The organism is Demequina salsinemoris, from assembly GCF_000974805.1.
In the GTDB taxonomy this organism is placed as follows: Bacteria; Actinomycetota; Actinomycetes; order Actinomycetales; family Demequinaceae; genus Demequina; species Demequina salsinemoris.
Map to the genome: position 1 here is coordinate 1 of NZ_BBQZ01000004.1, position 111,691 is coordinate 111,691.

General features: G+C 70.4%; 112 protein-coding genes and 1 pseudogene (1 of these 113 cut by a window edge). 48 read left to right on the forward strand and 65 right to left on the reverse strand.

What is annotated here, in order from left to right:
- Positions 1-426: 426 nt before the first annotated feature.
- Positions 427-873, reverse strand: coding sequence for a hypothetical protein (locus AOP78_RS08675; protein WP_152659476.1), 447 nt, complete (start codon positions 871-873; stop codon positions 427-429).
- Between the two features lie 334 nt (positions 874-1,207).
- On the opposite strand from AOP78_RS08675, the gene AOP78_RS08680 reads away from it, so the two are divergent.
- The 5 genes from AOP78_RS08680 to AOP78_RS08700 all read left to right on the forward strand — a co-directional run bounded on the left by AOP78_RS08680 (position 1,208) and on the right by AOP78_RS08700 (position 5,918).
- Positions 1,208-2,539: an MFS transporter gene (locus tag AOP78_RS08680; protein ID WP_062203301.1), complete on the forward strand. Its 1,332-nt coding sequence runs from the start codon at positions 1,208-1,210 to the stop codon at positions 2,537-2,539.
- Between the two features lie 274 nt (positions 2,540-2,813).
- Entirely contained in the window at positions 2,814-3,113 is a 300-nt protein-coding gene (locus AOP78_RS08685) for a hypothetical protein (RefSeq protein ID WP_062203303.1), read from the forward strand.
- Between the two features lie 108 nt (positions 3,114-3,221).
- Complete coding sequence (locus tag AOP78_RS15035; protein ID WP_062203305.1) at positions 3,222-4,622, forward strand: hypothetical protein; 1,401 nt, start codon at positions 3,222-3,224, stop codon at positions 4,620-4,622.
- Positions 4,623-4,686: 64 nt separating this feature from the next.
- Positions 4,687-5,175 carry an aminoacyl-tRNA deacylase gene (locus AOP78_RS08695; RefSeq protein WP_062203306.1) on the forward strand — a complete coding sequence of 163 codons (489 nt, stop codon included), beginning with the start codon at positions 4,687-4,689 and terminating at the stop codon, positions 5,173-5,175.
- 41 nt (positions 5,176-5,216) lie between these two features.
- Positions 5,217-5,918 (forward strand): SOS response-associated peptidase, encoded by a 702-nt coding sequence (locus AOP78_RS08700; RefSeq protein ID WP_062203308.1) that lies wholly within the window; start codon positions 5,217-5,219, stop codon positions 5,916-5,918.
- Positions 5,919-5,925: 7 nt separating this feature from the next.
- Here the strand turns inward: AOP78_RS08700 and AOP78_RS08705 are convergent, their stop codons facing one another.
- The 5 genes from AOP78_RS08705 to AOP78_RS08725 all read right to left on the reverse strand — a co-directional run bounded on the left by AOP78_RS08705 (position 5,926) and on the right by AOP78_RS08725 (position 8,820).
- Positions 5,926-6,741, reverse strand: a complete 816-nt coding sequence (locus AOP78_RS08705; protein ID WP_062203310.1) for a biotin--[acetyl-CoA-carboxylase] ligase — start codon at positions 6,739-6,741, stop codon at positions 5,926-5,928.
- Positions 6,738-7,004: an HPr family phosphocarrier protein gene (locus AOP78_RS08710; RefSeq protein WP_062203312.1), complete on the reverse strand. Its 267-nt coding sequence runs from the start codon at positions 7,002-7,004 to the stop codon at positions 6,738-6,740. Before AOP78_RS08710 ends, AOP78_RS08705 begins: the two co-directional genes overlap by 4 nt.
- 130 nt (positions 7,005-7,134) lie before the next feature.
- On the reverse strand, positions 7,135-7,896 hold the full coding sequence (locus AOP78_RS08715) for a DeoR/GlpR family DNA-binding transcription regulator (protein ID WP_062203315.1): 762 nt from the start codon (positions 7,894-7,896) through the stop codon (positions 7,135-7,137).
- A 187-nt stretch (positions 7,897-8,083) separates the two neighbouring features.
- Positions 8,084-8,506, reverse strand: a complete 423-nt coding sequence (locus tag AOP78_RS08720; RefSeq protein ID WP_152659477.1) for a PTS mannitol transporter subunit IIA — start codon at positions 8,504-8,506, stop codon at positions 8,084-8,086.
- A 2-nt stretch (positions 8,507-8,508) separates the two neighbouring features.
- Positions 8,509-8,820 carry a PTS lactose transporter subunit IIB gene (locus tag AOP78_RS08725; protein ID WP_062203884.1) on the reverse strand — a complete coding sequence of 104 codons (312 nt, stop codon included), beginning with the start codon at positions 8,818-8,820 and terminating at the stop codon, positions 8,509-8,511.
- Between the two features lie 195 nt (positions 8,821-9,015).
- On the opposite strand from AOP78_RS08725, the gene AOP78_RS08730 reads away from it, so the two are divergent.
- From AOP78_RS08730 to AOP78_RS08740, 3 genes are read left to right on the forward strand one after another with little or no spacing between them, the layout of a single operon-like run.
- On the forward strand, positions 9,016-10,605 hold the full coding sequence (locus AOP78_RS08730; protein WP_062203317.1) for an acyl-CoA carboxylase subunit beta: 1,590 nt from the start codon (positions 9,016-9,018) through the stop codon (positions 10,603-10,605).
- Positions 10,602-10,844: an acyl-CoA carboxylase subunit epsilon gene (locus tag AOP78_RS08735; RefSeq protein ID WP_152659478.1), complete on the forward strand. Its 243-nt coding sequence runs from the start codon at positions 10,602-10,604 to the stop codon at positions 10,842-10,844. The genes AOP78_RS08730 and AOP78_RS08735 overlap by 4 nt, the downstream gene beginning before the upstream one ends.
- Positions 10,841-11,464, forward strand: coding sequence for a SanA/YdcF family protein (locus tag AOP78_RS08740; RefSeq protein ID WP_062203318.1), 624 nt, complete (start codon positions 10,841-10,843; stop codon positions 11,462-11,464). The genes AOP78_RS08735 and AOP78_RS08740 overlap by 4 nt, the downstream gene beginning before the upstream one ends.
- Before the next feature lie 23 nt (positions 11,465-11,487).
- Here the strand turns inward: AOP78_RS08740 and AOP78_RS08745 are convergent, their stop codons facing one another.
- Positions 11,488-11,946, reverse strand: coding sequence for a MarR family winged helix-turn-helix transcriptional regulator (locus tag AOP78_RS08745; RefSeq protein ID WP_083979976.1), 459 nt, complete (start codon positions 11,944-11,946; stop codon positions 11,488-11,490).
- Positions 11,947-12,133: 187 nt separating this feature from the next.
- Here AOP78_RS08745 and AOP78_RS08750 point away from each other — a divergent pair, with 187 nt between their 5' ends.
- The 7 genes from AOP78_RS08750 (at position 12,134) to efeB (ending at position 22,394) form a co-directional block, all read left to right on the forward strand.
- The gene (locus AOP78_RS08750; protein ID WP_062203323.1) at positions 12,134-12,790 is read left to right on the forward strand and encodes a Maf family protein; all 657 of its coding nucleotides are present in this window, start codon (positions 12,134-12,136) and stop codon (positions 12,788-12,790) included.
- Between the two features lie 106 nt (positions 12,791-12,896).
- On the forward strand, positions 12,897-14,834 hold the full coding sequence (locus AOP78_RS08755) for an ABC transporter ATP-binding protein (RefSeq protein WP_062203325.1): 1,938 nt from the start codon (positions 12,897-12,899) through the stop codon (positions 14,832-14,834).
- Complete coding sequence (locus AOP78_RS08760) at positions 14,831-16,618, forward strand: ABC transporter ATP-binding protein (protein ID WP_062203327.1); 1,788 nt, start codon at positions 14,831-14,833, stop codon at positions 16,616-16,618. Before AOP78_RS08755 ends, AOP78_RS08760 begins: the two co-directional genes overlap by 4 nt.
- A 184-nt stretch (positions 16,619-16,802) precedes the next feature.
- Entirely contained in the window at positions 16,803-18,587 is a 1,785-nt protein-coding gene (locus tag AOP78_RS08765) for an acetyl/propionyl/methylcrotonyl-CoA carboxylase subunit alpha (RefSeq protein WP_062203330.1), read from the forward strand.
- A gap of 340 nt (positions 18,588-18,927) precedes the next feature.
- Positions 18,928-19,800: an iron uptake transporter permease EfeU gene (gene efeU / locus AOP78_RS08770; RefSeq protein WP_062203332.1), complete on the forward strand. Its 873-nt coding sequence runs from the start codon at positions 18,928-18,930 to the stop codon at positions 19,798-19,800.
- 19 nt (positions 19,801-19,819) lie between these two features.
- Positions 19,820-20,986, forward strand: a complete 1,167-nt coding sequence (gene efeO / locus AOP78_RS08775) for an iron uptake system protein EfeO (RefSeq protein WP_062203334.1) — start codon at positions 19,820-19,822, stop codon at positions 20,984-20,986.
- Between the two features lie 25 nt (positions 20,987-21,011).
- Positions 21,012-22,394: an iron uptake transporter deferrochelatase/peroxidase subunit gene (gene efeB, locus AOP78_RS08780; protein ID WP_083980013.1), complete on the forward strand. Its 1,383-nt coding sequence runs from the start codon at positions 21,012-21,014 to the stop codon at positions 22,392-22,394.
- A gap of 25 nt (positions 22,395-22,419) precedes the next feature.
- Here efeB and AOP78_RS08785 read toward each other — a convergent pair whose 3' ends face one another.
- On the reverse strand, positions 22,420-23,814 hold the full coding sequence (locus AOP78_RS08785) for an NAD(P)H-quinone dehydrogenase (protein ID WP_062203336.1): 1,395 nt from the start codon (positions 23,812-23,814) through the stop codon (positions 22,420-22,422).
- Positions 23,815-23,937: 123 nt separating this feature from the next.
- On the opposite strand from AOP78_RS08785, the gene AOP78_RS08790 reads away from it, so the two are divergent.
- From AOP78_RS08790 to AOP78_RS08800, 3 genes are all read left to right on the forward strand, one after another.
- On the forward strand, positions 23,938-24,735 hold the full coding sequence (locus tag AOP78_RS08790; RefSeq protein WP_236685344.1) for a purine-nucleoside phosphorylase: 798 nt from the start codon (positions 23,938-23,940) through the stop codon (positions 24,733-24,735).
- The gene (locus AOP78_RS08795; RefSeq protein WP_062203338.1) at positions 24,736-26,433 is read left to right on the forward strand and encodes a phospho-sugar mutase; all 1,698 of its coding nucleotides are present in this window, start codon (positions 24,736-24,738) and stop codon (positions 26,431-26,433) included.
- 123 nt (positions 26,434-26,556) lie between these two features.
- The gene (locus AOP78_RS08800) at positions 26,557-27,210 is read left to right on the forward strand and encodes a SanA/YdcF family protein (protein ID WP_083979977.1); all 654 of its coding nucleotides are present in this window, start codon (positions 26,557-26,559) and stop codon (positions 27,208-27,210) included.
- Here AOP78_RS08800 and AOP78_RS08805 read toward each other — a convergent pair.
- The 11 genes from AOP78_RS08805 to AOP78_RS08855 form a co-directional block, all read right to left on the reverse strand.
- Positions 27,207-29,567, reverse strand: a complete 2,361-nt coding sequence (locus tag AOP78_RS08805; protein WP_062203342.1) for an ATP-binding cassette domain-containing protein — start codon at positions 29,565-29,567, stop codon at positions 27,207-27,209. The two genes, AOP78_RS08800 and AOP78_RS08805, sit on opposite strands and share 4 nt — an antisense overlap.
- 155 nt (positions 29,568-29,722) lie before the next feature.
- Positions 29,723-30,415: a deoxyribose-phosphate aldolase gene (gene deoC / locus AOP78_RS08810; protein ID WP_062203345.1), complete on the reverse strand. Its 693-nt coding sequence runs from the start codon at positions 30,413-30,415 to the stop codon at positions 29,723-29,725.
- 92 nt (positions 30,416-30,507) lie between these two features.
- Positions 30,508-31,578 carry an adenosine deaminase gene (locus tag AOP78_RS08815; RefSeq protein ID WP_062203347.1) on the reverse strand — a complete coding sequence of 357 codons (1,071 nt, stop codon included), beginning with the start codon at positions 31,576-31,578 and terminating at the stop codon, positions 30,508-30,510.
- A 9-nt stretch (positions 31,579-31,587) separates the two neighbouring features.
- Positions 31,588-32,619 carry a hypothetical protein gene (locus AOP78_RS08820; RefSeq protein WP_062203349.1) on the reverse strand — a complete coding sequence of 344 codons (1,032 nt, stop codon included), beginning with the start codon at positions 32,617-32,619 and terminating at the stop codon, positions 31,588-31,590.
- Positions 32,619-33,929: a thymidine phosphorylase gene (locus AOP78_RS08825; protein WP_062203351.1), complete on the reverse strand. Its 1,311-nt coding sequence runs from the start codon at positions 33,927-33,929 to the stop codon at positions 32,619-32,621. The genes AOP78_RS08820 and AOP78_RS08825 overlap by 1 nt, the downstream gene beginning before the upstream one ends.
- A gap of 5 nt (positions 33,930-33,934) precedes the next feature.
- Positions 33,935-34,333: a cytidine deaminase gene (locus AOP78_RS08830; RefSeq protein WP_062203353.1), complete on the reverse strand. Its 399-nt coding sequence runs from the start codon at positions 34,331-34,333 to the stop codon at positions 33,935-33,937.
- 5 nt (positions 34,334-34,338) lie between these two features.
- A complete protein-coding gene (locus AOP78_RS08835; RefSeq protein WP_062203355.1) occupies positions 34,339-35,652 on the reverse strand; it encodes an ABC transporter permease in 1,314 nt (437 codons plus the stop codon).
- Positions 35,649-36,866, reverse strand: coding sequence for an ABC transporter permease (locus AOP78_RS08840; RefSeq protein WP_062203357.1), 1,218 nt, complete (start codon positions 36,864-36,866; stop codon positions 35,649-35,651). The genes AOP78_RS08835 and AOP78_RS08840 overlap by 4 nt, the downstream gene beginning before the upstream one ends.
- Positions 36,863-38,377 carry an ABC transporter ATP-binding protein gene (locus tag AOP78_RS08845; RefSeq protein WP_062203359.1) on the reverse strand — a complete coding sequence of 505 codons (1,515 nt, stop codon included), beginning with the start codon at positions 38,375-38,377 and terminating at the stop codon, positions 36,863-36,865. The genes AOP78_RS08840 and AOP78_RS08845 overlap by 4 nt, the downstream gene beginning before the upstream one ends.
- A gap of 132 nt (positions 38,378-38,509) precedes the next feature.
- The gene (locus tag AOP78_RS08850) at positions 38,510-39,571 is read right to left on the reverse strand and encodes a BMP family lipoprotein (RefSeq protein ID WP_062203361.1); all 1,062 of its coding nucleotides are present in this window, start codon (positions 39,569-39,571) and stop codon (positions 38,510-38,512) included.
- Between the two features lie 142 nt (positions 39,572-39,713).
- Complete coding sequence (locus AOP78_RS08855) at positions 39,714-40,811, reverse strand: mannose-1-phosphate guanylyltransferase (RefSeq protein WP_062203363.1); 1,098 nt, start codon at positions 40,809-40,811, stop codon at positions 39,714-39,716.
- Between the two features lie 48 nt (positions 40,812-40,859).
- Between AOP78_RS08855 and sdhC the strand changes: the two genes are divergently transcribed.
- From sdhC to AOP78_RS08875, 4 genes are read left to right on the forward strand one after another with little or no spacing between them, the layout of a single operon-like run.
- Positions 40,860-41,240 (forward strand): succinate dehydrogenase, cytochrome b556 subunit, encoded by a 381-nt coding sequence (gene sdhC, locus AOP78_RS08860; RefSeq protein WP_083979978.1) that lies wholly within the window; start codon positions 40,860-40,862, stop codon positions 41,238-41,240.
- Positions 41,240-41,695 carry a succinate dehydrogenase hydrophobic membrane anchor subunit gene (locus AOP78_RS08865; RefSeq protein ID WP_062203367.1) on the forward strand — a complete coding sequence of 152 codons (456 nt, stop codon included), beginning with the start codon at positions 41,240-41,242 and terminating at the stop codon, positions 41,693-41,695. The genes sdhC and AOP78_RS08865 overlap by 1 nt, the downstream gene beginning before the upstream one ends.
- Complete coding sequence (sdhA, locus tag AOP78_RS08870) at positions 41,692-43,461, forward strand: succinate dehydrogenase flavoprotein subunit (protein ID WP_062203369.1); 1,770 nt, start codon at positions 41,692-41,694, stop codon at positions 43,459-43,461. Before AOP78_RS08865 ends, sdhA begins: the two co-directional genes overlap by 4 nt.
- 13 nt (positions 43,462-43,474) lie before the next feature.
- On the forward strand, positions 43,475-44,242 hold the full coding sequence (locus AOP78_RS08875) for a succinate dehydrogenase iron-sulfur subunit (RefSeq protein WP_062203371.1): 768 nt from the start codon (positions 43,475-43,477) through the stop codon (positions 44,240-44,242).
- 63 nt (positions 44,243-44,305) lie between these two features.
- Here AOP78_RS08875 and AOP78_RS08880 read toward each other — a convergent pair whose 3' ends face one another.
- The 7 genes from AOP78_RS08880 to sigE form a co-directional block, all read right to left on the reverse strand.
- A complete protein-coding gene (locus AOP78_RS08880; RefSeq protein ID WP_152659479.1) occupies positions 44,306-44,791 on the reverse strand; it encodes a hypothetical protein in 486 nt (161 codons plus the stop codon).
- Between the two features lie 480 nt (positions 44,792-45,271).
- Positions 45,272-46,345, reverse strand: coding sequence for a YihY/virulence factor BrkB family protein (locus AOP78_RS08885; RefSeq protein ID WP_062203375.1), 1,074 nt, complete (start codon positions 46,343-46,345; stop codon positions 45,272-45,274).
- Between the two features lie 31 nt (positions 46,346-46,376).
- Entirely contained in the window at positions 46,377-47,387 is a 1,011-nt protein-coding gene (gene trpS, locus AOP78_RS08890; protein WP_062203377.1) for a tryptophan--tRNA ligase, read from the reverse strand.
- 76 nt (positions 47,388-47,463) lie between these two features.
- Positions 47,464-47,808, reverse strand: a complete 345-nt coding sequence (locus tag AOP78_RS08895; RefSeq protein WP_062203379.1) for a Sec-independent protein translocase subunit TatA/TatB — start codon at positions 47,806-47,808, stop codon at positions 47,464-47,466.
- A gap of 69 nt (positions 47,809-47,877) precedes the next feature.
- A complete protein-coding gene (locus tag AOP78_RS08900) occupies positions 47,878-49,581 on the reverse strand; it encodes a S1C family serine protease (protein WP_062203382.1) in 1,704 nt (567 codons plus the stop codon).
- 17 nt (positions 49,582-49,598) lie between these two features.
- Complete coding sequence (locus tag AOP78_RS08905; RefSeq protein WP_062203384.1) at positions 49,599-50,450, reverse strand: hypothetical protein; 852 nt, start codon at positions 50,448-50,450, stop codon at positions 49,599-49,601.
- Complete coding sequence (gene sigE, locus AOP78_RS08910) at positions 50,447-51,055, reverse strand: RNA polymerase sigma factor SigE (RefSeq protein WP_062203389.1); 609 nt, start codon at positions 51,053-51,055, stop codon at positions 50,447-50,449. The genes AOP78_RS08905 and sigE overlap by 4 nt, the downstream gene beginning before the upstream one ends.
- A 146-nt stretch (positions 51,056-51,201) precedes the next feature.
- On the opposite strand from sigE, the gene AOP78_RS08915 reads away from it, so the two are divergent.
- Positions 51,202-51,843, forward strand: coding sequence for an O-methyltransferase (locus tag AOP78_RS08915; protein ID WP_062203394.1), 642 nt, complete (start codon positions 51,202-51,204; stop codon positions 51,841-51,843).
- A gap of 40 nt (positions 51,844-51,883) precedes the next feature.
- On the opposite strand, the gene AOP78_RS14750 is transcribed toward AOP78_RS08915, so the two are convergent.
- The 4 genes from AOP78_RS14750 to dapE form a co-directional block, all read right to left on the reverse strand.
- Complete coding sequence (locus AOP78_RS14750) at positions 51,884-52,051, reverse strand: DUF3117 domain-containing protein (RefSeq protein WP_083979979.1); 168 nt, start codon at positions 52,049-52,051, stop codon at positions 51,884-51,886.
- A gap of 114 nt (positions 52,052-52,165) precedes the next feature.
- A complete protein-coding gene (locus AOP78_RS08920) occupies positions 52,166-52,558 on the reverse strand; it encodes a hypothetical protein (RefSeq protein WP_152659480.1) in 393 nt (130 codons plus the stop codon).
- A gap of 75 nt (positions 52,559-52,633) precedes the next feature.
- Positions 52,634-53,365 carry an LOG family protein gene (locus AOP78_RS08925; RefSeq protein WP_236685345.1) on the reverse strand — a complete coding sequence of 244 codons (732 nt, stop codon included), beginning with the start codon at positions 53,363-53,365 and terminating at the stop codon, positions 52,634-52,636.
- Between the two features lie 82 nt (positions 53,366-53,447).
- Positions 53,448-54,539, reverse strand: a complete 1,092-nt coding sequence (gene dapE / locus AOP78_RS08930) for a succinyl-diaminopimelate desuccinylase (protein ID WP_062203405.1) — start codon at positions 54,537-54,539, stop codon at positions 53,448-53,450.
- A gap of 67 nt (positions 54,540-54,606) precedes the next feature.
- Here dapE and dapD point away from each other — a divergent pair, with 67 nt between their 5' ends.
- Complete coding sequence (gene dapD / locus AOP78_RS08935; protein ID WP_062203409.1) at positions 54,607-55,554, forward strand: 2,3,4,5-tetrahydropyridine-2,6-dicarboxylate N-succinyltransferase; 948 nt, start codon at positions 54,607-54,609, stop codon at positions 55,552-55,554.
- Complete coding sequence (locus AOP78_RS08940) at positions 55,554-56,444, forward strand: hypothetical protein (RefSeq protein ID WP_062203410.1); 891 nt, start codon at positions 55,554-55,556, stop codon at positions 56,442-56,444. Before dapD ends, AOP78_RS08940 begins: the two co-directional genes overlap by 1 nt.
- A 3-nt stretch (positions 56,445-56,447) precedes the next feature.
- Here AOP78_RS08940 and AOP78_RS08945 read toward each other — a convergent pair whose 3' ends face one another.
- The 7 genes from AOP78_RS08945 to typA form a co-directional block, all read right to left on the reverse strand.
- Positions 56,448-56,729: a 2TM domain-containing protein gene (locus AOP78_RS08945; RefSeq protein WP_062203412.1), complete on the reverse strand. Its 282-nt coding sequence runs from the start codon at positions 56,727-56,729 to the stop codon at positions 56,448-56,450.
- A gap of 72 nt (positions 56,730-56,801) precedes the next feature.
- Positions 56,802-58,097, reverse strand: a complete 1,296-nt coding sequence (locus AOP78_RS08950; RefSeq protein ID WP_062203414.1) for a citrate synthase — start codon at positions 58,095-58,097, stop codon at positions 56,802-56,804.
- Between the two features lie 78 nt (positions 58,098-58,175).
- Positions 58,176-59,297, reverse strand: a complete 1,122-nt coding sequence (gene dapC, locus AOP78_RS08955; RefSeq protein WP_062203416.1) for a succinyldiaminopimelate transaminase — start codon at positions 59,295-59,297, stop codon at positions 58,176-58,178.
- Positions 59,298-59,304: 7 nt separating this feature from the next.
- Positions 59,305-59,622 carry a ferredoxin gene (gene fdxA, locus AOP78_RS08960; protein ID WP_062203417.1) on the reverse strand — a complete coding sequence of 106 codons (318 nt, stop codon included), beginning with the start codon at positions 59,620-59,622 and terminating at the stop codon, positions 59,305-59,307.
- A 90-nt stretch (positions 59,623-59,712) separates the two neighbouring features.
- Positions 59,713-62,499 (reverse strand): VanW family protein, encoded by a 2,787-nt coding sequence (locus AOP78_RS08965; RefSeq protein ID WP_062203419.1) that lies wholly within the window; start codon positions 62,497-62,499, stop codon positions 59,713-59,715.
- Complete coding sequence (locus AOP78_RS08970; protein WP_152659481.1) at positions 62,489-62,842, reverse strand: hypothetical protein; 354 nt, start codon at positions 62,840-62,842, stop codon at positions 62,489-62,491. Before AOP78_RS08970 ends, AOP78_RS08965 begins: the two co-directional genes overlap by 11 nt.
- A gap of 159 nt (positions 62,843-63,001) precedes the next feature.
- Positions 63,002-64,903: a translational GTPase TypA gene (gene typA, locus AOP78_RS08975; RefSeq protein WP_062203423.1), complete on the reverse strand. Its 1,902-nt coding sequence runs from the start codon at positions 64,901-64,903 to the stop codon at positions 63,002-63,004.
- 187 nt (positions 64,904-65,090) lie between these two features.
- Between typA and AOP78_RS08980 the strand changes: the two genes are divergently transcribed.
- Entirely contained in the window at positions 65,091-66,185 is a 1,095-nt protein-coding gene (locus AOP78_RS08980; RefSeq protein ID WP_062203433.1) for a methyl-accepting chemotaxis protein, read from the forward strand.
- A 105-nt stretch (positions 66,186-66,290) separates the two neighbouring features.
- Entirely contained in the window at positions 66,291-66,689 is a 399-nt protein-coding gene (locus AOP78_RS15610) for a DUF952 domain-containing protein (RefSeq protein WP_369401088.1), read from the forward strand.
- Here the strand turns inward: AOP78_RS15610 and AOP78_RS08990 are convergent.
- Entirely contained in the window at positions 66,625-67,608 is a 984-nt protein-coding gene (locus tag AOP78_RS08990; RefSeq protein WP_236685346.1) for an EamA family transporter, read from the reverse strand. The two genes, AOP78_RS15610 and AOP78_RS08990, sit on opposite strands and share 65 nt — an antisense overlap.
- Before the next feature lie 65 nt (positions 67,609-67,673).
- On the opposite strand from AOP78_RS08990, the gene AOP78_RS08995 reads away from it, so the two are divergent.
- Complete coding sequence (locus AOP78_RS08995) at positions 67,674-68,210, forward strand: CGNR zinc finger domain-containing protein (protein ID WP_062203445.1); 537 nt, start codon at positions 67,674-67,676, stop codon at positions 68,208-68,210.
- 82 nt (positions 68,211-68,292) lie between these two features.
- Complete coding sequence (locus AOP78_RS15580) at positions 68,293-69,423, forward strand: methyl-accepting chemotaxis protein (protein ID WP_062203447.1); 1,131 nt, start codon at positions 68,293-68,295, stop codon at positions 69,421-69,423.
- Here the strand turns inward: AOP78_RS15580 and AOP78_RS09005 are convergent.
- Entirely contained in the window at positions 69,399-69,905 is a 507-nt protein-coding gene (locus AOP78_RS09005) for an HXXEE domain-containing protein (RefSeq protein ID WP_062203449.1), read from the reverse strand. The two genes, AOP78_RS15580 and AOP78_RS09005, sit on opposite strands and share 25 nt — an antisense overlap.
- A 67-nt stretch (positions 69,906-69,972) precedes the next feature.
- Here AOP78_RS09005 and AOP78_RS09010 point away from each other — a divergent pair, with 67 nt between their 5' ends.
- Positions 69,973-70,644 (forward strand): DNA alkylation repair protein, encoded by a 672-nt coding sequence (locus AOP78_RS09010; RefSeq protein WP_062203450.1) that lies wholly within the window; start codon positions 69,973-69,975, stop codon positions 70,642-70,644.
- Here AOP78_RS09010 and AOP78_RS09015 read toward each other — a convergent pair.
- The 4 genes from AOP78_RS09015 to AOP78_RS09030 all read right to left on the reverse strand — a co-directional run bounded on the left by AOP78_RS09015 (position 70,641) and on the right by AOP78_RS09030 (position 72,912).
- Positions 70,641-71,063: a VOC family protein gene (locus AOP78_RS09015; protein ID WP_062203452.1), complete on the reverse strand. Its 423-nt coding sequence runs from the start codon at positions 71,061-71,063 to the stop codon at positions 70,641-70,643. The genes AOP78_RS09010 and AOP78_RS09015 overlap by 4 nt on opposite strands.
- Positions 71,064-71,073: 10 nt before the next feature.
- The gene (locus AOP78_RS09020; protein WP_062203454.1) at positions 71,074-72,216 is read right to left on the reverse strand and encodes a VanZ family protein; all 1,143 of its coding nucleotides are present in this window, start codon (positions 72,214-72,216) and stop codon (positions 71,074-71,076) included.
- A gap of 70 nt (positions 72,217-72,286) precedes the next feature.
- Complete coding sequence (locus tag AOP78_RS09025; protein ID WP_062203456.1) at positions 72,287-72,511, reverse strand: hypothetical protein; 225 nt, start codon at positions 72,509-72,511, stop codon at positions 72,287-72,289.
- A gap of 95 nt (positions 72,512-72,606) precedes the next feature.
- The gene (locus tag AOP78_RS09030; protein WP_062203457.1) at positions 72,607-72,912 is read right to left on the reverse strand and encodes a TfoX/Sxy family protein; all 306 of its coding nucleotides are present in this window, start codon (positions 72,910-72,912) and stop codon (positions 72,607-72,609) included.
- A 128-nt stretch (positions 72,913-73,040) separates the two neighbouring features.
- Here AOP78_RS09030 and AOP78_RS09035 point away from each other — a divergent pair, with 128 nt between their 5' ends.
- Positions 73,041-73,958 (forward strand): pseudouridine synthase, encoded by a 918-nt coding sequence (locus AOP78_RS09035; RefSeq protein ID WP_062203459.1) that lies wholly within the window; start codon positions 73,041-73,043, stop codon positions 73,956-73,958.
- A gap of 24 nt (positions 73,959-73,982) precedes the next feature.
- Here the strand turns inward: AOP78_RS09035 and AOP78_RS09040 are convergent, their stop codons facing one another.
- The 7 genes from AOP78_RS09040 to AOP78_RS09070 all read right to left on the reverse strand — a co-directional run bounded on the left by AOP78_RS09040 (position 73,983) and on the right by AOP78_RS09070 (position 79,141).
- Positions 73,983-74,336: a zinc ribbon domain-containing protein YjdM gene (locus tag AOP78_RS09040; RefSeq protein WP_062203461.1), complete on the reverse strand. Its 354-nt coding sequence runs from the start codon at positions 74,334-74,336 to the stop codon at positions 73,983-73,985.
- Positions 74,337-74,385: 49 nt separating this feature from the next.
- On the reverse strand, positions 74,386-74,781 hold the full coding sequence (locus AOP78_RS09045) for a VOC family protein (protein WP_062203463.1): 396 nt from the start codon (positions 74,779-74,781) through the stop codon (positions 74,386-74,388).
- Positions 74,782-74,790: 9 nt separating this feature from the next.
- On the reverse strand, positions 74,791-75,597 hold the full coding sequence (locus tag AOP78_RS09050) for a class I SAM-dependent methyltransferase (RefSeq protein WP_369401084.1): 807 nt from the start codon (positions 75,595-75,597) through the stop codon (positions 74,791-74,793).
- Positions 75,569-76,654: a hypothetical protein gene (locus tag AOP78_RS09055; protein ID WP_062203464.1), complete on the reverse strand. Its 1,086-nt coding sequence runs from the start codon at positions 76,652-76,654 to the stop codon at positions 75,569-75,571. Before AOP78_RS09055 ends, AOP78_RS09050 begins: the two co-directional genes overlap by 29 nt.
- Complete coding sequence (locus AOP78_RS09060) at positions 76,651-77,184, reverse strand: RNA polymerase sigma factor (RefSeq protein WP_062203465.1); 534 nt, start codon at positions 77,182-77,184, stop codon at positions 76,651-76,653. Before AOP78_RS09060 ends, AOP78_RS09055 begins: the two co-directional genes overlap by 4 nt.
- 101 nt (positions 77,185-77,285) lie before the next feature.
- Positions 77,286-77,885: a PH domain-containing protein gene (locus tag AOP78_RS09065; RefSeq protein WP_062203467.1), complete on the reverse strand. Its 600-nt coding sequence runs from the start codon at positions 77,883-77,885 to the stop codon at positions 77,286-77,288.
- Positions 77,886-78,151: 266 nt separating this feature from the next.
- Positions 78,152-79,141, reverse strand: coding sequence for a helix-turn-helix transcriptional regulator (locus AOP78_RS09070; RefSeq protein ID WP_201774770.1), 990 nt, complete (start codon positions 79,139-79,141; stop codon positions 78,152-78,154).
- 109 nt (positions 79,142-79,250) lie between these two features.
- Here AOP78_RS09070 and AOP78_RS09075 point away from each other — a divergent pair, with 109 nt between their 5' ends.
- Positions 79,251-79,655 (forward strand): VOC family protein, encoded by a 405-nt coding sequence (locus tag AOP78_RS09075; RefSeq protein WP_062203471.1) that lies wholly within the window; start codon positions 79,251-79,253, stop codon positions 79,653-79,655.
- A gap of 234 nt (positions 79,656-79,889) precedes the next feature.
- On the forward strand, positions 79,890-80,180 hold the full coding sequence (locus tag AOP78_RS09080; RefSeq protein ID WP_062203473.1) for a hypothetical protein: 291 nt from the start codon (positions 79,890-79,892) through the stop codon (positions 80,178-80,180).
- A 28-nt stretch (positions 80,181-80,208) separates the two neighbouring features.
- Here the strand turns inward: AOP78_RS09080 and AOP78_RS09085 are convergent, their stop codons facing one another.
- The 3 genes from AOP78_RS09085 to AOP78_RS09095 form a co-directional block, all read right to left on the reverse strand.
- Positions 80,209-80,559 carry a HepT-like ribonuclease domain-containing protein gene (locus tag AOP78_RS09085; protein ID WP_062203474.1) on the reverse strand — a complete coding sequence of 117 codons (351 nt, stop codon included), beginning with the start codon at positions 80,557-80,559 and terminating at the stop codon, positions 80,209-80,211.
- Positions 80,556-80,885 (reverse strand): nucleotidyltransferase family protein, encoded by a 330-nt coding sequence (locus AOP78_RS09090; protein WP_062203476.1) that lies wholly within the window; start codon positions 80,883-80,885, stop codon positions 80,556-80,558. The genes AOP78_RS09085 and AOP78_RS09090 overlap by 4 nt, the downstream gene beginning before the upstream one ends.
- A 269-nt stretch (positions 80,886-81,154) precedes the next feature.
- Positions 81,155-82,090 (reverse strand): aldo/keto reductase, encoded by a 936-nt coding sequence (locus tag AOP78_RS09095; protein ID WP_062203478.1) that lies wholly within the window; start codon positions 82,088-82,090, stop codon positions 81,155-81,157.
- 84 nt (positions 82,091-82,174) lie between these two features.
- On the opposite strand from AOP78_RS09095, the gene AOP78_RS09100 reads away from it, so the two are divergent.
- Positions 82,175-82,771, forward strand: a complete 597-nt coding sequence (locus AOP78_RS09100; protein WP_062203480.1) for a TetR family transcriptional regulator — start codon at positions 82,175-82,177, stop codon at positions 82,769-82,771.
- Positions 82,772-82,892: 121 nt separating this feature from the next.
- Here the strand turns inward: AOP78_RS09100 and ychF are convergent, their stop codons facing one another.
- Positions 82,893-83,978 (reverse strand): redox-regulated ATPase YchF, encoded by a 1,086-nt coding sequence (gene ychF / locus AOP78_RS09105; RefSeq protein WP_062203482.1) that lies wholly within the window; start codon positions 83,976-83,978, stop codon positions 82,893-82,895.
- A gap of 95 nt (positions 83,979-84,073) precedes the next feature.
- Here ychF and AOP78_RS15235 point away from each other — a divergent pair, with 95 nt between their 5' ends.
- Positions 84,074-84,244 carry a hypothetical protein gene (locus AOP78_RS15235; RefSeq protein WP_160297615.1) on the forward strand — a complete coding sequence of 57 codons (171 nt, stop codon included), beginning with the start codon at positions 84,074-84,076 and terminating at the stop codon, positions 84,242-84,244.
- A 73-nt stretch (positions 84,245-84,317) separates the two neighbouring features.
- On the opposite strand, the pseudogene AOP78_RS09110 reads toward AOP78_RS15235, so the two are convergent.
- From AOP78_RS09110 to AOP78_RS09125, 4 genes and pseudogenes are all read right to left on the reverse strand, one after another.
- A pseudogene (locus tag AOP78_RS09110) lies at positions 84,318-86,067 on the reverse strand (ABC transporter ATP-binding protein).
- Positions 86,064-86,999: an ABC transporter permease gene (locus tag AOP78_RS09115; protein WP_062203484.1), complete on the reverse strand. Its 936-nt coding sequence runs from the start codon at positions 86,997-86,999 to the stop codon at positions 86,064-86,066. Before AOP78_RS09115 ends, AOP78_RS09110 begins: the two are co-directional and overlap by 4 nt.
- Positions 86,992-87,918: an ABC transporter permease gene (locus AOP78_RS09120; protein ID WP_062203486.1), complete on the reverse strand. Its 927-nt coding sequence runs from the start codon at positions 87,916-87,918 to the stop codon at positions 86,992-86,994. The genes AOP78_RS09115 and AOP78_RS09120 overlap by 8 nt, the downstream gene beginning before the upstream one ends.
- A gap of 310 nt (positions 87,919-88,228) precedes the next feature.
- Entirely contained in the window at positions 88,229-89,887 is a 1,659-nt protein-coding gene (locus AOP78_RS09125) for a peptide ABC transporter substrate-binding protein (protein ID WP_369401085.1), read from the reverse strand.
- A gap of 281 nt (positions 89,888-90,168) precedes the next feature.
- Between AOP78_RS09125 and AOP78_RS09130 the strand changes: the two genes are divergently transcribed.
- Positions 90,169-91,452, forward strand: a complete 1,284-nt coding sequence (locus tag AOP78_RS09130) for a DNA recombination protein RmuC (protein ID WP_062203488.1) — start codon at positions 90,169-90,171, stop codon at positions 91,450-91,452.
- A 21-nt stretch (positions 91,453-91,473) separates the two neighbouring features.
- Here AOP78_RS09130 and AOP78_RS09135 read toward each other — a convergent pair whose 3' ends face one another.
- Entirely contained in the window at positions 91,474-92,460 is a 987-nt protein-coding gene (locus AOP78_RS09135; RefSeq protein WP_062203490.1) for a 4-hydroxy-3-methylbut-2-enyl diphosphate reductase, read from the reverse strand.
- A 22-nt stretch (positions 92,461-92,482) separates the two neighbouring features.
- Here AOP78_RS09135 and xseA point away from each other — a divergent pair, with 22 nt between their 5' ends.
- The 6 genes from xseA (at position 92,483) to AOP78_RS09165 (ending at position 99,082) form a co-directional block, all read left to right on the forward strand.
- A complete protein-coding gene (gene xseA, locus AOP78_RS09140) occupies positions 92,483-93,772 on the forward strand; it encodes an exodeoxyribonuclease VII large subunit (protein ID WP_236685348.1) in 1,290 nt (429 codons plus the stop codon).
- Between the two features lie 91 nt (positions 93,773-93,863).
- Entirely contained in the window at positions 93,864-94,121 is a 258-nt protein-coding gene (locus tag AOP78_RS09145; protein ID WP_062203492.1) for an exodeoxyribonuclease VII small subunit, read from the forward strand.
- Positions 94,118-95,035 (forward strand): carbohydrate kinase family protein, encoded by a 918-nt coding sequence (locus AOP78_RS09150; protein WP_062203494.1) that lies wholly within the window; start codon positions 94,118-94,120, stop codon positions 95,033-95,035. The genes AOP78_RS09145 and AOP78_RS09150 overlap by 4 nt, the downstream gene beginning before the upstream one ends.
- 127 nt (positions 95,036-95,162) lie before the next feature.
- Positions 95,163-96,554, forward strand: coding sequence for a class II fumarate hydratase (locus AOP78_RS09155; RefSeq protein ID WP_236685349.1), 1,392 nt, complete (start codon positions 95,163-95,165; stop codon positions 96,552-96,554).
- A gap of 162 nt (positions 96,555-96,716) precedes the next feature.
- The gene (locus tag AOP78_RS09160) at positions 96,717-98,030 is read left to right on the forward strand and encodes an NAD(P)/FAD-dependent oxidoreductase (protein ID WP_062203498.1); all 1,314 of its coding nucleotides are present in this window, start codon (positions 96,717-96,719) and stop codon (positions 98,028-98,030) included.
- Positions 98,031-98,428: 398 nt separating this feature from the next.
- Entirely contained in the window at positions 98,429-99,082 is a 654-nt protein-coding gene (locus AOP78_RS09165) for an NAD(P)-dependent oxidoreductase (protein ID WP_062203500.1), read from the forward strand.
- Between the two features lie 71 nt (positions 99,083-99,153).
- On the opposite strand, the gene AOP78_RS09170 is transcribed toward AOP78_RS09165, so the two are convergent.
- The 5 genes from AOP78_RS09170 to hemE all read right to left on the reverse strand — a co-directional run bounded on the left by AOP78_RS09170 (position 99,154) and on the right by hemE (position 104,299).
- On the reverse strand, positions 99,154-99,837 hold the full coding sequence (locus AOP78_RS09170) for a metal-dependent transcriptional regulator (protein ID WP_062203502.1): 684 nt from the start codon (positions 99,835-99,837) through the stop codon (positions 99,154-99,156).
- A 69-nt stretch (positions 99,838-99,906) separates the two neighbouring features.
- Positions 99,907-101,103 (reverse strand): ferrochelatase, encoded by a 1,197-nt coding sequence (locus AOP78_RS09175; protein ID WP_062203504.1) that lies wholly within the window; start codon positions 101,101-101,103, stop codon positions 99,907-99,909.
- Positions 101,100-101,774, reverse strand: a complete 675-nt coding sequence (gene hemQ / locus AOP78_RS09180) for a hydrogen peroxide-dependent heme synthase (protein ID WP_062203506.1) — start codon at positions 101,772-101,774, stop codon at positions 101,100-101,102. Before hemQ ends, AOP78_RS09175 begins: the two co-directional genes overlap by 4 nt.
- Before the next feature lie 14 nt (positions 101,775-101,788).
- On the reverse strand, positions 101,789-103,198 hold the full coding sequence (locus AOP78_RS09185; RefSeq protein WP_062203508.1) for a protoporphyrinogen/coproporphyrinogen oxidase: 1,410 nt from the start codon (positions 103,196-103,198) through the stop codon (positions 101,789-101,791).
- Between the two features lie 12 nt (positions 103,199-103,210).
- Entirely contained in the window at positions 103,211-104,299 is a 1,089-nt protein-coding gene (hemE, locus tag AOP78_RS09190) for a uroporphyrinogen decarboxylase (RefSeq protein WP_062203510.1), read from the reverse strand.
- 132 nt (positions 104,300-104,431) lie between these two features.
- Between hemE and AOP78_RS09195 the strand changes: the two genes are divergently transcribed.
- The 6 genes from AOP78_RS09195 (at position 104,432) to AOP78_RS09220 (ending at position 110,601) form a co-directional block, all read left to right on the forward strand.
- A complete protein-coding gene (locus AOP78_RS09195) occupies positions 104,432-105,739 on the forward strand; it encodes a glutamyl-tRNA reductase (protein WP_062203512.1) in 1,308 nt (435 codons plus the stop codon).
- A 176-nt stretch (positions 105,740-105,915) separates the two neighbouring features.
- Positions 105,916-106,911 carry a FecCD family ABC transporter permease gene (locus AOP78_RS09200; RefSeq protein WP_062203514.1) on the forward strand — a complete coding sequence of 332 codons (996 nt, stop codon included), beginning with the start codon at positions 105,916-105,918 and terminating at the stop codon, positions 106,909-106,911.
- Positions 106,908-107,939 carry a FecCD family ABC transporter permease gene (locus tag AOP78_RS09205; RefSeq protein WP_062203516.1) on the forward strand — a complete coding sequence of 344 codons (1,032 nt, stop codon included), beginning with the start codon at positions 106,908-106,910 and terminating at the stop codon, positions 107,937-107,939. Before AOP78_RS09200 ends, AOP78_RS09205 begins: the two co-directional genes overlap by 4 nt.
- Complete coding sequence (locus AOP78_RS09210) at positions 107,936-108,736, forward strand: ABC transporter ATP-binding protein (protein WP_062203518.1); 801 nt, start codon at positions 107,936-107,938, stop codon at positions 108,734-108,736. Before AOP78_RS09205 ends, AOP78_RS09210 begins: the two co-directional genes overlap by 4 nt.
- Positions 108,737-108,774: 38 nt before the next feature.
- Positions 108,775-109,878, forward strand: coding sequence for an ABC transporter substrate-binding protein (locus AOP78_RS09215; protein ID WP_062203520.1), 1,104 nt, complete (start codon positions 108,775-108,777; stop codon positions 109,876-109,878).
- 204 nt (positions 109,879-110,082) lie between these two features.
- On the forward strand, positions 110,083-110,601 hold the full coding sequence (locus AOP78_RS09220; protein ID WP_062203521.1) for a GNAT family N-acetyltransferase: 519 nt from the start codon (positions 110,083-110,085) through the stop codon (positions 110,599-110,601).
- Between the two features lie 176 nt (positions 110,602-110,777).
- Here AOP78_RS09220 and phoH2 read toward each other — a convergent pair whose 3' ends face one another.
- Positions 110,778-111,691 carry the 3' portion of an RNA 5'-3' helicase PhoH2 gene (phoH2, locus tag AOP78_RS09225; protein ID WP_439645037.1) on the reverse strand. Its footprint extends 343 nt past the window's final position, so the window shows 914 of its 1,257 coding nt (coding positions 344-1,257); its start codon lies beyond the right edge, outside the window; it ends in the stop codon at positions 110,778-110,780.

Genomic DNA, 111,691 nt, shown 5'->3' on the forward strand with positions numbered 1-111,691 from the left:
GACCCGGGCGTGGTCGAATGCCACGCCATCGCTCGGCGCGAAGAGTCACCCCGCATCTATCCCGCACATTCAGATGCAACCATCGACAAGCCCTGACAGCCGATTCGCAGGTCTACCTGGCACTTCCGAAGACCATGCAACCCCGCGAAAACCCCTGGCAGAGGCCCACTCCAATTCGAAAGGTCACCGGATCGACGCCGGTCGGAGCCACGAAACCCCTGCTACAGCGGGGGTTTTTCGTTTTTCCGGCTTGACTGTTTGACTCTCGACTGAAAATTCGTGCGGCCCGAACGGCGCCGCGGACGGTCGCGCGGCCGCCCTCAGAGGCACCCCGCCACGGGTCTGTCGATCTTTCTGTGTAAGTGGTCATCGACATCGTTGATGTTCGACCAGCCACGGCCAGCCGCCGATCCCGCCGCCGCACGCTCACCCAAGGATCGCTTCCGCGTTCGCGAGCAGGTAGCACGGGTCCGACGACACTCCCTCGATGCCTTCGGGATGGAACGTGAGCGTGAAGGCCTGGACCCCCACGGTCAGAGTGGCGACGTCACCGTCGCGCGTCGCCTCGGGATACGCGTCGAGGAAGGCTTCGAACACCGCATCCTCGGACGCGCTCGAGGTGAAGAAGAACGTGTCCCCAGTGGCATGGCCGCTCGCCTGCGGAGCCGAGAAGGAGACCTTGCCGTCAAGCGCTCCGAGCGAGTCGACCCACACCCCCTCCGTGTGCGGACCGAGCAAGATCCATCCGCCGGCGGCGAGGACGGCAGCCCCGCCGAGCACTGGGACCACACGCCAACGACCCTCGGTCCGCGACAACGCCCAGACAATCGCTCCCACCAGCAGCGCACACGCCGCTGATACGAGAGCGGTCATCACGGTCATGTTGCCGAACCCCAACGGAACAGGGCGCCAGCGGCGCCGACCCCCTACGGAACTGGCACCCCGCCAACCGCCGCCCCGTAGCGACCGCATCACGCGACGCACTCGTGGAGTGCCCCCTTTGTAGCACTCGGTGTCACCGAGTGCAACGAGCGGGCAGGGCGGCGGATCGAGCAAGGAAGTCGGGAGATATCCGGACAGACCCGGCATCGACTTATGCGTAAATGCGCGTACCTCATCCACGGTGCGCTGTGACACGCTCCCCTCCAGGGCGTGCCGCGAGACACGCAGGTCGCGCCCGCTTCACTCAAAGGCGAGAGAGGTCAACATGAGCGCAGAACCCAAGACCGTACCCACCGCACTGGAGTCTCCTCCGGTCGACAACCGTTCGAACTTCGGCGCACGAGGCTGGTCCATCGTCGGCGTCCAGGGAGTGCTGATCTGGCTCGCCGCAGGCATCCAGGTCCACGGCCTCAACATCATCGTGCCGACGCTTGCGGAGTACTACGGCCTGGACTCGACCACGCTGCTGTACTGGGCGACGCCCGCGTCGCTCGGCGGCGTGATCGCCGGATGGGCCGTCGCGAAGACCTGCGAGCTGTGGGGCGCGAAGATCAACATCATCGTCTGCCTGGCCGCGTCGGCGATCGCCTTCGGACTGCTCGGCACGTGGGGCACCATCCCCGCGTTCGTCGGGCTGTTCTTCATGGTCAACTTCTTCGGCAGCGGCTTCGGCTACGTCGGAGGGATCAACCTCATCGCCAACTGGTTCCCCCGCAAGAAGAACCTGGCGCTCGGCTGGATGACGATGGGCCAGACGATGTCCACCGCGCTGTTCGTCCCGATGCTCGCGGCGTTCTTCGCGATCTTCGGCGTCCAGAACGGCTTCTGGGCCGTCTCGGCAATCCTCGGCGCCCTCGTGATCGTCGTCGCCCTGTTCGTGAAGAACCTGCCGGAGGAGGCGGGCGCGACACCGGACAACATCCCGATGACTGCGGAGCAGATCAAGGCGAGCCGCGAGGCCGCCGAGACGTACAAGTCCCCGTTCTCGACCCTCCAGCTGCTCAAGATGAAGGACGTGTGGCTGATCGGGCTCGGCTCCGGAGGCATCTTCATCGTGCTCGTCGCGGTCCTCAGCCAGCTGGTCCCGCGCATGATGGCCCTCGGCTACTCCCAGGACCAGGCCATCACCAACATGGCGATCGCCGCCTTCATCGGCGTTCCCGGCGCCTACGCGTGGGGGTGGCTGGGCCAGCGCATGTCCAGCCGCATGGGCCTGATGCTGTACTCCGCCTGGTGGCTCGTCGCTGTGGTGGCCAACCTCTACGCGACGAACACGTTCATGCTCTGGTTCTCGCTCGTGATGATCGGACTGAGCTTCGGTGGCGCGACCAACCTGACGACCGCGATCGTGGCGGACAAGTTCCCCCGCGGCACCTTCGTCAAGGCCTTCGGCATCATCCAGCCGATGCAGGGCCTGGTGCGCATCACGTCCTACGCGATCCTCGCGTGGGGCCTGACCCACCTGGGCGGATACACCGGCGCCTACACGATGCTCGCGGGCATCGCACTGGTCAACGTCGTGCTGTTCTGGCTCGTCGACCCCAAGCCCGTCGAGGAGCCCGCAGGCTTCGCTGAGGCGGAGCTCGCCGCGCACTGATCTGCGGCTGACGCACAGGAGGGCCCGGTCAGGGGAACGCCCCCGGCCGGGCCCTTCCATGTCACCACTGCGCGACTTCGGCACTCGATGCCAAGAGTTTGCTCAGAGCTTTCGCAGAACGCTCGCCCTCGCGTCAAGCGGACCGATGCGCATCACGAGCAGCAATGCTCGACGGCACCGACGGTCGTTCCTCGCGTCAAGCCCCGGAGCGCACCGCCCCACCGTCCTGGCCCCATCACGCGCGCATCGGCGCGTCACAACGCAGGGAGTACCCATGTCGATCTCAGGCGTCTCAGGCGCGACCGTCTCCATCCGCGACTTCTCGGCCTCCGCGTCCGCCGCACAGTCGGTTTCCGACGAGAGCGCGGACACCACGTCGACCACCGTCTCATCTCGCCCCACCGGAGGCCCCCAGGGCGCGCCCCCTGCACCCCCGGCCACGTCCTCGGCCTCGGAGGAGGACGAGGACGAGAACAACAACGGCATCCCCGACGACCTGGAGATCGACACCGACACGGTCGGCACCGCGGATTCCACTCAGACCACGGGAACCGTCCTGGACGTCACCATCTGACAGCCGCGCGAACGCATTCGGACAGGAGGCTCCCCCGACCCGCTTCGCCTCGCTACGCTCGGTGACAGGGACGATGCTGGATCGGCCTGGCGACACACGGGGGCTTCCATGGCGGCGAGCAGGATGACGAAGGCGCAGATCGAGGAGCGCCTCGCGGAGCTCGAGGCGGAGAACGCCTCGCTCAGGGAGCAGCTCGACGCCCGGCCGGAACCGGCCCCCGCCCCGACGGACGAACCGACCCCCGCATCGTCCACATCGACGGACACGAAGCCGAGCCGCGGCCGCGCGTTCCTGGCGACCACCCTCATCGTCCTCGGCGCGATCCTCGCGCCGCTGGGCACCGTCGCCTCCTACGGCGCCAACGCGGTCAGCGACACCGACGCGTTCGTGAGCACGCTCGCACCCCTCGCCGAGGACCCCGCGATCCAGGCCCTCGTGGTCGACCAGGTCGCGACCGCGATCGACGACGCGCTCGACCCCGACGCGCTCGTCGCGGACCTGCTGGACAGCATCATCGACGAGGACTCCACGCCGCGCCTGGCCGAGGCCGGCGACGTCCTGGGCCCCCTCCTCGCCGACCAGACCCGCACCGCCATCCGCGCCGGCCTCACCAGCGTGGTCGAGTCCGACGCCTTCGCCGCCGTATGGGAGCAGACGCTCACCCTCACGCACGAGCAGGTGGTCGCGATCCTCGAGGGCGAGGGGGACGGCGCGGTCGCGATCGACACCAACGGCAACGTGGTCATCCAGATGCAGCCGATCATCGACGTGATCCGTCCCGCGCTCGTCGACCAGGGCTTCACGCTCGCGCAGTCCATCCCCGACTCCGACGCGACCGTCACCGTCACCCAGGTGCCCGAGGTCGCGACAGCGCGCCTCGCCTACGCGGTGCTCACGACGCTCGGCTCGGTTCTGCCGTGGCTCACGATCGCGCTGCTCGTGATCGGGATCGCGCTGCACCCGCGCCGCCCGCGCGCGCTCGTGATCGCGGGCACGCTCATGCTCGTGGTCGGCTCTCTGATCGCGGGCCTCCTCATGGTCGTCGGAGCGGTCGCGGCCGCCGCGCTCGCCTCGGACATCCCCGTCGACGCGACCATCGCGATCTACGACGGCCTGACCGCGTCGCTCACCGCCTCGAGCCTGGGCTTCGCGCTCGCGGGCCTCATCGCGCTGATCGGAGGAGTCCTCGCGGGCCGGTCGCGCGCCGCGGAAGCGGCCCGCGCCATGGGCGCCACGACACTCGGGCGAGGCGCGACCTCCCTCGAGGGACGCGGCTGGCGCTCCCCCGAGCTCGCGCGCCTGCTCGAGCGCCACGGCTGGCTGCAGTGGGTGGCGCTCGCGGTCGTCTTCGCGATGTGCTTCGCACTCCTGCGCCCGGTCTCGCCTGGTGATGTGCTGCTCACCGCGATCCTGCTCGCGCTGGTCGCGGTCGCCTTCGGGGTCCTCCGCGGCGACGCGCCCGCCACCGAGCCGGCCCAGGAGAGCAACCCGGCGATCGACCCGGTCTGAGGCGGACCGCGGCCCGCCGAGGCGCGCGCGGAAGCGATCCGACGCCGCCGCGGTTGAACACAGCGTGACCACCGAGACCCCCGCGACCCGCGCGCTCGCCACCTCCGGCATCCTCCACACCATCACCGAGCACGGCCCCGTACGCTCGCTCGAGGAGGCCGCCGCCGCGCGCGGCATCGAGCCGTCACAGCTGCTCAAGACGATGGTGGTGCGCCGCGGCGAGGGCGACTTCCTCCTGGTGCTCGTCCCCGGCGACCGGCAGATCAGCTGGCCCAAGCTGCGCGCACACCTGGGCGTGAGCCGCCTGTCGATGCCCGACAAGGACGTGGCTCTCGCCGTCACCGGCTACGAGCGCGGCACGATCACGCCCTTCGGGGCACACCCCGAACCCGGCGGCGCACCGCTTCCCGTGATCGCCGACGCGCTCATCACGTCGCGCCCCGGTCCGGTCAGCATCGGCGCGGGCGCGCACGGCCTCGGCGCGACGATGGATCCCGCGGACCTGGTCGCGACGCTCGCCGCCGAGGTCGTCGACGTCACCGAGCCCGCGTAGCCGCCGGCCCGCGCGCCGGCGAACCCGGGCACACTGGAACCATGTGCGGCCGCTACGCGAACTTCCTCACCGAACGGGACCTGATCGACGCGTTCGAGGTCGCGGTGGTCTCCGACGAGGCGCGCCTGCTGCCCCCGTCGTGGAACATCGCGCCGACGCAGAAGGTGCCGATCGTCGTCCCGTCGCGCGAGCCCGCCCCGGTGGGCGAGCGGCAGCTCGAGGTCGCTCGCTGGGGCCTCGTCCCGTCGTGGGCCAAGGACCCGGCGGTCGGCTCGCGCATGTTCAACGCGCGCTCGGAGACCATGGCGGAGAAGCCGTCATTCCGCGCGGCCTTCGCCAAGCGCCGCTGCATCGTCCCCGCATCGGGCTACTACGAGTGGCAGACCACCTCGGCTGGCAAGACCCCGTGCTTCATCCACACCAGGGACGATGCGCCCCTCGCCTTCGCGGGGCTGTACGAGTTCTGGAGGGACAAGGAGGCAGGGGACGATGCGCCCTGGATGGCCTCGTGCTCGATCGTCACCGTCGCGTCGCGCGACGAGATGCGCGACATCCACGACCGCCAGCCCGCGATGCTCGCCCCCGAGTCCGCGGCGACGTGGCTCGACCGCGACGCCCCCGCATCGTCCCTGCACGATGCGATCGCGGCCCCGGCGCCCGAGCTCGCGTGGCATGAGGTGGGCAGGGCCGTGGGCAACGTGCGCAACAACGACGCGACCCTGATCGACGCCGCCGGGGAGTAGCCGGGCGTCAGGCCCTGCGCACCCGCACGTCGCCCGCGAGCACCGCGGTCCGACGCCCAGAGGCCGACTCCACGAGAAGCGAGCCGTCCTCGCCGAGCCCGATCGCGCGCCCCGCGACGGGGGCGGCGGTGCCGACGTCGACCGCGACGTCCCAACCGATCGTCGCGCACACGGCCTCGGCCTCGTCGCGCATGCCCTCGGGGTCGACGTCCCAGCGCGCGGTGGTGTCGCGCAGCGCTGTTCCGAGCGCGCCGAGCACGTCGACCCGCGAGGCCGCGCATCCGAGAGACGCGAGCGAGGCGGCGTGCGGCACGGGCAGCTCGTCCGCGGCCTGAAGCACGTTCACGCCGGTCCCCGCGACCACCGCGTCACCGACGACCTCGCACAGGATTCCCGCGACCTTGCGCCACGGGCCCCAGCCGGGAACCTCGTCCTCATCGACGCGCACGACGATGTCGTTCGGCCACTTGACCCAGGCGTCGACCCCGAGCGAGCGCAGCGCGCGCACCGCGGCGAGGCCGACGACGAGCGGCGCCCACGCGAGGTCGGGACCGGTGGCGCGAGGTCGAAGCACCCAGCTCACCGTGAGGGACGTGCCCGCGGGCGTCTCCCACACACGACCGGCACGGCCGCGGCCCGCCGTCTGATGATCGGCGACGTACACCGCGAGGTGTGGCCACGCATCGGGGTCCTCGCGCAGCGCGGCCGCGAGCGCGGTGTTGGTCGACGGCTCGGCGTCGACGACGGCCGCGAGCGCGAGCGGGCCGCGCGGCGCGACGAGGGGCTCGACCGCGTCGGCGGTCAGCGGCGGACGGGCGGTCAGGCGTCCAGGTCCTTCTTGAGGAGCTCGACGAGGACGTCGAGCTTCTCGTCGGCGCCGTCGGCGTCGGAGGACAGCTCCACGGTCTCGCCGAACTTCGCGCCGAGCGCCATCACGCCCAGCATCGAGTTCGCGGGAGTCGGGGCGCCGCCGGGCTTGCAGATCGTCACCGGGATCCCTGCGTCGTTGACCGCCTGGACGAACAGCGCCGCGGGGCGGGCATGAAGGCCGACGGACGATCCGATCTCGACGGTGCGCGTGGTCATGTCAGGTCCCTCCAGGGGGTCATGGCCGGGCGACCCGGCTCCTCAGCGACGCGGCGGACGGCCGCGAGCCCACGGTACCCCTCGCCGTCGCGCGCAAGCGAGCCGGGCGCACGTCGCGTGCGGCCATGCCTCAGACTCGTGCAACCTCGACGCCCGCGTCGCCGATCGCCTGAGCCGTCTCGTCGTCGAGCGAGTCGTCGGTGATGAGCATCGCGATCTCGTCCAGGGCGGCGAAGCGGTGCAGGTGCACCGGCCCCACCTTGGTCGCGTCGGCCACGACGACGACGCGCCGGCCCGCGCGCACCATCGCGTGCTTCGCCGCGGCCTCGGTCTGGTCCGGGGTGGTGAGCCCCCTCTCGACGGTCAGCCCGTTGGTGCCGATGAAGGCCACGTCGACGCACAGCGGCGCGAGCTCCGCCTCGGTCCAGTCGCCCACGGCGGCGCCGGTGAGCTGGCGGACCCGACCGCCGAGCATGAGCAGCTCGAGGTGCGGCATGTCGGCCAGGCGCGACGCGACCGCGACCGAGTTCGTCACGACGGTCGCCTCGAGGTCGGCGGGGATCGCCTCGGCGATCGCGAGCATCGTCGTGCCCGCGTCGAGCAGGATCGTCCCGCCGGCGGGCAGCTCCTCGATCGCGCGCGCGGCGATGCGCCGCTTCTGCTCGGAGTTGCGGGTCTCGCGCGCGACGAGGCTGGGCTCGAGCACCAGGCGCTCGACGGGAAGCGCGCCTCCGTGCACGCGCCGGACCGCGCCCATGCGCTCGAGCGCCGTGAGGTCGCGACGCACGGTCTCGACGGTGACCCCCAGGCTGTCGGCCAGCGGACCGACCTCGACCCTGCCGTTGGCGCGCGCCCGCGCGAGGATCTCGTGCTGGCGTTCGGCCGCGTACATCGGCAATGCTCCTTCGCTGTCCCGAGATGTCCCTCCCGTGCGGATATTGTCCCGTTCATCCCCAGAATTGCGAGCAACCCGCGCTCCCCGCGCGTCGCGACCCTCCCCCTGTCCGCGAGAACGCGGGACGATGCCGGGGCACGCAACCGGCGCATCGTCCCCGGCGCATCGTCCCCGGCACTGGCGCCTACGGCGCGAGCAGCGCGAGCACCGTCTTGACGTCCCTCGCCTCGCGCAGCCGCGCGGCCGCCTCGGGATCCCCGAGCGTCCGCGCGAGCGCGCTCAGGATGTCGACGTGCTCGTCGGTGCGCGACGCGATCGGGATGCACACGCGCACGTCCTGGCCATCCCAGTCCACGCCGTCGGGGAACTGGAGGAAGGCGATGGCCGCCCGCCGGATGCCCGCGAGCGCCTCGTGGGTCCCGTGCGGGATCGCGACGCCCTCACCTATATACGTGCCGATCTCCGCCTCACGCGCACGCATCGCATCCAGGTAGTCGCCGCCGACGGCCCCGAGCGACGCGAGCGCTCCAGCGCACTGCACCAACGCATCGTCCCTGTCCACCGCGGTGCGAGCGAGCAGCACCCCCTCCGGGGACAGGACCGGCACGGTCAGGACTCCAGCGGCTCGCCGTCCGCGATCGCCTTCTCGAGCGCCGCGAACGCGGGATCGCCCATGAAGATCGCGAACGGCACGACCACCGCATGCGGCGCGGTCTGCTGCGCGCGAGGCGCGAGACCCTGGTGGCACAGGACCACGAGGCCCGGCTCCTCAGGGAGCTGGTTCACCGGGATGTGATCCACCTCGACCCCGTACTGCTTGAGACGGCTCTTGAGGTTGCTCGCCACCATGACGCTCGATCCCATCCCCGCGTCGCACGCGACGATGACCTTCTTGACTGCGGAACCGTTGATCGACGGCATGGTGTCCGACCCCTTCGCTGACGTTGCGGCGCATGGCCGCGTCATCCACGACCCTCAGGCCCCCATTCTTGCCTGCCCGAGGGCCATCGCGGTACAAGCCGCCAAGAAGTGGGCCCCATCCTTGTATCTCTCCCCCGGTGGCGCGCGCAGGGGCGCGACTAGGCTGTGTCGCAGTCCCGAGCCCCAAGGAGAGACGTGTCCGACACCCAGCCACGGAAGACCACGGCCGGCGCCGCCGCATCCCTGCGCAAGCGTCACGACGCCGCGGTCACCGCCGCCGAGGAGAAGGCCCAGGAGAAGCAGCACGCCCGCGGCAAGAAGACCGCCAGGGAACGCGTGCTCCAGCTGCTCGACGAGGGCTCGTTCATGGAGATGGACCAGTTCGCGCGGCACCGCTCCACGAACTTCGGACTCGACCGCAACCGTCCCTACGGGGACGGCGTCGTCACCGGCTACGGCACGATCGACGGCCGCCAGGTCGCCGTCTACTCGCAGGACTTCACGGTCTTCGGAGGCTCGCTCGGCGAGGTCCACGGCCAGAAGATCGCCAAGGTGCAGGACTTCGCGCTGCGCACGGGCGTGCCGCTCATCGGCATCTCCGACGGCGGCGGCGCGCGCATCCAGGAGGGCGTCGCGGCGCTGACGCAGTTCGCGGAGATCTTCCGTCGCAACGTCGCCGCGTCTGGCGTGATCCCGCAGATCTCGCTCATCCTCGGCCCGTCCGCGGGCGGCGCGGTGTACTCCCCCGCGCTGACCGACTTCATCGTCATGGCCGACGGCACGTCGCAGATGTTCATCACCGGACCCGACGTCATCAAGTCCGTCACGGGCGAGCAGGTCACCTTCGAGGAGCTCGGCGGCGGGCAGACGCACAACGCCACCTCGGGCGTCGCGCACTACCTCGCCTCGGACGAGGACGACGCGATCGAGTACGTCCAGCACCTCCTCCAGTACCTCCCGCAGAACAACCTGTCCGACCCTCCCGCGTGGGAGCAGGAGGCCGAGCTCGAGCTCACCGACGAGGACCTCGCGCTCGACGCGCTCGTGCCCGACTCGGACAACCAGCCGTACGACATGCGCACCCTCCTGGAGGCGGTGCTGGACGACGGCGAGCTGCTCGAGGTCCAGCCGCTCTTCGCGCCCAACGTGCTCGTGGGCTTCGGACACATCGAGGGCCACTCGGTCGGCTTCGTCGCGAACCAGCCGCAGTCGATGGCCGGCACGCTCGACATCGACGCCTCCGAGAAGGCCGCCCGCTTCGTGCGCACGTGCGACTCGTTCAACATCCCCGTGCTGACCTTCGTCGACGTGCCTGGCTTCCTGCCGGGCGTCGCGCAGGAGCACCGCGGCATCATCCGTCGCGGCGCGAAGCTCATCTACGCGTACGCCGAGGCGACCGTCCCGCTCATCACCGTCATCACGCGCAAGGCCTACGGCGGCGCGTACATCGTCATGGCCTCCAAGCAGCTCGGCGCCGATATCAACCTCGCGTGGCCGACAGCGCAGATCGCGGTCATGGGAGCGGCGGGCGCGGTCAACATCCTGTCGCGCCGCACGCTCGCCGACGTCGAGGCCAAGGGCGGCGACGTCGAGCGTGAGCGTCAGATGCTCGTCGAGGACTACGAGGACCGCATCGTCAACCCGTACGATGCGGCCGACCGCGGCTACGTGGACGCCGTGATCCAGCCGCACGAGACCCGCGCGCAGATCGTCCGCGGCCTGCGCGCGCTGCGCACCAAGCGCGCGTCGCTGCCGCCCAAGAAGCACGGGAACATCCCGCTGTGAGCGACGAGGACCTCCTGCAGGCCGCCGCGTCGCTGCGCGTCGTGCGCGGCGCGCCGGACGAGGCCGAGCTCGCGGCCCTCGTGGCCGGGATGGTCGCCGTCGCCTCGGCGACGGCCGACGAGGAGGGCCCCGGCGCACCCGTGTCGGCCTGGATGGACCGCACCCGACGCATGCAGGGACGACGCCTCATGCTGCCGCTCGGACGCGGCGACGAGGCCTGGAGGCATTCGCTGCGATGAACGCATTCGGCAGGCTGATCGTGGCCGGCGGCAGCGCGCTCGCCGCGCCGCACCTGTACATGCGCGCCCGCACGTGGGGCACGATCCACGGAGCGGGATGCCCCGGCATCGACACCGCGGATGCCGCTCTCGTGCTGGGCGCGCGGGTGTGGGAGGACGGGCGACCCAGCCGGTTCCTGCGCGAGCGCGTCGAGGTCGGCGCGGCGCTGTTCCACTCGGGCCTCGTGCCCCAGATCGTCCTGTCGGGCGCGGGCCACAACCGCGAGGGCCTCGACGAGACCGCCGCCATGCGCGCGACCGCGCTCGAGCTCGGTGTCCCGGAGGAGGCCCTGGTGCTCGACCCCGACGGCTACGACACCCGCACCTCGGCGCTGAACGCGCTCGAGGCCGGCTACTCGAGCGTCATCGTGTGCTCACAGGAGTTCCACCTGCCGCGCGCCGTATGGCTGTGCGAGCGGGCGGGCCTCGACGCACAGGGCGTCCACCCCGAGATCGCGCTCAAGCCCCACACCGCGATCGGCTACGGCCGCGAGCTCGCGGCGTCATGGAAGGCGGCGCTGATCGAGGCGGGCGCCCTCGAGCACGAGGACCTCGCCCCCGAGGGCGACACGGCGCGGTAGCGCCGACCGGTCTTTCCTTCGGGCTACGAGGCCTGCGCCTGCGGGACCGGGGCGCCGAGCCCCGCCTCGAGCACCTTGAGCAGGTCGCGCATCTGAACCAGCTGCGCATCGTCCAGGACACCCAGCTGCGCGCGGCGCGTCGAGCGGGCGATGCCGGCGGCCTCCTCGGCCACCTCGAGCCCCTCGGACGTGAGCGACAGCCGCCTGATGCGACGGTCCTCCTCATCGAGCGTGCGGGCCACGAGCCCCCGGTCGACGAGGCGCTGGACGACCCCGGTGGCGACGGACGGCTGCACGCCGATCGCGTCGGCGAACTCGGTGGTCGAGATGCCCGGCTGCACATAGACCTGGACGATCCCTCGGAACTGATGGAGGGTCAGCCCCAGCCTGGCGACGGCACCCGCCTGGTTCGGCGCGGACAGATGAACGAAACGCAGGAACTCCTCGACAGCGGCGTCGAGCAAAGCCTCACGGTCAGACATGGATCCTCCCAGGTGCTACGTGAAAAACATCCTAGCCAGCCGGGAGGTTTCGCACACGACGACATTCCGCGACGTGAGAATCGTCCGTTTTGCGACTTTTCGCGCGCCGCCGCCCGCTGCCCAGGCGCGGCCGCGCCCGGCAGCCCGCCCCGCCCCCGCATCGTCCTGGTGCCCTAGGCTCGCGAGCATGCCGATCCCGTTCGTCCTGGCCTCCCAGTCCCCTGCCCGCCTCACGACGCTGCGCGCGGCGGGGGTCGACCCCGAGGTGATCGTCTCCGACGTGGATGAGGACGCCGCGCTCGCCCACGCGCGCGAGGCGCACCTCGCCTCGGGGCTGGGAGAGCTCGCCTTCGACGACTCGGTGCTCGTGCTCGCTCAGGCGAAGGCCGAGGCGGTCGCGGACACCTACGAGACCGATGCGCTCGTGCTCGGCTGCGACTCGATGCTCGAGATCGACGGCGAGATCCTCGGCAAGCCGGGCGACCCGGCGACGGCCAGGGCGCGCTGGAGGACGATGCGCGGGCGCGTGGGCGTCCTGCACACCGGCCACTGGATCGTGGACGATCGCCCCGGCGGCTCGGGGGCGACGGTCGGCGCCACGGCCTCGACCACGGTCCGCTTCGCGGACCTCACGGACGACGAGATCGACGCCTACGTCGCGACGGGCGAGCCCCTCCAGGTGGCGGGGGCCTTCACCGTCGACTCGCTCGGCGGCCCCTACGTCGAGTCGATCGACGGCGACTACCACGCGGTGGTCGGCGTCTCGCTGCCGCTCCTGCGCCTCCTGCTCGCCGAGTGCGGGGTCGCGTTCCACGAGCTGTGGAGGGACTCCGTGCGGGGCTGACCGCCGGGCCCGGCCAGGCCCCACGGCCTCCGCACGATTCCGTCTCGACGCCGGATATCTGACGCGTCCGGTTGTCCAAATCCGGGAACGTCCTTACCGTGGAGAGATGGGCGCGGAGGGAGGCCCGGCGACGAGCCGGGCGCGCTGGGGAGAAGCGTGGCGTCGGCTCGCGACGGCACGCTGGCGGCTTGCGCTCCTGACGCTCCGCGGAAACCGTCCCGCCGCGGCGACCATGCTCGCGCTCAACATCGTCCTGGGACTCCTTCCCGCAGCCTTCATCATCGCCACGTCCGTCCTCGTGGGCCACGTTCCCGCGGCCATCGACAGCGGCGTGGACTCCGCGGCCTGGAACTCGCTCGTCGTCGCGTTCGCGGTGGCCGGCGCCGCGCTGCTCGCCATGCAGGCGCTGTCGCCGATCGAGGAGGCGCTGTTCGCCGTGGTGCGCCAGGGCGTCGACGCTGCGATGCGCGATCGGCTCATGGCCGCGACGCTCGCCTCCCCTCGCAGCGCCGCGATGGAGGACCAGCGCGTGCTGGATGCGCTCGCGCGGGCGACCTCCGATCTCGACAAGGAGGACGCGGGCCCGGGAGCCGGAGCCGCGGGCTCGATCGCGGTCGTGCGACGGTGGGTCACCATCGCGGCCATGGCAGTGCTCGCGGGAGCGGCTGCCGGATGGTGGGCGGGCCTGGGCGTGGGGCTGGTCACCGTGGGGCTGCGCTGGCGCCAGCGACGCCAGATGCGCGTCGCCGAGGCCGGTCAGGCGGTCGCCGCTCGCCAGTACCGCACGTGGAGCTACTTCCAAGAGCTCGCGACGGGCTCGCCCATCTCCAAGGAGGCGCGCGTGTTCGCGCTCACGGACTGGCTCGCGGACCACGCGCGCGCCGGATACGAGAGCTTCATGCGGCCGATGCGCGAGATCTACGAGGACACCCAACGACGCGAGGCCACAATCGCGCTGGCGGCGAGCATCGTGGTGCTCGGCACCGTCGCCGCGACGGTCAGCGCGCGGGCCGCGGAGGGGGTCATCGCCCTCACGGCCTTCGCGCTGTTCCTCCAGGCCACGGCGGCGGCGATCCCCCTGGGCGACTTCTGGGGACGATGCGACCACGGCACGGAGTCGGGCCTGAGGCATCTCGAGGCGACGGACGAGCTCGACGCCGCGCTCGCCGCCCACGCGGCCGCCTCGACCTCGGCCTCGGCGCCGGCGCGGCCCCTCGCCCTCCCGCCCGAGGCGCCGACCCGCGCTCTCGACCTCATCGACCTCTCCTTCGCCTACCCCGGCACGGACACCCCCGTGCTCGACGGCCTGGACCTTCGGCTCGAGGCGGGTCGGAGCACCGCGATCGTGGGCGTGAACGGCGCGGGCAAGACGACGCTCGTGAAGCTTCTCGGCAAGCTCCACGACCCCACCGCGGGACGCATCGAGGCCGACGGCGTCGACATCGCCGCGGTGGACGACGACACGTGGCGCCGCCACCTGTCCGTCGTCTTCCAGGACTTCCTGCGCTACGAGCTGAGCGCGCGCGACAACATCGCGGCCGGCGCGCCGGAGGCCGAGGCCGACGACGCGGTCATCGAGGAGGTCGCGCACGAGGCCGGGATCCTCGACGCGCTGCGCGACCTCGAGCTCGGCCTCGACACGCCCCTCGCGCGCGCCTACGAGAGCGGCGTCGACCTGTCGGGCGGGCAGTGGCAGCGGGTCGCGATCGCGCGATCGCTCTACGCGCTGCACCACGGTGCCAGGGTGCTCGTGCTCGACGAGCCGACCTCGGCGCTCGACGTGCGGGCCGAGGCACGCTTCTTCGACCACTTCGTCGATCTCACCCGCGGGGCCACCACCGTCCTCATCTCGCACCGCTTCTCCTCCGTGCGCCGCGCCGACGACATCGTCGTGCTCGACGGCGGCCGCGTGCGCGAACGCGGCACGCACGCCGAACTGATGAGGGGCGGCGAGTATGCGCGGCTGTTCGCCCTGCAGGCCGCGCGCTTCCAGCAGGGCCTGAACGCCGAGGGCGACCCGGTCGAGCACCAGGAGGCCTCATGAGAACCCTCGTGGTCGGCGTCTCGCGGCTCGTGCCGGTCGCGTTCCGCGCAAGCCCCCGGCGCTTCCTCCTGGTGCTTGCGCTCGCCCTGTTCCGCGCGGCGTCCGGGCCCGGCTCGGCGATCGCGGCGGGCGTCGCGACCGATGCCGCCCTCGCGGGCGACGTGGCCCGGGCGGCGTGGGCGGGCGCGCTGCTCGCGACCGCGGCGGTGACCTACTCCGTGCTCGGCCAGATCAACTTCCTCATGGGGCTGGACCTGTCGCGGCTGGTCTTCGCCGCGCTCCAAGGCGAGGTGATCGACGTCGCGAACGGCTCGGACGGCATCGCCCACCATGAGCGCCCCGATTACGCCGACAAGCTGCGCGTCCTCGCCACGGACCTGCAGTTCTTCCAGTTCTTCGCCATGGAGTACCTGTTCTCGACCGTGCGGGTGACGGTCGGCGGAGCCGTCGCGCTCGCCGCGATGATGTCCGTGTCGCCCTGGCTCCTGCTCCTGCCCCTCGCGGGAGCGCTGCCCGTGTGGGCGGGGCGCCGTGCCGAGACGACGATGGGACGCGCGCGGGAGAGCGCCGCTCAGGATGCCCGTCGCGCCACGCATCTGCTTGGCCTCGCGACGGACGCCGGTCCCGCGAAGGAGGTCAGGCTGACGCGGATGAGCGCGACCCTCCGTCGACTTCAGGCGGACTCATACGACCGCGCGAGCAGAGCGCTCGTGCGCGGCGAGCTCACCTCGGGCGCCACTCACAGCCTCGCGCTCCTAGTGTTCGGGGGCGCGTTCCTCGGCTCCGCGCTCTATGTGGTGCGTCGCGCCGTCGCCGGCGAGGCGAGCGTCGGCGACGTCGTGCTGGTCATCACGCTCGCCTCGCAGATCGTGGCCCAGCTCACCGAGGCCCAGTTCCTCGCGAGCGCGCTGCAGCGCCTCGCGAGCTTCATGGTGAACCTCGACTGGGCGCGCGCCCTCGTGGCGCCGCATGCCATCGAGAAGCCGGCGCGCGCGCCTGAGACGCTCCGCGAGGGCGTGACCGCGTCGGGCATGTCCTTCACCTATCCCGGCACCGACCGTCCCGTGCTCGAGGACGTCGACCTCCACCTGCCCGCGGGCACGACCGTGGCCATCGTCGGCGAGAACGGCGCGGGCAAGAGCACGCTCGTCAAGCTCCTGTGCCGCTTCTACGAGCCGACCTCCGGCGCCATCACCGTCGACGGGACCGACCTCGCGCGGATCCCGGTGCCGGAGTGGCGGACCAGGGTCGCCGCGGGCTTCCAGGACTTCTGCCGGATCGAGGCCGCCGCTCGCCACACGGTGGGCGTCGGCGACCTCCCCCGCAGGGACGACGACGAGGCCGTCATGACCGCGCTCGACCGCGCGGAGTCGACGATCGTCCTCGATCGCCTGCCCGAGGGCCTCGCCACCCACGTCGGGAAGTCCTACGCGGACGGCGTCGAGCTCTCGGGAGGCCAGTGGCAGAAGCTCGCGCTCGGCAGGGCGATGATGCGCGACGCGCCCCTCGTCATGCTGCTCGACGAGCCGACCTCGGCCCTCGACGCGGAGGCCGAGCACCAGCTGTTCGAACGCTACGCCGCGTCCGCCACGCGTCTCGCCTCCACGACCGGCGCGATCACGGTGCTGGTATCCCACCGCTTCTCGACCGTGAGGATGGCCGACCTGATCCTGGTCGTCGCCGACGGCCGGATCACGGAGTCGGGCTCGCACGAGGAGCTCATGGACATCCCAGGCGGGCTCTACGCCGAGCTGTTCACGCTCCAGGCCGCGCAGTACTCCTGACCGGCCGACATTCCCTCCCACTTGTAGAGAGGCGACAACCTCCGCGCACCTAACCCAAGGGACTGACGATTCCCTTGTACGTTCCCCACAAATCGCATCGTCCCGGCTTGGCACGGCGCGAGAACTTGCGTGCCGCACCCCCGGGACCGAGGGCCCAGGCGATACGCCGCGCTAACGTAGGCGGGTGCCAGCCTTCTCGAGCGTCCTCATCGCCAACCGCGGGGAGATCGCCGTCCGCGTCGTCCGCGCCTGCTCCGACGCGGGCCTCAGGTCGATCGCCGTCTACGCGGACCCCGACCGCGACGCCCTCCACGTCGCCCTCGCCGACGAGGCCTACGCGCTCACCGGAGCCACCGCCCGCGAGACCTACCTGGACATCGCCAAGCTGATCGACGTCGCCAAGCGCTCCGGCGCCGAGGCGATCCACCCCGGCTACGGCTTCCTGTCGGAGAACGCCGAGTTCGCGCAGGCCGTCATGGACGCTGGGCTCGTCTGGATCGGCCCGCCTCCGGCCGCCATCAACGACCTCGGCGACAAGGTCAGCGCGCGCCACATCGCGCAGCGCGCGGGCGCCCCGCTCGTGCCGGGCACCCCCGACCCGGTCGAGTCGGCCGACGAGGTCGTCGCCTTCGCCGACGAGCACGGCCTTCCCGTCGCGATCAAGGCGGCCTTCGGCGGCGGCGGCCGCGGCCTCAAGGTCGCCCGCACCCGCGAGGAGATCCCCGAGCTGTTCGACTCCGCGACCCGCGAGGCCGTCGCGGCGTTCGGCCGCGGCGAATGCTTCGTCGAGCGCTTCCTCGACAGGCCCCGCCACGTCGAGACCCAGTGCCTCGCGGACGACCACGGCAACGTCGTCGTCGTCTCCACGCGCGACTGCTCGCTCCAGCGCCGCCACCAGAAGCTCATCGAGGAGGCCCCAGCGCCGTTCCTCACCGACGAGCAGCGCGCCCGCCTCACCGAGTCGAGCCAGGCGATCCTGCGCGAGGCCGACTACCGCGGCGCTGGCACGTGCGAGTTCCTGGTCGGCTCGGACGGCACCATCAGCTTCCTCGAGGTCAACACGCGCCTCCAGGTCGAGCACCCCGTCACCGAGGAGATCACGGGCGTCGACCTGGTGCGCGAGCAGTTCCGCATCGCCGCAGGCGAGCCCATCTCGGTGCTCGACCCCCAGCCCCGCGGCCACTCGATCGAGTTCCGCATCAACGGCGAGGACCCCGCCGCAGGCTTCATGCCGTCCCCCGGCCGCATCCACCGCCTCGCCTTCCCCTCGGGGCCGGGCGTCCGCGTGGACGCGGGCGTGCGCCAGGGCGACACCGTGTCGGGCAACTTCGACTCGATGATCGCGAAGCTCGTCATCACGGGCGCCACGCGCGAGCAGGCGCTCCAGCGCGCCAGGCGCGCGCTCGCCGAGTTCACGGTCGAGGGCATCCCCACCGTCATCCCGTTCCACAAGGCGGTCGTGGACGCTCCCGCATTCGTCGGCGGCGAGGACTCGTTCGGCGTGTACACGACCTGGATCGAGTCGGAGTTCGCCGACACCGTCGCCGCGCTCGGCCCGTCCGCCTCGTCGGTGGACACGGACGATGCAGGGGCCACCGAGCGCGTCGTCGTCGAGGTCGGGGGCAAGCGCCTCGAGGTGGTCCTGCCCGCGTCGCTCGCCGCCGCGGGACGCGCCGGCGCCCGCTCGGCCGGGCCGACGCGCCGTCAGTCGCGCCGCGGCAACGGCTCCGCGACCAGGACCGTCAACGGCAACGGGCTCACTTCGCCGATGCAGGGCACGATCGTCAAGGTCGCCGTCGAGGACGGCGCAACAGTCGCCGAGGGCGACCTCATCGTCGTGCTCGAGGCGATGAAGATGGAGCAGCCGCTGACCGCCCACAAGGCGGGCGTGGTCTCCGGGCTCAGCGCCGAGGTCGGCGCGGGCGTGACCGCCGGCACGCTCATCTGCGAGATCGCCTCGCCCGCCTGACGCCCGCCTGACGCCCGCCGGGCATCCCGCAGCCTCCGCGCCGGGCATCCCGCAGGGCTGCGCCGCACGTGGTGCACACACTTGGCAATGCCGACGGCGTGTCGCACCCGATATACGGCGCGACACGCCACGTGCAGAACGAAGTGTGTGGAGGACGTGCGGCGGGGGCCATCGCAACTCGACGGCGACCACCGACGGCGACCACCGCGTCGTCCAAGGACAGCCAACTATTACGCAACACTGGCGTTTCAAAAGTTTGACACGTCAACCGATCGCGCTCTAGGCTCGCGGCAGGTAAGGGAACCCTTCCCTCGCTCATGTCCCCCAAGGAGTCGACGGCGTGCTCGCGAACTTTCTGATCGGCCTGCGTGAGGGCCTCGAGGCCGCGCTGGTCATCGGCATCCTCGTCGCCTACCTGGTGCGCATCGAGCGCCGCGACATGCTCCGCCACGTGTGGCTGGGCGTCGGCATCGCCACCGCGGTCTCGCTCGGCTTCGGCGCGCTCCTCACCCTCGGCCCGCAGGGCCTGACGTTCGAGGCGCAGGAGATCATCGGCGGCTCGCTCAGCATCGTCGCGGTCGGCCTCATCACCTGGATGATCTTCTGGATGGGCAAGACTGCCCGCCACCTCAAGGGCCACCTCGAGGGCCAGCTCGACAAGGCGATCGCCGTCGGCGGCGGCGCCGTCGTGACGATGTCGCTGCTCGCGGTGGGTCGCGAGGGCCTCGAGACCTCCCTGTTCCTGTGGGCGGGGATCCAGTCGGCGGGCTCGTCGACGGCGCCGATCCTCGGCGCGACCCTGGGGCTCCTCGCCGCGATCGCGCTGGGCTACGTCATCTACCGCGGCGCGGTGAAGATCAACCTGCGCACCTTCTTCCAGTGGACCGGCGTCTTCCTCGTCGTCGTCGCGGGCGGAGTGCTCGCCTACGGCGTCCACGACCTCCAGGAGGCGGGTGTCCTGCCCGGCCTGGACACCCTCGCCTTCGACGTGAGCGCCACCATCTCGTCCGGCTCGGTGCTCGGCACCGTGCTGAAGGGCGTCTTCAACTTCTCCCCCGCGACCACCGTGCTGGAGGCCCTCGCCTGGACGCTGTACGTCGTCCCGACGATGTGGTTCTTCGTCCGCACCGCGTTCCGCACCCCCCAGGCGCCTGCGCGCGCCACCATCTCCCCCGTGCCGACCAAGGACGTGCCTGCCACGTCCGCGGCCTGACCCGAAGGATCTCCCGAGCATGACCGTTCGCTTCGCCCTGCCCTCGCTCGCCCTCCTGACCTCCACGGTCGCCCTCGCCGGCTGTGTCCCCAACGCCGCCAGCGCCGACGGCGGCACGATCACCGTGACCGCGACGGACGACGGCTGCACCCTGTCCGCGGTCGAGGCCGCAGCGGGCACCGTCGTCTTCTCGGTGACGAACGAGGGCTCCTCGAGCACCGAGTTCTACCTGCTGTCCTCCGACGGCTCGTCGATCGTGTCCGAGGTCGAGAACGTCGGACCGGGCCTCACCCGCGACCTCACCGTCCAGGTGGCCGAGGGCGACTACTTCACGTCGTGCCGCGAGTCCGACACGGCCGAGGCGACGCCCGAGGCCTTCACGATCACCGCCGCCACCGGCGAGGTCGAGGTCGACGAGGAGCGCGCCGCGCTGCTCGAGCAGGCGGCCGTCACCTACAAGGCCTACGTCCAGCAGGAGGTCGCCGAGCTCGTCACCGCGACCGACGAGTTCGTCGCAGCCTTCGTGGCCGGTGACGACGACGCGGCCCGCGACATCTACGCGTCCGCCCGCACCCACTGGGAGGCGATCGAGCCGGTCGCCGAGTCGTTCGGCGACCTCGACCCGAGCATGGACCTGCGCGAGGCCGACCTGGCCGAGGGCGAGGAGTGGACCGGCTGGCACGCCATGGAGAAGGACCTCTGGCAGCCCGAGGACGGCTCCTACGCCGCGCTGACCACCGAGGAGCGTCAGGCGCTCGCCGACCAGCTCGTCGCCGACACGGCCGAGCTGTCCGAGCGCGTGAACGCCGACGACTTCACCTTCGAGGCCTTCCAGATCGGCAACGGCGCGAAGGAGCTGCTCGACGAGGTCGCGACCGGCAAGATCACCGGCGAGGAGGAGATCTGGTCCGGCACCGACCTGTGGGACTTCAAGGCGAACCTCGACGGCGCGTGGGAGGCCTACGTGGTCCTCAAGCCCGCGGCCGACCTCACGGACGATGCGCTGGGCGCCGAGATCGAGGAGCGCTTCACCGCGCTCGAGGACGAGCTCGCGCAGTACGGCTCCCTCGAGGACGGCTTCGTCACCTACTCCGAGCTCACCGACGACCAGGTGCTCGAGCTCTCCCGCCTGGTCGAGGCGCTGTCCGAGTCCCTGTCGCAGCTGACCGCCGCGGCCATCGGCTGATCCTGCATCGCAGAGAATGGTCCGCATGAACGACGCGCACGACGGGTCGACGCACACCCCTGACGCCTCCTCGGAGAAGACCTCATCTACGGTCTCCCAGGAGGGCCAGGCGGCGCCGGCCCGTCGTGGCGCGTCTCGGACCGGCGTCTCGCGTCGCGCGCTGATCGGCGGCGCGGGCGCCGTCGTCGGCGCCGCGGCGCTGGCCGGAGGCGGCTACGCCGCCGGGAAGGCGACCGAGGCATCGTCCCTGCGTCGCCAGTACGACTTCCTCGGGGACCACCAGAGTGGGATCGTCACCCCCGCGCAGGACCGCATGCACTTCGCGGCCTTCGACGTCACGACCGACGATCGCGACGAGCTGATCGCGCTGCTGCGCTCCTGGACCGAGGCCGCCGCGACGCTCATGACCGGCTCGGAGCTCGGCACGGGCATCGCGGGCGGCTCCGAGTACGCTCCGCCGGACGACACAGGCGACGCGACCGGGCTGCCCGCCTCGGGGCTGACGATCACGTTCGGCTTCGGCCCGACGCTGTTCGAGAAGGACGGCGTCGACCGCTTCGGGCTCGCCGACCGCCGCCCCTCCCAGCTCGAGGAGCTGCCGCACTTCTCGGGAGACACGCTTGAGGAGCGGCTCACGGGCGGCGACCTGTGCGTCCAGGCCTGCGCGGATGACCCGCAGGTCGCGATGCACGCGATCCGCAACCTGTCGCGCCTCGCGTTCGGCGTCGCGTCGGTCAAGTGGGCGCAGCTCGGATTCGGTCGCACCTCATCCACGACGCGCGACCAGTCCACGCCGCGCAACCTCATGGGCTTCAAGGACGGCACCCGCAACCTGCGCGCCGAGGACACCGACAATGTGCGCACGTGGCTCTGGTCGCAGGCCGACGACGGCCAGGAGTGGATGGCGGGCGGCACCTTCATGGTCGCGCGCAAGCTGCGCATCCTCGCCGAGATCTGGGACCGCGCGTCGCTGTCCGAGCAGGAGGCGACGGTGGGCCGCGCGAAGGGATCGGGCGCGCCGCTGTCCGGTGGCAACGAGTTCACCGAGCCGGACTTCACGCGGCCCGGTGCCGACGGCGACCCGCTCATCCCGACCGACTCGCACGTGGCCCTCGCCCACCCCGACGCGAACGGCGGCGCGATGATGCTGCGCCGCGGCTACAACTACACGGACGGCGCCGACGACCTGGGTCGCCTGGACGCCGGGCTGTTCTTCCTCGCGTTCGTGCGCGACCCCGAGACGCAGTACATCCCGATGCAGAATGCGATCTCGTCGGGCGACGCGATGACCGTGGAGTACGTGCGCGCCGTGGGCTCGGCGATCTTCGCGGTGCCGCCGGGAGTGCCCGTGGGGTCGACGCTCGGGGGCGACGACGGGGCCTTCATCGGGCAGGGCCTGTTCGCCTAGCCAGGGGTCTCACAGGGACGATGCGTCACGTCCCGTGCGGCGCATCGTCCTCGCGCATTCCATGCAGTCGCCGCACCACCTCGCCGGTCGTGCCGGACAGTGACGGATAGACGGTGAAGGACTCGGCTACCTGGTCCACCGTGAGCCGGTTCGCGACCGCGAGCGACAGCGCGTACACGTGCTCCGACGCCCGGGAGCCGACGATGACCGCGCCCAGCACGTGGCCCGTGACGGTGTGGCCGAAGACCTTGACGAACCCTTCGTCGATGCCGAGCATCTTCGCGCGGGGATTGCGCGCGAGGTCGAGCCGCTCCACGCGGTAGAAGATGCCGCGCGCCTTGAGGTCGGCCTCGGAGGACCCGACCGTCGCGATCTCCGGGGCGGTGAACACCGTGGAGGACACGCGTCCCAGGTCGAGCGGCCTCACCTCGTCGCCGAGCGCGTGCGCCATCGCGATCCGCCCCTGCGCCGCGGCGACCGAGGCGAGCGGGAGCACGCCCGTGCAGTCGCCCGCGGCGTACACGCCCGGAGCGCTCGCGCGCGAGACCTTGTCCACGACGATGTACCCGCGCTCGTCGAGCGCGATCCCGGCCCCTTCCAGGCCCACCCCGTCGGTGTTCGGCACCGAGCCGACCGCCATGAGGCAGTGCGAGCCGCGGATCTCGCGGCCGTCGTCGAGCGTGACGACCACCGCATCGTCCCCGTCCCTCGCGACCGCGGCGGCGCGCCCGCCCACGAGCGTCATCCCCCGCTCGCGGAACACCTCGGTGAGCATCGCCGACGCCTCGGGATCCTCGCGGGGAAGCACGCGGTCGCCCGACGCGATGAGGGTGACGCGCGAGCCGAGCAGCGAGTACGCCTCCGCGAACTCCGCGCCCGTCACTCCCGAACCGACGACGATCAGATGCTCCGGCAGGTCGGCCAGCGAGTAGAGGTCGGTCCACGACAGGATCCGCTCGCCGTCGGGCGCGGCGTCCGCCAGCACGCGAGGGCGCGCGCCGAGCGCGAGCAGCAGCGCGTCGCCGCGGATCTCCTCTCCCCCGACCGCGACGGCGCGCTCGGGCGTCACCGTGCCCTCACCATGGACGATGCGGACGCCCTCGGTCTCCAGGCGGCCGGCGATGTCCTCGCTCTGGCGGGCGACGAGCGCGCGCACGCGCGCGTTCACTGCGGCCAGGTCCACGCGGGTCCGTACGGGCGCGCCGTCCTCGGCGACGATCCCGAGCTCGGGGGCGCGCTCCGCGATGCTGCGCCACTCGGCCGTGGCGATCACGGTCTTGGACGGGACGACGTCCGTGAGCACCGCGTTGCCGCCGAGCCCGTGGCGCTCGATGAGCGTCACCCTGGCCCCGGCCTTGCGGGCGACGAGGGCGGCCTCATAGCCGCCCGGACCTCCACCGAGGATCACGACATCGTGCATGGCGACATCGTGGCACAGGACGATGGACGCGTCACTCAACCGCGCGGCCCGGCCGGGCCGCGGCGCGATCCCTGCCACCGCATCGTCCTGACGATGTCACTCGGTCCCAGTAGGCTCGAACCCATGACTGAAGCCCACGACTTCGCCGCCGAGGCGGCGCGCGTCCTCGCCGACAAGACCGGCGTCGCCAGCCACGACATCGCCCTGATCCTGGGGTCCGGATGGGGCGGCGCGGCCGACCTGCTGGGCGAGGAGATCGCGTCCGTGAACGCCGCCGAGATCCCCGGGTTCACGGGCCACGCGGTCGCGGGCCACCACGCCGTGCACCGCTCGTTCCGCACCCCCAACGGGCGCACCGTCCTCGCGCTCGGCGCGCGCCAGCACTACTACCAGTCGCGCAGCGCCTCGACCGTGGCGCACGCGGTCCGCATGGCGGCCGCCGCTGGCGCGAAGCAGCTCGTCGTGACGAACGGCTGCGGGTCGGTCAACCGCGAGTTCGTCCCCGGCACGGTCGTCCTGCTCAAGGACCACATCAACTTCACGGCCGCGACGCCGCTCGAGGGCGCGACCTTCGTCGACATGACGCAGACCTACACGCCGCGCCTGCGCGACCTGGCCCGCAGCATCGACGGCGACCTCCCCGAGGGCGTCTACATGCAGTTCACCGGGCCCCAGTACGAGACCCCGGCCGAGGTGCGCATGGCCGCCGTGCTCGGCGCCGACCTGGTCGGCATGTCGACCACCCTCGAGGCGATCGCCGCGCGCGAGGCGGGCATGGAGGTCCTCGGCCTGTCGCTCGTCACCAACCTCGCCGCCGGCTTCGGCGGCGAGACCCTCACCCACCAGGAGGTGCTCGAGGCCGGCGAGGCCGCCGCCCCGCGCATCTCCCGCCTGCTCGCCGAGATCGTGAAGGTGATGTAGATGGACCCCGAGCTTCTTGACGTCGCCCTCGCGTGGGTCGACGACGATCCCGACCCCCGCACGCGCGGCGAGCTGCAGGCCACCATCGCGTCGGCCAGGGCGGGGGACGACACCGCACGGGTCGAGCTCGCCGACCGCTTCCGCGGGATGCTCCAGTTCGGCACCGCCGGCCTGCGCGGCAAGATCGGCGCCGGACCGAACCGCATGAACCGCGCCGTCGTCATCCGCGCGGCCGCGGGACTCGCCGCCTTCCTCACCGAGGAGCTCGGCGACTCGCCCGCTCGCGTCGCGATCGGCTACGACGCGCGACACGGCTCGGCGCAGTTCGCGAAGGACACCGCCGCCGTCATGACCGCGGCGGGCCACGAGGCGCTGCTGCTCCCCCGGCTGCTGCCCACGCCGGTGCTCGCCTACGCGACGCGCATCCTCGACGCCGACGCCGGCGTCATGGTCACCGCGAGCCACAACCCGCCTCAGGACAACGGCTACAAGGTCTACCTGGGTGGACGCGTCGTGACCGGCTCGGGTCAGGGCGCACAGATCGTGCCGCCCTACGACGCGCAGATCGCGGCGAGGATCGCCTCGGTCGAGTCCGTGGAGTCCGTGCCCCGCGCGACCGAGGGCTGGACCGTGCTGGGCGAGGACATCGTGGACCAGTACGTCGCCGCCACGAGTGCGCTGGTCCCCCCGGCGACGGACGACTCGCGGGCCAACCTCCGCATCGTCCTTACGCCGCTGCACGGAGTGGGTGCGTCGACCGTCGAGCGCGTCCTGCGCGGCGCGGGATTCACGGACCTGCACACCGTCCCCGAGCAGGCCGAGCCGAACCCCGACTTCCCCACGGTGTCGTTCCCGAACCCGGAGGAGAAGGGCGCGATCGACCTCTCGCTCGCGCTCGCCGAGTCCGTCGAGGCCGACGTCGTCATCGCCAACGACCCCGACACCGACCGCGCGGCCGTCGCCACGATGATCGACGGCAGGTGGACGATGCTGCACGGCGACGTCGTCGGCTCCCTCCTGGGCGAGCGGGTCGCGTCGCGCGAGGGTCACGCCGAGGGCGCGGTGCTCGCGAACTCCGTCGTGTCGTCGCAGCAGCTGTCGGCGATCGCCGCGGCGCATGGGCTCGGCTACCGCCACACGCTCACCGGATTCAAGTGGATCTCCCGCGAGGAGGGCCTGGTCTACGGCTACGAGGAGGCGCTCGGGTACTGCGTCGCACCCGGCCAGGTGCGCGACAAGGACGGCATCTCCGCGGCCGTCGTCATGGCCGACTACGTGGCCGAGCTGAAGGCCTCCGGCCGGACGCTGGCCGACGCGATCGACGACCTCGCGCGCGCCTACGGCGTGTACCTCACGAGGCAGGTGTCGGCCCGCTTCGCCGACATCTCGCTGATCGGCGAGACCATGGACCGGCTGCTGTCCGCTCCCCCGGCGTCGCTCGGCGGATCCGACGTGGTCGCGACTGACGACATGGGCGAGGGCTTCCAGGGGCTGCCGCCCACGACGGGACTGCACCTCGCGACGGCGTCGGGCGCGCGCGTCATCATCCGGCCGTCGGGCACCGAGCCCAAGGTCAAGGCCTACCTCGAGGTCATCGAGCCGCTGGGCGAGGACGGGGACGTGAGGGCCGCCCGCGTTCGGGCGATCGAGGCGATGGACGCGCTCGACTCGGACGTGCACGCCGCGCTGGGGCTGTAAAGGGCCAGGTCGCAGGGGCCCGGCCAAGGCTCGGGGCCCCTGCAGCCTTTGCGTGGATGACCCGTGTGGATGACCCGTGTGGATGACCCCGCGAGCGGTTCACGGACGCGATAGTGTCACGGCATGCCCGCCCTCGCGTCGATTCCACACTCGCGTGAGCGGCTCCACCCACGCATGCGCTGGGCGGTCGCAGCCGTCGTCCTCATCCCCGCCCTCGTGGCGGCACCGTGGGCCTGGACCCGCCTGACCACCGCATCGTCCATCTCCGAGGCGGGCACCGCCGCGGAGCACGCCGACGCGGCGCTCGTGCTCGGCGCGCGCGTGTACGAGGACGGCGAGCCGTCGCGCTTCCTGCGCGAGCGGGTCGAGGTCGGCGTCGCGCTCTACCTCGACGGCACGGTGGATGAGCTCATCATGAGCGGCGACGGCGACGACTCGTCGGGCTACGGCGAGCCGACCGTGATGCGCGCGCTCGCCGAGGCTCTCGGGGTTCCGGCTGACGCGATCGTCGAGGACCCGCTCGGTCTCGACACGTACTCGTCGTGCCAGCGCGCCGCCGAAGTGTACGGGGCCTCCTCGGTGATCGTCGCGACCCAGGAGTTCCACGAGCCGCGCGCGGTATGGCTGTGCGAGCAGGCCGGGCTCGAGGCGCAGGGTCGCTACCCCGCGATCCGGCTCACCAAGTCGACCGTTCTCGGCAACATCCGCGAGGTGCCGGCCATCGCGAAGGCGATGCTGGACCAGGCCCGCGGGCGCGAGGTCTCGGCCGAGGGCTAACCGCCCACGTACGCCTTGAGGTGCTGAGCAGTGAGAGTCTCACCGCCGGCGACCAGGGAGGCGGGCGTCCCCTCGAACACGACGCGGCCGCCGTCGTGACCGGCGCCCGGACCGAGGTCGATGATCCAGTCCGCGTGCGCCATGACCGCCTGGTGGTGCTCGATGACGATCACGGTCTTGCCCGAGTCGACGAGCCGATCGAGCAGGCTCAGGAGGTTCTCGACGTCGGCCAGGTGAAGGCCGGTCGTCGGCTCGTCGAGGACGTAGACGCCCCCCTTCTCCGCCATGTGCGTGGCCAGCTTGAGGCGCTGGCGCTCGCCGCCCGACAGCGTCGTGAGCGGCTGGCCGAGCGCGAGGTAGCCGAGCCCCACATCGTCCAGATGACCGATGACCTTGGCCGCGGCGGGGTTCTTGGCCTCGCCGTCGGCGAAGAACGCGAGCGCCTCGGTGACCGGCATCTCGAGCACGTCAGCGATCGAGCGACCGCCGAGGGTGTACTGCAGGACGTCGTCGTTGAACCGGCGACCCTCGCACGCCTCGCACACGCTCGCGACCGTCTCCATGACGCCGAGCTCGGTGTAGATCATGCCAGCGCCGTTGCACACCGGGCAGGCGCCCTCGGAGTTGGCGCTGAACAGCGCGGGCTTGACGCCGTTGGCCTTCGCGAAGGCCTTGCGGATCGGTTCCAGGACGCCCGTGTAGGTGGCCGGGTTGGACCGGCGCGACCCCTTGATGGGGCGCTGATCGACCGTGACGACCCCCGCATCGTCCGGGATCGAGCCGTGAATGAGCGACGACTTGCCCGATCCGGCAACCCCGGTCACCACCGTGAGGACTCCGAGCGGAACGTCGACGTCGACGGCCTTGAGGTTGTTCGCGGAGGCGCCCCTGATGGGGATGACCCCTGTGCCCGAGCGGGCCTTGTCCTTGAGGCTCGCGCGGTAACCGAGGTGCTTGCCCGTGAGCGTGTCCGAGCCCTTGAGGCCTTCGACCGTGCCCTCGAAGCAGATCTCGCCGCCCGCTGACCCGGCGCCCGGGCCGAGGTCCACGACGTGATCCGCGATGGCGATCGCCTCCGGCTTGTGCTCGACGACGAGGACCGTGTTGCCTTTGTCGCGCAGGCGCAGCAGGAGGTCGTTCATGCTCGCGATGTCGTGCGGGTGGAGGCCGATCGTCGGTTCGTCGAAGACGTACGTGATGTCCGTGAGCGACGATCCGAGGTGGCGGATCATCTTGGTGCGCTGCGCCTCACCGCCCGACAGCGAGCCCGCGGCCCGGTCCAGAGACAGGTAGCCGAGCCCGATCTCGACGAACGAGTCGAGGGTGTCGCGGAGACTGTCGAGCAGCGGGCCCACCTCGGGCGCGTCCAGGTCCCGCATCCACGCGGCAAGGTCGGAGATCTGCATCGCGGCGAGCTCATCGATGCCCTTGCCCGCGACCTTCGACGACCGCGCGAGCGCGCTGAGCCGGGTCCCGGAGCAGTCCGGGCACGTCTGGAAGGTCACCGCACGGTCCACGAACGCCCTGATGTGGGGCTGCATCGCGTCCTTGTCCTTGCTGAGCATGGACTTGGTGATCTTGGGGATCAGGCCCTCATAGGTCATGTTGATGCCGGCCATCTTGACCTTGGTCGGCTCCTTGTAGAGGAGGTCGTCGCGCTCGCGCTTGGAGTAGTCCTTGATCGCCTTGTCGGGGTCGAGGAAGCCTGACTCGGTGTAGATCCGGACGGCCCAGCCGTCGGCGGTGTACCCAGGGATCGTGAGGGCGCCCTCGGCGAGGGACTTGGTCTCATCGAACACCTGGGTCAGGTCGAGCTCGCTCACCCGTCCCGTCCCCTCGCAGCGCACGCACATGCCCCCGGTGACCGAGTACTCCCGGTGCTCGCGGACCGTCGTGCCGTCCTTGCGGGTCACGGTGGCCGAGCCCGACCCTGACGAGGTCGCGACGTTGAACGAGAACGCCTGCGGCGGTCCGACCTGCGGCTGTCCAAGCCGCGCGTAGAGGATGCGCAGCATCGCGTGCACGTCGGTCGCGGTGCCGACGGTCGAGCGCACGTTCGCCCCCATCGGCTCCTGGTCCACGATGATCGCCGTCGTGAGCCCCTCGAGGACATCCACGTCGGGGCGCTGCTGCGACGGCATGAAACCCTGGATGAACGACGAGTACGTCTCGTTGATCATGCGCCGCGACTCGGCGGCGATCGTGTCGAACACCAGGGACGACTTGCCAGAGCCCGAGACTCCCGTGAAGACCGTGAGGCGGCGCTTGGGGAGGTCGACCGAGACGTCCTTGAGGTTGTTCTCGCGCGCGCCGCGAACCTTGATCAGGTCGTGCGCGTCGGCGGCGTGGTCGGTCATGGAGCCTCCTTGAGCGCCGTTCCGGGGCCGCGGCGCTCTCACCGAGATTGTTGCATCCCGCGCGCCGTCGAGTGCGGGCCCGGGCCCGGGATGCCGTCGGCCCCGCCCGGAGGATCCGGGCGGGGCCGATGCTGAAGCGGTGAAGGAGCGCGGGGTCAGTAACCGCCGTCACCCTCGGACTCGGCGACCACGCCGTCGAGGCCGTCGAGCACCGCGGCGGTGCCGGAGAGTCCCAGGCGGGTCGCGCCGGCCTCGATCATGGCGAGCGCGGCCTCGGAGGTGCGGATGCCGCCCGAGGCCTTGACACCGAGGCGTCCGCCGACGGTCTTCGCCATGAGCGCCACGGCGTGCACCGAGGCACCACCGGCCGGGTGGAAGCCCGTCGAGGTCTTCACGAAGTCCGCGCCCGCGGCCTCGGAGGCCTGGCACGCGCCGACGATCGCCTCGTCGGACAGCGCGGCCGACTCGATGATGACCTTGAGGATCTTGCCCTCGGGGACGGCAGCGCGGACCGCGGCCACATCAGCCTGCACGTCCTCGAAGCGTCCCTCGTTCGCGGCGGCGATGTCGATCACCATGTCGACCTCGTCGGCGCCCTGCTCGATGCTGAGCGCGGCCTCGGCCGCCTTGACGGACGAGTGGTGCTTGCCCGACGGGAAGCCGCACACGGTGGCGACAGCCAGCCCGGACGGGGTCGCGATCGGGAGCATCGACGGCGACACGCAGACGGAGAAGACGTCGAGCGCGGCGCCCTCGGCGACGAGCGCCGCGACGTCAGCCGGGGTCGACTCGGGCTTGAGGAGCGTGTGGTCGACGTACTGGGCGAGCTCTGCGCGGCTGAGTGTCATGGCTCCAGCCTAGGCGTTCGCGCCACACTGAGCGGAACGCAGCAGCATCCCAGGCCGACCGGCCCACACGGAGAGGAATCTGGGGCTGGCGCCTAGTCGTCCATGCCGTAGCCGGCGACGATGAGGTCCGCGAGGTCGGCTCGCTCGTCGTACGGCAGGAAGGCACCCCACGCGGCGGCGAGCGTCGCCTCGAACAGGTCCCTCTTGGTCCAGCCGACGTCGTGCAGGTCGGTGAACTCGCTCACCATGTCCACGCCCGACATGAGCTTGTCGTCGGTGTTGATCGTCACGGCGAAGCCGAGGTCGCGCAGCTCGTGCATCGGGTGCTCCGCGATCGACGGCGCGGCGCCCGTGTGCACATTGGAGGTCGGGCAGATCTCGAGCGGGATCTGCTGGTCGAGCACGTACTGGGCGATGTGACCGAAGACCGGCATCTCCGTGCCGAAGTCAGTGATGTCCTCGTGGATGCGCACGCCGTGGCCGATGCGGCGGGCCGCCCCGAGCCCGAGCGCCTGCGCGAGCGAGTCGGTGTCGTCTGCCTCGCCCGCGTGGATCGTCACGGGGAACAGCTCGTCGCGCAGGAGCGTGAACGCGGGGGCGTGCTTGGCGGGAGGGAAGCCCGCCTCGGGCCCCGCGATGTCGAAGCCGACGCATCCGGTGCCCCAGTTCGCGAGCGCGAGCTCGGCGACCTCGAGCGACCTGTGGTTCTGCCGCATCGCGCACAGCAGCGCGGCAGCGCGGATCGTGTAGCCCTCCTCGAGCGCGTCGGACACGCCCTCCTCGATGCCGAGCGTGACCGCGTCGACGACCTCCTGCATGATCAGCCCCTGCTCGGTGTGCAGCTCGGGCGCGTAGCGGAGCTCGACGTAGATGACTCCGTCGCGGGCGTGATCGATCACGGCCTCGCGCGCGATCCTCGTAATGTTCGCGGCCGTCTGCATGACCGCGGAGGTGTGGGTGAAGGCCTCGAGGTAGCGCACCAGGTCGCCGGAGTTCGAGTTCGCGATGAAGTGCTTGGACAGCAGGTCGGCATCATCGGAAGGAAGCTCGTACCCGATCTCCTGGGCGAGCTCGATCAGGGTCTCGGGGCGCAGGCCGCCGTCGAGGTGGTCGTGGAGCACGACCTTGGGGAGGGCACGGATCTCGTCGGGGGTGAGAGTCATGGCCTCAGGCTAGACGGAAGGCGAGGGCGACGGCAGGACGAGCCACGCGACACGGCTCCAGTCGCCCAGGCCAGGACGCCTGCGCCCGTCATCGCGCGGGGCCGCGCCGCCGAAGGCGTCGCGCCGCAGCGGGACGAGGGCGCCGCGGCCGGGCTCGTACGCGAGGAACCCTTCGTCCGTCGCCGCGACGAGCAGGACGACGTGCCGGGGCACCACGGTCTCGAGCCCCAGGTCCGAGTCCCCGCCGGAGTAGAGCACGACCGGCAGGCCGTCCGCGATCGCGGCCGAGGAGTGGGCGACCATCGCCTCGGCCGCCTCCGGGGAGCGGTCGTCGAGCATCGCAGAGCGGTAACGGATCCCGAAGGGGCTCGCGAGGCGCGCGGCGGTCCACGGTGGGGTGCCGAGCGCGCGAGGCCAGGGGAACGGCCCGAGCGCGTTCTCGGTCGCCTCGACGTGCTGGCCGCGTTGGAGCGCGCGCCAGCGTCCCTCGATGTCGCCGCGTTCGGCGCCGCCCGAGATGATCGCGGCGGCGACGGCTTCGGGCGTGTATCCGGCGAAGTAGCGGCCCGTCACGATCCAGATCGCGACGAAGGGGTCGGCCGCGGCGTGCAGCATCCCGAGCACGGCGGCCCCGCAGGTCGTCTGATCCACCTGGCGTGCGGTGACGATCCCGAACGCCACGGGCCCCTGGCTCCGCACCCCGGCGACCGCGAACGGGTCGCGCGCGGCCGCCTTGGCGTCGGCGTGGAGCTTCGCCCAGGACGATGCGAGGGCCGCGATCGCGTCGATCGGCGCGCCGGTCGCGCCCGCCCGGATGATGACGTCGCCGTCGTCGGCGAGCTCGGCGAGCGCGGTCTCGAGGGCCCGGCGGTCGGCGAGGGACGATGCGGTGACGCGTCGTTCCCACGCGCGCGCGGCCGCGCCGACGCTCGCGGGCACGAGCGCCTCGGCGCGCGCGACCGCATCGTCCGCGAGCCAGCGCCTCCCCCAGCCCAGCGGCCTGAGCGCGCGGGCGACGACCGAGGTGAGGGTCCAGGCCATCAGGCCGTCAGCGCGCCGACTGAGTCCAGGAGGATCGTGCGCTCGGGGGCGGTGTCACCGATCTCGATCGCGCCGGCGCCGCCGCACGCCTCCGCGAGCGCCTGCAGCCCGCGCGGCATGCGATCGGGCGTGTCGGTGTGGAGGGTCGCGACGAGGTCGCCCGCCTTGACCGACTCCCCGAGGGTCTTGTGGAGGTACATGCCCGCGCCCGCCTGGACCGGGTCCTGCTGGCGCGCGCGTCCGGCTCCCAGGCGCCAGGCCGCGACACCGACGCCGAGGGCGTCCATGCGCGTGATGACGCCGTCGCGCTCGGCGCGCACCTCCTCGGTGTGCGTGGCGATGGCCATCGGTGCCTCGGGATCGCCGTCCTGGGCGCGGATCATCGCGTTCCAGGCGTCCATCGCGCGGCCGTCCTTGAGCGCCTCGGCGGGATCGACATCGGTGACTCCCGCGCCCGCGAGCATCTCGCGGGCGAGCGCGACCGTGAGCTCGACGACGTCGGCGGGACCGCCGCCCGCGAGGACCTCGAGCGACTCGGTGACCTCGAGCGCGTTGCCGATGCCGCGGCCGAGCGGGGTGGACATGTCGGTGAGCAGCGCCGACGTCCGCACGCCGGCGTCGGTGCCGAGGTCCACCATGGTGCGCGCGAGCTCGCGCGCCTGATCGATGTCCTTCATGAAGGCGCCCGTGCCGACCTTGACGTCGAGCACGAGCACGCCCGTGCCCTCGGCGATCTTCTTGGACATGATGGACGATGCGATGAGCGGGATCGCCTCGACGGTGCCGGTGACGTCGCGCAGGGCGTACAGCTTCTTGTCCGCGGGGGCGAGGCCGGAGCCCGCGGCGCAGATGACCGCGCCGACGGACTCGAGCTGCGCCATCATCTCCTCGTTGCTGAGCGCGGCGCGCCAGCCGGGGATCGACTCGAGCTTGTCGAGCGTTCCGCCCGTGTGGCCGAGGCCGCGGCCCGACAGCTGCGGCACCGCGACGCCGCACGCCGCCACGAGCGGCGCGAGCGGAAGGGTGATCTTGTCGCCGACGCCCCCGGTCGAGTGCTTGTCGGCGGTCGGGCGGGACAGGGACGAGAAGTCCATGCGCTCGCCGGTCGCGATCATCGCCGCGGTCCAGCGTGCGATCTCGGCGCGCGTCATGCCGCGCTGGAGGATCGCCATCGCGAGCGAGCTCATCTGCTCGTCGGCGACGACGCCGCGCGTGTACGCGTCGATGACCCAGTCGATCTGGTCATCGGAGAGGGTGCCACCGTCGCGCTTGGTGACGATGACGTCGACGGCGTCGTGACGCTCGGCCATGGGGATCAGCTCTCCTCGAGGTGCTGCGGGCCGAAGGCCCAGGGAAGGATGTCGGACATCGTCAGGGTCCCCTCGGGCCCGTCGATGAGAAGCGCGTCGCCACCGTGCTCGTACAGCAGCTGGCGGCAGCGACCGCACGGCTGGAGAGGCGAGCCCGCCGCGTCGACGCATGCGAACGCGATGAGGCGCTTGCCGAGCGCGTCGGTGTGCAGCTTGGACACAAGCGCGCACTCCGCGCACAGCGTGAGCCCGTAGCTCGCGTTCTCGACGTTCGCGCCCGTGACGATCGCGCCGGTGTCGGTGAGCGCCGCGGCGCCCACCCGGTACTTCGAGTACGGCACGTACGCGCGGGACGAGGCCTCGCGCGCGGCGGAGCGCAGGGCCTCCCAATCGATGTCGGCCATGGCTCCTACTTCTTGTAGGGCTGGTTCTCGGCGGCCGGCGGGCGCACGTGGCCCACGAGCCCCGCGACCGCGAAGATCGTCGCGAGATACGGCAGCATCGCCAGGAACTGCGAGGGGATCGACGTGCCGATGATGCCGAACTGCTCGCGCAGCGAGTCGGCGAAGCCGAAGAACAGGGCCGCGGCGAGCGCTCCCTTGGGGCTCCACCGACCCAGGATCATCGCGGCGAGCGCGATGTAGCCCTTGCCGCCGGTCATCTCCTTGTTGAAGGCGAGGCCCGACGCGACCGTGAAGAAGGCGCCTCCGAGTCCGGCGATCGCGCCGCCCAGGATGGTGTTGCGCACGCGGGTGCGGTTGACCTTGATGCCGACGGTGTCGGCGGCCTTGGGGTGCTCGCCGACGGCACGGACCCGGAGCCCCCAGCGCGACTTGAACAGCATCACGTTGAGCACGATGACGAGCACGTACATCGTGTAGACGAGCAGGTTCTGGTCGAACAGCACGGGGCCGATCACGGGGATGTGGGACAGCACCGGGATGGGCAGGTCGGGCAGCCCGATGCGCTGGTTGAGGTCCGTGTTCTCCTTCATGACGGTGCCGTAGAAGAAGTTCGTCAGCCCCACCGCGAGGACGTTGAGGACGACGCCGACGACGATCTGGTCCACCCAGTACTTGACCGCGAAGAGCGCGAGCAGGAGTCCGATCAGCGCGCCGGCGACGGGCGCGGCGAGGAGTCCGATGTAGGCGCCTGCGGTGCTGGACCCGGTGGCGGTAGCGGCGGCGCTGCCGACGAGGGCGGCCATGAAGGCGCCCGCGAGCAGCTGGCCCTCGATCGCGATGTTGACGATGCCGGAGCGCTCGCAGACCACGCCCGCCAGGGCGCCGAACACGAGCGGCGTCGCGAGGACCACCGCGCCGATGAGCAGTCCGGTCACCTGGATGGACGTGGAGCTCTTGCCGGCGCCAGCCCACATCAGGATCGCGAAGACGAGCAGCACGCCGTAGACGATCGGCAGCCACACGCCGAGCTTGCGGCGGTTCGCGGACGCCCACGCGGACAGGCCCGCGAGGGCGATCAGCGCCAGGGTCGCGGCGATCGCGAAGGGCTGCGCGGGAGCGTGCCACACCGGGATCTGGAGCGCGTCGCTCTTCTGGGAGAGGACGAACCGGGTCTCGGTGCCACCGGGGGTGCCCAGGCCGAAGACGACGAAGGAGATGAGTCCGACCGCGCCCAGGAGGATCGGCATCTTCCAGCTCTTGGGCGTCTCGACGACGGCCTCCGGCTCCTGCGTCTGAGGTGCCTCAAGGGTCGCGGTCATGCGGCCACCACCTTCTCGTTGGTCGGGGTGGGCAGTCGGAAGAGGAACCTCACGAGCGGCGGGGCCGCGATGAAGAGGACGATGAGCGACTGCAGGATCAGGACGATGTCCACGGGGAGGCCGGCGGCGACCTGAAGCGTCGGCCCGGAGGCCTTGAAGGCTCCGAAGAGGATGCCCGCGAACACCGTGCCCATCGGCCGCGACCGGCCTAGCAGTGCCACGGTGATCGCATCGAATCCGAAGGACCCCGCGATGCCCGTGGTCAGCGACTTCTCGGTGCCGAGGATCTGGGCGGAGCCGGCGAGACCGGCGAGCGCACCGGCGATCGTCATGACGGCGATGATCCCGAAGGACACGTTCATGCCCGCCGTGCGAGCGGCGCGCGGGTTCGCGCCGACGGCGCGGAAGCGGAAGCCCCAGGTGGAGCGCTCCATGAGCCACCACACGCCGATCGCAGCGGCGATCGCGAGCAGGAAGCCCAGGTGGAGCCGGTAGCTCGAGCCGAGGATGAGCGGGTACTGCGCGGTCGTGTCGACGATCGGCGACTGGAGGTTGTCCGAGTCGGGCCTCTGGAAGGCGTCCTGGCTGAGCGCGAAGGCGAGCAGGTTGGCGGCGACGTAGTTGAGCATGATCGTGACGATCACCTCATGCGCGCCCGTCTTGGCCTTGAGGATGCCGGGGATGAAGCCCCAGATCGCACCGCCCAGGGCGCTCGCGACGACCGCGACCAGCAGGTGCAGGCCCACGGGCAGGTGCCACGCGAAACCGACCCAGCCGCCGAGCATCGCTCCCATGATGATCTGGCCCTGCGCACCGATGTTGAACAGGCCCGCGCGGAAGCCGATGCCGAGACCGAGTCCCGCGAAGATCAGCGGGGTCGCCATCGTGAGCGTCTCGGTGAGCGGCTTGAACTGCTGCGCGAACGTGTCCGCGCTGTAGTTCCAGACCGAGCCACGGAACATCGCGGTATAGGCGCTCGAGACCGCGTCCCAGGCCGCGGTGAACGTGTCCATCGGGCGCGCGAAGAAGTAGCCCGCCGCATCGGAGACGTCGGGGTCCGCGAAGATGATGAGAAGGCCGCCGATCACCATCGAGGCGACGACCGCCATCACGACGACGAGAGCGGAGCTCTCCGCGATCTCCCTGAGGAGAGCGCGCCAGTCGCGCGACCCCTCGGCTGGCGCATCGTCCTGCTTCACTGCCTCGGCGCTCACGCGGCCGCCTCCTCGTGTGCTCCGGCCATCATGAGGCCCAGGGTGTCGCGATCAGTGTCCGGCGGCACGATGCCGACGATCTCGCCGTGATACATCACCGCGATGCGGTCCGCGAGCGCGAGCACCTCGTCGAGCTCGGCGCTCACGATGATGACGGCCGCGCCGTTGTCGCGCTCGGCGATGATGCGCTTGTGGACGAACTCGATCGAGCCGACGTCCAGGCCGCGCGTGGGCTGCGAGGCGATGAGCAGCTTGAGCGGTCGCGACATCTCGCGAGCGAGGACGACCTTCTGCTGGTTGCCTCCCGACAGGGACCCGGCGGTCTGCTCGATGGACGTGGTGCGGACGTCGAACTGCTTGACGTGCTCCTCCGCCTCCTCGGCGATCACGCGGGGCTGCAGCGCCATGCCCTTCGCGTACGGAGCGACGTCGTGAAGATCGAGGATGAGGTTGTTGGCGATCGTGAAGGTCGCGACGAGCCCGTCCTCGGTGCGGTCCTCAGGCACGAAGCCCATCCCGGAGTGAAGCGTCTCCTTGATGGACTTGCCGGTGAGCAGCTCGCCGTCGAGGGTCGCGGTTCCCGACGTCGTCGGGACGACGCCGAGCAGCGCCTCGGCGAGCTCGGTCTGGCCGTTGCCCTGGACGCCCGCGATCGCGAGGATCTCCCCCGCGTGGACGTCGAAGCTCACGTGCTTGAGGCGGGCGATGCCGTCCTCGTCGATGACCGACAGGTCCTCGACCGCCAGCATGACGTCGCCTGGCTCCGCCGGGGTCTTGTCGACGGTCATCGACACGTCGCGGCCGACCATGAGGGACGCGAGCTCCTCCTGCGACGCGGTGGGCTCGGCGGTGCCGACCACCTTGCCGCGGCGGATGACGGTGATGGTGTCGGCGACGGCCTGCACCTCACGAAGCTTGTGGGTGATGAGGACGACGGCAGTGCCTGCGTCGCGCAGATCCTTGACGATCGCGAGCAGCTCGTCGGTCTCCTGCGGGGTGAGCACGGCGGTGGGCTCGTCGAGGATGAGGACCTTCGCGTCGCGCGACAGCGCCTTGATGATCTCCACGCGCTGCTGGGCGCCGACCGGGAGATCCTCGATGACGGCATCGGGATCCACGTCGAACTTGAAGCGGTCGGAGATCTCCTTGACCTTCGCGCGTGCGGCGGCGAGGTCCAGCAGCTTCGCGGGGCCCTTCACCTGCTCGTGGCCGAGCATGACGTTCTCCGCGACGGTGAACGGGGGGACGAGCATGAAGTGCTGGTGGACCATGCCGATCCCGGCCGCCATGGCGTCGCCGGGTCCCGTGAACCCGGTCGGCTCATCGTCCAGAAGGATCTCGCCCTCGTCGGCGTCGTAGAGGCCGAACAGCACGTTCATGAGCGTCGACTTGCCCGCGCCGTTCTCTCCGAGGAGCGCGTGGACCGTACCGGACTCGACGACCAGATCGATCGCGTCGTTCGCCGTGAAGGTGCCGAAGCGCTTGGTGATCCCCTTCAGTTCGAGCTTCACCCGTCACTGCCTTTCAGAGGTCTTCGGGGCGCCGCAGGACGGGCGCCGCACAGTGTCAGTCAAGCACGAGGGGCGCGCCGCGTCCACGCAGCGCGCCCCTCGCGTCGGACCTGGTCCGACTGGTGTTGCTGGTTACTCGACGGCGACCGAGATCGAGCCGTCGATGATGCCGGCCTCGATCGTGTCGAGCGCGGCGAGCGTGTCGTCGTCCAGGGCACCGTCGGCCCAGTCGGAGACGCCCACGCCCTCGTTCTCGAGGGTTCCGACGTAGTTCTCGTTGGTGAAGTTGCCGTCAACGGCCTCCGAGACGACCTCGTAGACCGACGGGCCCATCTCCTTCATGACCGAGGTCAGGATGATGTCCGCGTAGTCGGTCGCGGTGAGCGTCCAGTCGGAGTCCACACCGATGATCCAGGTGTCGCCGGCCTCCTGCGCGGCGGCGGCGGCGCCGAGGCCCACGGGGCCCGCGACCGGGAGGATGATGTCCGCGCCCTGGTCGATGAAGCCCTGAGCGACCGACTGACCCTTGGTGGTGTCGGAGAAGTCATCGGTGAACGAGCCGGTCTCGCCGTCCCAGCCGAGGACCTCGACCGCGGTGCCGTTCTCCGAGTTGTAGTAGTTCACGCCGGCCAGGAAGCCGTCCATGAAGATCGTGACGGTCGGGATCTGCATGCCACCGAAGGTCGCGACGACGCCGGTCTTGGTCGCGGCCGCGGCGCCGTAGCCCGCGAGGAACGCAGCCTGGTCGGTCTCGTAGGTGAGGCCCTTGACGTTGTCCAGCGGCTCCTCGTACGACGAGTCGATGATCGCGAAGTCGACGTCGGGGTTCGCCTCGGCCGCAGCGGCGGTCGCGTCGGCGAGCAGGTAGCCGACCGTGATGGTCAGGTCGCAGCCCGCGTCGACCATCGCGGTGATGTTCGGCTCGAAGTCGGCCTCGGAGGTCGACTCGGCGGAGTTGGTCTGGAGGCCGAGGTCCGCGGCGACCGTCTGGAGGCCCTCGTAGCCCGCCTGGTTGAAGGAGGCGTCGTCGAAGCCGCCCGAGTCCGAGACCATGCAGGCCGTGTAGTCAGTCGAGGTGGTTGCGGACGCGGAGTCGGAGGCCGACGCGTCGGCGTCCTCCGGCGCGGCCGAGCAGGCGGCAAGGGCGATCGCCGAAGCGGCGGCGAGCGCACCGAAGCGCATCGTGTTCTTCATGAGTGTGGTTCCTCACTTTGTCTGGCCAAAGCGACGCCAGGCTGTGCGTCGCGTCACACCCTACGCGCGATATGTTTCGGAAAACTGCTCGGAATGTAGGTCTAGGTAACAAATCGGTGACGATCCGGCACTCAGACGCAGGTTAGGAGGCGGTCAGGCCCGCCGACGCATGCTTGACCGCCTGAGCCTGGGCCCGCGTCGTGATCAGCAGCGCCTCACCCGTGATGACGACGACGGCGTCCTTCACGCCGACGATCGCGACAGGCTTGGTCCCGCCCATCACGAGCGCTCCAGGAGCGTCGACGAGCTTCACGGGCTCCGTGCGATCGACCTTGATGAGGCCGTCCGAGTCGGGCGTGAGCATGCCGGCGAGCGAGTCGAAGTCTCCGATGTCGTGCCAGCCGAGGGAGGCGGGGACCACGGCGACGCCGCCATCGAGCGCGACGGGCTCGGCGATCGCATTGTCGATCGCGATCTTGGTCAGGGTCGGCCAGAGCTCGTCGAGGACTGCCGTGCGCTCGTCGGTGTCCCATGCGGCGGCGATCTTCCGCACGCCGTCGTGGATGGCCGGCTGAAGGCGCTCGAGGTGGCCCAGGAGCACGTCCGTGCCGACGACGAACATGCCCGCGTTCCACACGTAGCCGCCGTCGGCGAGCATGTGCGCCGCGGTCTCCGGATCCGGCTTCTCGGTGAACTCGGCGACCTCCATCGCACCATCGATGCCGCTGAGCCCGGGCCCCTGCTTGATGTACCCGAAGGCGCTCGACGGCTCGGTGGGCTGGATGCCGATCGTGACGATCTTGCCGGTCTTGGCCGCCGCGACCGCGGTGGCGACCGCAGTGCCGAACGCCTCGGTCTCGGTGATGACGTGGTCGGCCGCGAACGAGCCCATGATCGACGGGCCGCGGCGCTGCTCGATGATCGCGGCCGCGAGCGCGATCGCCGCCATGGAGTCGCGAGGGCTCGGCTCGGCGATCAGGCGCTCGGACGGGACCTGCGGGACCTGGGCGGCCACCGCGTCGGCATGGCGCGCGCCCGTGACGATGTACACCTCGTCGGTCAGCGCGGACAGGCGCGTGACGGTGTCCTGGATCAGGGTGCTGCCTGTCCCCAGCAGGTCCAGCAGGAACTTCGGTCTGGTCGGCTGGGACAAGGGCCACAGCCGGGATCCGACGCCCCCCGCGGGGACGACGGCGACGAGATCGGTCAGATGCGCGTGTCGAGCAGTCGAATCGGTCACAGGCCCAAGACTAGGATGACGAATGGTTCACCCGTCAACGATGAAGGGATGAAAGTGTCCCCCGCACCAACCCTGTATCGCGGCCATGAAGGCATGTGGATGTGGCTCGTCCACCGCTCCACTGGCGTCGCGATCTTCTTCTTCCTGTTGATCCACGTGCTCGACACGGCGCTGGTGCGCGTGTCGCCCGAGGCCTACAACGAGGTGATCGGCGCGTACAAGACGCCCGTCTACGGGCTGGTCGAGGCGGGCCTCGTGGCCGCGATCATCCTGCACGCCTTCAACGGGCTGCGGATCATCGCCGTCGACAACTCGACGTGGGCGCTGCGCCACCAGAAGAAGCTCGCGTGGGGGGTGTGGATCGTCTTCGCTGTCCTCATGCTCGGGTTCCTGCCGCGCCACCTCATGCACGTGTTCGGGGGTGCCTGATGTCCGCTCCTGAGCTGATCGACCCGAAGCCGCGCATCCGCTCGGGCCGCACCCGCCGCAAGGCCGAGCGCTGGTCGTGGATGTTCATGCGCCTGTCGGGCCTCGTGCTGGTGCTGCTGATCTTCACGCACCTCACGGTCAACCTCGTCCTCGGCGAGGGCGTGAGCCAGATCGACTTCGCCTTCGTGGCGGGCAAGTGGGCGGACTGGTGGTGGCAGGTCGCCGACTTCCTGATGCTCCTGCTCGCGATGCTGCACGGTGGCAACGGCATGCGGCTGCTCATCAACGACTACGCTCACTCGAAGGCGTGGAGAAGCGCACTGATGGGCGTGCTGCATCTGTCGATGGTGGTGGTCATCGTCCTGGGATCGCTCGTGATCTGGACCTTCGACCCGTGCCCCGTCGACGCCGACATGTCCCTGCTTCCCAGCTTCTGCGAGGATGTTCTTCAATGACCCTTCACGAATACGACGTCGTCATCGTCGGCGCCGGTGGCGCCGGCATGCGCGCAGCGCTCGAGAGCTCGCAGCGCGCGCGCACCGCCGTGATCTCGAAGCTGTACCCCACGCGCTCCCACACGGGCGCGGCGCAGGGAGGCATCGCCGCCGCGCTGAGCAACGTCGAGGACGACAACGCCGAGTGGCACACGTTCGACACGGTCAAGGGAGGCGACTACCTCGTCGACCAGGACGCCGCAGAGATCCTGTGCACCGAGGCGCCGCAGGCGGTGCTCGACCTCGAGAACATGGGCCTGCCGTTTAACCGCACCGAGGACGGGCACGTGGACCAGCGCCGCTTCGGCGGCCACACGCGCAACCACGGCGAGGCCGCGGTGCGTCGCGCCTGCTACTCGGCGGACCGCACGGGCCACATGATCCTGCAGACGCTGTACCAGCAGTGCATCAAGCAGGAGGTCGAGTTCTTCAACGAGTTCTACGTGCTCGAGCTCGTGCTGGACAAGGACCCGCAGGCCGCCGGGGACGACGAGACGGTCTCGGTCGCGGGCGTCGTCGCCTACGAGCTCGCGACGGGCGAGATCCACACGTTCCGCGCCAAGTCCGTGCTGTTCGCGACGGGCGGCGCCGGCAAGGTCTTCAAGACGACGTCCAACGCTCACACCCTCACGGGCGACGGCATGGCGATCGCGTTCAACGCGGGGCTGCCGCTCGAGGACATGGAGTTCTTCCAGTTCCACCCGACGGGCTTGGCCGGACTCGGCATCCTGCTGTCCGAGGCCGCGCGCGGCGAGGGCGGCATCCTGCGCAACAGCGAGGGCGAGCGCTTCATGGAGCGCTACGCCCCCACCATCAAGGACCTCGCGCCGCGCGACATGGTCGCGCGCGCCATGGCCAACGAGGTGCGCGAGGGACGCGGATGCGGCCCCCACAAGGACTACGTGCTCCTGGACCTCACGCACCTGGAGCCCGCGCACATCGACGCGAAGCTGCCCGACATCACCGAGTTCGCGCGCACGTACCTGGGCGTCGAGCCCTACACCGAGCCGGTGCCCGTCTACCCGACCGCGCACTACGCGATGGGCGGCATCCCGACCACCGTGCACGGCGAGGTGCTGCGCAACAACACGAGCAAGGTCAACGGTCTCTACGCGGCCGGCGAGTGCGCATGCGTGTCCGTCCACGGTGCGAACCGCCTGGGCACCAACTCGCTGCTCGACCTCAACGTGTTCGGCCGCCGCGCGGGCATCGCCGCCGCGGAGCACGCCCTCGCCACGGCGGAGGCCGCTCCCCTCGACGAGTCGGCCGCCGCGCCGCTGATCGAGCGTGTCGAGAAGTTGCGCTCCACTGTCGGCTCGAGCGGCTCGGAGTCCATCGCCGCGCTCCGCAAGGCGCTCCAGGAGACCATGGACCGCAACGCGCAGGTGTTCCGCGACGAGGCGTCGCTCACCACCGCGCAGGAGGTGATCGCGGACCTCCAGAAGCGTTACGCGGACATCGCGATCCACGACCGCGGCCAGCGCTACAACACCGATCTGCTCGAGGCCATGGAGCTCGGCTTCCTGCTCGAGCTGTCCGCGGTCGTCGTCCTGGGAGCCCTCAACCGCAAGGAGTCGCGCGGCGGCCACTACCGGGAGGACTTCCCGACGAGGGACGACGAGAACTTCATGCAGCACACCATGGTGTACGGCGAGAAGGACGGGCTGCGCCTCGACTACAAGCCGGTCGTGGTGACGCGGTACCAGCCGATGGAACGCAAGTACTGAGAGGGAGGTTCAGATGACTGCCACTGCCGACGCCACGACGCCCGCGGGCGAGGTCCCCTCCTTCGAGGTCACGCTCCGCATCCGCCGCATGAACCCCGAGGGAACCTCCGATCACGCCGCCGGCGAGGAGTACTGGGAGGAGTTCAAGATCCAGGCGCACGCGACCGATCGCGTGCTCGATGCGCTCCACAAGGTCAAATGGGACCTGGACGGCTCGCTCGCCTTCCGCCGCTCGTGCGCGCACGGCGTGTGCGGATCCGACGCGATGCGCATCAACGCACGCAACCGGCTCGCCTGCAAGACGCTGCTCAAGGACCTCAACCCCGCCAAGCCCATCCTGATCGAGCCGATCAAGGGCCTGCCGGTCGAGAAGGACCTCATCGTCGACATGGAGCCGTTCTTCGCGTCCTACCGCGAGATCATGCCGTTCCTCATGACGGACGGTCCCGCTCCCGAGCGCGAGCGCCTCCAGACCCCGGCCGAGCGTGAGCGCTTCGAGGACACGACCAAGTGCATCATGTGCGCGGCGTGCACGTCGGCGTGCCCGGTGTTCTGGACCGACGGGCAGTTCTTCGGCCCGCAGGCGATCGTCGGCGCGCACCGGTTCATCTTCGACTCTCGCGACGAGGGCCAGTGGGACCGCCTCGAGATCCTCAACGACAAGGCCGGCGTGTGGAAGTGCCGGACGGCCTTCAACTGCACCGAGGCCTGCCCGCGCGGCATCGAGGTGACGAAGGCGATCTCCGAGGTGAAGAAGGCGCTGAACACCGGCGAGATCTGAGCACCGCATCGTCCGCGTACCTGGTTGTCACTGTCCGGGTACCTGGATGTCGCCCTCGCGGGCTCAGCCGGTGCACGTCTCCATCGGGATCGTCGCCGCCTCGGTCTCCCCTGCATACGTGATGGACAGCGATGCTGAGGCGGCAAGGCAGGCGTAGGCATCGTTGACGGATGCCAGCACCTCTGCGAGCTCCTCGACCTCGTCGTCGGTCGACTCGACGGTGGTCTGCTCGACGTCCCAGACCGTGGCGATCGCGTCCACGATGACCCGCTCGCCGTCGCAGCCGTCGGTGAGGTCGAGGTCGAGCATCGGTGCGAGCGCACCGGAGTCATCCGGCTCGACCGACATCGCCCAGTGCGCGCAGATGTCGCCGATCATGACCTCGCCCGAGTCCGTGAGTCCGGCGCTGTACGCCGGCGTCTGCGCCAGGGCTGTCTCTGCGGCGTCCGCGGCGCGCAGGTACGCCTCGCTCGCGATGACGACGAGCGCGAGCACCGTCGACACCGCCACCACCAACTGCACCAACGGTGCACCCTTCACGCCGTTCACGGCGCCCCCTTGCGCTGCACGGGCGACCGCCCCCAGCGCCCGGTGACACTCAGTGTAGGAACATCCGGGCGGTGAGGCGCGGCGGCTGTGGACAAGCTCGAAGCCTGCGCACCCACCCGATGTCGACGCGGCGCGCGCCCGCCCGGCGCGCTCCCGCCCGAGGCTCAGGCGACGGCACTGGCCCGAGCAATTTCTGACACAGCACGGCCGCTCCACACGGCGTGTCTCACGCGGCGCGCCGTACGTCCGATCCGCTCTGTGTCAGAAAGTGTCCGCGAACGCACAGTGAAGTCCATGCGACAGCGCCGCTTCACGCGGAAGCGACACCCACACACCCGGAGAGCGCGCTGCCAAGGCGGAACCGGCACTCACGCACCCGGAAGTCGGCGACCGCGCGCAGGGTTCGAACGGGCACCGCGGAGAAGCCGGTCAGCCGTCGATCAGTCTGGCCGGCGACGACCAGGCGACCGATCCGAGGGGCTACTGCGCAGGCCGCGACCCCGCGGCCGCATCGTGCTTCGCGCTGGCGCCGGCGGCGTCGTCCTCGTCCTCGTCCTCGCCACCGGCGTCCCCTGGCTCGGCGCCCGCGTCGTCCTCCACGTCCGTGTAGTGGACCTGCCCGACCTCGGGCGCAACGTAGTGGGCGCCGAGCCAGGCAGCGCACATGAGGATGATGCGGTTCACGTAGTCGACGAAGACCATGAGCGTGATCACGCCGACGAACGGCGCCAGCACCTTGCTGTCCGTCGAGCCGCTCACGATGTAGCTCACGCCGATGCGGAGCACCCCGATCGCGAAGGCGGAGACGAGGATGATGTAGAGCAGCCGCATCGACCAGCGCGCGCCGCCGAGCATCATGAGCGCGAGGGCGACGTACAGCATGTCGGCGATGATGCCCGCGCCGAAGCCGATCAGCCGCACCCCCCACCACGGCATCGAGACGTTGATGGCGTCGGCGAACCATTCCGCCGCGCTCGTCGCCACGACCTGGATCGCGAGCCCGATGAGCGCGATCAGGAGCAGCCCGACGAGGGCGCCCACATCGCGCAGCTTGCCCATGACGGGCGACGAGTACTCCTCGCCGAGCATCGTCCTGATGGATGTCCGCATGCCCTTGATGAAGCGCGTCGCGGTGTTGATGAGGATGAAGAACGAGATCACGCCGACGATGCCTGCGACCGAGGTCGCGCTGCCGGAGCCGAGGTCGTCGGGCTCGATGATGCCGCTCGTGTCCCCGGTCGAGATCAGTCCGGGAACCGCGTTGCCGAGGTAGTCGACGAGCGACGAGCGCAGCGCCTCGTTGCCGGCGAGGAAGAGCGTGGCGAGCGTGGTCGCGACGACGAGACCCGCCGCGACAGACGCGAGGGTGAAGTAGGCGATGCCGGCGGCGAGGACGTTGCCGTTCTGGAGCGAGAACCGCTTGAGCCCCTTGGCCCAGGAGGTCGCCTCCCACCACTCCTTCAGGCGCTTGCCGCGTTCGGCGGCGTCCTTCGCCTGCGCGACGACCTCGTCCTTCTTGATCGACAGGGTGGTGGGCTCGGCCTCGTCGGCCATGTCGACTCCCCCTTCACCCCTCAGCGACGGTTCAGCGATGCAGCGCGGGCAGCAGCCCCACTCGATCGTAGATGCGATCCAGGGTGTTCTGCGCGATATGCGAGGCCTTCGCGGCACCGTCTGCCAGGACCGCGTCCAGCTTCTCGGGCGACTCGATCCACTCCATCGCGGCGTCGTGGACGGGCGTGAGCGCCTCGACGACGACCTCGGCGAGGTCCACCTTGAGGTGGCCGTACATCTTGCCCTCGTACTCGGCCTCGAGCTCGGGGATCGCCTTGCCGGTGAAAGCCGAGTAGATGCGCAGCAGGTTGGACACGCCGGGCTTGTTCTCGTCGTCGTAGCGGATGACGGTGTCGGTGTCGGTGGTCGCGGACTTGATGTTCTTCGCGATCTTCTTGGGGTCCTCGAGGATCTCGATCAGGCCCTTGGGGCTCGACGCCGACTTGGACATCTTCTTGGTCGGCTCCTGGAGGTCTTGGATCTTCGCGACCTCCTTGACGATGTGCGGCTCGGGGACGACGACGGTGCCCTCGCCCAGGCGCGTGTTGAGGCGCTGCGCGAGGTCGCGCGAGAGCTCGAGGTGCTGGCGCTGGTCCTCGCCGACGGGCACGAGGTTCGTGTCGTACAGCAGGATGTCCGCGGCCATCAGGACGGGATACGTGAACAGGCCGACGTTGGTGCCCGACTCCCCGACCTTCGCGGACTTGTCCTTGAACTGGGTCATGCGGCCGGCCTCGCCCATGCCGGTGAACGTGGACAGGATCCACGCGAGCTCGGCGTGCTGCGGCACGTGGGACTGGACGAACAGGAGCGAGCGCTCGGGGTCGACGCCCGCTGCGAGGAACTGCGCGGCGGTCCGGCGGGTGCGGTCACGCAGCACCGCGGGGTCGGGCGCCACGGTGAGCGCGTGCAGGTCCACGACCGAGTAGATCGCGTCGTGCGTCTCCTGCAGCTTGACCCACTGCACCAGCGCGCCCAGGTAGTTGCCGAGCTGGAGGGAGTCGGAGGTGGGCTGCATTGCCGAGAACACGCGAGGCTTCATGCAGCCATTCTGTCAAAGCCTGGGAGTGCACAGGGACGATGCGAGAGTCGCCTGGCGTGGGCGGTCCCTCGAGGCGTCAGGTCGCCTCGGGGTCGTAGGGGGCGACGGCGTCGCGCTGCACGGCCAGGGGGTGCCGCTTGCGCGGCACGGTCGGCAGGCTCTCGCCGACCGGCAGCGGGGACTCCTCGGCGAGGGCCTCCTTGACGATGCGGCGGGGGTCGTACTGGCGCGGGTCGTACTGCTTCCAGTCGACCTCGGGCGCCTCCGCGGTCAGGGTCTGCTTGCCCTCACGGATCATGTCGCGTCCGCGCTTGACGAGGTCGCGCAGCTGCTGCGCGTACTCGGGCAGGCGCTGGGGGCCGATCACCACCATCGCGATGACGAGGATGATGAGCAGCTCGCTGCCGTTGATGTCGAACACGGGTCTATTGTGCCGTCACTCGCGCGGGCCGGGAAGCATCCCGGCCCGCGCGGTCGGACCGGTGCGGGATCAGCGACCCGGCAGCGCCGGCGCTGACGGCAGTCCGTCGTCCGGGAGCTGGAAGTCCTCGGAGCCCGATCCGTCGTCGGTGCTGCCCGAGTCGGACTCGTCGCTGTCATCGCTGAACACCACGTCCTCGTTGGACGACAGGGTCACGGTGATGTCCTCCTCGGAGTCATCGCGCTGGATCGTGAGCACGACCTCGTCCCCGGGCGCCTTGGCCCGGATCGCGACGATGAGCTCGTCGGACGCGGTGACGGGCCGGCCGTCGATCGCGGTGATGACGTCGCCGGGCTCGATGCCCGCCTCGTCGGCGGGGCTGCCGGAGACGACGCCTCCGTCGATGTCGGCGACCTGGACGCCCTCGCCGGTGTAGGTGCTGTCGAGCTGGACGCCGATGACCGGGTAGGTCGCGACACCGTTCTCGATGAGCTCCTCGGCGGTGCGGCGAGCCTGGTTCGACGTGATCGAGAAGCCCAGGCCGATCGACCCGGACGAGTCGGTGCTCGTGGACAGCGTCGCGATCGCCGAGTTGATGCCGATGACCTCGCCGTCCGCGTTGATGAGCGGGCCGCCCGAGTTGCCGGGGTTGATCGCCGCGTCCGTCTGAATCGCGTCGACCCACGCGGTGGTGGTCTCGTCGGACGTCGTCACGGGACGATGCAGGGCGGACACGATGCCGGTTGTGACGGTGGACTCGAGGCCGAGCGGGGCGCCGATGGCGACCACGGACTGCCCGACGACGACCTCGTCGGAGTCGGCGAGCACGAGCGGCGTGACGCCGGTCTGGTCGATGTGCACGACCGCGAGGTCGTACTCGGTCGACTCGCCGACCACCGTGCCCTCGAGCTCGCTGCCGTCCGACTCGACAACGGTCACGGTGCCGCCCGAGTCGGCCACGACGTGGGCGTTGGTGAGGATGTAGCCGTCCTCGCGGATGAAGAAGCCGGAACCCGTGGAGGCGACCTCGCCGTTCTCGACGATCTCGATGACGACGACCGAGTCGGAGGCCTCGGCGGCGATCGACACGACGTCGATGTCGGACGAGGATGAGCTGGTGTTCGTCGTGGTCGAGTCGTCGTCGGACGAGGACGAGGCGGGCAGCGTGCTCGCGGTGCTCGAGTCGTCGTCGGCGCCGAGCGTGGCGCCGTAGATGGCGGCGCCGCCGAAGCCGGCTGCGCCTCCGAGGACCAGTGCGCCGACCGTGATCGCGGCGACCGTGCGGCCGCGCAGACCTGCGGCTGCGGGCTTGGCGTCCGCGGGAGCGGCGGTCTGGTCGGGAGTCGAGGCGAACGTCTGCGCGGTGGTCGCGGCGGGGGCTCCGTACGATGCGGCGCCGGGAGCGGCGTACGCGGTGGCCGCGTACGGACCGGCGGGCGCGACCCGGGCGGGCTCCTGCGACGACGCCGGGGCATCCGCCGCGTCCGCGGGCGCGGTGGGAGGCAGCTCCGCCGTCGCGTCGGCCATCGGCGGCAGCTCGGCCGTCTCGTCCGCCGTGGGAGGCAGCTCGGCCGTGGTCTCAGACGTCGTGGGAAGCTTCTCGGTGGCGTCGGGCGTCGCGGGCAGGGTCTCGGTGGTCTCGGCCTGGTCGTGGCCCGGGGCCGCCGCCGGCTGCGGGTCCCGCGCTCCGTACGAAGAGGGAGCGGCGAACGGCGATGTCGGCTGGGCGTCCTGCGAGGGCGCGCCGTCCTCAGGCTTCTGTGAGCCGTTCATGAAGGGTGCTGGCTCTTTCAGTCCGTGCCGATGAACGCATCGGCGATTTCAACAAGTCCGGAGGAGATGCGGTCGACGAGCCCTGGCTCCTCGTCCACAGGGAACGAGCCGGCCACGTCGACGAGCGTCGTGGCGTCGCAGCCGCCGCATGAGGCGGTCATGACAAGGTCGCCGTTCTCCCACACGACCGTGGTGGTGGTCCCGTGGACCACGTAGAGGGTGAGGCTGTCCGTGGTGATCGTGGGCAGCTCGGAGAAGCCGGCGCCGAGCCGACCGCGCTGCTCCGTCACCACGACGGAGTCGAGCCCGGCGGCGAGCGAGAGGACGAGCCCCTGCGTGCCGTCGGTGAGGGTCTTGACGGAGGCGCCGACGGCCTTCAGCGTCGAGTTCTCGCCGAACGGGCTCGACCATCCCTCGAGCTCGTCGGTCTCGTCGAGGTCTGCCGACGCGTACGTCGCGACGGTCGTGCCGCCAGAGTCCGAGCCTCCGGCTACCGCGATGTCGGCAGAGTAGGTCTCGGGGGCGCCCGCGACGTAGGCCGCCCCGACGCCTCCGACGACCGCCGCGATCGCGCCGAGCGCGAGCAGGCGCGGCCGGTGGTCCGGCGGGCGGACCGCCTTCGCGTGGTGCGGGTCCTCGTGCGCCGCGATCTCGGCCATCCGATCGCGGTCGAGCAGCTGCTTGGCGAAGGTCATGTCGATGCCGGCGGGAGAGCTGTTGAGACGCTCTCGCGCCTGGCGCAGCTCGCCGTAGCGGTCGCTGCACTCCTCGCATGATGCGAGGTGGGCCATCGCCTCGGCGGCGGCCTTCGAATCGAGGCGCCCGTCGAGGAGGTCGTGGACCGACCGCCCCAGGTGCCGTCCGGTCATCCGTCGCTCCGGGCCGGGGCCTGCGCCGATGCGGGCGCACGATGCGCGAGGGACTCGCGCAGCTTGGCCCTCGCCCGCGACAGGCGGGAGCGGACCGTGCCCATCTTGATGCCGAGCGTCGCAGCGATCTCCTCATAGGAGAGGCCCTCGATGTCGGACAGCACGACAGCGGCGCGGTACTCGGGCTGGAGGTCGGCGAGCGCGGCGATGATGTCGTCACCGAGGTTCGCCATGTCGAACGCGTCCTCGGGCTGACCCGAGCGCTCGTGCCGGTCGAAGCTCTCGGACGTCGACACGGTCGCGTCGTCGTCCGCCATGAAGTCGAAGCGGATGCGCTTCTTGCGACGCATCCGGTCCAGGAAGAGGTTCGTCGTGATGCGGTGCAGCCAGCCCTCGAACGTGCCGGGCTTGTACTGCGACAGCGAGTTGAACACGCGCACGAACACGTCCTGCGTGAGGTCCTCGGCATCGTGCTGGTTGCCGGTCAAGTGGTACGCGAGGCGGTAGACCCGTCCCGAGTGCTCCTCGACGATGCGTTCCCAGGTGAGCTCCGCCGGCAGCGCCGGTGCGGCCTCGACCGAGGCTGGGGTGGTGGCCGTGGTCATCGCCTCGCCTCCTTCTGCTCTGCTTCAACGCCTTGCCGACACTTCATGTTCCCATGGCCCCTCCAGCGCATCGAGCCCCCTGGCGCCGATCTGCGGCAACTCTGAGGGACGGTGCCCGATACGATGCCCTGGTAAGGGGAGGTGCCATGACCAACGAGGCCGCTAACTGGGCGTACGCCGAGGACTTCCTGGCGGAGGATCGGGCGCTGCTCGCCGCGCGTGACGCCGCCGAGGAGCTGGGGTGCGTGCCGGTGTTCCCCGCCGTGGGCAGGACCCTGCAGGTGCTCGCGCGCACGCTCGGGGCGCGCTCGATCGTCGAGATCGGTACGGGCACGGGGGTGGCGTCCATCCACCTGCTGCGCGGCATGGAGGCGACGGGTGTGCTCACCACGATCGATCTCGACGCCGAGCACCACAGGGCCGCGCGCCGCGCCATCACCGCGGCGGGCTTCGCGCCGGAGCGGGCGCGACTCATCACGGGCCGCGCGCTCGAGGTGCTTCCCCGCCTCACGGACGGCGGCTACGACCTGGTGCTGATCGACGCGGCCAAAGCGGAGTACCCGATGTACCTGGAGCACGCGCTGCGCCTGCTGCGCGTGGGTGGGGTGCTCGCGATCGACAACGCGCTGTGGCACGGCCGTGTGGCCGACCCCGCGCAGCGCGATGAGGAGACGACGGCGATCCGCGTCACGCTCAAGGCGGTGCGCGAGAACGAGGCTCTGACCCCGGTGCTGCTCACCGCGGGCGATGGCCTGCTGGTGGCGCTGAAGGACTCCGACGCGGCCTGAGCCGAGCCGGAGCCGGCCCGCGCGAGGCGGGCGGAGGAGACTACTGGAGCGCGGACTGAAGCGCGTCGCCGAGCTCCTTGACCTCGTCGGCGTTGATCTCCACGACCAGGCGGCCGCCACCCTCGAGAGGCATGCGCAGCACGTAGCTGCGGCCTTCCTTCACGACCTCCATGGGGCCGTCACCGGTACGAGGCTTCATTGCGGCCATCGTCTGCCACTCCTTGGGTCCTTGCGGTCGCGCGGCGCGCAACGCTTGTGTCATTCTACGGGTTTGGGCTGACGCGTCCCAAATCCCTCGCGCCGCGCCGCGTCGCCGCGCGGCTCAGGGGAACACCGAGAGGACGACCACGGGGACGCTCGCAAGGCCTCCCGCCAGCACGACGACGCCGAGGATGCTGCCCCACAGCGCCCTCGCCCTGAAGGGCAGCCCGCGACGTCTGGTCGCGTCGCGCGCGACGCCGCCGAGAACCACCGCGGCGGCCCCCCAGAGCCAGCAGAACATCTCGGCGTCGAGGAGCCGCTCATGCCACCAGACGGTAGGCCACGACCCGGCGTTGCCGTCTTCGGGGAGCATGAGCGGGTTGAACGTCCAGAAGCCCAGGAGCAGGGCGGCTCCGACGAGGGCGACCATTGGCACGCTCGTCTCAAGCGCGTGCACCCGTGAGGCGCGTGCCGTCGTCGCCTCCGTCGTCATCGCTGGCGCTCCCGTGCTCACAGGACGAGCATAGTGCCGTCACCGAGTGTCGTCACCGACGTGGTGCAGACGCCGGGGTGGCGTCCTCCGCCGCGCTCAGTCGACCGCGATCGCGAGGTCCGTCGTCACATGCTCGACGGCTTCGAGCGGATCGTCGGTGAGGCGGATCAGCTCCAGGTCGGCGTCCTTGATCTTCCCGTCGGCGGCCATCGAGTCCTTCATCCAGGAGACGAGCCCGGCCCAGTAGTCCTCCCCGACCAGCGCGATCGGGAACCTGTCGATCGTGCCGGTCTGCACCAGCGTGAGCGCCTCGAACAGCTCGTCCATGGTCCCGAATCCGCCCGGCAGAGCGATGAAGCCCTGCGCGTACTTCACGAACATGGTCTTGCGCGCGAAGAAGTACCGGAAGTTGATCCCGAGGTTCACGTACGGGTTCATGTCCTGCTCGTGCGGCAGCTCGATCCCGAGCCCGACGGACACTCCCCCGGCCTCGTGCGCGCCCTTGTTCGCGGCCTCCATGATGCCCGGGCCGCCTCCCGTGATGGTCGCGTAGCCGCGCTCGGCGAGCAGCCGTCCGACGGTCTCCGCGTGGGCGTAGTCGTTGGCATCGACCTTCGAGCGGGCGGACCCGAACACCGTGATCGCCGGGCCCAGCTCCGCGAGCGCGCCGAAGCCCTCCACGAACTCCGACTGGATGCGCAGCACGCGCCACGGGTCGTCATGGAGCCAGCTCGGGCTGTCCTGCTCCCCCAGCAGCCTCCCGGACGTGGACGTGGTGGGGACGTTGCGCCCGCGCAGCAGCACGGGCCCTTTGCGGTACTCGGCCACGGTGACCTCCTTGCATGGATGGATCGGTGGACAGGGACGATGCGGCAGCCAGGGACGATGCCTCGGTCGCGGTGGACGCCGATCAGGACGTGAGCCAGGCCTCCAGCCCGGCGCGCACCGCGCGGATCTGGCTGACGGGGCAGCGCTCCTGATCGGCGTGGGCGAGCTCGGGGTCGCCGGGACCGTAGTTGACCGCGGGCACGCCGAGCGCGCCGAAGCGCGCGACGTCGGTCCACCCGAGCTTGGCGCGGGGCGGCTCGACGCCGGTGGCGATGACCGCGTCGACGAACGACGTCGCGAGTGGCGCGTCGAGCCCGGGCCGGCAGCCCTCCGCACGGTCCGTGACGACGATGCGATGCTCGCCCACGCCGGACGCCGCGACGACCTCGGACACGTGCGCGATCGCGTCGTCCGCCGACTTGTCGGGCGCGAAGCGGTAGTTGATCGTGACGATGCATTCGTCGGGGACGACGTTGCCGGCGATGCCGCCGCCGATGCCGACGGCGTTGAGCCCCTCGCGATACGTCAGGCCGTCGACCTCGACCGCCGCGGCCTCGTAGGACGCGAGCGCGGCGAGCACGGGCGCGGCCGCGTGGATCGCGTTCACGCCCTTCCACGAACGCGCGCTGTGCGCGGCCGTGCCCGGCACGACGACGTCGACGCGGATCGTGCCGTTGCAGCCGCCCTCGATGGTCGCGCTCGTCGGCTCCCCGAGCACCGCGAAGTCCGCCGCGAGCAGGTCGGGCCGCTCGCGCGACAGGCGCCCGAGCCCGTTGCGGGTCTCCTCGACCTCCTCCTGGTCGTAGAGGATCCAGGTGATGTCGCGCGTCGGCGCGGTGAGCGAGGCGGCGAGGGACAGCTGCACCGCGACCCCGGACTTCATGTCCACGGTGCCGCGACCCCACAGGGTCTCCCCGTCATCGTCCCAGCGTCCGGGGACGTTGTCCTTGATCGGGACGGTGTCCAGATGCCCGGCGACGACGACGCGCTCGGCCCGGCCCAGCATCGTCCTGGCGACGATGTTGTTGCCCAGGCGGGTCACATCGAGGTGCGCGAGGGCACTGAGGGCCTCCTCCACCTGGTCGGCGATCAGCAGCTCGTCGCCCGAGACGGACGGGATGTCGACGAGCGCCTTGGCGAGCTCCTCGACGGGTGCGGTGAGGTCAAGCGTCATACGGCCACCCTAGCCGCGGGTCCTGACACGCCCTGTCACGTGCGTCGCCTCAACTACCCTGGGGACCATGACTCGCACCGCCTACGCATACGGACTCGCCACCATCGACGCCTCCGGCACGGTGCTGGACGTCTGGTACCCCGCCCCCGCCCTCGGAGAAGCGCCCGCGGACCACAGCGCACCCGCGGAGCTCACTGCGGCCGAGCGGGTGGATGAGCTGCGCGCCGTAACGGTCAAGGTCGTCTTCACGCAGATCGACCTCGACGCCGCGCCCGCCGACGTTCCCGACGCGTACCTGCGCCTTCACCTGCTGTCGCACCGGCTCGTCCTGCCGAACTCCCAGAACCTCGACGGGCTGTTCGGCGCGCTCACGAACGTCGTGTGGACGTCCGAGGGCCCGTGCGCCGTCGAGGGCTTCGAGGCCGTGCGCACGCGCATGCGCGCCGCGGGCAGGCACCTCACCGTGCACGGCGTCGACAAGTTCCCGCGCATGGTCGACTACGTCGTCCCGTCCGGCGTCCGGATCGCCGACGCCGACCGCGTCCGTCTCGGCGCCCACCTCGCGGCGGGCACGACCGTGATGCACGAGGGCTTCTGCAACTTCAACGCCGGCACGCTCGGCGTCAGCATGATCGAGGGCCGCATCTCCCAGGGCGTCGTGATCCACGACGGCGCCGACGTCGGCGGCGGCGCCTCGATCATGGGCACCCTGTCCGGCGGCGGCAAGGAGGTCGTGTCCGTCGGGGCGCGCTCGCTCCTCGGCGCGAACGCAGGCCTCGGCATCGCGCTCGGCGAGGACTGCGTGGTCGAGGCCGGCCTGTACGTCACCGCGGGCACCAAGGTCACCCTCAAGGGCCGCACCGACGAGGGCGGCAACCCGATCGTGGTCAAGGCGCGCGAGCTGTCCGGCCAGGACGGCCTCATGTTCTGGCGCAACTCCGTGACCGGGGCCATCGAGGTCGTGGCGCGCGAGGGCAAGGGCATCGAGCTCAACGCGGCGCTGCACGCGAACTGATGGCGGAGCGCCCGCGCCGCAGGGGGGCCAGGGCGATAGCGTTCCTCACCTTCGCGGCCGTCGCGGTCGCGGGCGTCGTGTGGGGTCCCGAGCTGTGGGAGCGGCATGGCGACCGCCTGTCCACCCAGAAGTGCACCGTGACCTTCGAGGACGCGAGCTACACGCTGACCGCGGAGCAGTCCGACAACGCCGCGATCATCGCGGCACGCTCGGTCCCCGCCGGGCTCAAGGCGCGCGCCGTCACGATCGCGCTCGCCACCGCCAACCAGGAGTCGGGGCTGCGCAACCTCGAGTACGGGGACCGCGACTCGCTCGGCCTGTTCCAGCAGCGTCCCTCGCAGGGCTGGGGCACCGAGGACGAGATCCTCGACGTGCGCTACGCCGCCGACGCGTTCTACGACGCCCTGATCGGCGTCTCCGGATGGACGGAGATGGAGATCACGGACGCGGCGCAGGCCGTGCAGCGCAGCGGCTTCCCCGAGGCCTACGCCAAGCACGAGGAGGAGGCACGGGTGTGGGCGACCGCCCTGCGCGGCTACGGCGGTGCGGACGCTGTCTCGTGTGACATCTCGACCCCGGACGCCTCCACTCCCACGGCCTTCTCCAAGCGCCTCGCGGCAGATTTCGGCGACGGGTTCTACTCGGTAGCGGTCAGCGGGATGGGAGAGGCGACGTCGGTGCGCGTCACGGCCGCCGATGGCTCGGAGGTGAGCCGCGACCAGGTGGCGGCGTGGGCGGTTGCGACCGCCAGCACGACGGGCGTGACCTCGGTGATCACGTCGGAGAGCTCGTGGAGCGTCGAGGACGGGATGACGTCGATCGGGGACGAGTCGCTCGGCGACGCCGTCGAGATCGGGATCCGCACCGAGGTGGAGCCGACGGCCTCGTGACGACTAGCGTCCCTCGGCCTTGCGCTTCATCTTGAGGTACTCGCGCTCGATCCTGTCCTCGGTCACGGCCCCCGCGCCGGGCAGGAACGCGTTCGCGGCGACGAAGATGAGCGCGATGCCCATCCCGAGCATCGCCCACGCGGGCCAGAAGTAGCCCCCGCCGTCCATCCACCACACGAACGTCAGGATCCCCCACACCACGATGCAGACCACGAGGTACCAGTAGAAGCCGTTGCGCGCCTCGACGCGGCGCTTCGCCTCACGCCTCAGACCGTCGTCGTCCATGGCGTTCTCCCCTCGCAGAGCTCCTCGCTCCACGGTAACGCGCCTGGAACCGACGCGCAGGGGCGGACCGCGTCAGAGGTCGCGGTCCTCCATGAGCACGAAGTCGCGGTTGACCTCGCCCGTGTAGATCTGGCGGGGGCGACCGATCTTGGTGCGCGGGTCCTTCATCATCTCGCGGTAGTGCGCGATCCAGCCGGGCATGCGGCCGAGCGCGAACAGCGGCGTGAACATCGTGTGCGGGAAGCCGATCGCGGAGTACAGGAGCCCCGTGTAGAAGTCGACGTTGGGGTAGAGCTTGCGCTCGATGAAGTACTCATCGCTGAGCGCGATCTCCTCGAGCCGCTTGGCCATCTCGAAGGTCTGGTTGTCGCCGCCGAGCTTCTCGAGGACCTTGTCGGCGACGCCCTTCACCACAGCGCCGCGAGGGTCGTAGGACTTGTAGACGCGGTGGCCGAAGCCCATGAGGCGGGCGCCCTCGGCCTTGTCCTTGACCTTCGCCACGAACTGCTCGACGGTGTCGCCGCTCTCCTTGATCTGGTCGAACATGCGCAGCGCGGCCTCGTTCGCGCCGCCGTGCAGCGGGCCCGACAGCGCGGTTACGCCTGCGGCGACGGACGCGTAGATGTTGGCCTGCGACGACCCGACGATGCGGACCGTCGACGTCGAGCAGTTCTGCTCGTGGTCGGCGTGGAGGATGAGGAGCAGGTCCACCGCGCGGCGGACCTCGGGGTCGATGTCGACCTCGCCCGAGCCGTCGGAGAACGCGATGCGCAGGAACTCGTCCACGTAGTGGCCGCCGCGCCTGGGCTCGATGAGCTCGCCGCCGCGGCCGCGGCGCTGAAGGTAGGACACGACGGTCGCGGTCTTCGCGAGCAGCTGGACGGTGGCCAGCTCGGTCTCGTAGTCGCCGCGGCCCACCGACTCGGGGTAGAACGTGCTCAGCGCGCTCAAGGCCCCGGACAGCACGGCCATGGGGTGCGCGTCACGCGGGAAGGCGTTGAGGAACGCCTTCATGCCCTCGTGGAGGTGCATGTGGCGCGAGACGCGGTTGTTGAGCGACGCGAGCTGGTCGCGGTTGGGAAGCTCGCCGTGGATCAGCAGGTGCGCGACCTCGAGGAACGTCGACTGCTCGGCGAGCTGCTCGATCGGGTAGCCGCGGTAGCGCAGGATGCCCGCGTCGCCGTCGATGTAGGTGATCGAGCTCGAGCACGAGGCGGTGTTCATGAACCCGGGGTCGACGGTGACGAGCCCGGTGTCCTTGAGGAGCGTGGGGATGGCGAAGCCGTCGTTGCCCACGCTGGCACGCTCGATCTCCAGGTCTCGGGTGACTCCGTCGACCGTCAACTGGGCGTTCTCAGCGGGGACCATGCGGCTCCTTCCAGACGACGCGTGCGCGCCTTGGGTGGGTGGGGCGGCACTGCCCCTCAGGACTTCTTGGCGACGAGTTTACTCAGAGTTTGCCAGTCGGCGCACTGCCTCGCCGATCCTCTCGTCCGTCGAGGTGAGAGCGATCCGCACGTGCCGACGGGCGGCCTCCCCGTAGAACTCACCCGGAGCGGCGATGATGCCCCGATTCGCCAGTTCGCCCAGCGTATCCCAGCAGTCCTCGTCCCGGGTAGACCACAGGTACAGGCCCGCCTGCGAGCCCTCCACGCGGAAGCCGAAGGCCTCCAACGCGGGCCTCAGCGCCTCCCGGCGCGCGCGGTAGACCTCGCGCTGCGAGGTGACGTGCGCATCGTCCGCGAGCGCCGCGGCCATCGCGGCCTGCACCGGCGCCGGCATGATGAAGCCCGCATGCTTGCGCACCTCGAGGAGACGCTTCACGAGCGCGGGGTCGCCCGCGACGAAGGCCGCGCGATAGCCCGCGAGGTTCGACTGCTTGGACAGCGAGTAGACCGAGAGCAGGCCCGCATGGCTCCCACCCGCGACCTCGGGGTCGAGGATCGAGGGCACGCCGCCAGTCACCCAGGGCTCGTCCCACGGCAGCTCCGCGTAGCACTCGTCGGAGGCGACCACGGCGCCGATCTCGCGAGCGGCCTCGACGATGCGGCGCAGCCCGTCGCGCGACAGGACGTCGCCGGTCGGGTTCGACGGCGAGTTCACCCACACGAGGCGCACCGACCGATCGCCGGCCCACTCGTCGACGTCGTCCGCCGGTCGGGGCGTCGCGCCCGCGAGCCGCGCGCCGACGTCATACGTCGGGTACGCGGCGGTCGGGTGGACGACGGTGTGGCCCTCGCCGATGCCGAGCAGCGCGGGAAGCAGCGCGACCAGCTCCTTCGAGCCGATCGTCGGCAGGACCCCGGCGGGGTCCAGGTCCGGCACGCCCCGACGCCTCGCGTACCAGGCCGCGATCGTCTCGCGCAGCGGCGCGGTGCCGTACGTCTGCGGGTAGCCAGGGGCGTCCGCGGCAGCGATCAGCGAGTCCCTGACCACCTGGGGGGTCGGGTCCACGGGCGTGCCGACCGAGAGGTCGACGATCCCACCCGGATGCTGCGCGGCGCGCTCACGGAAGGGGACGAGCGAGTCCCAGGGGAAGTCGGGCAGCGCTGACGGGTGAAGAGCCACTGACGCGTCAGGCCTGCGGCGGGAAGGCCTTGATGACGTCGTGATCGTGCTCGATCACGCCCATCTTGGCGGCACCGCCGGGCGAGCCGATCTCGGAGAAGAACTCCACGTTCGCCTTGTAGAAGTCCGACCACTTGTCCGGCAGGTCGTCCTCGTAGTAGATCGCCTCCACGGGGCACACCGGCTCGCAGGCGCCGCAGTCGACGCACTCGTCGGGGTGGATGTAGAGGCTGCGCTCACCTTCGTAGATGCAGTCCACCGGACACTCGTCGACGCACGCCCGGTCCTTGACGTCGACACAGGGCAAAGCGATGACATACGTCACGGTGACTCCCTCCCAAGGGCCTCATGGAACTCTCGCATCATACCGCCGCGCGGGGCACGAAAACGTGCTGGTACCCCCGCCGGTATGGGCCTACTCGTCGGAGCTGTCCGCGCTGTCGGAGCTGTCGGAGCTGTCGGAGCTGTCGGACGCCGACACGCACTTGACCGCGTCATCGGCGTTGTAGGTCCACGTGAAGCTCTCGTCCTTGACCTGCTCACCGTCCAGGAACACGTCCCGGTAGTTGGTGATCGTGAAGCCCGGCTGTCCCGCGCTCTTCGCGGCGCAGTTCGCCGAGGTCACCTTCTTGGTCGTGGGCTGGACGATGTTGGTCTTGTCGGACGCGTGCGTCTCGACCGTGTAGTACGGCGTGGACCAGACGTCGACGTGCACGTAGCCGTCCTCGACGTAGGCGTTGAAGACCGCGGCGTACGGGGTGTCGTTCGTGAAGCGCACGTTGATCTGCGTGCCGTAGATGGTCGACTCGCGTCCGGCGGGGTAGCGCTCGAACCACACCGTGTGCGGCCGGAACTGGTTGATGTCATAGCCCGCGAAGTAGGCCGCGTTGTACGTGGTGGTCGCCATCTGCGACAGGCCGCCGCCGATGCCGTTCGTGAGGACGCCGTTCACGATCACGTGCGCGTAGCCGTAGCCCTCCTCCTCGGTGATGGGCGACAGCACGTCGTGGAGATTGAACTCCTCGTCGGGCAGGATCACCGTGCCCGCGACGTCAGCCGCGGCGGTGATGAGGTTCTGCGTGCGGATCGTCTCGTTGGTGAGCGGCGTCTTGAACGACGACACGATCTCCTTGAAGTCGTCCGACCCGAGCGTCTCCGTCGTGTACTCCGCCTCGGTGGCCTTGAACGGCATCTCTGCCGTGGCGTCGTCAGCGGTCACCGCCGTGACGAGCGTCGCGCCGAGCGCGTCGGCGTCGACGGTCAGGCCCGGCGCACCCTCGTCGATCACGATCTTGTGCTTCGCGTTGAAGCTCACGGTCGCGTCGACAGGATCCGTGACGAGCTCGGGGTGGTCCCCGAGAAGGGTCGTCGCGATCGACTCGCCGTCGATCGAGAGCGTGTAGGCGCCGTCGACGATGTCGACGCTCGCGGCCGCGGCGATCTGCTTCGCGGGGACGACGATGTCGTCGCCGTCCCACGTGAGCGTCGCGTCGGTGCTGAGCGCGCCCGAGTTGAGGGAGTCGGCGTACGACTCCGCGTCCTCGAGAGACAGATCAGGCTCGGTGAAGGTCGCCGGCACCTCGATCTGCGTCGAGGGCCACGCGTCGTTCACGGTCGTGCGCACGTCCTCCGTGGTGACATCGACCTGCGAGATGCCTGCGACGGCCTCGGCTACCCCGTCGACGATCTCCACGCGGGCATCCGACGCGTCGACGTCGAGGACTGATGCGACCACGGCGGTCTCTGCCTTGAAGGCATCCTCGTCGGTGGTGATCGAGGGGTCGATCTCTCCGATGCCCGCGACGTAGCTCCACAGGCGCATGGGGTCCAGGCTGAAGCCGGTGTGTCCGGCGACCGTCTTCTCGACGTTGATGGACAGGCCGAGCTTCTCGGGGAAGGTCAGGTAGGACGAGCTGTCGACGGTGAACGACACCGCCGCCGCGTCGACCTCGTCCGCGGCGGGGGTGAGCGCGGCGATCGCGTCCTCTGAGGTCATGCCGCCGATCTCGACGCCGAGGACCGTCGCACCGTTCGGCACGCGATCAGCGATCGCGGCCTCGGCGATGACGTACAGGAGGCCGATCACGACCACCACGATCGCGACGACGCGGGGCCAGCGCCTGCGGCGCTTGGGCTCGGGCTCGCGCGTCAGGAACTCCGGCAGCGGCTCCTCGTCCGGCTCCTGCAGGCCGACGTAGTTGGTCTGAGTCACGGGATCGATCGGCTCGATCGGAGCCGCCTCCTGCGCGGGAAGGATCTCCGTCGCGTAGCCGGGATCCTCCTGCGGCGCGGGATCGGCAACGACCTCTGCCTCTGCCTCTGCCTCGGGCATGAACTCCGCCGCCGCGAGGACGGCCGTCGCCTCTGCGGCATCGGACGCGCCAGGCTCGTAGGGCTCGGGCTCGGGCTCAGGCTCAGGCTCAGGCTCAGGCTCAGGCTCAGGCTCAAGCTCAGGCTCAGACTCAGACTCAGACTCGGCAGCGTCGGACTCGACAGGCTCGTCGGGCTCGAGATCGGCGGCGAGCGCGGAGGCGGAGGCCGTTGCCAGCCCGGTCTCGGCGTCCGCGGCGTCCTCCTGGTCCACGACGGGTGCATCGCTCTCGGGCTCGGGCGCGAAGATGGACCTCCGCTCGGGCGCAGCAGCGGGCGCAGGCTCAACGTCGGCCTGAGCCTCAGCCTCAGGCTCGAAGTCGGGCGCAGGAGCAGTCTCGGCCTCGACGTCGAGCTCGGGCTCGATCTCAGGCTCCGACTCGGCCTCAGCCTCGCCCTCCGAGGCGGATTCCGCCTCGGGCGCGGGCGACTGCGACGAGGGCGCGGTGAAGCTCGCGAGGTACGGGCTGATCGGAGCCGGGCTCGCCTGCTCCGACGCATCGGCTGCCACCGGCTCCTCCGCCGCGACCGCATCGTCGGCGACTGCAGCATCGTCCGCGACCGCATCGTCGGCGACTGCAGCATCGTCCACTGCAACCGCATCGTCCGTGGCGGCGACGTCCTCGGTCACCGAGGACGTGTCCGCCTCCGGAACCTGATCATCGACGACGTCCTCGGTCGCCTCGGCCTCAGGATCGACGACGCCCTCCGCGGTCTCGGGCGCCTCCGCGCTGGCAGCGGCGCTGCGGCGCTTCTGCCCTGCCACGGTCCTGCGGCGCACCTGCCCGCCGCCCTGCTGCTGCGCGTTGTCCAGCCGACGCCTACGCGACATTCTCACGTCCCTTGATCAAGAAGCTCGGGGTGAACGACACCAGCACGATCGCCGCCGCCGAGCCGAGCAGATAGGTGTAGCCGAGCGCGTCCTCGACGATCAGCACGGAACCGCCAGGGCCCTCCTGCGCGAGCAGGAACACGACGAGCGCCCAGGCGCCCGAGTAGAGCGCGAGGCCCGCCCAGTCGTGCCAGGCGCGCGCGAACAGCGCCCCGGTGAAGGTCATCGCCACGACGGCGATCACGCCGAAGAAGGGGTAGACCCGATGCGAGAGCGTCCCGACGGCCGCGATCGCGGCCCCCATCAGGAGCAGCCCTCCGAGTCCAAGAGCATGCCGCGTCATGCCGCCTACTCTACTTCCGGCCGTACGGGACCTCTGCCAACCGCCGGGCGTGTGCGGACACCGGCCCGACGCCCGCCGCGGCGGTTGCGATCCCTCGAGACGACGCAGGCCCGGCCCCCACGACGGGGGGCCGGGCCTGATGCCTGAGGTGCCGGCTGGCTACGCGTTCTGACGCTTGGCGCGCGACGCGGCGCGGCCGCGCTCGGTCTGGTCCAGGATCACCTTGCGGATGCGCACGTTCTCCGGCGTGACCTCGACGCACTCGTCCTCGCCCGCGAACTCGAGGCACTCCTCGAGGGTCAGGCGGCGCGGGGGCGCGAGGCGCTCGAGCTCCTCCGCCGTGGACGAGCGGATGTTGTTGAGCTTCTTCTCCTTGGTGATGTTGACGTCCATGTCCTCGTTGCGCGAGTTCTCACCGACGACCATGCCCTCGTACGTGTCCTCGGTGGGGCCGACGAAGAAGGTGCCGCGCTCCTGCAGCGCCATGAGCGCGTTGGACGTGACCGCGCCAGCGCGGTCCGCGACGAGCGAGCCGTTGGAGCGGTACTCGATGAGACCCGCCCAGGGCTCGTAGCCCGCCGCGATCGACGACGCGATGCCGGTGCCGCGGGTGTCGGTGAGGAACGTCGAGCGGAAGCCGATGAGGCCGCGCGCGGGGACGATGAACTCCATGCGCACCCAGCCGGTGCCGTGGTTGGCCATCGACTCCATGCGGCCCTTGCGCGACGCGAGGAGCTGCGTGACGGCGCCGAGGTGCTCCTCGGGCACGTCGATGGTCATGTGCTCCATCGGCTCGTGGACCTTGCCGTCGATCTCCTTGGTGACGACCTGCGGCTTGCCGACCGTGAGCTCGAAGCCCTCGCGGCGCATCTGCTCGACGAGGATCGCGAGCGCGAGCTCGCCACGGCCCTGAACCTCCCACGCGTCCGGGCGCTCGGTCGGGAGCACGCGGATGGAGACGTTACCGATGATCTCCTTGTCGAGGCGGTCCTTGACCTGACGCGCGGTGACCTTGGCACCCTTGACGCGGCCGGCCAGCGGCGAGGTGTTGATTCCGATGGTCATCGAGATCGCGGGGTCGTCGACCTGGATGAGCGGCAGCGGGCGCGGGTCGTCGAGGTCGGTGATGGTCTCGCCGATCGTGATGTCCTCGATGCCGGCGATCGCGACGATGTCGCCCGCGAACGCCTTCTCAGCGGGAACGCGCTCGAGGCCCTTGGTCTCGAGCAGCTCGGTGATCTTCACCTGCTTGATCGAGCCGTCGTGGCGGGCCCATGCGACCTGCTGGCCCTTGCGGATCTCGCCGTTGAAGACGCGCAGCAGCGCGAGGCGGCCGAGGAACGGCGACGCGTCGAGGTTGGTGACGTGCGCCTGGAGCGGGGAGCCCTCGTCGTACGACGGCGCGGGGATGCGCTCCATGATGACCTTGAACAGCGGCTCGACGGTGTCGCCCTCGGGGAGGGTGCCGTCGGCGGGCTGGGTGAGGGAGGCGATGCCGTTCTTCGCGGACGCGAAGACGACGGGGACCTCGAGCAGCGCATCGACGTCGAGGTCGGGGACCTCGTCCTCGAGGTCGGAGGCGAGGCCGAGCAGCAGGTCGTGGGTCTCCTCGACGACCTCGTCGATGCGGGAGTCGGGGCGGTCGACCTTGTTGACGACGATGATGACCGGCAGCTTCGCGGCGAGCGCCTTGCGCAGCACGAAGCGGGTCTGCGGGAGGGGACCCTCGGACGCGTCGACGAGCAGGACGACGCCGTCGACCATCGACAGGCCGCGCTCGACCTCGCCGCCGAAGTCGGCGTGGCCGGGGGTGTCGATGACGTTGATCGTCGCGCCGCCCTCGGGGGCCGCCTCGCCGGTGTAGCGGATGGCGGTGTTCTTCGCGAGGATCGTGATGCCCTTCTCGCGCTCGAGGTCGCCCGAGTCCATGGCGCGGTCCTCGACGTGAGCGTGGTCGCCGTAGGCGCCGCCCTGGAGGAGCATCGCGTCCACGAGGGTGGTCTTGCCGTGGTCGACGTGGGCGACGATCGCGACGTTGCGCAGGTCTGAGCGCAGGGGCATGCGTGTACTCGTTTCGTAAGGGAGGGAGCCGGTCCCTCCCTGGGCCGACGGCCTCATTGTATCGCCGTCCGAGCACGAGCCCCGCTCCGGCCGGAACGCTCACCCTCGCGGGGGACGCGCCGATGGGAGGGCGACAGCATCGCGCACGCCGCCCGCGTCGCGCGCCACAGCAGGAAGGGCACCGACGATGGCGACACTCAAGCCGACGCGACAGCACGCAGGCCTCGGCACCACCGACTCAGTCAGGCGCGTAGGCCTCGAGGCGTTCATCGACGGGATCCTGATCCCGGTGTTCATCGTCGGCCTGGACGGGCGCATCGAGTACATCAACAAGGCCTCGTGCGGCGCGATCGGCGCGATGGGCGGCGTCTCGCCCGAAACGTTCCTCGGCGTCGTGATCGAGGACTTCAAGAACGTGTCGCGCATCTCCGTGAGCCCGGCGGACTACCCCAAGCACAACTCGTTCTCGATCAACGGCGGGTTCGTCGCGACGACGTTGAACCTGCTCGTCGATGACAAGGGCCGGCCGACCTGCTTCACGTACTCGTGGGAGGACCGCACGCAGGCCGAGCAGATCCGCAGGTCGTCGCACGACACCGCGCAGCAGATCATGGCCCTGTCCGGCCAGCTCGAGGTCGTCACCGGCCAGCTGAGCCAGCAGGCGCTGAGCACCTCGGACGGCGCTACGACCGCCGCCGCGGCGGTCGAGCAGATGAGCGCGTCGGTGCACGAGATCGCGTCGTCCGCCACCAAGGCGGTCGAGGTCGCGAACGAGGCCGTCGGCGCCGCGGGCGAGGCCACCGACCGGGTCACGAAGCTCGACTCGTCGAGCCAGGAGATCGGCGTGGTCGTCAAGCTCATCACCCAGATCGCCGACCAGACCAACCTGCTCGCCCTCAACGCGACCATCGAGGCCGCCAGGGCCGGAGAGGCCGGCAAGGGCTTCGCCGTCGTCGCGTCCGAGGTCAAGGAGCTCGCCCGCGAGACCGCCGACGCCACCAAGCGCATCACCGAGATGATCAGCGGCCTTCAGGACGACAGCGCGCACGTCACGACGTCGCTCACCGCGATCACCGAGCTGATCGACCAGATCTCCGGCGCGCAGACCTCGATCGCGGGCGCGGTCGAGGAGCAGTCCGCGACCACCAACGAGATCTCGCGGTCGGTCGCGGATGTCGCGAGCACCGCGCAGACCACCTCGGAGGACGTGGCGACCATCGCGGCCGGCGTGGCCGAGGTGGCCGAGGCGTCGCACGCGCTGGAGGCGCTCACCAACCAGTAGCCGTCCGCGTGGCACGCTGAGGGCATGGAGATCGTGCACCTGGCGCGTGCGTCGGATTGGGAGGCCGCGAAGACGGCCGGTGAGTACCGCGTCTCTGGGGTCGGGATGACCCTCGAGTCCGAGGGGTTCATCCACTGCTCGACGTGGCTGCAGCTGCCGCGCACCGCCAAGCGCTTCTACGCGGACCTCGCGGAGCCGCTCGTCGCGCTCGTCATGGACGAGGACGCGGTCCGCGGGCGGGCACCGAGGTCCGGTACGAGGGCGACGACGAGCAGTTCCCGCACATCTACGGCCCGATCGACCCCGCCTGGGTGTCGCCGCGGCCCGCGAGCATCGAGAAGGGCTGGCTCACCTTCGAGTGAGCGGCTTCGAGTGAGCGGCTTCCAGCGGGCGGGAGCCCGCCGGGACGATGCGGGTCGGGGTTCCGGGACGATGCGGCTCAGGCGGCCACGGCGGTCGGCGGCTCCACCGTCGGGGGCGCGGTCGGCGGGACGAGGACCGTGACGTCCTCGGCCACCGCATCGTCCCTCTCCCCCAGCTTCACGACCACGACTCCGCCGAGGACGAGCAGCGCGCCGAAGGCCTGGGTCAGGCCGGGGGCCTGGCCCAGCAGGAACCACGCGAACAGCGTCGCCGCGACCACCTCGAAGAGTCCCACGAACGACGCGAGCCTCGCGCCGAGGCGGCGGGTGGCCGCGATGCCGGCCACGTACGACACGCCCGCGGTGATGACGCCGAGCGCTCCTAGGACGGCCCACAGCGGCGCGTCGAACGGCACGAAGTGAACGGTCCCGGTGTGGAAGGCGATCGGCAGGACGCCGAGCGCGGCCGCGGTCACCAGGCCGAGGGCGGCGACCACGAGGCCTCCCGCGGCAAGCGTGAGCGGGGGCAGCTCGACGGAGTCGTCGCCCGAGATGATGAAGTAGCCGGCCGCGCCGATCATCGCGCCGAGAGCCCACGCGATGCCGGTGATGGACAGCGGGCCGCCTCCCACGATGTCGAGCAGCAGGAACAGTCCCGCGGCGGCGACGCCGGCTCCGAGGAACGTGGCGCGGGTGGGGCGATGGCCGTACCGCACCCACATGAACGCGATGACGGCGAGCGGGGAGAGGTACTCGATGAGCAGCGCGACGCTCACGTCGAGCGTGCCGACCGCCATGAAGTAGCACAGCTGTGCGCCGACCACCGCGAGGAGGCCGTACGCGACGATCGTCCCGAGGCCGCGACGCAGCAGGGACCAGTCGCCCTTGAGCGCGAGCAGGCCGGGGATCACGAGGACGACGGCGGCGATGGCGACGCGCGCGAGCGTGGCCGCGCCCGCGGACCAGCCGAGGTCCATGAGCCCGCGAGCGAGGCTTCCGGACAGGCCGAAGGAACCTGCCGAGACCAGCGCGAAGCCGAGTCCGGAGGTGAGACGCCCCACACGTGCGTCATGAGTCAAAGTCGCCATGGCACCTGACATTAGCGGGGCGATGGTAATGTGTCAAAATGCGTTTCACCGATGACACCGCCATGGCGCTCGAGTCGGGCGTACGCCTGTCCAACACCGAGCTCGAGCCGGACACGATGACGACCCTCGACCAGCTCGTGTCCTTCTTCCGCGAGTACGGCTACTCCGGCCCCGAGCCCACGCAGCGCGACCTCGCGCAGGTCCGCGCGATACGCACCCCCCTGCGCGAGCTGTTCACCGCGACGCGCGACGAGGCGGTCCCGCTCGTCAACCGGATCCTCGAGGAGGCGCAGGCGGTCCCCCGCCTCGTGCGCCACGACGAGACCGACTGGCACATCCACGCGGTCGCCGACGACAGCCCCTTCGCCGAGCGCGTGATGGTGGAGACCGCGATGGGCATGGTGGACGTGATCCGTGAGGACGAGATGAGCCGCCTGGACCGCTGCGCCATGGACGACTGCGACGGCGTGGTGATCGACCTGTCCCGCAACCGATCGCGCAAGTACTGCTCCGTGACGTGCACCAACCGTGCCGCGCAGGCGGCGTTCCGCGCCCGCCAGGCCTCCGAGGACTGAGGAACCCTCTCACCTTCGAGATCGCGGCCGATAGGGGCCATGAGCGGCACCCGGGGGGCGCCGCCTGTCCCGGGAGAGACCCATGCACTTCGGCAGCACCCACTCGCCCCACGGCCGCGGCGACCACCCGCTTCTCAGCAGCACCGCGAGCCTGCGCGCGATCCTCGACAGCCTGCGCGCCAACGTGTTCCTCGCGGACCTCGACCACAACATGATCTACGCGAACCCCATGGCGCTCGAGGCGATCAAGGGCATCCACGGCTCGATCAAGGACAGCTTCGGCGTCGACAGCGGAGACATGCTCGGCGGTCAGATCCACCGCTTCCACTCCGACCCCTCGCGCATCGCCCGCCTCCTGGGCGACGGCCGCAACTTCCCGCGCGAGGCATCGTTCTCCTTCGGGGAGACGACGCTGCACACCAACATCAACACCGTGAAGGACGCCGCCGGCAAGGTCATCGGCTACTGCGTGGTGTGGACGGACGCCACGTGGGACGAGTCCGTCGGCGAGGTCGCCCGCGACACGAGCGGCCGCATCCTCGACAAGAGCGACAGGCTCGACTCGCTCTCGCGGGCCCTCACGGACCAGGCGAGCCGCACCTCGGACGGCGCGCAGACCGCCGCAGCCGCGGTCGAGCAGATGAGCGCCGCCGTCAAGGAGATCGCGGGGTCGACCGCGCAGGCCTCGACCGTCGCTCGCGACGCCGTCGACTCGGCGAGCGCGGCCTCCGAATCCGTGTCCAAGCTCGACGCCTCGAGCCAGGAGATCAGCGTGGTCGTCAAGCTCATCACCCAGATCGCCGACCAGACCAACCTGCTCGCCCTCAACGCGACCATCGAGGCCGCCCGCGCGGGAGAGGCCGGCAAGGGCTTCGCCGTCGTCGCCTCCGAGGTCAAGGAGCTCGCCCGCGAGACCGCCGACGCCACCAAGCGCATCACGGACATGATCGCCGGCCTCCAGACCAACGCGTCCGAGGTCACCGAGGCGCTCGGGTCCATCTCGGGCCTGATCGACCAGATCTCCGAGGCCCAGACCTCGATCGCGGGCGCGGTCGAGGAGCAGTCCGCGACCACCAACGAGCTCGCCGCCTCGGTGAGCCGCGTGGCCCAGGCGGCGCAGGAGACCACGCACGACGTCGCCGAGATCGCGCAGGAGGTGGGCGACGTTCGCGACGAGACGCAGAAGCTTCAGCGGGTCGCTTCCGGCTCCTGACGCCGCCGCACCGCGCGCGCGACGACCCCCGCCGTCACCTGGCACGCCACCGCGGCGGCCCACATGAAGGCCGTGCCCCCGATCCTGTCCGCGCGCGTGAGCGGGCGGCCTGCGCCTTCCAGCTCATGCCTCGCGCGCCGCGCGCCCGGCAGCATCACCGGCACCGCGGTCGCGACGCCGGCCGTGTAGCCGCGCGCTGCCACCGACTGCGCGAGGTGGGTCCACACGTGAGCCTCGAGCCCCGCGACCGCCGCGCGGTACAGGCGCGAGCGCCCCTCGGTCCTCGCCCCGCGCACGCACGCGGTCCCGACCAGCACGCCCATGAGCCCGACCGCCAATGCGCCCTGGGATCGGTCCATGCGCACCGCGTCGATCCCCGTGGCGTCGGCGAGCCGCTGCGACATCGCGGGGAACGCTGCGATCTCCTCGAGGTCGTGGAGGGACCACGCGAGGAACAGCGCCGAAGGACCGGACAGGGCCATGCCCCCAACGTAACCCCGCATCGTCCCGGCTACCCTGGGACCATCGGACGATGCCGGGGAGGGCCTCATGGACGACTCGACGGTGACGGGGCTGCTCGCGGAGCTCGAGGCCCTCGAGGACCCCAAGATGCGGGCCATCAACGAGCGCCACGGCGACGACCACGGCGTGAACCTCACGAGGATGCGGGCGATCGCGAAGCGCCTGGGCAAGGACCAGGACCTCGCTCTCGCACTGTGGGGGACGGAAGGAACCGCTGCGAGGCTCCTCGCGCTGCTCGTGTGCAAGCCGAGGGCGTTCTCCGCCGCGGACCTGGACGCGATGATGCGAGACGGCAGGCGCCCCAAGATCCAGGACTGGCTGATCAACTACGTCGTCAAGAAGGGACCGCACGCCGCGGAGCTGCGCGACCTGTGGTTCGACGACCCGGACCCGTGGGTCGCCGCCGCAGGCTGGGCGCTCACCTGGGACCGCGTCGTGAAGAGCCCCGAGGGGCTGGATCTCGACGCGCTGCTGGACCAGGTGGAGCGTGAGATGAAGTCCGCCGACTCGCGACTGCAGTGGGAGATGAACAGCACGCTCGCACAGATCGGCATCACGGACCCGTCGCGCCGCGAGCGCGCTCTGGCGATCGGCGAGACCCTCGAGGTGCTCAAGGACTACCCGACGCCCCCGAACTGCACCTCGCCCTACGCGCCGCTGTGGATCGCGGAGATGGTGCGACGCAGCGAGGGCTCCTAGGCCTCGCCGAGCACCGACTGCCCGATCGGACCGGGGTTGTACGCGATCTCCCACAGGAAGCCATCCGGGTCCGCGACGTAGCCTGACCGCCCACCCCAGTCGCGCGTCGTCGCCGCATGCACGAGCGTCGCCCCCGCCTCGACCAGCTCGCCGATCACGCGGTCGACGTCCTCGATCTCGCGGACGTTGTGCGCGAGCGTGAACGGAGGCGCGCCCTCTCCCCTGGCCACCGGCCCGATCTCGGCGACCGCGGCATCGTCCTGCCACAGCGACAGGACCACCCGGTCAGCCACGCGCACCATCAGCACCTCGCCGGGCACGTCGAGCTCCGGCGTCCAACCGAGCGCCTCGACGTAGAAGGCGCGGCTGCGCGCGAGATCGCGGACGACGAGGGTGACGAAGGAGAGTCGCGGGTCCATGCCTGCGACGCTACGCCTCGGGCATGACATCGTCCTCGGCGAGGTCAGGCTCCGCCGTGCCCCGCTCGTCGACCATGGCCGCGCCGACGAGCAGATCGGGAAGACCTCCGCGCGGGTCGATCGCGGCCCACAGCACGAGCGTCGCCGCGAACGCGTGGCCGAGGATCACCAGGTAAGGGCTCACTCCCGACGCTCCCTCGAGCCCGGAGCCCACCGCGCACAGGGTCGCGTAGACGCCGAGGCCGGCGAACCCGCGCAGGACGATGCGGGCGCGGCTGACGTCGCCGCCCCAGCGCCCGGCGGGGCGGAGCCACACGATCCGCTCCCCCCAGGACGGCCCCCCGCGCACGACCGACGGGACCAGCACGACGAGCCCGCCGATAGCGAAGGCGAAGGCATGACGCGAGGCCGAGTCCGCGTCGGTGCCGCCCGCGGGCGCCACGAGGTCGATGACCTGGAACGACAGGAGCGCCGTGGCCCACAGGATCGCGAGATCGAGCACGACCGACGCGCCTCGGCGCAGGCCCAGCACGGGCCGAGGCCGCAGCCGCCCCTCGGTGAGCCTGCTCGCGGGAGGCATCCAGAACAGCAGCAGGGGCGCGATGATCGCACCGATGAGCGCGCCGAGCGAGTTCGCGAGCAGGTCGTCGATGTCGGCGACGCGATACTGGCAGCCGACGAGCGACCAGCCCCCCGAGTACTGCGTGAGCTCGATCGCGAGCGACGCGAAGACGCCGGAGAGCACGGCAAGCACGAACGGCATGTTGAAGTAGCGTCGCGCGAGGATGCCCCACGGGATGAAGAGGACGACGTTCATCGCGACCTGCAGCACCGTGAAGGAGAGAAGCGCGTCGGGCATGCCGTAGTGCGCGACGGCCCAGCGGATGTCGTCGATCGAGTGGAAGACGTCCAGCTCCATCGTGCCGCCGCGATCGGACGCGCACCACGAGTCGGTCCCGGGGGTCGGAAGCAGGGTGTACGCGACGAGCGCGACACCGTAGATCGAGACCGCGGCGGCGCCGCCCGCGCGCGTGAGGCTCAGGCCCCCGTAGGCGCGGATCTGGTACAGCAGGAGCGGTGCGAGGATGACCCCCCACAGGGCTCCGCCGGTGATGATCGCCGCGAAGGCGGGCGAAGCCCAGGTATCGAACACAACTGCTATTCAACCCGACGCGGGCTGCGCGGGGCGCGATTCTGCGACAACTGTGGGTTGCGGTGGACGGTCAGTCGCCGTCTCCGCCATCGCTTCCGCCATCGCTGTCGGAGTCTCCCCACTGGCTCCAGTCCACGTCGGACTCGTCGACGCTCGCGTAGGGGTCGCGCGGCGTCTCCATCGCACGGGCGTTGCGCCAGACCTCGGCAGGCGACTCGCCTCGCCGAGCCGCTGCGATGAAGCCGTAGATCAGCAGCGCGGCGACCAGGCCGAGGACGACGTAGACGATGGTCATGCGATCGCTGCGGTCGGAGAGGACATGTCACTTTCCTACAGGGAACGTGAAGCGATGTCGAGCAGGCCTCGAGGATGGCGCCGCTCGAGCCCGCCTCATCTTCGCGGTCTCGGCGCGGGGAGTGCCTCGGCGGTTCCCCGGACGAGCTCCTGCAGTCGGTCGGGGTCCTCGAGGAGGTCCGCGTCGACGATCGGGTGAGGCTTCGCACCCGGGTACGGCTCGCCGACGTCGAAGCCCTCCGTCACCGGCGTCGGTTTGAGGAACAGCGTGTCGTCGCAGATCAGCCCGACGAACGTGTCCTCGCAGTACAGCCCGAACTCGCCGAACATCGCGCGGGCGCGGACGTCGAGAGGCGCGAGCTGCTCAAGGAGATAGTCGACGGTCTGTCGCGAGGTGGCCATGGACTCACCGTAGGCCGGGGGTCCGACACTGTGCTCGGCCGGCAGACCGCCCCGCCGGGGCGCACCCGACCCGGCCACGTCCGTACGATGCTTCTCGTGCCCCTCACCCCAGCCCGAGCATCGTCCTGATGCCTCCCCGTTCGCCGCTCCCCCAGCGCCACGGGCTCGACGCCGCGTGGGTGCGCACGCCCGACCCGCTCCCCGACGGATCGCTTCAGCACGGGACGATGCGGGAGTTCCTGCTCGCGCGGCTGCCGGCCGCCGCGGAGGTTCCGCGCCGGCTGGAGGCCGGCGAGTTCGTGGACGATGCGGGGCGGGCCTGGACGGGGGACGAGGACTATCGGCCGCGTACGTTCGTGTGGTTCCACCGCGAGCTCGCGCCCGAGACCCCCGTGCCGTTCCCGATCCCCGTGCTGGACCGCACCGAGAACCTGCTCGTGGTCGACAAGCCCCCCTTCATGGCGACGACACCGCGCGGCTTGCACGTGCGCGAGACGGCGCTCATCCGCTTGCGCGTCGAGCTGGACCTTCCCGAGCTGGCGCCCGCGCATCGTCTGGATCGCCTGACCGCCGGAGTGCTGGTGCTCACGACGCGGCGCGAGGTCCGCGGCGCGTACGCGAAGGCGTTCCAGTCGCGGCGGATGTCCAAGACGTACGAGGCGATCGCGCCGCACGATGCGTCGCTCACCTTCCCCCTGCGCCTGGTCGGGCGCATCGAGAAGCGGGTGGGGACCCTGCAGGCCTCGCTTGTGCCAGGGGAGCCGAACGCGGAGACCCTGGTCGAGGTCCTCGAGGTGCGCGGCGGCTACGCGAGGTATCGACTGACGCCCGTCACGGGCAAGACGCACCAGCTGCGGCTGCAGATGTCGGACGCGGGGCTGCCGCTCGTCGGCGACCCGCTGTACCCGCACGTGCTGCCCGATGACCCGGCCGACTTCTCCGAGCCGCTGCGGCTCGTCGCTCGCCGCCTGCGCTTCACCGATCCGCTTGATGGCGCGGAGCGGGACTATGCGAGCCCGCGCGAGCTCGAGTGGCCGACAGCCTAGACCCCGCGCGGCTCACGAGAAGGGTCAGACCTTCTTGACCACGCTGGACTTGAGCTGCATCTGCCCGAATCCATCGATCTTGCAGTCGATGTCGTGACCATCGACCCCGTCGACAAGCCGGATGCCGCGCACTTTGGTGCCCACCTTGATCGGCTGGGGCGAGCCCTTCACCTTGAGGCTCTTGATGACAGTCACGGTGTCGCCGTCCGCGAGCACGTTCCCGACGGCGTCCTTGATCACGCGAGGCTCGTCGCCAGCCGTATCGACCTCCAGCTCCGCCGACCACTCGTGACCGCACATCGGGCACACGAGGAGCGCGCCCATCTCGTAGGTGAGGTCGGACGCGCACTCGGGGCAGGGAGGCAGGGTGTCGCTCATGCGGCCAACGGTAGCGCGGCATGCGCGGCGTGGCCCGGCGGTCGTGAACCTAGCCCTCGTATCCGATGAGCCAGGTGATTCCGAAGCGGTCGACGACCGTGCCATCATGGGCACCCCACGGCCGCAGCTGCAGCGGATCGCGGATGCGGCCGTCGTCGGCAAGGGCCGCGAACCAGGACTCGAGCTCAGCGGGCTCCGCCGTGCCGAGCAGCGAGAACATGACCCCACGAAGCTCAAGGGCCTCGTCGTCGGGCCCCGCGTCGGCCGCGAACAGTTCGACTCGCCCCTGCAGCATGCCGTGGGCGATCGAGTCCTGCGGCCCGTCCGTGCGGCCGAAGTCCGCATACGAGTTGAGCACGAGGTCCCCGCCGAAGACTCCCTGGTAGAACGTCAGGGCGTCGCGCGCCGCACCGTCGAAGTGCAGGTACGGGGTGAGACCGGTCATGCGACGACGCTAACCCCTTGGCCGACGGCGGGCCAGCCCGTCCACCTCGCCACGTACCGCCGCCTGGCCGGGATGGCGATAGACGAGCCCGTAACGCCAGAACAGCTTCCGCCGCACCGTCGAACCCGGGAGGACATCTGCGGCGATGGCGCGGATCTCATCGAGGCCGAGCACGGGCTCCGTGGTGGGTGCTGACATCGCCACGCGGGACTCCGCGGCGTCGCGTCGCTTGAGGAAGCCGAGGATCGGGTTCGCCAGGAGGGCAGCGGTGGACACCACGCGGTCCGCTGCAGTCTCCTCCCGATAGCAGCCGACGATGATCACACGTCCGCCCGGCCGCAGCATCGCCCTCATCTGAGCGAGCGTCTCCTGAAGCGGAAGATGATGCACCACCGCCACAGCGGTGATCGCGTCGTATGACGGCGCGGCTGAGAGCGTCGCGAAGTCCTCGCACGACACGGTCACGTTGTCGAGGTCGCGCAGTCGCTCCTCGGCGAGACGAACCGTGGCCTCATCGCTGTCGATGCCGCGCACGGAGTCCACGGTCGACGCCAGCGCGCGCACCAGGTTCCCCGTCCCGCATCCGACGTCGAGCACGGCGTGCGCCCCATGGGGGACACTCCGCAGTACCCAGCTCCGATAGTGGTCGTTGTGGCTCCACGGGTACGCGCGGTTGAACTCATCGAGGCGACGAAGGAGGCGCTCGCGTCTCGACGCGCGTGCGATGCCGACGAGACTCACGCGTCGAACGCTACCGGGCCGCGCGATGTCCGCGGCGTGCGGAGTGCTAGTAAGCGGGTGAAGGCTCCTCCTCACCGTAGGAGACGAAGCCGTCGTCGCCGATGCTGACGCCGCCTGCGTCCACCTCGTCCGACCACACCGCGTCCCCGACGACGATGGCCGCGAGCTCGCTGACCTCGTTCGCGTCGAACCGCGTGGTCAAGGTGCTCTCCTCGCTGCCGCCGAGCTCGATCAGCCGATTGGCAGAGATCTCCTGCGTGAGCGGATACATGTAGCCCACCAGCGCATCGTCGTCGTACAAGGGGGTCGAGCCGGTGATCTGCTCGCTGAGGACGAGGTAGAACCGGATGAACGCGTCCTGGTCCGGGTCGCCGGTGAGGACCACGTGCGAGAGCGTGATGCTCGCGGTCTGGGCGTCGACGAGGTCGATGGCGTAGGTCCACCCGCCGTTCGCGCCATCGCCGAATGCCACCGGCGCCGTCGCATAGTCCTCGAACATGCCGAAGGACAGCGGGTACCGGACCGTGCTGGCCGACGGCGTCACGGAGGCCGACGGGTCGCTCGGCAGCGACTGCCCCCATTCGACCGCGAAGCAGCCCGGATGCTGATCGACCATCTCGCCGACCGCATAGCGACCGAGGTCGTCGCCATCCGCCGTGGAGACCTTGACGGTGTAACGCGTCAGACTGGTCGGCTGGGTGACGGAGAGCCTGAGGCTGTCGGCCTCCGCGTCCCCGATGATGCCCTGCAGCTCGGCCACGGAATCGGCATCGGCTTCCAACCCCACCAGGAGCTCCGCCGTCACCGCGTCGACATCGCCGTCCTGCGCCGCCTCGAGGAAGCCTCGCACCGCCGATTCCACGCTCGGTTCGCCGCGGTCACATGAGTTCGCCGAGGCCGCCGGCTGCACGGGGGATGCGTCGAGCACGCTGCCGCCCACGCCGCTCGCGACGAAGGCGACGACCGCGACTGCGCTCACCGTGCCCGCCGTGTACCACGCGGCCCGACGCTGTCGACGGCTCCTGATCCGCTGCCACGCGGCGGCCGAGCGCAGGGCGCTGTCGCCCCGCGCATCGATCTGTCCGCCGACCCGGTCCGTACCGTCGTGAAGAACCTCTCCCAGGTCGCTCATCGCCGGGCCTCCTTCACTCTCACGGTCTCTCGCAACTCGTCGTCGTCGCCCGGTTCGAAGTGCTGCGAGAGCAGCGCTCGGCCGTCCGACAGGTACCGCTTGACCGTGCCCTCGGAGGCCGTCATCGCGGACGCGACGGCGGCGACGGTCATGTCGTCGAGGTAGCGCAGGACGATCGCGGTGCGCACTCGCGGAGGCAGCGACGCGAGCGCGACGGCGACCGCTTCGTCACTCTCGACGGCAACCTCTGGGCTGGGGACCACCTCGTCGCGAGCGAGCTTGGGGAGGCGTGCCGTCCATCGCGCGTTCCTGCGCACGGCGTCGATATGAAGGTTCCGAATCGTGGCCCGCACGTACGCCTCGGCCGCGGCGAGGTCCTGCCACCGTCGCCGCTTCGAGAAGGTCTTGACGATCGCGTCCTGGACGAGTTCCTCAGCCCCACTGTACGAGCCGACCAGCGCGTACGCATACGCGCTCAAGCGCCGCATCGACTGCGCGTACAGCGCCTCGACGACGTCCCTGTCCTTCATCAATCAACCCCCGATCGAAGGGTAGAACGAACACCCTCGTCGATCGGTTGGGACGCTCACTCGTGAGCGGGCACGAGCCGGCCCGCCCCGGACCAGGCGGGTCACGCCGTGAGGAACCACTGCGTCGCCATCGCAACGTAGACGCCGATCAGGGTCCACGCATGCGCAGGCAACCCGGTCCACGAACGCCTCACCGTGAACGGCTCCGTGGACACGTCCCGGTCCGGACCGCCGAGCGCCTCCACGACCTCCTCCGCCACCTGGTCCACGCGCGTGCGGCGTTCGAGCATCAGCATGAGGTTCGTGGCCTGAATCGCCCCGCAACGGCGCGTCGATCCGTCCGACAGCACGAGCTTCAGCGACGAGAGTCCCTCGGACTCCACCGAAGCGACCGCCTCACGCGGATACTCGACCGTCGTGAACGTGCCCACCACCGTCAGGCGCGCATCGTCCACGACCACCCGCCGGCGGAAGGCGGCCGCGGATCCCCACGCCGTGGCCAGCACCGCATACGTCGTGAAGACCAGGACCCCCGTCACATCGTGAGCCTCACGGCCGACGGTCACCGACACCAGCGTCACGATGAACGACATGGGGTAGAGGGCCAGCATCGCCAGCGTGCGAAGCGGCTCCGACGTACGCCAGACCTGAGCCTCACCTCGGACACGCTCCCTCACCGCGCGCGAGCTCCCGAGATTCATGCGGGAAGCATAACCGTCACTTCGTGCCAACTTCCGGGACATGCAAGCCATCTCAGCCCCCTGCCCCGGGACCGAGACGGCCCCCGCAACGACTACGCATTGCCGCCAGAGGCTAGACGGCGATTACACGTTGAATCTGAACTCAACCGCATTCCGTGGCCGAACATCGTCTGGGGAGGGAGCCCTTCCCCTTCTCGCCGACCCGCGCTCACGCCACCGCCCCTCGACAAACCGCGCACGCCGCTCGGAGCAGGTCTCGGCAGCACCTAGCCCCAGGTGCCTGCGGCCCTCCGCAAGTGGTCGGCCGCCTGCTTCACGCGATCCCGTAGCTCGGCGGGTTCATCGATCAGCACCTCGCAGCCGAGCGCGGCCAGCACTGGCGGCAGCCAGTCCAGGCTCTCGGCGTGGATCTCGGCTCGGTACCAAGCCGGGACACCGTCGTCCGTGCCGTCGGGGGGCGGCTCCAGCCGTTCCAGTCGGGCAACACTGACGGGCAGGTGCTTCCGGATGTGCTCCTGCGCCGCATTGATGCGCAAGACGACGCGCCACCGGTAGTCCGCCGCAGCGAACCGCTCGGAGAGCGAACTGGCGACGTCGAGGTCTGGCGACGGGTCGAAGGCGCCTGTCAACGGCCGCACAGTGTGGATCCTGTCGACACGGAACGTGCGCTCGTCGTGCCTCGCAGGATCGAACGCGACGAGGTACCACCGCCCTTCGCGGGACCCGATGCCGTAGGGGTGGACGATGCGGCGGGAAGGCGTGCCCGTGCCGTCGACATAGCGAAGCTCGACGACGCGTCGGTGACTGGTCGCCTCCGCCAACGTGAGCATGATCGCCGGGTCAGGGCTGACGTCCCAGGCGCGCAGCGTAGGCATCCCCATCACATCGAGCAGTCCGTCGATTCTTCCGGCTTCGGATATGGGGAGAGCGCGCTTGACCTTGGCCAAAGCCGTCTGCGCTGCAAGGCTCGGCGGGTCAGCCGACGCCTGGGCGGCCGCAAGACCGAGGAAGACGGCGACTGCCTCTTCCCTGCCGAACACCAACGGCAGGACTCGCTGCCCCGCCGCAAGGCGATACCCGCCGTATCGCCCTCGCACGGTTTCCACCGGGACACCTATATCGACTAGACGGGCAACGTCGCGCCTCACGGTGCGCCCGTCAACGCCCAGGCGGCCGGCCAGCTCCGCAACAGTCCGCAGATCAGCGGACTGCAACAGCTCGAGCAGTTCGAGCACCCGCGCGGTCGTATCAGCCACGTCTCTCATCCTCGCACCGATATAGGACAGATTCTGTCCACTATGGCACATACCGTGGTGCTCACAGCGTCGGTCCAGACGCCGCCCCCATCTACGGAAGGCCCCACACATGCAGCTCGCAGCCACCCGGATCTTCACCGACGACGTCGACGACCTCGTCGCCTTCTACGACCAGGCGACGGGTCTCACCTCCGTGCGAATCCACCCTCTGTTCGCGGAACTCCGCACCGGGACCGGAACTCTCGCCATCGCCTCCACCGCCACCGTCGCACTGCTGGGCGACAACGCAGCCGAGGCCCGAGCGAACCGCAGCATCGCACTGGACTTCCTCGTCGACGACGTCGATGCCACCTACGCGCGGCTCAAGGAGACGGCAATCGAGCTCGTCAACGTCCCGACCGACATGCCGTGGGGCAACCGCTCCCTGCTCGTTCGCGACCCCGATGGCAACCTGATCAACTTCTTCACCCCGGTCAGCAAGGACGCTCAGCAGCGATTCCCGCAGCAGAGCTGATCACCGAACCCTCACAGCGCGGGGATGCGGGAGAACGCCGAGTCCGCACCGCGTCCTCGCGCGGGGGAGGCGAAGGCCTCCCCGGAACCACACGTTGAAGCGGAACTCCACCGCGTTCCGTAGTCGAATAACCGCTTGCTGTCCACGGGGTCGCACTGCTTGACTGGACAGCAAACGGTTGTTGTATCAACTTTCCGTTCCACCTGTGCGAGGGGGCAGAGGATGATTCTCGGGATGCTGTTGATGGGATTCTTCGTGATGGCGCTCCTGCCGCCACGATGGCAGTTCTTCCTCACCGTTGCGATCGCAGGCGGGCTCCTGTGGGTCTCGACCTTCTTCATCCCGGAGACCAAAGACACGGGAACGCTGACCTACTCGCAGCTCATACCTTCAGCATTTGGGATCGGTGCCGCCAACGCAGCCGTCGGAGCGGCGTTCGGCTGGGCCGTCGGCTGGAGTGTTCGATGGGGCTTCCACAAGATCCTCATCGCGGTACGCGGCAGGCGCGTCAGGGTCAGCGGCTAGCGTCGCAAGAACCCGCGAACGCGGCCACCTACGGCACGTCCTCGCCGGACTCGACATGCTGGCGCACCGCGTCAGCGAGCGGCGGAAGATAGTTCTCCACCACGTCCCGGATCACGGCGATGTCGACGCCGAAGTACTGGTGAACGAGGATGTTGCGGAACCCGCGGATCTGCGGCCAGGCAATCTCGGGGTGCGCCGCGACTACTTCAGCGGTCAGATGGCTTGCGGCTTCGCCGATGATCTGGAGGTTGCGTTCGATCGCGTCCTCAGCCATATCGATGACGTCGGAGTCACTGCCGTCAAGAACAGCGACATACCGCCGGCACCGCTCGATCGAGTCAAGGATGTCCTCGATCCGCTGCTCGACGCTGCGACTCACAGAGCGACCGCATCCTCGATGGCCGACTGCGAGATCTGCCGCTTCAGCAACTGCGCGGGGAAGACGTCGATATCGTCACGGCCGAACAGCGCCCTGACCTCCTCCATCAGCCCCGAAGCCCGCATAAGGAGGTTGCCGTCCGCGGGGTCCATCTCCACGAGGATGTCGATGTCACTGTCGCCGTGAGCCGTGCCTCGCGCGACAGAACCGAACAGCCGGGGACGAGTCGCCGCATACTTGGCCAGAAGGGCCTCGAACTCCTCGCGGCGCACGTCGATGAGTCCGCGAAGAGCCACGCTCTCCGGAGTCACATCGGTGGCAGACATAGGCCCAGGATAGAGGGCGTCCCCTCGCGGGTCGAGGACGGAGAAGCGTCAGCCGCCCTTCAGCGGCCAGTCGCTGCGGACGCTGTCTCTAGACGGCAGATGTGAGACGGCGACTACTACACGTTGAACCTGAACTCCACCGCGTTCCGTAGCCGAATAACGTCTGGATGTCCGCGCAGCGAACTGACCAAAGGCCCCCGCGCGATGGCGCGGGGGCGCTGGCAGAATTCACACTCCGCCCACGCCATCATCGCTCGGCGACGGACGATCTACCCAGCGGCGACAACGCCTCCATCGGGTGCAATCTCCGCGATGCGCGCGAGGTCAGCGTCGGTGAGGGTGATGTCGGCTGAGGCGGTGTTCTGTGCGACGCGTACGGGATTGCGTGAGCCGGGGATCGGGACGATGTAGTCCTTCCGTGCGAGCAGCCAGGCGATCGCTAGCTGGGCGAGCGTCGCGCCCTTGGCCTCGGCAAGCTCGGTCAGTTGGTCGACGAGGGCGACGTTCGCGTCGTAGTTCTCGGGGGCCCACCACGGGATGTGCTGGCGGAAGTCGTGCGGTCCGTACTCGCTGCGGGGCTTGACCGCGCCGGAGAGGAATCCGCGGGCGAGCGGTGAGTAAGCGACGAAGCCGATGCCGAGCTCTTCGAGAACGGGGAAGAATGCCTCGGACTGGCGGGCGAAGAGCGAGTATTCGGTCTGCACGACCGAGATCGGATGGACCGCGTGGGCTAGGCGCACGTTGTCGGGCGTCGTGTTGGACAGGCCGAGGTACTTGACCTTGCCGGCGTCGACGTATTCCTTCATGACACCGACGACGTCCTCGACGGGGACGGCCGGGTCGTGGACGTGCTGATAGAGCACGTCGATGTGGTCGACGCCGAGGTTGCGCAGGCTGTTGTCGACGACGTTGCGCACGTGGTCGAGCTGCGAGTTCGGGGCGAACGTCGGAGTGAAGCCGAACTTGGTGGCGATGGTGACCTGATCGCGGATGGGCGCGAGCGCGGTCCCGAGCAGCTGCTCGCCGACGCCCCAGCCGTACATCTCGGCCGTGTCGAAGTGCGTGACGCCGAGGTCGTGCGCGGCGCGGATCGCGGCGATGGACTCGGTGTCGTCGGTCGGACCGTAGCCGACTGCTGTGCCCATCGCGCCGTAGCCGATGGCGGAGACGGCGAGGCCCTCGCGGCCGAGGATGCGCTGTTCCATGGAGTGTCCCTTCTCGAATGACTTCACGACAGAATACGCCTAATATGTCAGACTCTGCCACTTCTGGCGCGATATGATGAATCTATGAGCGAGGTCACCAGGCCCGGCGGCACGCGCGCGATCGCGCGCGACGCGGTCCGTGCACGCATCTCCGAGGTCGCGGTGGACCTCTTCGACGAGCACGGTTTCGACAACGTCACCGTCGAGCAGATCGCCGCCACGGTCGGGGTCTCGCCACGAAGCGTGCACCGGTACTTCCCGGCGAAGGAGGACACCGTCATCGGCGATCCCGCCGGGTGGGGCGAGCACGTCCGGGATCAACTCGCGGCACGTCCGTCCGAGGAGCCCATCTGGGATGCGCTGCTCGCGTCCTACGAAGCGCTGCTCGCGACCCCGGGTCGCAGCGAGGTGCAGGGCAGGAAGGCGATGCGCGTCCTCGGCAGCACTCCGGCGCTGCGGGCCAGAAACCTGGAGAAGCACCTGCTGTGGGCACGCCTGCTCGTGCCCGTCGTCGCCGAGCGCCTCGAAGGCGACTATCGAACTCTGCGGGCCGAGACCATCGTCCAGGCCTCCCTTGCCTGCTTCGACATCGCGCTCACCGCGTGGGCAGAAACTGATGCCGCGGACAGCGCAGTCGAACTCCTCCGCCGAAGCTTCGGCGCACTCCAACCCACTGCGTAGGCGTCTCGCGTAGCAGCCGACGCCGCACTTGTCCGACGCGCGTGACCAGCGTGCTCAGCGATCACCTAACAACGCGACACGAGCGTCGGCCTAGGAAGAGCGGCCAGATGTTGAACCGGAACTACACATTAAACCTAAATTCGACCACGTCGCCGTCGACCATCACGTAGTCCTTGCCCTCCATGCGGACCCAGCCCTTGGCCTTCGCCTCGGCCATCGAGCCGGCCTCGACCAGGTGGTCGAACGAGACGACCTCGGCCTTGATGAAGCCCTTCTCGAAGTCCGTGTGGATGACTCCGGCAGCCTGCGGCGCGGTCCAGCCCTTGTGGATGGTCCACGCGCGGGCCTCCTTGGGGCCGGCGGTGAGGTAGGTCTGCAGGCCGAGCGTGTCGAAGCCGATGCGTGCGAGCTGGTCCAGGCCCGACTCCGTCTGACCTGTCGACTCGAGCATCTCCTTCGCCTCGGCCTCGTCGAGCTCGATGAGCTCCGACTCGAACTTGGCGTCCATGAAGATCGCCTTGGCGGGCGCGACGAGCGCCTCGAGCTCGGCCTTCTTGTCCTCGTCCAGGAGGCCCGCATCGTCCGTGTTGAAGACGAAGATGAACGGCTTGGTGGTGAGGAGGTTGAGCTCCTTGAGCTGCGCAAGATCCAGTCCGGCGACGGGGCCGCCCGCGAAGAGCGTCTGGCCCGCCTCGAGGATCTCCTTGGCCTCGAGCACCGCGTTCAGGAAGTCGGCGGACGCCTTCTTGGCGCGCACCTCCTTCTCAAGGCGCGGGACGACCTTCTCGATCGTCTGGAGGTCGGCGAGGATCAGCTCGGTCGAGATGGTCTCCAGGTCGCCGGCCTCATCGGTCGAGCCCTCGACGCGGGTCACGTCGGTGTCGGCGAACGCGCGCGTCACCTGGCAGATCGCGTCGGCCTCGCGGATGTTCGCGAGGAACGCGTTACCCAGGCCCTCGCCCTCGGACGCGCCCTTCACGATGCCCGCGATGTCGACGAACGACACCGTCGCGGGCAGCTCGCGCTCCGAGTGGAAAATCTCGGCGAGCTTGCCGAGCCGCTCGTCCGGCAGCGAGACGACACCGACGTTGGGCTCGATCGTCGCGAACGGGTAGTTCGCCGCGAGCACCCCCGCGCGGGTCAGAGCGTTGAAGAGGGTGGACTTGCCGACGTTGGGCAGTCCGACGATTCCGATAGTAAGAGCCACGGGCAAGCATTCTACCGGCGTACGCACGCACGCCGGGTGGCGGGGGTCCCGCATCATCCATTCCCCTCGCCCGTGAGCCGACCTATCCTGGCGGCATGACGTTCGAGGAGATCTTCGCCCCCGGCCTGGGCCGCGCGAAGGAGGAGATGGAGCGGGAGAAGATGCTCCCCGCTCCCCCGCCCGTCGCGGGCGCACCGCCGCCTCCCCCGCCGCCCGACGGAGTGGAGATCCCGGATCTCGACAACCTGGAGCCGTTCGAGGAGTGAGTGCTGTGGCCCAGAGACGACGAGGGCGGGACCGGTTGAACCGGCCCCGCCCTCGTGGCGTCTCAGCTGAGCGTCAGACGCCCCACTCGATCCCGGCGCCCGGGATCGCGTCGAGCAGACGCTGCGTGTACGGCTGCTTCGCGGACTCGAAGATCTCGTCCGTGGTGCCGGACTCGACGATCTTGCCCTGCTCCATCACCGCGACGTTGTCGGCGATGACGCGCACCACCGCGAGGTCGTGCGTGATGAACAGGTAGCTCAGCCCGAGCTCGGCCTGCAGGTCCGCCAGGAGCTGGAGGATCTGCGCCTGGACGAGCACGTCGAGCGCGGAGACCGCCTCGTCGAGCACGACCACGTCCGGCTTGAGCGCCAGGGCGCGCGATCGCCACGCGCTGACGCTGACCGCCGGACAGCTCGTTCGGGTAGCGGCCGGCAAGCTCCTCAGGCAGCGACACCTGATCGAGGAGCTCGAGCACGCGCGCGCGACGAGCGGCCTTGTCGCCGACCTTGTGCACCTTCATCGGCTCGGCGATGGTCGCGCCGATCGAGCGCTGCGGGTCGAGAGACGAGTACGGGTCCTGGAACACCGGCTGCATGCGCGCACGCAGGTTGAACAGGTCCTTGCGCGACACGTTCGTCATGTTCGTGCCGCCCACGACGATGTCGCCGGCGGTCGGGACCTCGAGGCCGAGGATCATCTTCGCCGCGGTGGACTTGCCCGAGCCGGACTCGCCGACGAGAGCGAGCGTCGTCCCCTTCGGGATGTCGAAGCTGATCTCATCGACCGCCCGGAAGGTCTCCGACTTGAAGCCGCCCTTGCGGATCTGGAACTCCTTGGTGAGGTTCTTCACCGAGATGATCGGGGCCGCGTCCTGGTCCACCTTCTCCGCACGCTGCTCGGCCATCTGCGCCACGTCGAACTTGTCGGCGCCGACGCCAGCCTCAGCGACCGCGGAGCTCGACTCGATCCGGCGCGAGGCCAGCGACGGCGCGGCGGCGATGAGCCGCTGCGTGTACGGGTGCTGAGGGTTGGTCAGCAGGTCGCGGCTCGGACCGGACTCGACGATGCGGCCCTGATGCATCACGATGACCTTGCTGGCGCGCTCCGCGGCCAGGCCCAGGTCGTGCGTGATGAGCAGGACTGCGGTGCCCTTCTCGTGCGTGAGCGACTCGATGTGATCGAGGATCACCTTCTGCACGGTCACGTCGAGCGCCGACGTCGGCTCGTCCGCGATGAGCAGCTTCGGGTCCGCGCCCAAGCCGATTCCGATGAGCACACGCTGGCGCATGCCTCCCGAGAACTGGTGCGGGAACTGGCTCATGCGACGCTCGGCGTCGGCGAGGCCGGCCTGCTGGAGAACCTCGACCGCGCGGGCCTCGATCTCCTTCTTGCCGGTGGCCACGCCGTTGGCACGGATCGCCTCGCGGACCTGGAAGCCCACCGACCACACGGGGTTGAGGTTGGACATCGGGTCCTGCGGCACGTAGCCGATGACTCCACCACGGATGGCGGCCATCTGCTTCTCGTCGTGGTCGACGATGTCGGTGCCCTCGACGAGCACCTTGCCGCCGGTGATGTCACCGTTGCCGGGCAGCAGCTTCATCAGCGCGGTCGCGGTGGTCGACTTGCCCGAGCCGGACTCGCCGACGATCGCGACGGTCTCACCCGGGTAGATGTCGAACGAGACGCCGCGCACGGCGTTGACGATGCCGTTCTGGGTCTGGAAGCCGACCTCCAGATCGTGCACCGAGATGAGCGGCTGGTCCTCGCCGACGACCGGCGCGGCACCGTTGGTGTCTGTCACAGGAGTGGTCTCCGTCATCGTCGAGCCCTCGCCTTCGGGTCCAGGGCGTCGCGGATGAGCTCACCGAGGAAGGTGAACGCGAGCACGGTCAGGGTCAGCGCTAGCGACGGCCAGAACAGCGCCGACGGGTTGGTGCGCAGCGTCTGCTGGGCCTGCGCGATCTCATTGCCCCACGAGAAGTACCCGTTGAGACCGATGCCGAGCAGCGACAGCGTCGCCTCCGCGGTGATGGCACCACCGAGCGACAGGGTGAGCGCCACGATGACGGGCCCCATCGAGTTCGGCAGGACGTGCCTCAGCAGCGTCGACCCGCGGGAACGGCCCACGGCCTCCGAGGCCATGACGTACTCGAGGTTCTTGTTCCTCAGCACCTCGGCACGCACGATGCGCGCCAGCGACGCCCACGCGAAGCCACCGATCGCGAAGGAGATCGTGAGCGGATTGCGCCAGTCGGACATGACGGACATGACCACGACAGCCGCGAGGAAGTAGGGGATCGAGAAGAAGACGTCGCCGATGCGCGACAGGATCGAGTCGACACGACCGCCGTAGTAGCCGGCGATCGCCCCCATCGGGATCCCGATCGCGGCGGTGATCGCCACGACGAGCAGGCCGACCGTGAGGGAGGTCTTCGCGCCGTAGACGATGCGCGCCCAGACGTCGTAGCCCAGCTTGGTGAAGCCGAGCGGGTGTCCCTCGGTGGCCGCGCCGTTGCTGCGCGAGAGGTCGCCATACGAGGGATCGGCGTTGGTGAACCACTCAGGGAAGAGCGCCAGGATGAGCACGGAGAACGAGAGGACGAGCGCGACGTAGAACAGCGGCCGCTTGCGCAGGTCGCGCCACGCGTCGATCCACATGTTGGACTTGCGCTTGGCCAGCTTGACCTGGTCGACGTCGCCGGGCTGGGTCTCGTCGACGGGCGCGACGTAGTGTGCGTTGCGATCAGACATAGCGGATCCTAGGGTCGAGCACGGCGTACAGCAGGTCCACCAGGATGTTCACGACGATGTACATCACCGTGAGGATCGTCACGAACGAGACGACGGTGGAGTTCTCTCCGCGAAGGATTGCGTCGTAGAGCACCTTGCCGATACCGGGAATGTTGAAGATTCCCTCAGTCACCGTCGTGCCGGCGATCAGCGCGCCGAAGCTGGCGGCCGAGTTCGTGATCACGGGGATGAGGGAGTTGCGAGCCACGTGGACGGGCACGACGCGCTTGCTCGTGAGGCCCTTGGCGTACGCGGTGCGCACGTAGTCGCCTTCGCGAGCCTCGATCACCGAGCCTCGCATCAGGCGCATCCCGACGACGTAGATCGTCAGCGCGATGGTCACGCCCGGCAGCAGGAGCGCACCCCAGGTGGCGTTGGCGCCCACGGTCACGGGTGCGAGCCCCCATTTGATGCCGACGAAGTACTGCGCGACGAAGAGTGCGACGAACGGCGGCACCGAGTTGAGGACGAGGGCGAACACGAGCGAGGCGTGGTCAGCGAACTTTCCCTTGCGCAGACCCGAGAGGAGCCCGAAGCCGACGGAGAGCAGGAACTCCGTGACGACCGCGATGGTCACGAGTTTCAAGGTCACGGGGAATGCCCGGACGAACACCTCGTTGACGGACTGTCCCGAGAAGGTGACGCCCATGTCGCCGGTGAAGAAGCCCTGCAGGTAGAGCAGGTACTGCACGAAGAACGGCTGATCGAGGTTGTACTGCTCTCGCACGGCCTGAAGGACCGCGTCGCTCGGGGTCCGGTCGCCGAACAGGGCGAGGACCGGGTCTCCCGGCATGGAGAAGACCATGAAGTAGATCAGGAACGTCGTCCCGAAGAAGACGGGGATGGCCTGGAGGAGGCGTCTGAGCACATATCGCGTCATGCGCGAGCTCCTGGGGCAGGGTTCGGTGAAAACATAGGGTGCCGATTCTAGTGTGAACGGACGCGTGCTCGACACGCGCTGTCAGCGAGCGTACTCGCAGACGCTCCGGGGACGCGAAACGAAGCGTCCCTCACGCAAGCGCTGCGAGCCGGCCGCCGCCGGGGCACGGCGGCCTGAACTTCCTGCTAGATCAGGGGAACGCGCACAGAAACCAAGGGGCGCATCGTCCCTGTGCCCGGGACCGGGCACGCAGAGGGGCCCGCTCCGCCAGAAGGCGGAACGGGCCCGTCCGCGATGATCGCCTAGCTGCTTACGCGGCCTTGGTGATCTGGTAGAACAGCGGGACCGAGTGCCAGTCGAAGACGACGTTCTCGACGCCCTCCGCGTAGCCACCGGTCACGTTGGAGTACCACAGCGGGATCGCCGGGAGGTCCTGGAACAGGACCTCCTGCGCCTCCTGGAACTTCTCGATGGCGGTCGCCGAGTCGGCGGCCTGCTTGCCCTCGTCGATCAGCGAGTCGAACTCCTCCGACGAGTAGTCGCCATCGTTCGAGCCGGCGTTCGTGTAGTAGAGCGGGCCGAGGAAGTTCTCGAGCGACGGGTAGTCCGCCTGCCAGCCGGTACGGAACGCAGCGGTGATCGTGCGGTTCGTGATGTCGGTGCGGAACTCCGCGAACGTCGCGTAGGGCAGGCCCTCCGCGTCGATGCCGAGGGTGTTCTTGATCGAGTTGACGACCGCGTCGACCCAGGTCTGGTGACCGCCGTCGGCGTTGTAGGCGAGCTGGAAGGTGCCCGTCCACGGCTCGATGGCGTCGGCCTCGGCCCACAGCTCAGCGGCCTTCTCGGGGTCGTAGGTCAGGACCTCGGAGCCCTCGAGGGAGTCCGACCAGCCGTCGATGACGGGCGAGGTGAAGTCCGACGCGGGGGTGCGGGTGCCCTCGAAGAGGACGTCCGTGATCTCGTCGCGGTTGATCGCGTAGGACAGGGCCTGGCGGCGCAGGAGGCCGGCCTCGCCCTGGAAGCGCTCGTCGCTCGAGGGGATCGTGAAGGACTGGAAGATCGCGGCGGCCTGGTTGACCGCGCGGTCGCCCAGGTCGTCCTCGAAGGTCGCGAAGTTCGCGTCCGGGATGCCGTCGATCACGTCGACGTTGCCGGCGAGAAGGTCGGCGTAGGCGGCGTCCTGCGAGGCGTAGAACGTGATCTTCAGACCACCGTTCTGCGCGACACGGTCACCGGCGTAGTCCGGGTTCACCGCGAGCTCGATCTGGACGTCGTGCTGCCAGTCGTCAGCGGACGCCAGCATGTAGGTGCCGTTGCCGACAGGCGCCGAGCCGAAGGCCTCGGGGTCGTCGAAGAACGAGTCGGGCAGCGGGTAGAAGGCCGAGTAGCCCAGCGCCAGCGGGAACTCCGAGTTCGGAGCGGCGAGCGTGATGGTGAACGTGTAGTCGTCCACGACCTCGAGGCCGGACATCTCCGGGTTCGAGGCGCCCTCGTCGGTGTTGTAGCCGTCGAAGCCCTCGATCTGCTCGAAGAAGTAGCTGTTGAGCGCGGTCGCGGCGTTCGCCGGGTCGGCGCCCCAGTTCCACGCGTCCACGAAGTTGTGGGCGAGAACCTCGGTGCCGTCGGTGAAGGTCCAACCCTCCTTCAGCGTGACGGTGAAGGTCTGGTTGTCGTCGGTCTCGATGGACTCGGCGACCTCGTTGTGGGTCGCGCCGTCGCCGTCGTAGTAGACCAGGCCCGCGAAGATCGCGTCGATGATCTTGCCGCCACCGGTCTCGTTCGTGGCGACCGGGATCAGCGGGTTGCCAGGCTCGGAGCCGTTGGTCGAGATAACTGCCGTGCTCGCGCCGCTGTCTGCGGACGACGACGCCGACGACTCGGTGTCGCCGCCGCTCGAGCAGGCGGTCAGGGCGAGCATGGCCACACCGATGGTGGCGATGCTGCCAAGAACAGCCTTCTTGGAATTCACTGGTTCCTCCTATGCGTCCGGTCTCCCGGACCCTGGATGGTGGCCCGCACGGTTCCGTGTGCGAACACTGTTTCGTCGGGCAGCACAGCCCGGACGGTGCCAAACAGGGTAGGCGGGGAAATGTTGCGTTCTTGTTGCCCAGCGTCCAATGACCAGCGATTGTGCCCAAAACGTAATGCAATTCGGAGGATTCCTCCCTCGAAGGTCGCCATGCGCCGGATTCCGACGCTCCACGTGAGGAATCCCGCGCCGTGTCAGACCCCCATGCGAGGGTGTGCCCCATGACAGATGCTCTCCTGATCGGCCTCGGCGTCATGCTCGGCGCCCTCATCGGCTTCCTCGCGGCGCGGTCGCAGGCCGCCGCGTCGCTCGGCCACGCGCGAGCGGGCCTCGAGGCGGCCAATCGCAGGCTCGAGGACCAGCGCGTGGCGCACGAGTCGTACGTCGCCCAGGTGCGCACGGATCACGAGACCCTGCAGCGGGAGTTCCAGGCGCTCTCCGCGCAGTCGCTGCGCGAGTCGCAGGAGACGCTCCTGCGGGTCGCGCAGGAACGGCTCGCGCGCGACCGGACCGTGGCGGACGCCGAGCTCGCCAAGCGCGAGCACGCGATCAGGGGACTCGTGGAGCCCATGGCGAAGGCGCTCGACGAGGTCAAGCGGCAGACCTCGGAAGCGGATCGCGCGAGGGCCGAGTCCCAGGCGCAGCTCACCCAGCAGGTCCGTCACATGCTCGACGCGTCAGCGCAGCTGGGCCGGCAGACCGAGAGCCTCCGCAGCGCGCTGCGCCGCCCCGAGGTCAGGGGCCGCTGGGGCGAGCTCCACCTGCGGCGCGTGGTCGAGGTCGCGGGGCTCGTCAACGGCGTCGACTTCACGGAGCAGGAGTCGGGAACCACTGGCGAAGGCAACCGCCTGCGCCCTGACATGATCGTCACCCTCGCGGGCGGGCGACGCATCGTCGTCGACGCGAAGACCCCGCTCGACGCGCTGCTCGACATCGACGCGGACCCCGACAACGCCGAGGAGCACGCGGCGCGGCACGTGCGCAACGTGCGCCAGCGCGTGAAGGAGCTGAGCTCGAAGGCGTACCGCGAGCAGTTCGGCTCCGACATCGACTTCTCCGTGCTGTTCCTGCCCGCCGAGTCGTTCCTGCAGGTCGCGACCGAGCAGGACCCGCAGCTGCTGACGGACGCCTACGAGAGCGGCGTCGTGATCGCGACTCCGACCGTGCTGGTCGCGATACTGCGCACCGTCGCGCACACCTGGAAGGCCGAGGCCCTCGCGAAGAACGCGCAGGAGGTCCTCGACACGGGACAGGAGCTGTACAAGCGGCTCGCCACGATGGGCGACCACCTCGCGCGTGTCGGCAAGGCGATCGACCAGGCGGGAGAGGCCTACAACAAGACCATCGGGTCGATGGAGCGCCAGGTCCTGCCGCAGGCCCGGCGCTTCGCGTCGCTGCAGCAGATCGACCGGGAGATCGAGACCCGCGAGGTCGAGACGTCGGTCAGGGCGATCAACGCGCCCGAGCTGCTCGAGCCGACATTCGAGGACGAGCAGGCGCGCTGACCCCGGTGCCGACGGGACCGGTCAGGACCGCGCGGCGGCCTCCTTGGCCTTGAGGTCGGCCCGGATCTCACGCGGCAGCGAGAACATGAGGTCCTCGGTCGCCGTCCGCACCTCCTCGACGGTCTCGTAGCCGCGACGCGCAAGCGCGTCGAGCACGTCGCGCACGAGGATCTCAGGCACGGAGGCCCCCGAGGTCACGCCGACGGTCGCGACGCCCTCGAACCAGGCATCCTCCAGCTCGGCCGCGCGGTCGATGCGATACGACGACCTCGCCCCACCCTGCAGCGCGACCTCGACCAGGCGCACCGAGTTGGACGAGTTCGCCGACCCGACCACGATCACGAGATCCGCCTGCGGGGCGATCTTCTTGACCGCGACCTGACGGTTCTGCGTGGCGTAGCAGATGTCGTCGCTCGGCGGATCCTGCAGGTTCGGGAACTTGTCGCGCAGGCGACGAACGGTCTCCATCGTCTCGTCCACGGACAGCGTCGTCTGAGACAGCCACACGACGTTGTCGGGGTCGGGAACCTCAAGCCCCTCGACCTCCTCGGGCGAGTTCACGATGATCGTGTGCTCGGGAGCCTCGCCCGCCGTGCCCTCGACCTCCTCGTGGCCCTCGTGGCCGATCAGCAGGATGGTCTGGTCGTCACGAGCGAAGCGCACCGCCTCCTTGTGCACCTTCGACACGAGCGGACACGTCGCGTCGATCGTCAGCAGGTTGCGTGCGGCCGCGGACTCACGGACCGCGGGCGAGACGCCGTGAGCGGAGAACACGACATGCTCGCCCTCCGGCACCTCATCGGTGTCGTCCACAAAGATCGCGCCACGCTCGCTGAGCGTCTCCACGACGTACTTGTTGTGGACGATCTCCTTGCGGACGTAGACGGGCGAGCCGTGCAGCTCGAGCGCCTTCTCGACGGCGATGACCGCGCGGTCGACGCCGGCGCAGTAGCCTCGCGGCGCGGCGAGCAGGACCTTCTTCGCGGGTGTTGCAGGCATGTACCTCATCCTAGGTGGCAGGCTGGAATCCGTGAGCGACGCGGACGGCTTCCCTGGGGACAACGAACCGGAGCCCGTCATGCTCCCCGGTACGGCGGCCGAGACGAGCCCCGAGCGGCCCTGGCCGGTGCGCCACCTCTCCCCCAAGATCGGCGAGTACGTCTCCCGCATGTCGCCCGTCTGGGTCGAGGGCCAGGTCCTCGGCGTGAAGCGCTGGCGCGATCTCGTGTTCCTCACGCTGCGCGACACCGACGAGAACATGTCGCTCGGCGCGACCCTTCCCGCGAAGGCCGTCGAGGAGCTCGGGACCCCGCTCGAGGACGGCGCGAGGATCGTCGTCCACGCGAAGCCTCAATGGTGGACCAAGTCCGGCTCGCTCCAGATGCGCGGCCGCGAGGTCCGTGCCGTGGGCCTCGGCGACCTGCTCGCGCGGCTCGAGATGCTCAAGACCGCCCTCGCCGAGGAGGGGCTGTTCTCCCCCGACCGCAAGGTGCCGCTGCCGTTCGTCCCCCACGTGGTCGGGCTCGTATGCGCGACGCAGGGCGACGCCGAGCATGACGTGGTCGAGAACGCCCAGCGACGCTGGCCCGCCGTGAGCTTCGAGATCCGCCGCGTCACGGTCCAGGGCCCCCGCGCGGTGCCCGAGGTCGTCGCCGCGATGCGCGAGCTCGACGCGCGCGACGAGGTCGACGTCATCGTCGTCGCGCGCGGCGGCGGCGCGTTCGAGGACCTGCTGCCGTTCAGCGACGAGGAGATGGTCCGCGCCGCCTCGCGCATCGTCACCCCGCTCGTCAGCGCGATCGGGCATGAGAAGGACTCGCCCCTGCTGGACCTCGTCGCCGACTACCGAGCCTCGACGCCCACGGACGCCGGCAAGCGCATCGTCCCCGACGCCGCCCAGGAGCGTCAGGGCGTGCACCGCGCCCTCGCGACGATGCGGGGCTCGCTCCTCGCGCGCGTGGAACGCGAGGAGCGCGGGCTCTCGACCTTCCGCACCCGCCCCGTGATGGCGCACCCGGCACGGATGCTCGACCCGCACCGCGCGCGGCTCGACACGCTCCACCACGCGTGCGGGCGCGCGCTCGTCGACATCCTCAGCACGGCCGACGCCCGCGCGCGCGAGCTCTCCGCGAGCCTGCGCGCGCTCAGCCCGCAGTCGACGCTCGACCGCGGCTACGCCGTGGTGCGCGACGCCGAAGGACAGGTCGTGCGCGACGCGTCAGTCCTCGATCCGGGCGACCAGGTGCTCGTCAGGGTCGCCCAGGGCGCGTTCATCGCCGAGGTCGAGGCCCTCGAGGGCGAGGACCCCGACCTGTACTGACGGCCTGCTCGCCCACCCTGCTCCCGCATCGTCCACGTCCTCGCCCACCCTGCTCCCGCATCGTCCCTGCCGCACGCGCTAACGTGGGCGTGTGCCGAACAACGACGACGTCGCCACCCTGGGCTACGAGGACGCGCGCGACGAGCTGATCGCGATCGTGGCCCGGCTCGAGGCCGGCGAGACCACCTTGGACGAGTCCCTGGGGCTGTGGGAACGCGGCGAGGCGCTCGCCGCCCGCTGCCAGGACCTGCTGGACGGAGCCCGCGAGCGCATCGCAGAGGTGCGCGGCGACGACATGGCCGACGCGGGCGTGGTCGGCGTGGTCCCCGCAGACGAGGACGACGCGTGAGCGACCACGCGCTCGTGATCGGCGAGGCGCTCGTCGACGCGGTCCACTCCGCCGACGGCACCATCACGCGCCACCCCGGAGGCTCGCCCGCGAACGTCGCCCTCGGCCTCGCGAGGCTCGAACGTGACGCGGAGCTCCTGACCTGGCTCGGGGACGATGCGGACGGCGCGCTCGTGCGTGACCACCTCAGGTCCTCGGGAGTGACGCTCAGCCCCGGCTCCCTCGACGCGGAGGCGACGTCGGTCGCGACCGCGACGCTCGACGCCTCAGGCGCCGCGACCTATGAGTTCTCCCTGGTGTGGGACCTGGCCGCCAACCCCATGCCGCGGCTGTCCCCCACGATCGTGCACACCGGGTCGATCGCGGCGGTGCTCGAGCCCGGCGCATCGGCGGTCCTCAGCACGGTCGAGTCCGCCCGTGACACCGCGACCATCACCTACGACCCGAACGCCCGCCCGTCGCTCATGGGCGACCCGGCCGAGGCCCGCATCGCGGTCGAGCGCATGGTGCGGCTGGCGGACGTCGTCAAGGCCTCGGACGAGGACGTCGCGTGGCTCGCCCCCGGCGAGGAGATCGCGGACGTGGCCGAGGCGTGGCTCGCGCTCGGCGCGGCGCTCGTGATCGTCACCCGTGGATCCGAGGGCGCGACGGCATGGAGCACGGAAGGCGAGGTCGACGTGCGAGCCCCGCGCGTCGACGTGGCCGACACCGTCGGCGCCGGCGACTCCTTCATGGCGGGCCTGATCGACGGGCTGTGGTCCGAGGGCGTGCTCGGCGCCAAGCACCGCGGCGCGCTCCAGTCGATGGACCTCGACACCGTGAGCGCGATCCTGGAGCGTTGCGTGAGCATCGCCGCCGTCACGTGCTCGCGCCCCGGCGCCAACCCGCCGACCAGGGACGAGCTCGACGGCTGACGCATCGTCCGTCCGCGCCGCATCGTCCCTCCACCACGCATCGTCCCTCCACCACGCTTCTCCCCTTCTCTTCGCAACCCCCGACCGCAGGCCCACATCGACGTGGACCACTGACAGAATGGGCGCCATGACAACGGAGTTCAGGATCGAGCACGACACCATGGGCGAGGTGCGGGTGCCCGCCGACGCCCTGTACCGCGCGCAGACGCAGCGCGCCGTCGAGAACTTCCCCATCTCGGGGGTGACGCTCGAGCGGCGCCACATCGAGGCGCTCGCGCGCGTCAAGAAGGCCGCCGCCCGCGCCAACGCGGAGCTCGGCGTGCTGGACGCGGACATCGCGGACGCGATCGTCGCCGCGGCCGAGGAGGTCGCCGCGGGCGCGCACGACGCGCACTTCCCCGTCGACGTGTTCCAGACAGGCTCGGGCACGTCATCCAACATGAACACCAACGAGGTCATCGCGACGCTCGCCACCCGCGCGCTCGGTCGCGAGGTGCACCCCAACGACCACGTCAACGCCTCGCAGTCCTCCAACGACGTGTTCCCCACGTCGGTGCACGTCGCCGCCTCGGCGGCCCTGGTCCAGGACCTCGTGCCGGCGCTCGAGCGCCTCGCGACCTCGCTCGAGGCCAAGGCCGTGGAGTTCGCGTCGGTGGTCAAGTCCGGCCGCACCCACCTCATGGACGCGACGCCCGTGACGCTCGGCCAGGAGTTCGGCGGCTACGCGGCCGCGATCCGGCTCGGCATCGAGCGCCTGCTGGTCGCGCTGCCCCGCGTCGCGGAGGTGCCGCTCGGAGGCACCGCGGTCGGCACGGGCATCAACACGCCTGACGGCTTCCCGCAGCGCGTCATCGCGCTGCTCGCGGCGGACACCCAGCTCCCCATCACCGAGGCCCGCAACCACTTCGAGGCGCAGTCCGCGCGCGACTCGCTCGTCGAGCTCTCCGGCGTGCTGCGCACCATCGCCGTGAGCCTGACCAAGATCTGCAACGACCTACGCTGGATGGGCTCGGGTCCCAACACCGGGCTCGGCGAGATCGCGCTGCCCGACCTGCAGCCGGGCTCGTCGATCATGCCCGGCAAGGTCAACCCCGTCGTCCCCGAGGCCGTGCTCATGGTGTGCGCGCGCGTGGTCGGGAACGATGCGACGGTCGCGTGGGCGGGAGCGTCCGGCGCGTTCGAGCTCAACGTCCAGATCCCGGTGATGGCGCTCGGCACGCTCGAGTCGATGCGACTCATGGGCAACGCCGTGCGCGTGCTCGCGGAGCGCACCGTCGACGGCATCGTCGCGAACGAGGACCGCGCGCGCTTCCTCGCCGAGGCCAGCCCCAGCATCGTCACTCCGCTGAACCGCGTGATCGGCTACGAGAGCGCGGCGAAGATCGCCAAGCACTCCGTGAAGCAGGGCATGACGGTGCGCGAGGCGACGATCGACCTCGGGTTCGTCGAGCGCGGCGAGATCTCGCTCGAGCAGCTGGACGCGCTCCTCGATGTCGCGACCATGACCGGGCGGGCCTGACCCGACGACAGAACCCCTGCTCAACGCCCATTCTTCGGAGCGCGAGGGACTATGGTCCCAGCGCAGGGTAAAGTTGGGCCATCACCACGCGCAGCCGCGGGTCGTCGGACTGCGGGAAGCAATCGCACCACGACGCGGTTGCACCCTGCAGGAGGTATACACATGTCAAAGACCCGTGTGCTCATTCTTGGAGGCGGCTACGTCGGCCTCTACACCGCGCTGACCCTCAAGAAGAAGGCGCGCGGCAAGGTCGACATCACCCTGATCGACCGCCGCCCGTACATGACCTACGCGCCGTTCCTCCCCGAGGCCGGCGCCGGCTCGATCGAGGCCCGCCACGCCGTCGTCCCGCTGCGCCGCACCCTCAAGGGCGTCCGCGTGCTGCAGGGCAAGGTCACCGGCATCAGCCACCAGGACCGTCGCGTGACCGCCGAGACCGACCTCGGCGAGAACCTCAACCTCGACTACGACGAGCTCGTCGTCGCGCTGGGCGCCGTGTCGCGCACCTTCCCGACCCCGGGCCTCGCCGAGAACGCGATCGGCTTCAAGTTCGTCGAGGAGGCGGCCGCCGTGCGCAACCGCATCCTCAACCGCATCGCGCGCGCCGCGACCACCTCGAACCCCGAGCTGCGCAAGCGCCTGCTCTCGTTCGTCTTCGTGGGCGGCGGCTTCGCCGGCATCGAGGCGTTCTCCGAGACCGAGGACATGGCCAAGGCCGCGCTGCGCTACTACCCCGAGCTCTCCCCCGAGGACCTCAACTTCGTCATGGTCGAGGCCGCGCCGCACATCCTGCCGGAGATGGGCCCGGACATGGGCGTCTACGCGAAGGACCAGCTCGAGGAGCGCGGCATGCGCGTCCTCCTGCAGACCACCCTCGACAGCTGCGTCGACGGCCACGTCGAGCTCTCGAACGGCGAGAAGTTCGACGCCGACACCATCGTGTGGACCGCCGGCGTGAAGCCCGCCCCCGTGATGTCGTCCTCCGACCTCCCGCTCGGCCCGCGCGGCCACATGAGCTCGTCTCCCACGCTGCAGGTCGTGGACCAGGACGGCCACGTCGTCGACGGCGTGTGGGCCGCGGGCGACTGCGCCCAGGTCCCGAACCTCGTCGAGGGCGAGGGCGACTGGTGCGCCCCGAGCGCCCAGCACGCCGTGCGCCAGGCCCGCCACATGGGCGCGAACATCGCCGCGAAGATCGCGGGCGGTGAGCTCAAGGAGTACAAGCACAAGCACCTCGGCATGGTCGCCTCGCTCGGCCTCAACAAGGGCGTCGCCGTGATCATGGGTGTCAAGATGCGCGGCTGGCCCGCCTGGATGATGCACCGCACGTACCACCTGTCGCAGATCCCGACCGTGAACCGCAAGCTGCGCGTCACGCTCGACTGGACCATCGCGCTGCTGTTCCGCCGCGACATGGTCTCGCTGAGCCGCGTCGAGGTCCCGCGCCGCGCCTTCGAGGAGGCCGCGCGCGGCTGATCGGCTGCCGCTGCCGCACCGACTTCAAGGGCGGGGAACCTTCGGGTTCCCCGCCCTTCGTCGTCCCTCGCGGGAGTCCCCGCCGGCCCCCTCACGAGCCGCGCCCGTTCCCTTGCCTCGTCACTCCCTCGGCCGCGACCCTCACCTGCCTCGGCTCGCCGTCCGCACGTGGTGCACACACTTCGCACTGCAGGTCGCGTGTCGCATCGCTCCCGCGGGCCGACACGCCGGGTGCATTCCCAGGTGTGTGCAGGACGTGCGGCGGCGGGGAGGCTGGCGACGGCATAGGGACGATGCGACGGCAGGGTCAGCTCGCGGCGTGCGGCCCTGGCTGGCACAGCGCGATACGGTCGCTTTGACGACAGTCATGCATCCGACACCCGCGATCAGAGGCCCTCATGAGCACCATCACCATCTTCGGAGCCACCGGCTACGCCGGCGGCCACATCGCGGCCATCGCGGCGGAGCGCGGGCATGACGTGGTCGCCGTCTCCCGCCACGCCACGCGCGAGGCGGTGCCTGACGCCACGGAGGTGCGGAGCCTGTCGATCCACGACTCGGCCCAGGTCGCGGGGCTGATCGCCGACTCCGACGTCGTGGTCATCGCGTTGAAGGCGTCCGCGGAGGATGACGAGGGCCGCCGACTGATCGACGCGCTGCCGCATGTCCTGGAGAGCGCGGCTGCGGCTGGAACCCGCATCGGCGTGGTCGGAGGCGCAGGAAGCCTGCACGAGTCAGCGGACGGCCCCCTGCTCATGGACACCGCCGACTTCCCCGCGGCCGTGCTTCCGGAGTCGCGCGCGCACAAGGATGTGCTCGATCTGCTGCGCACCGACTCGCGCGGGGCGTCCTGGTTCTACGTGAGCCCCGCGCAGCTCTTCGGCGCTCACTTCCCGGGCGAGCGCACGGGACACTATCGACTCGGCGACGACGTCCTCGTGCGCGACGAGGCGGGCAGGTCCGCCATCTCGGGCGCGGACCTCGCGATCGCGATCGTCGACGAGATCGACTCCCCCCGCCATCACGACGTGAGGTTCACGGTCGGCTACTGAGGGTCCGCACGCGTCACGGGCGCTTGGACGGCGGCCGAGCTCACAGGCAGCGGTCGAGGGCAGCGCTGCCTTCAGTCGTTCGAGACGACTCGCGTGACCCAGACGGCGTCGGTCGCGGCGGGCCCGAGCGCGGTCGCGGCGCCGGCAGGATCCACCACCTCGAGGGCACCGGAGAAAGGTGCGCCCTCACGTACAGCCAGAACAGCACCGATCCCGATCCCCTGCGCGGCGAAGAACCGCAGCAGCTCGGGGTCAGCGTCGGAGATCCGCTCCACGCGCACGCGCTCGCCGGAGCGCACCGAGGACAGCAGGCACGCGTCGGGCGCGTCGAGCACCCCCTCGGCTGAGGGGATGGGGTCTCCGTGCGGGTCGCGCGTGGGGTGCCCGAGGCGCTCGTCGATGCGGTCGATCATGAGGTCGGACACGGCGTGCTCGAGCGTCTCGGCCTCGTCGTGCACCTGGTCCCATCGGTAGCCGAGCTCCTCGACGAGGAACGTCTCGATGAGCCGATGCCGCCGCACCATCGCGACCGCATGCCGCCGCCCGTCCTCGGTGAGCTCGACGGCGCCGTACGGCGTGTGCGTGAGGAGCCCCTGCTCGGCGAGGCGGCGCACCGCGTCGGAGACGCTCGACATCCGCACCCCGACCTTCGCGGCGAGCGCTGACGCGGTCACGGGCTCATCGGTCCATTCCTGAAGCCCCCAGACCGCCTTGAGGTAGTTCTGGGCGCTCGCGGAGAGCTCGGAGACCGACACGGCGTCAGGTTACCAACCGCGCCCGCGGCGCCCGGAGGGGACGCCGCGGCCAGCGGTGGATGGAGAGGCTCAGGACGATGCGATGGTCGCCTTGGCGGCGCGTCCCAGGCAGCAGTCGGTGGGGCACACGTCCTGCCACGGGCCGAGCTCGGTGAGGGCCTCGCGCGAGCGCGGGGTCCCGCCGGGAGCGACGTGACGCTCCTCGACCAGGTCGATCAGCCCCGACACGAACGCGGGGTCCACGCCGACGGTCGGCACGCGCACCATGGCGAGCCCGCGCTCGTCGCACGTCTCCTGCGCCTCGTTGTCGAGGTCCCAGATGACCTCCATGTGGTCGGACACGAAGCCCAGCGGCGACACGACGAGGCCGGTCACGTCCGCCGGCAGCGCCTCGATGGCGTCGTTGATGTCGGGCTCGAGCCACGGCACGCGCGGGTCGCCGGAGCGCGACTGGTACACGAGCGACGAGGCGACGCCGGGGAACTCGTCGGCCAGGCGGTCCATGACGAGCGCTGCGACGGCGCGCTGCTGCTCGGCGTACCAGCCGCCGCCCGCGTACCACTCGTTCTCGCCGCCGACCTCGACGGGCTCGCCGGACGGGAGCGCCTCGCGCGGGCCCGAGACGGACGCCGCGGCAGTCGGGATGGAGTGCGTCGCGAACATGACGTGGACGTTGTCGCCCTTGCCCGCGGCCGTGAGCGACCGCAGCCCCTCGCGCACGGCGGTGACGTTGGGCTCGACGAAGCCGGGGTGGTCGAAGTACTGACGCACCTTGTCGAGCACGAGCTCGCCCTCGAACCCGGTCTCCGCGAGCGCGGTCGCGAGGTCCTCGCGGTAGGCGCGGCAGCCCGAGTACGAGGAGAACGCCGTGGTCACCAGCACCAGGACGCGGCGGTGCCCATCGGCGTGCAGCTCCTTGAGCGCGTCGGTGAAGTAGGGCGCCCAGAAGCGGTTGCCCCAGTAGACGGGAAGGTCGAGTCCGCGCGCGGCGATCTCACCCTCGAGCGCGGCCTTGAGCTCGCGGTTCTGCTCGTTGATGGGGCTGATGCCGCCGAAGTGCCGGTAGTGGTGCGACACCTCCTCGAGGCGCTCGTCGGGGATGCCGCGGCCGCGCGTGACGTTGCGCAGGTACGGGATGACGTCGTCCTGCCCCTCGGGGCCGCCGAAGCCGGCGAGCAGGATGCAGTCGTACGTCGTCGCGTCGAGGACGCGGGACGATGCGGCGAGCGGAGGAAGGGACGATGCGGGGGTCACGGTGTCGGTCATGAGGCGAGCACCTCGACGGCCTCGGCGGTGGTCACCTTGCGGCCGGTGTAGAACGGCACCTCCTCGCGCACGTGGCGACGGGCCTCCGTGTAGCGCAGCTCCCTCATCATGTCGACAAGGTCGGTGACCTCGTCGGCCTCCATGGGCAGGAGCCACTCGTAGTCGCCGAGCGCGAAGGCGGCGACGGTGTTGGCGACGACGCCCTTGAACGCGGCTCCCTTCATGCCGTGGTCGCGCAGCATCGCGGAGCGCTCCTCCTCGGGCAGCAGGTACCACTCGTACGAGCGGACGAAGGGGTAGACGGTGAGCCAGTCGCGGGCGCGCTCGCCGCGCAGGAAGCCCGGGACGTGGGCACGGTTGAACTCGGCGGCGCGGTGCACTCCGGCCGCGGACCACGTGAGGGTGGTGCCGGCGAGCAGCTCGGTCGCGTGCAGCTCGCGCAGCGCGAGCTGCAGGTCCTCGAGCCTGGGTCCGTGGAGCCACAGCATCACGGTGCCGTCGGCGCGCAGGCCCGACACGTCGTAGATGCCGCGCAGGACCACGTCGTGCTCGGCGAGCTCGCTCACGGCCATGTCGAAGTGCTCGACGACCTCGGCCAACTCCTCATCGGGAGCGTCCAGCAGGCCGTCCAGGACGGAGAACAGGGTGAAGCCTTCGGGCTGATCGGTCATGCCGACATCCTCTCTTACGAATGACTCAAAACAAAATCTTCGGACGCGATCGCGGCGAGGCCCGTGAGCCCCGCGGCCGATCCCACGAGGGACAGCCCCTCGCCCACCTCGACCACGGGACCGTCCGCCGGCGCGGAGTCCGGCCAGGCGACCACCGCGGAGGCGCGCAGCCGCTCCGGCGTCAGGTGAACGTCCAGGAGCCGCGAAGCATCCCGGAGCGCGGCCCGCACGAGGGATCCCTCCTGGGCGACGGGGCCGTCGCGGTCGAGGTCGCGGATGGCGCGGGCGTCGTACGACAGCCGGACGATGTGGCGGTCGCGGGCGCGCTCGGCGAGCCACGCCCACTTGGCGGTCGCGTGCGTGAGTGCCTTGGCGCGCGTGACTCCGTCGACCGCGAGCACGCCGGTGCCGCGAGGTGCGCCGGCGAGCTCGGGAGCGTCGAGGACGAGCGTGACGAGCACGGCCTGGCCGGGCTCGCGGGGCTCTCGCGCGGGATCGACGTCCGGCAGCAGCCGCACCACGGCGGCCTGCGGCACGGCCATCACGACCTCGCCGGCGGCGAGCGGCGCCTGGCCCGCGACGGTGACCGTCCACCCGCCGTCGTCCGAGCGTCGCGCCGACTCCACGGCGGCGCCGGTGCGGATCACGCCGCCGAGGGAACGCACCTCGCGAGCGAGCGCCTCGGTGAGGGTGGCCACCCCGCCGACGAGCCCTCGCACCGCCGAGCCCGCGGGAGACGCGGCACGCCTCGCGGTCGCGAGCGCGACCAGCCCTCCGTGGCGCACCATCCCCGCGCCGGTGCCGGGGCCCAGCGCCGCGAACGGCAGTTCGTCGAGCGGCCGTGAGTAGATCCCCTTGACGACCGGCTCGACGAGGCGCGAGGTCGCGCGTCGGCCGAGCCGATGGCGGAAGACCTCGCCCGCGGTGGCGTCCGGCCCGGGGTCGGCGACGGGGAGGAGCCGCTCCCACCACACCCGCAGCGCGCCGAGGATCCCGATCGCCTCGACCACGTCCGGGGCGAAGGGGTGCACGGGGATCCCCATCCAGCCTGCGCGCGGCAGCGGGTAGGCCCGCGTCGGGCCGACGACCCACGCGGGCGAGGGCAGCGGCGCGACGATGCCGTCGCGCAGCCCGAGCTCGGTGAGGAGCCTCTCGACGTCGCCGTCGCGCACCGCGAACGACTCCGCGCCCGCGTCGAGCGCGAGGCCGTCGAGCTCGAGCCGGGAGACCCTGCCGCCTGTCCGCTCCGCGGCCTCGAGGACGGTCACCGAGGCACCCGCCCGCAGCAGCCTGCGCGCGGCCAGCAGCCCGGCCGGCCCGCCGCCGACCACGATGACGGTGCGACCTCGCGAGTGCGTCGACGCCGGCGGCACCGGGGTCGACTGCGCGTCAGGCTCGGCCCGCTCTCCCCTGCTCATCGTCATGCTCGCCCGCGGTCATCCATGCTCGTGGACGTAGTCGACGACGCGCTGCGCCGCAGCCGGGTCGGTGTGCGGAGGCATGCCGTGGCCCAGGTTGGCCACGTGGCCGCGCGCAACCGCGCCGCGTGTGAGCACGTCCTGGACGTGCGCCTCGAGGACGTCGGCGGGGGCGGCGAGCAGCGCGGGGTTGATGTTCCCCTGGAGCGCGAGGTCGGGGATGATCCCGGCGGCCTCGTCGAGCGGGGTCCGGTAGTCGACCCCGACCGCGGTCGCTCCCGCCTGGGCGAGCGCGGGCAGCAGGTGCCCGGCCGCTGTCGCGAAGTGGATCCGGGGCACGCCGAGCTCGGCGACCGACTGGAGGGCGCGTGCGGAGCCGCCGGCGCAGTGCTCCTGGTAGTCACGCTCGGACAGCGCACCCGCCCACGAATCGAAGAGCTGCACCGCGGAGGCGCCGGCGAGCACCTGCGCGCGCAGGAACCGGCCCGCGAGCGCGGCGGTCCAGTCGACGAGCGCCTCCCACGCGTCGGGGTCGGCATACATGAGCTCGCGCGCGGCGAGGTGGTCGCGCGAGGGACGCCCCTCGACCATGTAGGCGGCGAGCGTGAAGGGCGCGCCGGCGAAGCCGATCAGCGGGGTCGCCTTGAGCTCTCCGACCGTGATCTCGACGGCCCGCCTGACGGGCTCGAGCGCAGCATCGAACGTGCCGCCGTCACCCTCCATACCGAGGTCGGGCAGCGCCTCCACGTCGGCGAGCGTCCGGATCGGCGCTCCGAACACCGGGCCGACTCCCGGCGCGATGTCGACGTCCACGCCCGCGGCCTTGAGCGGCACCACGATGTCCGAGTAGAAGATGCCGGCGTCGACCCCGTACCGGCGCACGGGCTGCAGGGTGATCTCCGCGGCGAGCTCGGGCGTGAAGCAGGCCTCGAGCATCGTCGAGCCGACGCGCGCGGCGCGGTACTCGGGCAGCGAGCGCCCCGCCTGGCGCATGAACCACACGGGACGATGCGAGGGCTCGCGCCCCTGGAGGGCGGCGATGAGGGGGGCGTCGGCGGTCGTCCCGTTCGCGAACGGATGGCCGGCGGGCAGCGTCGTCGGGGTCATGCCTCGATTCTGCCCCGTCACGGCGTGTCTCTTCACCCCGAGAGTCACGGTCTCGATTGTGGTAACGATGAAGGCTGCGCCTCCAAGGGCCGCGAGCACGCCTGCGTTGGCGCCATGTCACAATGGAGCGTCATGTTGATGTCCCTCGTGGCCAGTCACCGCAACCGCGATCTCGCGCTCCTCGAGCAGCTCAGCCTCGGGGCGAAGAGCATCGCGGGCCTCGCGGAGGACGGCCGGTCCCCCGTCTCAGGCGCCGTCGTGCTGCCCACCTGCAACCGTTTCGAGGTCTACCTCGAGACGGACGACGCCGAAGCCGCGCGCGGCGAGGTCGTCGCGACCCTCGCCGCCGCCTCGGGCCTTGCCGAGGATGTCGTGGCCGACGCGCTCCTCACCTATGAGGACGACGACGCGGCCCAGCACCTCATGTCCGTCACCGCCGGCCTGGAGTCCATGGTGGTCGGCGAGCGCGAGATCTCAGGTCAGGTCCGCCGCGCTCACATCGAGGCCCAGCAGCGGCACCACATCTCCGCGCGCCTCGACCGCCTGTTCCAGTCCGCGCTGCGCACCTCCCGCGCCGTCGCGTCGACCACGGGAGTCGGCACGTCGGGCCGATCGGTCGTCTCCGTCGCGCTCGACCTCGCCGACGAGTCGGTCGAATGGCCCGGAGCCCGCACGCTCATCATCGGCACGGGCGCCCTCGCCGAGTCGGGCGTCGCGACGCTCCGCGCGCGCGGCGCCGTCATCGCGGGCGTGTTCTCCCCGTCGGGCCGCGGCCCGGTCTTCGGCGAGCGCCAGGGCATCCCTGTCGTGCAGGCGGACGCGCTCGCCTCAGCGGTGCGCGAGGCGGACGTGATCTATGCATGCTCGGGAGGCGAGAGCATCGTCCTCACGCCCGCTCTGGTGTCCAGCGCGCGCGCCACCGCGCGCCACCCCCTCACGATCGTGGACCTGGCCCTGCACCGCGACGTGGCCCCGGGAGTCGAGGACCTGCGCGACGTCACGGTGGTCAACCTCGAGACCGTGGGCCGCCATGCCCCCGGCGAGTCCGTCGAGGCGCTCGAGGCGGCACGTTCGATCGTCGCCCACGCGGTCGCGCGCCTCGAGGTCGGGGAGACCGAGCGGGCCGTCGACCCCGCGATCGTCGCGCTGCGCGAGCACGTGTTCGGCCTGCTCGAGCGGGAGCTGGCCCGAATCCGGCCCACCGCGGGCGCGGACGCCGAGGCCATCGCGAGGGCCGAGCTCGCGGAGCAGTCGTTGCGGCGCTTCGCGAAGACGCTCCTCCACACGCCGACGGTCAGGGCGCGCGAGCTCGCGCGCGCCGGCGAGGCGGACCGCTACCTCGGCGCGATCCACACGCTGTACGGGATCGACATCGCCGTGCCCGCTGACGCGTGCCCGGTGCCCGGCATCGTCGACCAGGACACCGACCCCTCCTTGTAGGACCACCCCTCCCACAGCGCAGTCGCCGTCCGGCCCGCGCGCTGCACCGCCGCTCCGCGCACCCCCGGGCCGGGCATATTTGACAACACTCACGTTGCATTAATTCCCCTGGCTGGGCTAGGTTAGGCGAGCCTCACCGACGCCACGAACGCCTCGCCCCCAGCCCAAGGAGCCCCATGCGCACGCGTGCCCTGATCGCGATCGCCGCCGCGATCGTGCTGGTCGCCGCGGTCGCGCTGTCGCTCGCGGTCGGATCACGCGCGATCGACCTCGGCACCGTCTGGCAGTCGCTCACGTCGTACGACCCCGACTCCCCCGAGCAGGCGATCGTCCGCGAGCTGCGCGTCTCCCGCACCCTCATCGGGATCCTCGCGGGCGCGGCCCTCGGCGTCGCGGGCGCGCTCATGCAGTCGCTCACGCGCAACCCCTTCGCCGATCCAGGGCTGCTCGGCATCAACGCGGGCGCGTCGCTCGCCGTCGTCATCGCGCTGTCCACCGGAATCGCCACGACCTTCGGCGCCCAGGTGTGGGTCGCCTTCGCGGGCGCGGGACTCGCGGCGGTCGTCGTCTACGCGATAGGAGCGCGCGGCGCCGCCGCAGGCGCCCCCGTGCGCCTCGCGCTGGCCGGCGTCGCCTTCACCGCGCTCGTGTCCTCGGTGACGTACGCGGTGCTGCTCGTCAACGACGAGACCCTCGAGCAGTACCGGCTGTGGGTCGCCGGCTCACTCACCGGCCGCCAGAACCACGACCTGTCCGCGCTCGCGTGGATCGTGCTCGTCTCGCTCGCGGCAGGGCTGCTCGCCTCGCGTCAGCTCCAGGCGATCGCGTTGGGCGAGGACGCCGCACGCGCGCTCGGCGTGCGCATCGGCGCGACCCGCACCCTCGTCATCGTGATCGTCACGCTGCTCGCCGGTGCCGCGACCGCCGCGGCCGGCCCCATCGTCTTCGTCGGCCTCGCCGTGCCGCACCTCGCGCGCGCGCTGGTCGGGGCCTCGCTGCCTTGGCTGCTCGTGGTGAGCGCGCTCGGCGGAGCCGCGCTCGTGCTCGTGTGCGATGTGCTCGGACGCATCGTCGCCTACCCGGGCGAGATCGGGGTCGGCATCACCACCGCATTCCTCGGCGGCATCATCTTCGCGGTCATGGCGCGGCGCATGAAGGTGGTGGAGCTGTGAGGATCCTCCGTCTCGGCCCGCTCGGCATCTCGACGCACCGGCGCACCTTCGCGGTCGGGCTCGCGCTCGCCGCGGTCCTGTTCGGCCTGCTCATCGTCGCGCTCACCGCAGGCAAGGCCGACATCTCGATCCTCGACGGCCTCAAGGCGTCGATCGGCATCTCGGTGGGCTCGCCCGGCGACTTCATCGTCGGCCAGGTGCGCGCGCCCCGCGCGTTCACGGCGATCCTCGTCGGCGCGATGCTCGGGCTGTCCGGCGCGATCCTCCAGTCCCTCACCCGCAACCCGCTCGCCTCGCCCGACTTCATCGGCATCAGCATGGGCGCGGGCACGGGAGCGGTGCTCACGATCTGGCTCATCGGCGCGAGCTCGCTGTGGGTGACGGCCGCGGGCGCGGTCGTCGGAGCCCTCACCATCTCCGCGCTGATCCTCGCGCTGTCGTGGAGGCGCGGCATCGTCCCCCTGCGCCTCATCCTCGCGGGCATCGCCATGGGCTTCGTCGCGAACGCCACCACGCAGTACCTGCTCACCCGCATGGACGTGCACGACGCGGGCAACGCGCTCGGCTGGCTCGTCGGCTCCGTGACCGGGCGCACGTGGACGCACGTCGCCGTCGCCGGCGCGGTCCTCGCGGTGCTGCTGCCGATCGTGCTGTGGCACGCCCGCGCGCTGCGCACCCTCGAGATGGGCGACGACACAGCGAAGGCCCTCGGCATCCACGTCGGGCGCTCGCGAGGGATCCTCGCGGTGTGCTCGGTGCTGCTCGCCGCCGGAGCCGTGGCCGTCACCGGCCCGATCGGGTTCATCGCGCTCGTCGCCCCCGCGCTCGCGCTGCGCCTCACCCGCAACGCGGGCGTCACCCTCATCCCGTCCGCGCTCATGGGCGCCGTGCTCCTGCTCGCCGCCGACCAGGTCGCGCAGCAGATGCCCGACACCCTGCAGCTTCCCGTCGGCATCTTCACCGCCGCCGTCGGCGCGCCGTACCTGCTGTGGCTCGTGGCGCGCTCATCACGAGGAGGTCAGTCATGACAAGGCTCGAGACCCAAGGCGCCGTGATCGGCTACGGCGGCCCGCCCATCGTCCACGGCGTCGACGTCGAGATCCCCGACGGCCAGATCACCGCGATCATCGGCCCCAACGGCTGCGGCAAGTCGACCCTGCTGCGCGCGCTCGTGCGGCTGCTGACGCCCAGCGACGGCACCGTGCTGCTCGACGGCGAGGACATCCACCGCGTCCCCACGCGCGAGGTCGCGAGGCGAGTCGGGCTGCTCCCGCAGTCGCCCCTCGCCCCCGCAGGGATCACCGTCAAGGAGCTCGTCGCGCGCGGGCGCACCCCGCACCAGAAGGTGTTGCGGCCGTGGAGCGCGGCCGACGAGACGGCCGTGATGTCCGCCCTGCACTCGACAGGGCTGACGAGCATCCAGGACGCCGTCGTCGATGAGCTCTCGGGAGGCCAGCGGCAGCGCGCGTGGATCGCGATGGCGCTCGCGCAGGACACACCGCTGATGATCCTCGACGAACCCACCACCTACCTCGACATCGCACACCAGTACGAGGTGATGGACCTCCTGCATCGGCTCAACGATCGCCAGGAGCGCACGATCGTCATGGTCGTGCACGACCTCCACCAGGCCGCGCGCTACGCGCACCACGTCATCGCGATGTCCGAGGGCAGGGTCGCCGCGAGCGGTCCCGCCGCCGAGGTCCTCACCGCCGAGACCGTCGGCGACGTCTTCGGGCTCGAGGTGCGCGTCATCCCCGATCCCGTCACCGGCACGCCCGTGATCGTCCCCGCGCACGCGCCCGGCGGCCGCGCCGACACCTGAACGTCACCCCTACCCGGAACCCCTACGAAAGGAACACCATGAAGACCACCACCCGCCGCCTCGCCGCGGCAGCGATGGCGGCCTCGGCGGCCGCCCTCATGGCCGCGTGCTCGTCGACCGAGAGCCCAGAGGCGTCCTCCACCGCGTCCGCAGACGCGAGCGCCTCCGCCGACGCCGTCGCGGACGCGTTCCCCGTCACCGTCGACACCGTGATGGGCGAGGTGACCGTCGAGTCCGAGCCTCAGCGCGTCGTGACCCTCGGCTCGCACGAGCACGAGTACCTCTACGCGCTCGGCGTCGCGCCCGTCGCGGTGCCCGTGAGCTGGCAGGGCTACGACTACGGCACGGGCCCCTGGGCCATCGCCGACATGGAGGCGGCGGGCGCAGAGCCCGAGACCTTCGAGCCCGGATCGACCACCTACGACGCCGAGCTCATCGCGTCGTACGAGCCCGACCTCATCATCGCGACCTACCCGAACCACACGATGACGCAGGAGGAGTACGACCTGCTGTCGCAGATCGCGCCCGTCATCACGCGCCCCGCGACCGACTCCGAGGGCAACGAGACCGTCGAGTGGGGCGTCACGCTCGCCGACGAGCTCACCGAGCTCGCCGCCGTGACCGGCACGTCGGACAAGGCCGAGACGATCCTCGCCGACATCGACGCCGCGTACGCCGAGGTCCGCGACGCCCACCCCGAGTGGGAGGGCCTCACCTCGCAGGTCGGCGGCTACTACGAGGGCCAGGCGTTCGTGTACGCCGCGTCCGACACCCGCAACCAGTTCCTCGCGAACCTCGGCCTCGACGTCGCGTCGATCGACGGCACGTCCGATGCGTGGATGCAGATCAGCGCCGAGCAGCTCGACACCGTCCTGGGCGACCTCGACTCGATCGTGTGGCAGGTCGCGACCACGGAGGGCTCGCAGGAGGCGCTCGAGGCGCTGCCGCTGTTCGACTCGCTCAACACGACCGCGGTCGGCGGCAACCTGTGGCAGACCGACTCGATCCTCGAGGGCGCGTTCTTCGCGAACTCGCCGTCGTCCGTCATGTACTCGCTCGACGCGTTCGTGCCGATGCTCGAGGAGGCGCTCGACGGCGACCCCGCCACGGAGATCGAGCCGTTCGTGTCCGACGCGGCGTAGCCCGCAGGGCATGACCCCAGCCCCCGTCGCCCTCGTGGCGGCGGGGGCTCTCGCGTTCCCGCGCCTCCCCACACCCGTCCCGCCCCAATCGCCCCCTCACTCGCGGTTGTGGACACTCATGGTCGTTCTGGCGCCTCCAATGCGTCCTGGTGGACGCTCATTGTCGTTTTCGCGGCCCCACCCGGCACGGCCTACGCTGACTGCGTGCCCCGCATCGCCCCCGTTCCACTCGCCTCATCGCGGCTCATCCTGGAGCCGCTGACCGCCGCCCACGCGACCGAGATGGCGGTCGCCCTCGCGGACCCCGCGCTCTACGAGTTCACGGGCGGCGAGCCGCCGACCGTCGACGCGCTGACCGCGCGCTACGCGCGGCTCGAGTCCCGCACCTCCCCCGACGGCAGCGAGGCCTGGCTCAACTGGGCGGTCCGGACCATGGACGATGCTGAGCTGGCCGGGTATGTCCAGGCGACGGTCGCATCGTCCGGGCTGGAGGCCGATGTGGCATGGGTGGTCGCGACGACGCATCAGGGCCGAGGGCTCGCGACGGAGGCCGCACGGACGATGCTGGACTGGCTCAGCGAGCAGGGCGTCACTCGCGTGAGCGCCTGGATTCATCCCGAGCATCGGGCGTCGGCCGGGGTCGCGAGACGGCTCGGGTTCGCGGCCACCTCGGAGCGCGCCGACGGCGAGATCAGGTGGGTACGGGGCTCGTCCGAGGCATGAAACGACAATGAGCGCCCACCGGGACGCGCGCGAGGCGCGACAACGACAATGAGCGCCCACGGGCGCGCGCGGGTTGTCGAGGAGCGGCGTACCCGGACAGAAAACCGGGGGCCGGCCGGCTCGCGCCGACCGACCCCCGTCCGTCCCACCCCCGGCTGAGGGTTCGGGGGCGAGGTCTAAAGGTCGAGCCGCTCGAGCATGTCGGTGACGAGCGCCGCGACCGCCGAGCGCTCGGAGCGCTCGAGCGTGACGTGGGCGAACAGCGGGTGGCCCTTGAGCGCCTCGATCACAGCCGCGATTCCATCATGACGGCCGACGCGGAGGTTGTCGCGCTGGGCGACGTCGTGCGTGAGGACCACGCGCGAGTCCTGACCGATGCGGCTGAGCATCGTGAGCAGCACGTTGCGCTCGAGCGACTGGGCCTCATCGACGATCACGAACGCGTCGTGCAGCGAGCGGCCGCGGATGTGGGTGAGCGGGAGCACCTCGAGCATGCCGCGCGCCATGACCTCCTCGACCACCTCCGAGGACACCATCGCTCCGAGCGTGTCGAACACCGCCTGCGCCCAAGGGTTCATCTTCTCGCCCGCATCGCCGGGCAGGTAGCCGAGGTCCTGGCCGCCGACCGCGTACAGCGGGCGGAACACCATGATCTTCTTGTGCTGGCGGCGCTCCATGACGGCCTCGAGGCCCGCGCACAGCGCGAGGGCGCTCTTGCCGGTGCCCGCGCGGCCACCCATCGACACGATGCCGACGGAGTCGTCGAGCAGGAGGTCGATCGCGACGCGCTGCTCGGCGCTGCGGCCGTGCACCCCGAAGACCTCGAGGTCCCCGCGGACCAGCCGCACCGTGCCCTCGTCGGTCACGCGCCCGAGCGCGCTGCCCCGCGGCGAGTGGATCACGAGCCCGGTGTGGACCGGGAGGGACTTGATGTCCTCGCCGCAGTCCGCGGTGGGCGGCGCGTCGAGCCGCTCGGACTCCCACAGGGCGCCCATCTGGTCGTCGGTGATCTGGATCTCGCGCATGCCGGTCCAGCCGGAGTCGACGGCGAGCTCGGCGCGGTACTCCTCGGCCTCGATGCCGAGCGCCG

Excerpts from the sequence above, each read along its gene's own strand:
- AOP78_RS08675 (WP_152659476.1), bottom strand. The coding sequence starts at position 873 with ATGACCGCTCTCGTATCAGCGGCGTGTGCGCTGCTGGTGGGAGCGATT.
- AOP78_RS08680 (WP_062203301.1), top strand. The coding sequence starts at position 1,208 with ATGAGCGCAGAACCCAAGACCGTACCCACCGCACTGGAGTCTCCTCCG.
- AOP78_RS08685 (WP_062203303.1), top strand. The coding sequence starts at position 2,814 with ATGTCGATCTCAGGCGTCTCAGGCGCGACCGTCTCCATCCGCGACTTC.
- AOP78_RS15035 (WP_062203305.1), top strand. The coding sequence starts at position 3,222 with ATGGCGGCGAGCAGGATGACGAAGGCGCAGATCGAGGAGCGCCTCGCG.
- AOP78_RS08700 (WP_062203308.1), top strand. The coding sequence starts at position 5,217 with ATGTGCGGCCGCTACGCGAACTTCCTCACCGAACGGGACCTGATCGAC.
- AOP78_RS08710 (WP_062203312.1), bottom strand. The coding sequence starts at position 7,004 with ATGACCACGCGCACCGTCGAGATCGGATCGTCCGTCGGCCTTCATGCC.
- AOP78_RS08715 (WP_062203315.1), bottom strand. The coding sequence starts at position 7,896 with ATGTACGCGGCCGAACGCCAGCACGAGATCCTCGCGCGGGCGCGCGCC.
- AOP78_RS08725 (WP_062203884.1), bottom strand. The coding sequence starts at position 8,820 with ATGCCGTCGATCAACGGTTCCGCAGTCAAGAAGGTCATCGTCGCGTGC.
- AOP78_RS08740 (WP_062203318.1), top strand. The coding sequence starts at position 10,841 with ATGAACGCATTCGGCAGGCTGATCGTGGCCGGCGGCAGCGCGCTCGCC.
- AOP78_RS08745 (WP_083979976.1), bottom strand. The coding sequence starts at position 11,946 with ATGTCTGACCGTGAGGCTTTGCTCGACGCCGCTGTCGAGGAGTTCCTG.
- AOP78_RS08750 (WP_062203323.1), top strand. The coding sequence starts at position 12,134 with ATGCCGATCCCGTTCGTCCTGGCCTCCCAGTCCCCTGCCCGCCTCACG.
- AOP78_RS08755 (WP_062203325.1), top strand. The coding sequence starts at position 12,897 with ATGGGCGCGGAGGGAGGCCCGGCGACGAGCCGGGCGCGCTGGGGAGAA.
- AOP78_RS08760 (WP_062203327.1), top strand. The coding sequence starts at position 14,831 with ATGAGAACCCTCGTGGTCGGCGTCTCGCGGCTCGTGCCGGTCGCGTTC.
- efeO (WP_062203334.1), top strand. The coding sequence starts at position 19,820 with ATGACCGTTCGCTTCGCCCTGCCCTCGCTCGCCCTCCTGACCTCCACG.
- efeB (WP_083980013.1), top strand. The coding sequence starts at position 21,012 with ATGAACGACGCGCACGACGGGTCGACGCACACCCCTGACGCCTCCTCG.
- AOP78_RS08785 (WP_062203336.1), bottom strand. The coding sequence starts at position 23,814 with ATGCACGATGTCGTGATCCTCGGTGGAGGTCCGGGCGGCTATGAGGCC.
- AOP78_RS08790 (WP_236685344.1), top strand. The coding sequence starts at position 23,938 with ATGACTGAAGCCCACGACTTCGCCGCCGAGGCGGCGCGCGTCCTCGCC.
- AOP78_RS08795 (WP_062203338.1), top strand. The coding sequence starts at position 24,736 with ATGGACCCCGAGCTTCTTGACGTCGCCCTCGCGTGGGTCGACGACGAT.
- AOP78_RS08800 (WP_083979977.1), top strand. The coding sequence starts at position 26,557 with ATGCCCGCCCTCGCGTCGATTCCACACTCGCGTGAGCGGCTCCACCCA.
- AOP78_RS08805 (WP_062203342.1), bottom strand. The coding sequence starts at position 29,567 with ATGACCGACCACGCCGCCGACGCGCACGACCTGATCAAGGTTCGCGGC.
- deoC (WP_062203345.1), bottom strand. The coding sequence starts at position 30,415 with ATGACACTCAGCCGCGCAGAGCTCGCCCAGTACGTCGACCACACGCTC.
- AOP78_RS08815 (WP_062203347.1), bottom strand. The coding sequence starts at position 31,578 with ATGACTCTCACCCCCGACGAGATCCGTGCCCTCCCCAAGGTCGTGCTC.
- AOP78_RS08820 (WP_062203349.1), bottom strand. The coding sequence starts at position 32,619 with ATGGCCTGGACCCTCACCTCGGTCGTCGCCCGCGCGCTCAGGCCGCTG.
- AOP78_RS08825 (WP_062203351.1), bottom strand. The coding sequence starts at position 33,929 with ATGGCCGAGCGTCACGACGCCGTCGACGTCATCGTCACCAAGCGCGAC.
- AOP78_RS08830 (WP_062203353.1), bottom strand. The coding sequence starts at position 34,333 with ATGGCCGACATCGATTGGGAGGCCCTGCGCTCCGCCGCGCGCGAGGCC.
- AOP78_RS08835 (WP_062203355.1), bottom strand. The coding sequence starts at position 35,652 with ATGACCGCGACCCTTGAGGCACCTCAGACGCAGGAGCCGGAGGCCGTC.
- AOP78_RS08850 (WP_062203361.1), bottom strand. The coding sequence starts at position 39,571 with ATGAAGAACACGATGCGCTTCGGTGCGCTCGCCGCCGCTTCGGCGATC.
- sdhC (WP_083979978.1), top strand. The coding sequence starts at position 40,860 with ATGAAAGTGTCCCCCGCACCAACCCTGTATCGCGGCCATGAAGGCATG.
- AOP78_RS08865 (WP_062203367.1), top strand. The coding sequence starts at position 41,240 with ATGTCCGCTCCTGAGCTGATCGACCCGAAGCCGCGCATCCGCTCGGGC.
- sdhA (WP_062203369.1), top strand. The coding sequence starts at position 41,692 with ATGACCCTTCACGAATACGACGTCGTCATCGTCGGCGCCGGTGGCGCC.
- AOP78_RS08875 (WP_062203371.1), top strand. The coding sequence starts at position 43,475 with ATGACTGCCACTGCCGACGCCACGACGCCCGCGGGCGAGGTCCCCTCC.
- AOP78_RS08885 (WP_062203375.1), bottom strand. The coding sequence starts at position 46,345 with ATGGCCGACGAGGCCGAGCCCACCACCCTGTCGATCAAGAAGGACGAG.
- trpS (WP_062203377.1), bottom strand. The coding sequence starts at position 47,387 with ATGAAGCCTCGCGTGTTCTCGGCAATGCAGCCCACCTCCGACTCCCTC.
- AOP78_RS08900 (WP_062203382.1), bottom strand. The coding sequence starts at position 49,581 with ATGAACGGCTCACAGAAGCCTGAGGACGGCGCGCCCTCGCAGGACGCC.
- AOP78_RS08905 (WP_062203384.1), bottom strand. The coding sequence starts at position 50,450 with ATGACCGGACGGCACCTGGGGCGGTCGGTCCACGACCTCCTCGACGGG.
- sigE (WP_062203389.1), bottom strand. The coding sequence starts at position 51,055 with ATGACCACGGCCACCACCCCAGCCTCGGTCGAGGCCGCACCGGCGCTG.
- AOP78_RS08915 (WP_062203394.1), top strand. The coding sequence starts at position 51,202 with ATGACCAACGAGGCCGCTAACTGGGCGTACGCCGAGGACTTCCTGGCG.
- AOP78_RS14750 (WP_083979979.1), bottom strand. The coding sequence starts at position 52,051 with ATGGCCGCAATGAAGCCTCGTACCGGTGACGGCCCCATGGAGGTCGTG.
- dapE (WP_062203405.1), bottom strand. The coding sequence starts at position 54,539 with ATGACGCTTGACCTCACCGCACCCGTCGAGGAGCTCGCCAAGGCGCTC.
- dapD (WP_062203409.1), top strand. The coding sequence starts at position 54,607 with ATGACTCGCACCGCCTACGCATACGGACTCGCCACCATCGACGCCTCC.
- AOP78_RS08940 (WP_062203410.1), top strand. The coding sequence starts at position 55,554 with ATGGCGGAGCGCCCGCGCCGCAGGGGGGCCAGGGCGATAGCGTTCCTC.
- AOP78_RS08945 (WP_062203412.1), bottom strand. The coding sequence starts at position 56,729 with ATGGACGACGACGGTCTGAGGCGTGAGGCGAAGCGCCGCGTCGAGGCG.
- AOP78_RS08950 (WP_062203414.1), bottom strand. The coding sequence starts at position 58,097 with ATGGTCCCCGCTGAGAACGCCCAGTTGACGGTCGACGGAGTCACCCGA.
- AOP78_RS08965 (WP_062203419.1), bottom strand. The coding sequence starts at position 62,499 with ATGTCGCGTAGGCGTCGGCTGGACAACGCGCAGCAGCAGGGCGGCGGG.
- AOP78_RS08970 (WP_152659481.1), bottom strand. The coding sequence starts at position 62,842 with ATGACGCGGCATGCTCTTGGACTCGGAGGGCTGCTCCTGATGGGGGCC.
- typA (WP_062203423.1), bottom strand. The coding sequence starts at position 64,903 with ATGCCCCTGCGCTCAGACCTGCGCAACGTCGCGATCGTCGCCCACGTC.
- AOP78_RS08980 (WP_062203433.1), top strand. The coding sequence starts at position 65,091 with ATGGCGACACTCAAGCCGACGCGACAGCACGCAGGCCTCGGCACCACC.
- AOP78_RS15610 (WP_369401088.1), top strand. The coding sequence starts at position 66,291 with ATGACCCTCGAGTCCGAGGGGTTCATCCACTGCTCGACGTGGCTGCAG.
- AOP78_RS08995 (WP_062203445.1), top strand. The coding sequence starts at position 67,674 with ATGCGTTTCACCGATGACACCGCCATGGCGCTCGAGTCGGGCGTACGC.
- AOP78_RS15580 (WP_062203447.1), top strand. The coding sequence starts at position 68,293 with ATGCACTTCGGCAGCACCCACTCGCCCCACGGCCGCGGCGACCACCCG.
- AOP78_RS09005 (WP_062203449.1), bottom strand. The coding sequence starts at position 69,905 with ATGGCCCTGTCCGGTCCTTCGGCGCTGTTCCTCGCGTGGTCCCTCCAC.
- AOP78_RS09010 (WP_062203450.1), top strand. The coding sequence starts at position 69,973 with ATGGACGACTCGACGGTGACGGGGCTGCTCGCGGAGCTCGAGGCCCTC.
- AOP78_RS09015 (WP_062203452.1), bottom strand. The coding sequence starts at position 71,063 with ATGGACCCGCGACTCTCCTTCGTCACCCTCGTCGTCCGCGATCTCGCG.
- AOP78_RS09025 (WP_062203456.1), bottom strand. The coding sequence starts at position 72,511 with ATGACCATCGTCTACGTCGTCCTCGGCCTGGTCGCCGCGCTGCTGATC.
- AOP78_RS09030 (WP_062203457.1), bottom strand. The coding sequence starts at position 72,912 with ATGGCCACCTCGCGACAGACCGTCGACTATCTCCTTGAGCAGCTCGCG.
- AOP78_RS09035 (WP_062203459.1), top strand. The coding sequence starts at position 73,041 with ATGCCTCCCCGTTCGCCGCTCCCCCAGCGCCACGGGCTCGACGCCGCG.
- AOP78_RS09040 (WP_062203461.1), bottom strand. The coding sequence starts at position 74,336 with ATGAGCGACACCCTGCCTCCCTGCCCCGAGTGCGCGTCCGACCTCACC.
- AOP78_RS09045 (WP_062203463.1), bottom strand. The coding sequence starts at position 74,781 with ATGACCGGTCTCACCCCGTACCTGCACTTCGACGGTGCGGCGCGCGAC.
- AOP78_RS09055 (WP_062203464.1), bottom strand. The coding sequence starts at position 76,654 with ATGAGCGACCTGGGAGAGGTTCTTCACGACGGTACGGACCGGGTCGGC.
- AOP78_RS09060 (WP_062203465.1), bottom strand. The coding sequence starts at position 77,184 with ATGAAGGACAGGGACGTCGTCGAGGCGCTGTACGCGCAGTCGATGCGG.
- AOP78_RS09065 (WP_062203467.1), bottom strand. The coding sequence starts at position 77,885 with ATGAATCTCGGGAGCTCGCGCGCGGTGAGGGAGCGTGTCCGAGGTGAG.
- AOP78_RS09075 (WP_062203471.1), top strand. The coding sequence starts at position 79,251 with ATGCAGCTCGCAGCCACCCGGATCTTCACCGACGACGTCGACGACCTC.
- AOP78_RS09080 (WP_062203473.1), top strand. The coding sequence starts at position 79,890 with ATGCTGTTGATGGGATTCTTCGTGATGGCGCTCCTGCCGCCACGATGG.
- AOP78_RS09090 (WP_062203476.1), bottom strand. The coding sequence starts at position 80,885 with ATGTCTGCCACCGATGTGACTCCGGAGAGCGTGGCTCTTCGCGGACTC.
- AOP78_RS09095 (WP_062203478.1), bottom strand. The coding sequence starts at position 82,090 with ATGGAACAGCGCATCCTCGGCCGCGAGGGCCTCGCCGTCTCCGCCATC.
- AOP78_RS09100 (WP_062203480.1), top strand. The coding sequence starts at position 82,175 with ATGAGCGAGGTCACCAGGCCCGGCGGCACGCGCGCGATCGCGCGCGAC.
- AOP78_RS15235 (WP_160297615.1), top strand. The coding sequence starts at position 84,074 with ATGACGTTCGAGGAGATCTTCGCCCCCGGCCTGGGCCGCGCGAAGGAG.
- AOP78_RS09115 (WP_062203484.1), bottom strand. The coding sequence starts at position 86,999 with ATGTCTGATCGCAACGCACACTACGTCGCGCCCGTCGACGAGACCCAG.
- AOP78_RS09120 (WP_062203486.1), bottom strand. The coding sequence starts at position 87,918 with ATGACGCGATATGTGCTCAGACGCCTCCTCCAGGCCATCCCCGTCTTC.
- AOP78_RS09130 (WP_062203488.1), top strand. The coding sequence starts at position 90,169 with ATGACAGATGCTCTCCTGATCGGCCTCGGCGTCATGCTCGGCGCCCTC.
- AOP78_RS09135 (WP_062203490.1), bottom strand. The coding sequence starts at position 92,460 with ATGAGGTACATGCCTGCAACACCCGCGAAGAAGGTCCTGCTCGCCGCG.
- AOP78_RS09155 (WP_236685349.1), top strand. The coding sequence starts at position 95,163 with ATGACAACGGAGTTCAGGATCGAGCACGACACCATGGGCGAGGTGCGG.
- AOP78_RS09160 (WP_062203498.1), top strand. The coding sequence starts at position 96,717 with ATGTCAAAGACCCGTGTGCTCATTCTTGGAGGCGGCTACGTCGGCCTC.
- AOP78_RS09165 (WP_062203500.1), top strand. The coding sequence starts at position 98,429 with ATGAGCACCATCACCATCTTCGGAGCCACCGGCTACGCCGGCGGCCAC.
- AOP78_RS09175 (WP_062203504.1), bottom strand. The coding sequence starts at position 101,103 with ATGACCGACACCGTGACCCCCGCATCGTCCCTTCCTCCGCTCGCCGCA.
- hemQ (WP_062203506.1), bottom strand. The coding sequence starts at position 101,774 with ATGACCGATCAGCCCGAAGGCTTCACCCTGTTCTCCGTCCTGGACGGC.
- AOP78_RS09185 (WP_062203508.1), bottom strand. The coding sequence starts at position 103,198 with ATGACGATGAGCAGGGGAGAGCGGGCCGAGCCTGACGCGCAGTCGACC.
- hemE (WP_062203510.1), bottom strand. The coding sequence starts at position 104,299 with ATGACCCCGACGACGCTGCCCGCCGGCCATCCGTTCGCGAACGGGACG.
- AOP78_RS09195 (WP_062203512.1), top strand. The coding sequence starts at position 104,432 with ATGTTGATGTCCCTCGTGGCCAGTCACCGCAACCGCGATCTCGCGCTC.
- AOP78_RS09200 (WP_062203514.1), top strand. The coding sequence starts at position 105,916 with ATGCGCACGCGTGCCCTGATCGCGATCGCCGCCGCGATCGTGCTGGTC.
- AOP78_RS09210 (WP_062203518.1), top strand. The coding sequence starts at position 107,936 with ATGACAAGGCTCGAGACCCAAGGCGCCGTGATCGGCTACGGCGGCCCG.
- AOP78_RS09215 (WP_062203520.1), top strand. The coding sequence starts at position 108,775 with ATGAAGACCACCACCCGCCGCCTCGCCGCGGCAGCGATGGCGGCCTCG.